The 115343-nt window shown below is 59.0% G+C and carries 93 protein-coding genes and 1 tRNA gene (2 of these 94 running past the window's edge); 58 read left to right on the plus strand and 36 right to left on the minus strand.

Annotated features, from left to right (window positions below):
• The 7 genes in view from LOC68_RS23395 to LOC68_RS23425 are tightly spaced (at most 23 nt apart) and all read left to right on the plus strand, a layout consistent with a single transcriptional unit that may run on beyond the window.
• On the plus strand, positions 1-469 hold the 3' portion of the coding sequence (locus LOC68_RS23395; RefSeq protein WP_230223241.1) for a cytochrome c oxidase subunit 3. 743 nt of this gene lie to the left of the window's left edge; the window shows 469 of its 1212 coding nt (coding positions 744-1212); its start codon lies beyond the left edge, outside the window; the stop codon is at positions 467-469.
• Between the two features lie 23 nt (positions 470-492).
• Entirely contained in the window at positions 493-927 is a 435-nt protein-coding gene (locus tag LOC68_RS23400; protein ID WP_230223243.1) for a cytochrome C oxidase subunit IV family protein, read from the plus strand.
• A 9-nt stretch (positions 928-936) separates the two neighbouring features.
• Positions 937-1881: an ABC transporter ATP-binding protein gene (locus LOC68_RS23405; protein WP_230223244.1), complete on the plus strand. Its 945-nt coding sequence runs from the start codon at positions 937-939 to the stop codon at positions 1879-1881.
• The gene (locus LOC68_RS23410) at positions 1874-2752 is read left to right on the plus strand and encodes an ABC transporter permease (RefSeq protein ID WP_230223245.1); all 879 of its coding nucleotides are present in this window, start codon (positions 1874-1876) and stop codon (positions 2750-2752) included. Before LOC68_RS23405 ends, LOC68_RS23410 begins: the two co-directional genes overlap by 8 nt.
• The gene (locus LOC68_RS23415) at positions 2752-3951 is read left to right on the plus strand and encodes an SCO family protein (RefSeq protein WP_230223247.1); all 1200 of its coding nucleotides are present in this window, start codon (positions 2752-2754) and stop codon (positions 3949-3951) included. Before LOC68_RS23410 ends, LOC68_RS23415 begins: the two co-directional genes overlap by 1 nt.
• Before the next feature lie 5 nt (positions 3952-3956).
• Positions 3957-4403 (plus strand): DUF420 domain-containing protein, encoded by a 447-nt coding sequence (locus LOC68_RS23420; protein WP_230223249.1) that lies wholly within the window; start codon positions 3957-3959, stop codon positions 4401-4403.
• Positions 4404-4422: 19 nt separating this feature from the next.
• The gene (locus LOC68_RS23425; RefSeq protein ID WP_230223250.1) at positions 4423-4746 is read left to right on the plus strand and encodes a hypothetical protein; all 324 of its coding nucleotides are present in this window, start codon (positions 4423-4425) and stop codon (positions 4744-4746) included.
• A gap of 13 nt (positions 4747-4759) precedes the next feature.
• Here the strand turns inward: LOC68_RS23425 and LOC68_RS23430 are convergent, their stop codons facing one another.
• Positions 4760-5092, minus strand: a complete 333-nt coding sequence (locus tag LOC68_RS23430) for a DUF983 domain-containing protein (protein WP_230223252.1) — start codon at positions 5090-5092, stop codon at positions 4760-4762.
• A 265-nt stretch (positions 5093-5357) separates the two neighbouring features.
• Here LOC68_RS23430 and LOC68_RS23435 point away from each other — a divergent pair, with 265 nt between their 5' ends.
• The 9 genes from LOC68_RS23435 (at position 5358) to LOC68_RS23475 (ending at position 21185) form a co-directional block, all read left to right on the plus strand.
• A complete protein-coding gene (locus LOC68_RS23435) occupies positions 5358-7787 on the plus strand; it encodes an outer membrane protein assembly factor BamB family protein (RefSeq protein ID WP_230223254.1) in 2430 nt (809 codons plus the stop codon).
• Between the two features lie 49 nt (positions 7788-7836).
• Positions 7837-8877, plus strand: a complete 1041-nt coding sequence (locus LOC68_RS23440) for an AAA family ATPase (RefSeq protein WP_230223256.1) — start codon at positions 7837-7839, stop codon at positions 8875-8877.
• The gene (locus LOC68_RS23445) at positions 8834-9739 is read left to right on the plus strand and encodes a DUF58 domain-containing protein (protein WP_230223258.1); all 906 of its coding nucleotides are present in this window, start codon (positions 8834-8836) and stop codon (positions 9737-9739) included. The genes LOC68_RS23440 and LOC68_RS23445 overlap by 44 nt, the downstream gene beginning before the upstream one ends.
• A 13-nt stretch (positions 9740-9752) precedes the next feature.
• Positions 9753-11906: a VWA domain-containing protein gene (locus LOC68_RS23450; protein ID WP_230223260.1), complete on the plus strand. Its 2154-nt coding sequence runs from the start codon at positions 9753-9755 to the stop codon at positions 11904-11906.
• Positions 11903-14290 (plus strand): hypothetical protein, encoded by a 2388-nt coding sequence (locus tag LOC68_RS23455; protein ID WP_230223261.1) that lies wholly within the window; start codon positions 11903-11905, stop codon positions 14288-14290. The genes LOC68_RS23450 and LOC68_RS23455 overlap by 4 nt, the downstream gene beginning before the upstream one ends.
• Positions 14291-14375: 85 nt before the next feature.
• The gene (locus LOC68_RS23460) at positions 14376-18002 is read left to right on the plus strand and encodes a hypothetical protein (protein WP_230223263.1); all 3627 of its coding nucleotides are present in this window, start codon (positions 14376-14378) and stop codon (positions 18000-18002) included.
• Positions 18002-18856: a hypothetical protein gene (locus LOC68_RS23465; protein WP_230223265.1), complete on the plus strand. Its 855-nt coding sequence runs from the start codon at positions 18002-18004 to the stop codon at positions 18854-18856. Before LOC68_RS23460 ends, LOC68_RS23465 begins: the two co-directional genes overlap by 1 nt.
• 49 nt (positions 18857-18905) lie before the next feature.
• Positions 18906-19967: a prenyltransferase/squalene oxidase repeat-containing protein gene (locus tag LOC68_RS23470; RefSeq protein ID WP_230223267.1), complete on the plus strand. Its 1062-nt coding sequence runs from the start codon at positions 18906-18908 to the stop codon at positions 19965-19967.
• A gap of 9 nt (positions 19968-19976) precedes the next feature.
• Positions 19977-21185, plus strand: coding sequence for an NPCBM/NEW2 domain-containing protein (locus LOC68_RS23475; RefSeq protein ID WP_230223268.1), 1209 nt, complete (start codon positions 19977-19979; stop codon positions 21183-21185).
• Positions 21186-21197: 12 nt separating this feature from the next.
• Here the strand turns inward: LOC68_RS23475 and LOC68_RS23480 are convergent, their stop codons facing one another.
• From LOC68_RS23480 to hemB, 4 genes are all read right to left on the minus strand, one after another.
• Positions 21198-21704 carry a DUF1569 domain-containing protein gene (locus tag LOC68_RS23480; protein ID WP_230223270.1) on the minus strand — a complete coding sequence of 169 codons (507 nt, stop codon included), beginning with the start codon at positions 21702-21704 and terminating at the stop codon, positions 21198-21200.
• Between the two features lie 135 nt (positions 21705-21839).
• Complete coding sequence (locus LOC68_RS23485; protein WP_230223273.1) at positions 21840-22748, minus strand: TatD family hydrolase; 909 nt, start codon at positions 22746-22748, stop codon at positions 21840-21842.
• A gap of 15 nt (positions 22749-22763) precedes the next feature.
• Entirely contained in the window at positions 22764-23618 is an 855-nt protein-coding gene (locus LOC68_RS23490; RefSeq protein ID WP_230223274.1) for an EboA domain-containing protein, read from the minus strand.
• 148 nt (positions 23619-23766) lie between these two features.
• Complete coding sequence (gene hemB / locus LOC68_RS23495; protein WP_230223276.1) at positions 23767-24765, minus strand: porphobilinogen synthase; 999 nt, start codon at positions 24763-24765, stop codon at positions 23767-23769.
• Between the two features lie 337 nt (positions 24766-25102).
• Here hemB and folE2 point away from each other — a divergent pair, with 337 nt between their 5' ends.
• The 6 genes from folE2 (at position 25103) to LOC68_RS23525 (ending at position 30893) form a co-directional block, all read left to right on the plus strand.
• A complete protein-coding gene (gene folE2, locus LOC68_RS23500) occupies positions 25103-26110 on the plus strand; it encodes a GTP cyclohydrolase FolE2 (protein ID WP_230223278.1) in 1008 nt (335 codons plus the stop codon).
• Between the two features lie 51 nt (positions 26111-26161).
• Entirely contained in the window at positions 26162-26512 is a 351-nt protein-coding gene (locus LOC68_RS23505) for a nucleotide pyrophosphohydrolase (protein ID WP_230223280.1), read from the plus strand.
• A gap of 1 nt (position 26513) precedes the next feature.
• Positions 26514-27746, plus strand: coding sequence for a prepilin peptidase (locus LOC68_RS23510; RefSeq protein ID WP_230223282.1), 1233 nt, complete (start codon positions 26514-26516; stop codon positions 27744-27746).
• Positions 27747-27774: 28 nt separating this feature from the next.
• The gene (locus LOC68_RS23515) at positions 27775-28254 is read left to right on the plus strand and encodes a 6-pyruvoyl trahydropterin synthase family protein (RefSeq protein WP_230223283.1); all 480 of its coding nucleotides are present in this window, start codon (positions 27775-27777) and stop codon (positions 28252-28254) included.
• 31 nt (positions 28255-28285) lie between these two features.
• Entirely contained in the window at positions 28286-28831 is a 546-nt protein-coding gene (gene mog / locus LOC68_RS23520) for a molybdopterin adenylyltransferase (RefSeq protein ID WP_230223285.1), read from the plus strand.
• A gap of 211 nt (positions 28832-29042) precedes the next feature.
• Positions 29043-30893, plus strand: coding sequence for a response regulator (locus LOC68_RS23525; RefSeq protein ID WP_230223287.1), 1851 nt, complete (start codon positions 29043-29045; stop codon positions 30891-30893).
• Positions 30894-30920: 27 nt separating this feature from the next.
• Here LOC68_RS23525 and LOC68_RS23530 read toward each other — a convergent pair whose 3' ends face one another.
• Entirely contained in the window at positions 30921-34394 is a 3474-nt protein-coding gene (locus LOC68_RS23530; RefSeq protein WP_230223289.1) for a hypothetical protein, read from the minus strand.
• A 207-nt stretch (positions 34395-34601) separates the two neighbouring features.
• Between LOC68_RS23530 and LOC68_RS23535 the strand changes: the two genes are divergently transcribed.
• Entirely contained in the window at positions 34602-35948 is a 1347-nt protein-coding gene (locus LOC68_RS23535) for a Trx7/PDZ domain-containing (seleno)protein (RefSeq protein WP_230223291.1), read from the plus strand.
• Between the two features lie 6 nt (positions 35949-35954).
• On the opposite strand, the gene ilvD is transcribed toward LOC68_RS23535, so the two are convergent.
• Both ilvD and LOC68_RS23545 read right to left on the minus strand, forming a co-directional pair.
• Positions 35955-37643 carry a dihydroxy-acid dehydratase gene (gene ilvD, locus LOC68_RS23540; RefSeq protein ID WP_230223293.1) on the minus strand — a complete coding sequence of 563 codons (1689 nt, stop codon included), beginning with the start codon at positions 37641-37643 and terminating at the stop codon, positions 35955-35957.
• Between the two features lie 211 nt (positions 37644-37854).
• The gene (locus tag LOC68_RS23545; protein ID WP_230223295.1) at positions 37855-38295 is read right to left on the minus strand and encodes an Hsp20/alpha crystallin family protein; all 441 of its coding nucleotides are present in this window, start codon (positions 38293-38295) and stop codon (positions 37855-37857) included.
• A 370-nt stretch (positions 38296-38665) separates the two neighbouring features.
• Between LOC68_RS23545 and LOC68_RS23550 the strand changes: the two genes are divergently transcribed.
• The 5 genes from LOC68_RS23550 (at position 38666) to LOC68_RS23570 (ending at position 45921) form a co-directional block, all read left to right on the plus strand.
• On the plus strand, positions 38666-39364 hold the full coding sequence (locus LOC68_RS23550) for a glycosyltransferase family 2 protein (RefSeq protein ID WP_230223297.1): 699 nt from the start codon (positions 38666-38668) through the stop codon (positions 39362-39364).
• On the plus strand, positions 39361-39720 hold the full coding sequence (locus LOC68_RS23555) for a DUF2304 domain-containing protein (RefSeq protein WP_230223300.1): 360 nt from the start codon (positions 39361-39363) through the stop codon (positions 39718-39720). Before LOC68_RS23550 ends, LOC68_RS23555 begins: the two co-directional genes overlap by 4 nt.
• A gap of 33 nt (positions 39721-39753) precedes the next feature.
• Positions 39754-41904 (plus strand): tetratricopeptide repeat protein, encoded by a 2151-nt coding sequence (locus tag LOC68_RS23560; protein WP_230223302.1) that lies wholly within the window; start codon positions 39754-39756, stop codon positions 41902-41904.
• A 267-nt stretch (positions 41905-42171) separates the two neighbouring features.
• Positions 42172-45093 (plus strand): hypothetical protein, encoded by a 2922-nt coding sequence (locus tag LOC68_RS23565; RefSeq protein WP_230223304.1) that lies wholly within the window; start codon positions 42172-42174, stop codon positions 45091-45093.
• Between the two features lie 165 nt (positions 45094-45258).
• Entirely contained in the window at positions 45259-45921 is a 663-nt protein-coding gene (locus LOC68_RS23570) for a class I SAM-dependent methyltransferase (protein ID WP_230223306.1), read from the plus strand.
• Between the two features lie 154 nt (positions 45922-46075).
• Here the strand turns inward: LOC68_RS23570 and LOC68_RS23575 are convergent, their stop codons facing one another.
• Entirely contained in the window at positions 46076-46585 is a 510-nt protein-coding gene (locus LOC68_RS23575; protein WP_230223308.1) for a pyridoxamine 5'-phosphate oxidase family protein, read from the minus strand.
• A gap of 282 nt (positions 46586-46867) precedes the next feature.
• Here LOC68_RS23575 and LOC68_RS23580 point away from each other — a divergent pair, with 282 nt between their 5' ends.
• Positions 46868-47191, plus strand: coding sequence for a cupin domain-containing protein (locus LOC68_RS23580; protein ID WP_230223310.1), 324 nt, complete (start codon positions 46868-46870; stop codon positions 47189-47191).
• A gap of 7 nt (positions 47192-47198) precedes the next feature.
• On the opposite strand, the gene LOC68_RS23585 is transcribed toward LOC68_RS23580, so the two are convergent.
• Positions 47199-47804 carry a hypothetical protein gene (locus LOC68_RS23585; protein ID WP_230223312.1) on the minus strand — a complete coding sequence of 202 codons (606 nt, stop codon included), beginning with the start codon at positions 47802-47804 and terminating at the stop codon, positions 47199-47201.
• A 325-nt stretch (positions 47805-48129) separates the two neighbouring features.
• Positions 48130-48215 (minus strand) — tRNA-Leu (locus LOC68_RS23590).
• A 306-nt stretch (positions 48216-48521) separates the two neighbouring features.
• On the opposite strand from LOC68_RS23590, the gene LOC68_RS23595 reads away from it, so the two are divergent.
• Positions 48522-49016: a DUF420 domain-containing protein gene (locus tag LOC68_RS23595; RefSeq protein ID WP_230223314.1), complete on the plus strand. Its 495-nt coding sequence runs from the start codon at positions 48522-48524 to the stop codon at positions 49014-49016.
• 58 nt (positions 49017-49074) lie between these two features.
• Here LOC68_RS23595 and LOC68_RS23600 read toward each other — a convergent pair whose 3' ends face one another.
• Complete coding sequence (locus LOC68_RS23600) at positions 49075-50622, minus strand: 2-isopropylmalate synthase (protein ID WP_230223316.1); 1548 nt, start codon at positions 50620-50622, stop codon at positions 49075-49077.
• 928 nt (positions 50623-51550) lie between these two features.
• Between LOC68_RS23600 and LOC68_RS23605 the strand changes: the two genes are divergently transcribed.
• From LOC68_RS23605 to LOC68_RS23630, 6 genes are all read left to right on the plus strand, one after another.
• On the plus strand, positions 51551-52036 hold the full coding sequence (locus LOC68_RS23605; RefSeq protein ID WP_230223318.1) for a hypothetical protein: 486 nt from the start codon (positions 51551-51553) through the stop codon (positions 52034-52036).
• A 26-nt stretch (positions 52037-52062) separates the two neighbouring features.
• The gene (locus tag LOC68_RS23610; protein ID WP_230223319.1) at positions 52063-53169 is read left to right on the plus strand and encodes a hypothetical protein; all 1107 of its coding nucleotides are present in this window, start codon (positions 52063-52065) and stop codon (positions 53167-53169) included.
• 87 nt (positions 53170-53256) lie between these two features.
• The gene (locus LOC68_RS23615) at positions 53257-53883 is read left to right on the plus strand and encodes a 3-keto-disaccharide hydrolase (RefSeq protein WP_230223321.1); all 627 of its coding nucleotides are present in this window, start codon (positions 53257-53259) and stop codon (positions 53881-53883) included.
• Positions 53880-54506 carry an HAD family hydrolase gene (locus LOC68_RS23620; RefSeq protein WP_230223323.1) on the plus strand — a complete coding sequence of 209 codons (627 nt, stop codon included), beginning with the start codon at positions 53880-53882 and terminating at the stop codon, positions 54504-54506. Before LOC68_RS23615 ends, LOC68_RS23620 begins: the two co-directional genes overlap by 4 nt.
• 151 nt (positions 54507-54657) lie before the next feature.
• Positions 54658-55158 carry a response regulator gene (locus LOC68_RS23625; RefSeq protein WP_230223325.1) on the plus strand — a complete coding sequence of 167 codons (501 nt, stop codon included), beginning with the start codon at positions 54658-54660 and terminating at the stop codon, positions 55156-55158.
• Between the two features lie 49 nt (positions 55159-55207).
• Positions 55208-57418, plus strand: a complete 2211-nt coding sequence (locus tag LOC68_RS23630; protein WP_230223327.1) for a chemotaxis protein CheA — start codon at positions 55208-55210, stop codon at positions 57416-57418.
• A gap of 13 nt (positions 57419-57431) precedes the next feature.
• Here the strand turns inward: LOC68_RS23630 and LOC68_RS23635 are convergent, their stop codons facing one another.
• From LOC68_RS23635 to LOC68_RS23650, 4 genes are all read right to left on the minus strand, one after another.
• On the minus strand, positions 57432-57842 hold the full coding sequence (locus LOC68_RS23635; RefSeq protein ID WP_230223328.1) for a hypothetical protein: 411 nt from the start codon (positions 57840-57842) through the stop codon (positions 57432-57434).
• Between the two features lie 171 nt (positions 57843-58013).
• The gene (xylA, locus tag LOC68_RS23640; protein ID WP_230223330.1) at positions 58014-59324 is read right to left on the minus strand and encodes a xylose isomerase; all 1311 of its coding nucleotides are present in this window, start codon (positions 59322-59324) and stop codon (positions 58014-58016) included.
• 207 nt (positions 59325-59531) lie between these two features.
• On the minus strand, positions 59532-60353 hold the full coding sequence (locus tag LOC68_RS23645) for an SDR family NAD(P)-dependent oxidoreductase (protein ID WP_230223332.1): 822 nt from the start codon (positions 60351-60353) through the stop codon (positions 59532-59534).
• Positions 60354-60472: 119 nt separating this feature from the next.
• On the minus strand, positions 60473-61873 hold the full coding sequence (locus tag LOC68_RS23650) for a Gfo/Idh/MocA family protein (protein WP_230223334.1): 1401 nt from the start codon (positions 61871-61873) through the stop codon (positions 60473-60475).
• 480 nt (positions 61874-62353) lie between these two features.
• On the opposite strand from LOC68_RS23650, the gene pyk reads away from it, so the two are divergent.
• The gene (gene pyk / locus LOC68_RS23655) at positions 62354-63826 is read left to right on the plus strand and encodes a pyruvate kinase (protein ID WP_230223335.1); all 1473 of its coding nucleotides are present in this window, start codon (positions 62354-62356) and stop codon (positions 63824-63826) included.
• A 3-nt stretch (positions 63827-63829) separates the two neighbouring features.
• Here pyk and LOC68_RS23660 read toward each other — a convergent pair whose 3' ends face one another.
• Complete coding sequence (locus LOC68_RS23660; RefSeq protein ID WP_230223338.1) at positions 63830-64366, minus strand: hypothetical protein; 537 nt, start codon at positions 64364-64366, stop codon at positions 63830-63832.
• Positions 64367-64614: 248 nt separating this feature from the next.
• On the opposite strand from LOC68_RS23660, the gene LOC68_RS23665 reads away from it, so the two are divergent.
• The 16 genes from LOC68_RS23665 (at position 64615) to LOC68_RS23740 (ending at position 86414) form a co-directional block, all read left to right on the plus strand.
• The gene (locus LOC68_RS23665) at positions 64615-66219 is read left to right on the plus strand and encodes an FMN-binding glutamate synthase family protein (protein WP_230223340.1); all 1605 of its coding nucleotides are present in this window, start codon (positions 64615-64617) and stop codon (positions 66217-66219) included.
• A gap of 96 nt (positions 66220-66315) precedes the next feature.
• Positions 66316-68790, plus strand: a complete 2475-nt coding sequence (locus LOC68_RS23670; RefSeq protein WP_230223342.1) for a ComEC/Rec2 family competence protein — start codon at positions 66316-66318, stop codon at positions 68788-68790.
• Positions 68791-69043: 253 nt separating this feature from the next.
• Positions 69044-69313, plus strand: coding sequence for a 30S ribosomal protein S15 (gene rpsO / locus LOC68_RS23675; protein WP_105338170.1), 270 nt, complete (start codon positions 69044-69046; stop codon positions 69311-69313).
• 247 nt (positions 69314-69560) lie between these two features.
• Positions 69561-71792 carry a polyribonucleotide nucleotidyltransferase gene (pnp, locus tag LOC68_RS23680; RefSeq protein WP_230223344.1) on the plus strand — a complete coding sequence of 744 codons (2232 nt, stop codon included), beginning with the start codon at positions 69561-69563 and terminating at the stop codon, positions 71790-71792.
• A 145-nt stretch (positions 71793-71937) separates the two neighbouring features.
• On the plus strand, positions 71938-72678 hold the full coding sequence (locus LOC68_RS23685; protein WP_230223346.1) for a two-component system sensor histidine kinase NtrB: 741 nt from the start codon (positions 71938-71940) through the stop codon (positions 72676-72678).
• A gap of 53 nt (positions 72679-72731) precedes the next feature.
• Positions 72732-74222 carry a sigma-54-dependent transcriptional regulator gene (locus LOC68_RS23690; RefSeq protein ID WP_230223348.1) on the plus strand — a complete coding sequence of 497 codons (1491 nt, stop codon included), beginning with the start codon at positions 72732-72734 and terminating at the stop codon, positions 74220-74222.
• A 15-nt stretch (positions 74223-74237) separates the two neighbouring features.
• Positions 74238-76145 carry a DNA mismatch repair endonuclease MutL gene (gene mutL, locus LOC68_RS23695; RefSeq protein ID WP_230223351.1) on the plus strand — a complete coding sequence of 636 codons (1908 nt, stop codon included), beginning with the start codon at positions 74238-74240 and terminating at the stop codon, positions 76143-76145.
• Positions 76146-76232: 87 nt separating this feature from the next.
• Positions 76233-77723 (plus strand): shikimate dehydrogenase, encoded by a 1491-nt coding sequence (gene aroE, locus LOC68_RS23700; protein WP_230223353.1) that lies wholly within the window; start codon positions 76233-76235, stop codon positions 77721-77723.
• A gap of 3 nt (positions 77724-77726) precedes the next feature.
• On the plus strand, positions 77727-78260 hold the full coding sequence (locus tag LOC68_RS23705) for a shikimate kinase (protein WP_230223355.1): 534 nt from the start codon (positions 77727-77729) through the stop codon (positions 78258-78260).
• Between the two features lie 19 nt (positions 78261-78279).
• Positions 78280-79566 carry a prepilin peptidase gene (locus tag LOC68_RS23710; RefSeq protein ID WP_230223356.1) on the plus strand — a complete coding sequence of 429 codons (1287 nt, stop codon included), beginning with the start codon at positions 78280-78282 and terminating at the stop codon, positions 79564-79566.
• A gap of 192 nt (positions 79567-79758) precedes the next feature.
• Positions 79759-80271 (plus strand): hypothetical protein, encoded by a 513-nt coding sequence (locus LOC68_RS23715; protein ID WP_230223359.1) that lies wholly within the window; start codon positions 79759-79761, stop codon positions 80269-80271.
• Positions 80272-80361: 90 nt separating this feature from the next.
• Complete coding sequence (locus LOC68_RS23720; protein WP_230223361.1) at positions 80362-81159, plus strand: OmpA/MotB family protein; 798 nt, start codon at positions 80362-80364, stop codon at positions 81157-81159.
• Positions 81160-81315: 156 nt separating this feature from the next.
• The gene (hisH, locus tag LOC68_RS23725) at positions 81316-81933 is read left to right on the plus strand and encodes an imidazole glycerol phosphate synthase subunit HisH (RefSeq protein ID WP_230223363.1); all 618 of its coding nucleotides are present in this window, start codon (positions 81316-81318) and stop codon (positions 81931-81933) included.
• Between the two features lie 154 nt (positions 81934-82087).
• On the plus strand, positions 82088-82813 hold the full coding sequence (gene hisA, locus LOC68_RS23730) for a 1-(5-phosphoribosyl)-5-[(5-phosphoribosylamino)methylideneamino]imidazole-4-carboxamide isomerase (RefSeq protein ID WP_230223365.1): 726 nt from the start codon (positions 82088-82090) through the stop codon (positions 82811-82813).
• Between the two features lie 174 nt (positions 82814-82987).
• The gene (locus LOC68_RS23735) at positions 82988-85090 is read left to right on the plus strand and encodes an elongation factor G (RefSeq protein WP_230223367.1); all 2103 of its coding nucleotides are present in this window, start codon (positions 82988-82990) and stop codon (positions 85088-85090) included.
• A gap of 346 nt (positions 85091-85436) precedes the next feature.
• Positions 85437-86414 carry a serine O-acetyltransferase gene (locus LOC68_RS23740; RefSeq protein WP_230223368.1) on the plus strand — a complete coding sequence of 326 codons (978 nt, stop codon included), beginning with the start codon at positions 85437-85439 and terminating at the stop codon, positions 86412-86414.
• A gap of 133 nt (positions 86415-86547) precedes the next feature.
• Here LOC68_RS23740 and LOC68_RS23745 read toward each other — a convergent pair whose 3' ends face one another.
• The 13 genes from LOC68_RS23745 to LOC68_RS23805 all read right to left on the minus strand — a co-directional run bounded on the left by LOC68_RS23745 (position 86548) and on the right by LOC68_RS23805 (position 98306).
• On the minus strand, positions 86548-89082 hold the full coding sequence (locus LOC68_RS23745) for a YfhO family protein (protein ID WP_230223370.1): 2535 nt from the start codon (positions 89080-89082) through the stop codon (positions 86548-86550).
• 22 nt (positions 89083-89104) lie between these two features.
• Positions 89105-89338 carry a hypothetical protein gene (locus tag LOC68_RS23750; protein ID WP_230223372.1) on the minus strand — a complete coding sequence of 78 codons (234 nt, stop codon included), beginning with the start codon at positions 89336-89338 and terminating at the stop codon, positions 89105-89107.
• Positions 89335-89871 (minus strand): FHA domain-containing protein, encoded by a 537-nt coding sequence (locus LOC68_RS23755; RefSeq protein ID WP_230223374.1) that lies wholly within the window; start codon positions 89869-89871, stop codon positions 89335-89337. The genes LOC68_RS23750 and LOC68_RS23755 overlap by 4 nt, the downstream gene beginning before the upstream one ends.
• A 216-nt stretch (positions 89872-90087) precedes the next feature.
• The gene (gene atpC, locus LOC68_RS23760; RefSeq protein ID WP_230223376.1) at positions 90088-90480 is read right to left on the minus strand and encodes an ATP synthase F1 subunit epsilon; all 393 of its coding nucleotides are present in this window, start codon (positions 90478-90480) and stop codon (positions 90088-90090) included.
• Between the two features lie 3 nt (positions 90481-90483).
• A complete protein-coding gene (gene atpD / locus LOC68_RS23765; protein ID WP_230223378.1) occupies positions 90484-91944 on the minus strand; it encodes a F0F1 ATP synthase subunit beta in 1461 nt (486 codons plus the stop codon).
• A gap of 59 nt (positions 91945-92003) precedes the next feature.
• Positions 92004-92885 (minus strand): ATP synthase F1 subunit gamma, encoded by an 882-nt coding sequence (gene atpG / locus LOC68_RS23770; protein ID WP_230223380.1) that lies wholly within the window; start codon positions 92883-92885, stop codon positions 92004-92006.
• Positions 92886-92938: 53 nt separating this feature from the next.
• The gene (gene atpA, locus LOC68_RS23775) at positions 92939-94465 is read right to left on the minus strand and encodes a F0F1 ATP synthase subunit alpha (protein ID WP_230223382.1); all 1527 of its coding nucleotides are present in this window, start codon (positions 94463-94465) and stop codon (positions 92939-92941) included.
• Positions 94466-94538: 73 nt separating this feature from the next.
• The gene (gene atpH, locus LOC68_RS23780; RefSeq protein WP_230223384.1) at positions 94539-95153 is read right to left on the minus strand and encodes an ATP synthase F1 subunit delta; all 615 of its coding nucleotides are present in this window, start codon (positions 95151-95153) and stop codon (positions 94539-94541) included.
• A gap of 17 nt (positions 95154-95170) precedes the next feature.
• On the minus strand, positions 95171-95935 hold the full coding sequence (locus tag LOC68_RS23785) for an ATP synthase F0 subunit B (RefSeq protein WP_230223386.1): 765 nt from the start codon (positions 95933-95935) through the stop codon (positions 95171-95173).
• 72 nt (positions 95936-96007) lie between these two features.
• Positions 96008-96310 (minus strand): ATP synthase F0 subunit C, encoded by a 303-nt coding sequence (gene atpE, locus LOC68_RS23790; RefSeq protein WP_315858780.1) that lies wholly within the window; start codon positions 96308-96310, stop codon positions 96008-96010.
• 54 nt (positions 96311-96364) lie between these two features.
• Entirely contained in the window at positions 96365-97555 is a 1191-nt protein-coding gene (gene atpB / locus LOC68_RS23795) for a F0F1 ATP synthase subunit A (RefSeq protein WP_230223388.1), read from the minus strand.
• 6 nt (positions 97556-97561) lie between these two features.
• Positions 97562-98014, minus strand: a complete 453-nt coding sequence (locus LOC68_RS23800; RefSeq protein WP_230223390.1) for a hypothetical protein — start codon at positions 98012-98014, stop codon at positions 97562-97564.
• Positions 98015-98066: 52 nt separating this feature from the next.
• The gene (locus LOC68_RS23805) at positions 98067-98306 is read right to left on the minus strand and encodes an AtpZ/AtpI family protein (RefSeq protein WP_230223392.1); all 240 of its coding nucleotides are present in this window, start codon (positions 98304-98306) and stop codon (positions 98067-98069) included.
• A 748-nt stretch (positions 98307-99054) separates the two neighbouring features.
• Between LOC68_RS23805 and LOC68_RS23810 the strand changes: the two genes are divergently transcribed.
• Positions 99055-100197: a DUF4912 domain-containing protein gene (locus LOC68_RS23810; protein WP_315859005.1), complete on the plus strand. Its 1143-nt coding sequence runs from the start codon at positions 99055-99057 to the stop codon at positions 100195-100197.
• A 159-nt stretch (positions 100198-100356) separates the two neighbouring features.
• Positions 100357-101238: a sugar phosphate isomerase/epimerase family protein gene (locus tag LOC68_RS23815; protein ID WP_230223396.1), complete on the plus strand. Its 882-nt coding sequence runs from the start codon at positions 100357-100359 to the stop codon at positions 101236-101238.
• A 57-nt stretch (positions 101239-101295) separates the two neighbouring features.
• Here LOC68_RS23815 and larE read toward each other — a convergent pair whose 3' ends face one another.
• Positions 101296-102117, minus strand: coding sequence for an ATP-dependent sacrificial sulfur transferase LarE (gene larE / locus LOC68_RS23820; protein ID WP_230223398.1), 822 nt, complete (start codon positions 102115-102117; stop codon positions 101296-101298).
• Positions 102118-102325: 208 nt separating this feature from the next.
• Here larE and LOC68_RS23825 point away from each other — a divergent pair, with 208 nt between their 5' ends.
• Positions 102326-103363 (plus strand): DUF1559 domain-containing protein, encoded by a 1038-nt coding sequence (locus LOC68_RS23825; protein ID WP_230223400.1) that lies wholly within the window; start codon positions 102326-102328, stop codon positions 103361-103363.
• A gap of 21 nt (positions 103364-103384) precedes the next feature.
• Positions 103385-103726 (plus strand): hypothetical protein, encoded by a 342-nt coding sequence (locus LOC68_RS23830; protein ID WP_230223402.1) that lies wholly within the window; start codon positions 103385-103387, stop codon positions 103724-103726.
• A gap of 121 nt (positions 103727-103847) precedes the next feature.
• On the opposite strand, the gene LOC68_RS23835 is transcribed toward LOC68_RS23830, so the two are convergent.
• Positions 103848-105053: a 2,3-bisphosphoglycerate-independent phosphoglycerate mutase gene (locus LOC68_RS23835; RefSeq protein ID WP_230223404.1), complete on the minus strand. Its 1206-nt coding sequence runs from the start codon at positions 105051-105053 to the stop codon at positions 103848-103850.
• A gap of 282 nt (positions 105054-105335) precedes the next feature.
• Positions 105336-106352 carry an alpha/beta hydrolase family protein gene (locus LOC68_RS23840; RefSeq protein WP_230223406.1) on the minus strand — a complete coding sequence of 339 codons (1017 nt, stop codon included), beginning with the start codon at positions 106350-106352 and terminating at the stop codon, positions 105336-105338.
• A gap of 953 nt (positions 106353-107305) precedes the next feature.
• Here LOC68_RS23840 and LOC68_RS23845 point away from each other — a divergent pair.
• Positions 107306-111040: a hypothetical protein gene (locus LOC68_RS23845; protein ID WP_230223408.1), complete on the plus strand. Its 3735-nt coding sequence runs from the start codon at positions 107306-107308 to the stop codon at positions 111038-111040.
• Positions 111041-111420: 380 nt separating this feature from the next.
• Here LOC68_RS23845 and LOC68_RS23850 read toward each other — a convergent pair whose 3' ends face one another.
• The 3 genes from LOC68_RS23850 to LOC68_RS23860 form a co-directional block, all read right to left on the minus strand.
• Positions 111421-112353, minus strand: coding sequence for a hypothetical protein (locus tag LOC68_RS23850; RefSeq protein ID WP_230223409.1), 933 nt, complete (start codon positions 112351-112353; stop codon positions 111421-111423).
• Positions 112354-112739: 386 nt separating this feature from the next.
• Positions 112740-113207 carry a DUF3592 domain-containing protein gene (locus LOC68_RS23855; RefSeq protein WP_230223411.1) on the minus strand — a complete coding sequence of 156 codons (468 nt, stop codon included), beginning with the start codon at positions 113205-113207 and terminating at the stop codon, positions 112740-112742.
• A gap of 339 nt (positions 113208-113546) precedes the next feature.
• On the minus strand, positions 113547-115343 hold the 3' portion of the coding sequence (locus tag LOC68_RS23860; protein WP_230223413.1) for a peroxidase family protein. 213 nt of this gene lie beyond the right edge of the window; only the last 1797 of its 2010 coding nucleotides appear in the window; its start codon lies beyond the right edge, outside the window — the gene reads right to left on this strand; its stop codon occupies positions 113547-113549.

Consider the following 115343-nt stretch of genomic DNA (forward strand, 5'->3'; position numbering starts at 1 on the left):
GCAAGCGCTGCTCAGCAGCATCGCCTACACGATTCAGCACCCGCACGAAGATGAAGAAGAGCTGACGCGTCTGGTCGAAGAGAAGGGGACGCTGACGACGAAGTTGGCCGAACTGGAGAAAGCGGAAGAAAAGGATCCGCAAGAGATCGCGTTGATCCAAACTCGTTTGAAGCTGATCGATTATCTGACGGCCGATAACGCCGAGGTTTTGCGTCACGGGGTGAATCACACCTACGATTGGCTTGATCTGCCGTTCGTGATCCCCAGCGGCAACATGTGGGCGAGCACCTACTTTTTGCTGACCGGTTTCCATGCGATTCACGTGCTGGTCGGGCTGATCGTCTTTGCGGTCGCGTTGCCGGCGACCTTGGGAGTCGCCAAAGCGACCTTCATTGAAGCGGCCGGGCTCTATTGGCACTTTGTCGATCTGGTCTGGATCTTCTTGTTCCCGATCCTTTACTTGTTTTAACTCGCGTTCAGGAATCCATGACCATGTCGTCTACCGAACACGCGCATCCGCACCACGAAGGGGCCCAAGAGTTTGGCCATGGCGGAACCGGCAAGTATTGGGCGGTCTTTTTGGCCCTCTGCTTGCTGACGGGGTGCTCGTTTCTGACCTATTTCGAGATGTGGCACCACGCGATTCCGGTCAGCGTCAGCCGCGCGTTTATGATGGCCGTTTCGGTCAGCAAGGCGTTGCTGGTGATGGGCTTCTTCATGCACTTGATCTGGGAAGCGAACTGGAAGTGGGTGCTGACCGTGCCGGCCGCGATGATGGCGGTCTTCTTGGTCTGCATGCTGATTCCCGATATCGGTTTCCGCACCTACCACTACAGCAGTCATCGCTGGAATCACACCCCGCAGCCGATTGAGCAACCGGCGGAGCAGCTGGAAGGCGCACCTGCATCGCTCCAGCCGGGGCATTAAGCGTTTCGTATGTCGGCGGTCGCCCTTTCTATCGAGAACGTCACGTATAACTACGGTACGCGGCGCGCGCTGAACGACTTGTCGCTGCAAGTCGAGCCGGGGGAGATCTTCGTCTTTCTCGGGCCGAACGGCGGAGGGAAGACGACGCTGTTTCGTCTGCTGTCGACGCTCGCGCCGCTGCAAGCCGGGAAGGTGGATGTGCTGGGGTTCGATCTCGCGACCCAGCGTGATCAGGTCCGTCGCCGGATCGGCGTCGTATTTCAATCGCCCAGTCTCGATAAGAAGCTGACCGTCGCCGAGAACATGCGGCAGCAGTCGGCCCTCTACGGACTGAGCGGCGCCGCCGCCAAAGAGGCGGAAGAGCGAATGATGCGTCAGCTGGGAGTGCACGATCGCGCCGGTGATCTGGCCGAGCAGCTTTCCGGCGGGCTCCGTCGTCGCGTCGAACTGGCGAAGGGAATGATTCATCGCCCGCGATTGCTGCTGTTGGATGAGCCGAGCACTGGACTCGATCCAGGCGCCCGCAGCAGTTTGTGGGAATACCTACAGCGGATTCGAGCGGAGCAGGGGGTGACGATCGTGCTGACGACCCATCTGCTGGAAGAAGCGGAGAAAGCGGACCGGATCGCGATTCTGGATCAAGGGACGCTCGTCGCGCTCGATACGCCGACGGCGCTCAAGTCTTCGGTCGGCGGCGACTCGGTCACGATCACGACCCGCGGCGACGCCGAAGCTTTGGCTATGGCGCTGCGGCAGATCGTCTCGTACGAGGTGCGCGTGATGGATAGCGCCGTTCGTTTTGAGGCGCCGGACGCGTCGCATCTGGCGCCGCACATTATGCAGGCGCTCGGCGAGCAGATCGATTCGATCACCTTCGGTAAGCCGACGCTGGAAGACGTCTTCATCGACAAGACCGGCCGCCAATACTGGCGCGAGGAGGCGACCCATGAGTAGCGACGTCGACGCTCCGATCGAGCCGAAGCCGCTGTTGGCCGCCGCTTCGCTCTGCAAACGAGAGATCGTCCGTTTCCTGCGACAGCGGAACCGGATCATCGGCGCGATTGGACAGCCGCTCCTCTTCTGGCTGCTGTTTGGCGCCGGGATGAGTCGGACGTTTCAGTTGCCTGGCGCGGCGACGGCGGCCGGCGTCAGCTTTTTGGAGTATTACTTCTCCGGCACGCTGATGCTGATCGTGTTGTTCACGGCGATCTTTGCGACGATCTCGATTATTGAAGATCGGAATGAAGGGTTTTTGCAGTCGGTCCTCGCGGCGCCGATTCCCCGCTGGTCGATGGTGCTGGGGAAGGTGATGGGAGGCGCGCTGCTGGCGACGATGCAAGGCGTGTTGTTCTTGCTGCTGGCGCTAACGCTGAAGGTCAACTTGGGGCCGCTCAACTTTGTGGTGATGGCGGTCTTCTTGCTAATTGTCGGGATCGGGCTGACGTCGCTCGGCTTTTTGCTCGCCTGGCGGATGGAGTCGACGCAAGGTTTTCACGCGGTGATGAACTTGCTGCTGATGCCGCTCTGGTTGTTGTCAGGCGCCTTTTTCCCGGTTCCGTACGTCACCGCACAGTCTCCCTGGAGCCAGGTTGCGATGCATTGGGTGATGCGGCTGAACCCGGTCACCTACGCAATCGCCTCGCTGCGAGAGATAATGTACTGGGGTATGGGGAACGACGCGCCGCTGCCGGGACGTGGACTGCCGGTCGAAGCGTATTGGTCGCCGAGTCCTGCCGTCGCCATCGAGGTGACGGTTGCGTTCGCCGTGTTGATGCTTCTGTGGGCTTGTTGGTCCGCGGCGGAACCGAGAAGTGGAGACGCTTGATGAATAAAACGTTCGCCTTTTTCCTCGCCACCCTGTTCGTTTTGATTGGGGGAATGATCGTCTGGTTCGCCGCCAACGCGAAGAACCAGGAAAGCGGCATGCGCGACGTCGATTCCCCGAAGCACAACGTGACCGTTCCTGAGAACGTCTACATCGGTGAGTTCGCGTTAACCGATTCGGCTGGCGCCGAGTTCGACTCGAAAGAGCTGGACGGCGACGTCTGGGTCGGCAGCTTTTTCTTTACGACTTGCCCGTCGATCTGCCGGTTGTTGAATCAACAAGTTGCGGTGCTGGCCAAGGAGTTCAAAGGCCAGGACGTCAAGTTCGTCAGCATCACCTGCGATCCGGCGACCGATACGCCGGAAGTGTTGGCGAAGTACGCCCAGATGTTTGAGGCCGATCCGTCGCAGTGGAAGTTTTTGACCGGCGACCTGGAGAAGATCCAGGAGATTTCGGAAAAGCAGTTCCACGTCGGCTTCGCCAAGCAGACGCATAGCGAGCGGATGGTGGTCATCGATCGCAACGGCAAACTGCGCGGCAGCTTTCTGGCGACGCAAAACTCGGACTTCAAAGCCGCCCGCAAGTTAATCAAGGAGCTGCTGGAGGAGAAGCCGGAAGAAAAGAAGTCAACCGAAGAGCCGCCGGCTGAGCCGATGGAGTCGTTTACGCTCACCGAACGGAGCGGCCAAGAGTTTGACAGTAAATCGCTGGACGGAAAGTATTGGCTCGGCAGCTTCTTTTTCACCACTTGCCCGTCGACGTGCACGCTGCTGAATCTGGAAAACTCGCGGTTGCAGGCCGAGTACGCCGATCGTGGTTTGAAGATTGTCAGCATTACCTGCGACCCGGCCAATGACACGCCGAACGTGCTAACCGGCTATGCCGAGCGTTTTATCGCCAAGCCGGACGTCTGGTACTTTTTGACCGGTGATCTGAAGTACATCGAAAAGATCGGCGCCAACTATTTTCACGCCGTGGTGAAACCGCAAACCCATAGCGAACAGCTGTACCTGGTCGGCCCGGACGGCAAAGTGATCGACTCGTACGCCGCACTCAACCCGACGCAAATGCGTCAGTTGCGTAAGAAGCTAGACGAGGTGTTGGGGCCGAAGCAGGAAGAGACGTCGGAGCAGCCCTCCGCTGAGTCTGCCGGAGACGAAGGTTCGTCGGCCGGCGAAACCGCCGCAAAGCAGGAGTAATTCCGTTGGACCTGGTTCAGATTTTGCCGCATGTCAACGCTTCGCTGAACGGCCTGGCGACCCTGTTGTTGGTCGTCGGTTTCGTCCAGATCAAGCGTCATCAGGAAGTCGCCCACAAGTGGACGATGCTCTCTTGTTTTGGCGTTTCGATCCTCTTTTTGGGCTGCTACCTGACGTATCACGCGCTGCTGGAAGGGCATGGAAAGACGTTCCCGACCTATCCGTCGGCGGGCGTTCGCTACTTTTACTACGGCATGTTGCTGACCCATGTCGTCTTGGCGGCTGCGGTCCCATTTTTGGCGGTTGCGACGATTTACTACGGTTTGCGTGACAATCGGCCGCTACACCGTAAACTAGCGAAAGTGACCTTTCCGATTTGGTTGTACGTCTCGGTGACCGGCGTGCTGGTCTACTTGATGCTGTATCAATTCTTTCCCCCGCAAGCGGTTTAGCGGCTGAGAGGGAATCGTGATGAACGCTCGACAACTTGCCGCTCGACTGGCCTGGCTATCGCTGGCGATCCTGATCGTGATCGTTCAGGCCGCGATTGTCGAAGCTTGTCCGACGTGCAAGGCCGGGTTTGGCGATCGACAGGCGGATGCTTACGGCTGGAGCATCATCTTCATGATGGCGATGCCGTTCACGCTGGTCGGCGCGTTTGCAGCGTATGTCTTTTGGTCGATTCGCAGCAAAGCTTCCGCCGCGATGGCTGCCGGATCGGATGAAGCGGTGGCGGAACTCGCTCGCCGCAAATCGGCTTCTGGCGTGCCGACGCAACCGCCGGTCGACGCGTAGAAAAGTCTCTCGTTTACGGCAGCCGCTCCGGGATGTCGGTGCGCGGATCCCAGTATTGATCATGGCCGAGCCACAAGCTGCGCGCGAGCGGAAAAAATAAGAGTGGGAAGATCAAAACGAACGCGAGCGACGTAAAGAGCAACGTCTGCGAGTCGGCGATCCCATTGAAGAGAAGCAGCGGAAACGCAATCGCCACGATCAGCGTCGTCAGCCCGTAGTTGAAATAGATCGAGCCCAAAAAGAAGCCAGGCTCACGTTCGATGAGGGCGCCGCACTCGGGGCAGTTCTTGTGCATGCGGAACCAACTGCGCATGATCCGCCCCTGACCGCAAACCGGGCAGCGCAAACGGAGGCTCCGGGAGACAAGTGTCCGGAATCTCATGAATTCCCTCAAACTTTCCTACACAAGGGGACGGAATATCGTAGACGTAGATCGTAACTTCCCTCCTTTCTCGCTGGCAAACGCCAAAATGTCGCAGGCAGCGCCCCGACCAGCGGTTTTACGGCGAGCGGGCGTCCTGATTTTGTGATCTCCCCTTTGGGCCCTATACTTTCCAGTGTGGAAATACCGTCCGTTCCGCAGCCTCCTCCAATCCCCCTTCCGGCAGAGCATGAAGTTCCTCCGATCTCTCCCTCGCGTCTCGCTGCTGGCCGTCGCAATTTGGATCGGTCTGGTCCAAGTCGATTTGGCGCAAGCGCAGATTCGGTTCTTGCCGCAGCCCCCGCCGACTCGGGGCCAGTTCTCGCTGACCGTCGAATTGCCGGAACTGAACAATGAGTCGCAGCAACTGTTGGTTCAGTTGGAGCAACGCCTCCGCGACGAGCAGTGGCAGGAAGCGATCGAAGGATACCGCCGCTTGATCGCGGCGCATGGAGATCAACTCTTCGAGGCCGATTCGCTGACGCTGCAGTCGGGTGACCAATACATCTTTTATGTCGGCCTCCGTCGCCGCTTGCATACCCAACTCGCCGAAATCGCACGTCGCAAGCCGGAACTGTTGGCTCCTTATCGTGAGCAGACCGACGTCTCAGCGAAAGCGGCCTATGAAGCGGCGATCGCCGCGCACGATTACGGGGAATTGGAACAAGCGATCGAACGTTACTTTCTAGCGAGCGGAACCGACCACGCACTTCTAGCGCTGGGCGACGTGCGGCTCGAACGAGGAGAGTTCGCCGCCGCGCGTGCTGCGTGGGAACAAATCGATCCGCGGCTGCGCGCTCCGCACGACGAAAAGTCATTGCTCTATGCGTTTCCTGGTCAGCCCCTGTGGGTGGCGGTCGACGGCGTCGATTGGGATCAGGATGGAGATGAGATCAAGAAGTTGTTGCTGCAGCCGCAGCGTCCTTCAAACCATCGATCCGTTCCAAGTACCGACATTCCACTGGCCGATTTGCTCGCGCGATTGGCGTTGGCTTCGGCGCTGGAAGGAGATCAACCGCGGGCGGTGGTGGAGCTTGACCTGCTAAAACGTTTGGCGCCGAACGCCGAAGGATGGATCGGCGGCAAGCGGCAGCGTTTCGATACGGCGCTGCAAGCGATCTTGGAAGATATGGCCGGCAAGCAGTACGAGTTGCAGTTTGTTGAGAACTGGAAGACGTTCGCCGGCAGTGCGGAGCGAAACGCGATCGCGGCGCAGTCTCCCCGCGTTCAAAAGATCGCCTGGTCGACGGCCCTTCCTGGGCCGGCCGCCAATATCCGGTTTCAAGGTTTGCCGGAGATGACGCAAAGTGGCGAGACGCCGCTCAGCTTTTACCCGATCGCGATCGGCAACGAACTGTTCGTTAACGACGCGCAGCGATTGCGGGCGTTCGTCTTGAGCGACGGCGTGCCGGCGTGGCCAAGCGGCGGCGGAGCCGATCCGAAGAATCCTGACTTTGGGACGTTTCATCGAAGCCAAATCGACTTGGCGAACGGTCTGCAGCTGGGGAATACCAATCAGTGGCAAGAGCGTCATCTGCCGAAGCTGGAGTCGGCGATTGGGGCGCCCCGTTATACGCTTTCGGCCAACGGCCGCTTGATGGCCGCGCGGCAAGGAAACACGTTGTCGGTCTACACTGAACGAGCGTCGACCTTTTTCAAGTCGGCCGAAATTTACGTCATCGACCTGGCGGCGCAAGGTCGCATCGCGGCGATCATCGCCGCCAACGAGCCGGGCGAAGATGAGTGGGAGTTTGAAGGGACCGGGCTGATCGACAGCGGCAAGTTGTACGTCGCGATGACCAAGAACGGCGTCCGGAGCGAATCGGCGGTCGCGTGCTACGACGCTTCGACGGCGCGGCGGATCTGGCGGCGGAGCGTTTGTTCGACCGAACCGTATGGCGCCGGCCTGGTGCTGGCCGACCGAGCGGGACAACGTTCGCACAATCTGCTGACGATGGCCGACGGCGTGATTTATTACAACACCAACCGGGGCGTCATCGCGGCGATCAGCGCCGCGGCCGGAGAGATCCAGTGGCTGACCCTTTATCCGCGCGGTCCGCTCGAAGCGGGCACGATGGCGCGGGCCAATCAGCAACTGACCCGCGATCTGAATCCCTGCATCGTTTCCGGCGACATGGTGGTCACGATGCCGGCCGATTGCGACCGGATTGTGGCGCTCGACGCGGCGACCGGCAAACTGCAGTGGCAAACCGTTCCCGGCGGAGTCCAGGCGACCCATTTGTTGGGGGCGACGAAGGAGGATTTGATCGTCACGGGAGACCAGGTTTACTGGATTCGGCTCGAATCGGGCCGCATTCGCAGCCAGTTCCCCAATCCGCGTGATCCGAATAATCCGCAAGACGGCAAGCTGCTCCTGGGCTACGGGCGCGGGATCCTGGGGCGTGATACAATATATTGGCCGACGCAGGAGGCGATTTACGTCTTGAAGCAGCAGGTCGATTCGCACGAAAAGCCGGTAGCCGCTCAAGAGCCGATTGATTTGAAGGAGCTCGGGCTGACCGGCGGCAATTTGGCGATCTCCGGCGACTACCTGGTGATCGCGGGCCCGAAGCAGCTAACCGTCCTGAAAGGGGAAGCGGCGAGCGAGCCTTCTCGCTAATTTCGGCGACGCGCAGCTTTGCGCGTCGCAGCACCTCGGAGTATTGACGTTGGAAGAACAAGATATCGATGCGGTACGCCGGCTGAACGCCGCCTACGAGCAGATCACGCGCGAACTTTCGAAGGTGATCGTCGGCCAGCAAGAGGTGGTGGAGCAGCTGTTGATTTCGCTCTTCGCCGGCGGGCATTGCCTGTTGGTCGGCGTGCCTGGTTTGGCGAAGACGCTGATGATTCGGAGCTTGGCCGAATCTCTCTCGCTCGACTTCAATCGCATTCAATTCACGCCGGACCTGATGCCGTCCGACATCACCGGCACGGAAGTGATCCAAGAGGACAAGTCGACCGGTCAACGCGAGTACCGCTTCATCCCCGGTCCGATCTTCGCCAACGTCATCCTGGCGGACGAAATCAACCGTACGCCGCCGAAGACGCAAGCCGCGCTGCTGGAAGCGATGCAAGAGCATCAGGTGACCGCCGGCGGCCAGCGGCATCGTCTGCCGACTCCGTTCTTCGTGTTGGCGACGCAAAACCCGATCGAACAGGAAGGGACCTATCCGCTGCCGGAAGCGCAGCTCGACCGGTTCATGTTCAACGTCCAGGTCGATTACCCGTCGCAAGCGGAAGAGCTCGAGATCGTCCGCCGCACGACCGCCGATCATCATGTGCTGATCACGCCGACCCTGTCGGCCGAGGATATCGCCCAGCTGACGCACGTCGTCCGCAAGGCGCCGGTCGCCGATCATGTCGCCGAGTATGCGATCCAGCTGGTTCGCATGACGCGCAAGGGGCGTGACGAGACGCCGGACTTCGTCTCGCAATATGTGCAGTGGGGCGCTGGACCACGCGCAAGTCAGTACCTGGTGCTGGGCGCCAAGTCGCGGGCCGTGTTGCAAGGGCGAACCTTCGTCACCACGCAAGACGTGCAAGCGGTCGCGCTGCCGGTGCTGCGTCATCGGATGCGAACCAATTTTACCGCCGACGCCGAAGGGATCACGACTGATGATCTGATTCGTCGCCTTATCGAACTCGTTCCCACGGTCGCCGCCGATGAACAAGCCGACAAAGCGTTTAGATCCGCAAACGCTGGCTAAGCTGCATGGCTTGAGAATGCGGGCCCAGCACATCGTCGAAGGGTTCGTCTCGGGTTCGCATCGTAGTCCCTATCGCGGCTTCTCGATTGAGTTCGCCGAACACCGAGAGTACGCGCCGGGGGATGACCTGCGCTATCTCGACTGGAAGGTCTTCGGCCGAACCGACAAGTTCTATCTGAAGCAGTACGAAGACGAAACGAACCTGATCGCCTACCTGGTCCTCGACGTCAGCGAAAGCATGACCTACGCTGGGCCAGGTTCGCCGCTGTCAAAGCTCGAATACGCCGAGTGCATCGCCGCGACGATGGCCTGGCTGACGCTCCATCAGCAAGACGCCGTCGGCTTGGCGACGTTCGACGAAGACGTGCGGACGTTGATCGAACCGGGCAGCAGCCCAACGCAACTTCAGCAGTTTTTCGACGTGCTTGATCGAACCGAGCCGCGTCGCAAAACCTCGACCGGACCGATCTTTCATCAGCTGGCCGAACGGTTCCGCAAGCGAGGGATCGTGCTGGTGATTAGCGACTTCTTTGACGACGTCGACGCGATGATCGCCGGGCTGAAGCATTTTCGGCATCGGCGGCATGACGTGGTGCTGGTTCATTTGCTCGATCCGGCGGAACTCGATTTTCCGTTTCAGCAGCCGACGCTGTTTCATGGGTTGGAGCAGATGCCGGAACTGCTGGTCGATCCGCAGTCGCTTCGCAAAGCCTACTTGCGTGAGATCAACGCGGCGATCGACTCGCTGAAGGCTCAGGCTCGCAGCGCCAATATCGATTACTTGCAGGTACGGACCGATCAGCCGCTCGACGTGGTGCTGAACGCGTTTTTGTCGGGACGTATGGCTAGGATGCATTCGTAAGGAAAGATCGCTCGTGTCGCTTTTGGCCGTCAGCCCGTTTTTGTTTTCCAGCGCCGGTATGTTGGCGTGGGGACTGGCCGCCGCTGCGCCGATCTTGATTCACCTCTGGAATCGTCGCCGTCATCGCGAGACGACCTGGGCGGCGATGCAGTATCTGATCGCGGCGATGAAGAAGAACTCGCGGCGGATTCAGATCGAGCAACTGCTGCTGCTGATCATCCGCTGTGCGATCATGCTGCTGTTTGCCCTGGCGCTGGCTGACATCTCTTGCACGACCGGCTCGCCATTGGCCGCTTCGGCGTCGCTTGATGCGCGGCATACGGTGATCGTGATCGACGGTTCGTACAGCATGGACTATCGCGAGAATGGCCGTTCGCGGTTTGACGCTGCCAAAGAGGAAGCTCGACATATTGTCGAAGCGACTTCGCAAGGGGACGGCTATACGCTGGTCCGCATGGGCGAGCCGCCGCTGGTCGTGATTGGCGATCCTGCCTACGACGCCGGCGACGTGCTGCAAGAGATCGACGCGCTGCAGATCGCTCATAGCGGCGCCAATCTCGAAGCGACGCTCGCCGAGGTTGAAAAAATCGTGGATGGCGCCCATGAGAATCACCCGCGGCTGACTCGCTCGCGAGTGATCATGCTCAGCGACTTGCAAAAGACGACCTGGGAAGCGGCTTCGGCGGCGACTCCCCGGTTTGAACAACTCGCGAAAAAGAGCAGCCTCAGCTTGATCGACCTGGGGCAACCGTCGACCGGCAACGCGTTCATCGAAAGCGTGCGAATGGTCGAGCCGTTTGCGACGCTCGCGGCGCCGAGCACGTTCGAGATTGACGTCCGTCGCTTGGGAGAACTTGGCGAAGGGGGCAAGAGCGTGCGGATGTTTGTTGACGATACGCTGGTCGGTCAGCAACTGATCGACCTGTCGAGCAGCGAAGCGGCCGCCGCGCAGTTCTCGTATCGATTTGAAAAGGTGGGGGACCACGCGGTCGAGTTTCGGCTCGACGACGACGCGCTTCCGATTGACGATCATCGCTGGATCGTCGCGTCGGCGAAGGATCAAGTTCGCGTCTTGTGCGTCGCCGGTAATCCCGGCGCGGCGAAGTTTTTGAAGTTCGCCCTCCGTCCGGATGACGCGGCTGCGGCGGCGATCGCACCGGAAGTGATCAGTCAATCGGCGCTGGTCGAAATTGATCTGACTCCTTACGCTGCGATCTTCGTCGCCGACGCCGCCCGGTTCACGGCACAAGAAGCAGGCGTACTCGCCGAGTATGCACAAACGGGGAAGGGGATCGCTTTCTTCCTGGGGCCCGACGTTGACGCTGACAACTACAACCGGTTGCTCGGCTCAAAGGAGCATCCGCTGCTTCCGGTGGTGTTGGAAGGGGCGAGCAACGAAGGGGACTTTCGGTTTGATCCCCGCGGTTACGAACATCCGCTGGTCGAGCCCTTCCGCGGCCAGCAAGGGGGCGGGCTATTGTCGACGCCGGTGTGGCGTTACTTCCGCCTTAAGAAAAACGAAACGGCTCGGACCGCGCTCTGGTTCGATAGCGGCGATCCGGCGATTGTGCTTGGCAGCGGAGTGACCGGCGACACCGGCGAAGCGGTCGACAACGTGGCGGTGATCGCATTGCCGGCGTCGATTGCAACCGGCTCGGGACAGCCTTGGTCGGCGCTGCCAACTTGGCCTAGCTTTCCGCCGCTGGTGCAGGAAACGCTCGCCCAAGTCGTACGCGGCGAAAGCGATCAACAGAACGTGTTGGTTGGTCAGGTGCTGCAAGGTCGACTTACCGCCAGCAGCAGCGCCGTTACCGCGGCGATGACGACTCCGCGCGGCGAAACGCAGCGTCTGGGACGACTGCCGGACGGAAGCTGGGCGTTTGACGAAACCGAAACGAGCGGCATCTATCGCTTGCAAGTGAGCGATCGCCCGAAGGAAGACGAATTGTTTGCGGTCAATTTGCGCACGGCGGAGAGCGACCTGACGCAGGTGTCGCGGGAAGAGCTGCCGCCGGTGCTGTTTCAAGCGAGCTCCGACGAAGGCGCCTATTTGGCGACCGGAATTACCGACGGGATTCCACTCTTCCGGATGCTACTGATCAGCGTGCTGGCGCTGTTGTTGTTGGAACCGATTCTTGCCTGGAAGTTTGGATCGGCCGCCCTATGAACGACGCATTTGACCGCTGGGTTTACTGGTTCTTCGCTGGCGACGCCGAGCTGAAGGCGGAAGGTTTGCAGTCGAGTCTGCAATGGATCGCTCCCTGGGCGCCCTGGATCACGATTGCGATTCTGGTCGGCGGCGGACTGCTGGTCGCATCGATCTACTACCGCGAACGTTCGACCAAGCAGGCCTGGTACAAAGCGACGTTGGCCGCGATGCGAATCGCGCTGGTCGCGCTCGTCCTGTTTATGCTGTACGGCTTGTCGCTGCGTCCCTTTCGGACTGATACGCCGGACCTGGTGCTGGCGCTTGACGACTCGCAAAGTATGTCGCACGTCGACGCACTTAGCGGCGAAGAAGCGTCGCAGATCGAATCGCGACTTTCGGCCGCCGGCTACATGCAGGCGTCGCGCTGGAATCAGGGACGGACGTTGCTACTGGGCGAAGAATGGTTCGATCAGCTGAAGTCGCGGTATCGGTTGAAGGGATACTTTGTCGGCGATAGCGGACGCGCGTGGAGCGGCGACGTCGAACATTGGCCCGACATGCTGAAGACCGCCGAAGCGACTCGGCCGGCAAGCCGGTTGGGAGATAGTCTTAGCGAAATCTTCCAGCAACAGCGCGGCCGACCGACCGCGGCGGTGGTCTTGTTGACCGACGGGATCACGACCGAAGGAAAATCGCTTTCCGATGCGGCGGTCGTTGCGCGACGTCGAGGCGCCCCGCTCTTTGTGGTCGGACTTGGCAGTCGTCAGCGGCAGTTGAATGCTCGCGTCGAAGATCTCGATGTCGAACGAGCCGCGTTCGTCGGCGATCCGCTCAGTTTCAAGTTTCGCTTCGGCGCGACCGGCATGGCGGGCAAAACGGCGAAGGTGACGCTCCGCAAGAAGGATGACTCCGAGATTCTGGCCGAGAAGAACGTTTCGGTCGCGACCGACGAAATGACGCGGCAGATGGAATTGCAGTTCCGCCCGACCGAGAAAGGAGACTTCACCTTCATCATCTCGGTCGAAGCGGGAGACGACGAAGTCGATCTGAGCGATAACGAGGCGACCGCCCAAGTCGCCGTTCGTGATGATGCGATCAAGGTGCTGCTGGTCGATTCGCAGCCGCGGTTTGAGTATCGCTATCTCAAGACGTTGTTCGAGCGGCAACTGAAGCCGATCACCGCGAGCGGCAAACCGGAGAATGCGTTTGATCTGACGGCGATTCTTCAAGATTCCGACATGGAGTATTCCGACCAGGACGCCGTCGCAGAGCGGATATTTCCCTCGAGCCAGGAAGAGCTGTTCAAGTTTGATGTGCTGGTGATCGGCGATGCAAACCCCGCGTTTTTGAGCCGCAGCAATTTGGACCTGGTCCACAAGTTTGTAGTGGAGAAGGGGGGCGGCGTCATCTTCGTCGCCGGCGATCAGTTTTTGCCGTGGCAGTATGGCGGAACTCCGGTTGCGGCCCTCTTTCCGTTTCAAATTGAAGGCGCCCAGCGACCTTCACCGCCGCTGACCAGTTCGATCCCGGTGAAGCTCAGCAATCTGGGCGTCACTTCGCCGCCGCTGCAAGTTGGCGCCAATACCAGCGAAACGCTCCGCCGTTGGGATTCGATCAAGCAGTTGTATTGGCTGCCGGAGTTCACGTCGCTGAAGCCTGGCGCCCAGGTCTTGGCGTCGGCCCGCGATCGGTTCGATCCGCAGGGTGATCCGATTCCGCTGCTGATGCAACAGTTCGTCGGCGGCGGGAAGGTGATGTTTCTGGCGAGCGACGATCTGTGGCGATGGGAATACCACGACCCGTTCTGGATGCAGACGGTCCGTTATTTGGCGCGAGCGTCGGTCCTGGGCGGAGGCTGGGGCGCCGAGTTGGCTGCAAGTCGCAGCGAATACGAACGGGGCGAACCGGTGCGATTGCGGGTTCGTTTCTTCGACGACCGCAAAGCGCCGACCAGCGACCAAGGGGTAACGGTGATGATCGAACAAGCGGGGGGACGCCAACGCCGCGTGTCGCTCGCTCGCAGTTCGGGAAGCCGCGACACGTTTGAAGCGGCAATCAGCGATCTGCCGGAAGGGGAGTATCGGGCCTGGATCGCCGAACCGGTGATGTCCGACGCCCCCGAGCAAGCGGCGACTAATTTTCGAATTGAAGCGACCGCTGGCGAAATGGCCCGGTTGGCCGCCGATTTTGATGAGCTTCGCGCCGCTGCGACCGCCGCCGGTGGAAAGTTTTATACCTTCGCCGAGGCGACGCAGCTGCTGAAAGACCTGCCGGAGGGGCGTCAGGTGCGGATAGAAACCTTGTCGCCGATTCCGGTTTGGAATTCGTGGAAACTAGCGACCCTGTTCGTCAGTCTCATTATTGGCGAGTGGTTGTTGCGCAAACGGGGAGGGATGCTGTAACGGCATACCGCGGGGTTTTTGACTAGAAGCCCCCGTCGAAAGGCCGGTATAGTGAAGGAAATGATCCTTAAACCATAGATAGGACATGAAGCACCCGATAATTCAGCAAGTCGAACGGATCCGAAACCGCGCCATGCGGTTGGTTCGGCTGCGCGCGCTCCTTTGGTGCGTCGCGGCGCTGTTGGGGGCGATTTGCGGAATCGCACTGCTCGACTATCTAGTCCATAGCGAAGATGCCGGGACGCGATACTTCTTCTCGCTCGCTGCGTGGGGAAGCTGCATTGCGATTGTCATTTATCTGTTGCCGGCGGCCTGGAAATGGAAGCCGAGTCTGCTGTCGACGGCGCAGCGGTTGGAGTCGTTCTTTCCGCAATTCCGCGATCGGATTTCGAGCTCGCTAGAGTTTCTCGAAAGCGGCGCTTCGACCGGTTCGTTGCAGTTGCAGCGGAACGTGGTTGCGGAAACCGAAGCGGACCTGCAGAGCTACGATCTGGAAGCGGCCGTCAATCGCGATCTCTACAAGCGTGGGGCGCTGGTGGCGATTGCCGCGATCGCGGTGGCTTCGATTCTGGCGGTTGCGGCGCCACGTTACGCCCAGATCGCGATGACCCGCTTGGCGGCGCCTTGGAGCGACGCCCAGTGGCCGCGCGTCAATCAACTGCAGTTCGTCGATCCGCCGAGCAGCGTTGCGGTCGGCGAAAGCGTGTCGCTGGAAGTGATCGACGGGGGCGGAAAACTGCCGGACGGGGTGACGCTGCAAGTTGATCGGGGAGACCGAATCGAATCGCTGCCGATGGAATTCGACTTCGGCAAATCGGTGATGAAACGGACGTTGGCCAACGTCACGACCGACTTGCGTTATCGCGCCTATGGCGGCGACGACGACGCGATGTCTTGGCGGACCTTGAAAGCGGTCGATCCTCCCAGAATCATCGACGTTCAGGTGACGGTCGTTCCGCCGGAATATACCGAGTGGGAGTCGACGCCGTCGCCGCGAGTGATCCTGGCGCTGCAAGGCTCGCAAATTAACATCGCCGGCAAGGTCGATCAACCGATCGCCATGGCCCGGCTGCACCTGGAAAACTCCGAAGGGAAGCGGACCATTCCGCTGAAAGTTGGGGACGATCAGCTTTCGCTCCTTAGCGATCCGGAGCAGCCGTTCCAGTTGACCGCGTCCGGCGTTTATTGGCTGGAAGTCGAAACTTCCGGTGGACTGGTTCGAACCGAGCGGGATCGTTTTCAAGCTCGCGCCGTGCAGGACAAGACGCCGGAGCTGGTTTGGAAAAAGCCGGAAGAGAACATCTTCGTCACGCCGACCGCTAACATCGAATTGGCGGCTGATGCGATCGACGATCTGGGACTGGCCCGCGTCCTGCTGAAGTATATGAATCTGCGGGCGACCGACGCCGGAGCGACCGAGATCGAACTGTGGACGGCGCCGGCCGACGCGCAACTAGCCAAGTCGCTCGAGTCGCTCAGCGCCAACCCGTTGCCGCCGGTCCCGGTGACTTACCAGTGGCAATTGAAAGACCTGCAAGGTTTGCAGCCGGGCGACGTGTTGGAAGCGACGTTGGTCGCCTACGACCGGAAGCCGCAAGAAGGGGTCAGCTTGCCGCGGCGAATTACGATCGTCACGCCGGAGCAGATGGAAGAGCGGATCATCGCGATGCAGCGGCGACTGATCACCCAATTGAGCGAAGCGGCCCAGGCGCAAGCCGAAGCGAGGAGCGAAACGTCGGCCGTGGAAATTGCGGCCGGCGAAGGAAAGCCGCTCGGTCCGCAAGATCGATCGCGTTTGCAAAACGCCGAACTGCGTCAGCGCCGGGTTCGTCGCGAGATCGCCGACCCGCAAACCGGCGTCGCCTCGCAGATCAAAAAGATCCAGCGTGAGATGGAACAAAACGGGCTCGACGATCCCGACACCAAAGAGCAGCTCGCCGCCCTGAAGGCGCAGACCGAGAAGATGGCGAGCCAGGAACTGGCCAGCATCGAGAACAAGCTGGGCGAAGCGAAACGGGACATCGAACTGCAAGAGAACGCACCTCCGGCCGAACGTGCCGAGCAAGCGTCGGAGATGCGGGGCAAACTTTCCGAGACGGTCCAGCAGCAGCGTAACGCGGAGAATCAGCTGGAAGAGATGATCTCCGGGCTGTCGCAGTGGGATACCTATCGCCGTTTCGCGCTCGACCTTCGTTCGCTGCGTGAGCGTCAGCAAGATTTGCAAGAGCGGACGAAAGAGGAGCAAGCGGCGACGATCGGCAAAACTCCCGAGAATCTTGATCCGGCCGAACGTTCGGAACGAAAACGTCTGGCGACCGATCAGGCCGACTTGGCGAATCAGCTCGATCGAATCCAATCGCGGATGCGCGAGATGGAGCAACAACTCGCGGGCAAAGAGCCGGCGGCGGCCGAAACGCTCAAAGACGCCGTCGAACAGCAGCGGCAGCAAGCGATTTCGCAAAAGATGCGAGAAGCAGGCGTCCAGCTGGCGCAGAACCAGATGGGCGAAGCGGCCAACGCGCAGTCGGAAGTCGACAAGGAGTTGGGCGAGATGCTCGACATCTTGAACAACCGCCGCGAAAACCGTTTGAAGCAACTCTCCGAGAAGTTGAAAGAGGCGGAGCAAGAGCTGAAAGAGTTGACCGCCAAGCAGAAAGGTCTGCAAGACAAGCTGAAGCAAGCGGCCAAGACGCAGGACCCACAGGAGCGCCAGCGACAACTGGAGCGTCTCTCCCAAGAGCAGAAGAACTTGCAGGAGCAAGCGGAACGGTTGGCTCGCAAGTTGGAACGCTTGCGAGCCGACAAGGCGGCCAGCGCCGTTCGCAACTCGGCGCAGAAGCTGGAGAAAGCGGCTGACAACGCCGCCAACGATGACGCGGGGGCCTCGCTGGAACAACAAGAGCAAGCCGAGCGTGATCTCGAAGACGCGCAGCAAGAGCTGGCCGAAAAACAGAAGCAGGTCGAAAAGGACCTGGCCGACGAACAGTCGCAGCGACTGCGGCAGTCGATTGAGTCGATGGTGACGCAGCAGAAAACGGTGGTCCGCGAGATCGACCGGCTGCGGGAGATCGTCGGCAGTCGGGCCCCGAATGAGGCCGAAGGAGAGTCAATCCGGCTCGTCTCGCAACTGCAAAAGGGGCTGATGACGGAAACCGCAGATTTTGCTCGGACGATTTCCAAGGCGGCGGTGTTCCATCTTTCGCTGACCACGGCGGCCGATTTGATGCGGGAAACGGCCCGCGGACTCGACGCTCGCGACCTGTCCGATCTGACGCAGCGGACCGCCGATCAGGCGGCGACGCGGCTTGAGCAACTGCTGGTCGCGATGGACGAAAGCGATGCGGAAGAGAATCAGCCGCAAAAGAACGATCAGGGGGAACAACAAGGCCAACAATCGGGCGGCGATCAGCAAGGGAATCAGGACGGAATCAGCCAGATCGCCCAGTTAAAATTGCTGAAACTGATGCAGCAGGGGGTGAATGACCTGACCGCCGAAGCGGCGGCTCGCCTGGCGAAGGAATCTCCCCCCTCGGTCGAGCTGGAAATAGAATTGGCCCGCTTGGCGAAAGAACAGGGCGACCTGGCCGAATTGGCGTTAGAATTAACAAAGCCGGCCAAGGAAGATATCTTCGAGATCGAAGAAGAAGAGAAGGAAGCCGATCCCGCCGACCAGCCGAAGGCGGACGACAAAGCTGCGGAGGAGAATCTGTAATGCGAATCATCCTGATGCTCGCGACAAGCGTTCTTCTGGCCGCCGCTTCGCCGGTGCTGGCTGCTCCCGCCGCCGACCAGGATTCGCTCGATCAAGAGCTGCTCGACGGCCTGGGCGACGATCTGTTTGAAGGGCTGGACGTTCCCGAGATGGTTCCGGCCAAGCCGAGCGAAAAAGAGCCCGCCGGCGAACAAGATCCGCTGCAGCCGGCCGAAGAGGGCGCCGCGAAGCCTGCCGAGCAGCCGGATGGGGAAGGCATCGGCGAAGGACCGGAGAACCCGCTGGTCAAAGTTGGTCGCGATATGCAGACGGTGCAGGACCGGATTGGCCAAGGTCAAGCCGAAGACGACACCCTCGCGATGCAGCGTTCGATCATCAAGCAGCTGGAAGACTTGATCGAACAGGCCAAACAGCAGCAACAGCAACAACAACAGCAGCAGAGCCAAAGCCAGCAGCAACAGCAACAGCAACAGCAACAACAAAAAAATCAGCAGCAACAGCAACAGCAGCAAAACCAACAACAACAGCAGCAGTCGCAGCAATCGGGCCAGCAGCAACCGCAAAACGGCGGCGCCGAGCCTCAGCCTCAGGAAGGCGAAGGGGAGGAGCAGTCGCAACAGCAGCGCGAAAGCGAGCAGGCGATGGAAAGCAGCGACGAGGTGCGCGATACCGATTACAAACTATTGCCGCTCGAAGCCCGCGGTGCGTTGATCAAGGAAGTTTGGGGGCAACTCCCCGAGCGAGTCCGTCAGCAACTGCAAAACGCTTCGGTCGAAAAGTTTCTGCCAAAATACGAACGCCTCACGGAAGACTATTTCCGCCGTCTGGCGGAAGAGGAGCAGGAAGGTCGATGATTCGCCGCCGCTCACAACCCGCTTTGGCCGTCGTTCCTAGGGAGAGGTCATGACGAAATCGAGCCGACGACAGTTTCTGACGGCGCTTGCCGCGGCCCCATTGGCCCTGCAAGCTCGCTATTGCCTGGCCCAGGTAGAGCCGGAGATGTCGCGCTCGGCCGACATGATCACGCCGGAAGCTCGCACCGCAATCGACGCCGGTTTAACGTATCTGGCCGATCGGCAGATCAAAGAAGGTCGCGGTCGCGGCTCCTTCGGCTTTGACGGCTATCGAGCCAATACGGCGGTCGTCGCCCTATCAGGCATGGCCTTCATGGCGCATGGCAGTTCGCCCGGTCGTGGGCCGTATGGTCAGAACATCGACTACTGCATCGAGTACATTCTCGCCAACTCGCAAGAGGGCGGTTTCATCGCGATTCCGGGCGCCGCGACGCACGGTCCGATGTATGGACATGGTTTCGCGACGCTGTTCCTGGCCGAAGTTTACGGGATGTCGTCCGATTCGTCGGTGCGCGAAAAGCTGGCCGAAGCGGTCAAGCTGATCGTCGACACGCAAAACATCGACGGCGGATGGCGGTATGAGCCGGTTCGCCAGGACGCCGACATCTCGGTCACCGTCTGCCAGATGATGGCGCTGCGAGCGGCGCGTAACGCGGGGATTTACGTTCCGAACGAAACGGTCGATCGCTGCGTCGATTACGTCAAACGGAGCCAGAATCCGGACGGCGGCTTCATGTACATGCTGCAAAGCGGCGGACCGAGCGCGTTTCCCCGTTCGGCCGCTGGAGTCGTCGCGATGAACAGCGCCGGCATCTACTCTGGCGAAGAAGTCGATCGCGGGATGCAGTACCTGGTCGAGAATCTCCAGAACCCGCGTGAGATCCGCAGCAACAGCCACTTCTTCTACGGTCAGTACTACGCGTCGCAAGCCTTCTGGCATGCCGGCGACGCCATGTGGCGTCAGTATTATCCGGTAGTCCGCGAGTACCTGCTCAGTCGCCAGACCGCTGGCGGTTATTGGCCTGATTTCATCTGCCCGGAATATGGGACTGCGATGGCCTGCATTGTATTGCAGATGCCGAACAACTACCTGCCGATCTTCCAGCGATAACCAACCTTGATGTTCTGTTTTCGATTAGTCGCGATCGCGGTCTGCCTCGCTTCCGCACTGCCGCTGGTTCGCGCCGAAGGTACGCTGCTGAAGCTGGATCAAGTGCGGCGAACCTTGCAGTTGGCCGGTATCGAAGGGGACGAGTGGACCTTCCTGGATCCCCAAGGCCAACTGGAGAAGATTCCCAGCTCCCAAATCGTCCGCTATGGGGCTCCGGCTCCGCTGGTGAAGACGCCGCTGATCGTGCTGGCCAGCGGAGGTCGAATCGTTCTGCAAGACATCCTGCTGTCGCGTCGCCAACTGGTCGGCTATCCGACCAGGACGTTCGACGAAGTCAAACTGCCGCTTCGCATGATTCGGGGCATCGCGCTGCGGCTGCCGCTGGACGACGTCAAACGCCAGGAACTGCTTGATCGAATCGAGAACTACAACGGGATTGACGATCAATTGCTGCTCGAAAATGGGGACGTCATTTCCGGATTGGTGGCGGCGATCAAGTCGGAAACGATTCAGCTGGAGACCGAATCGAGTTCGCTGGAAGTTGATCGGACGCGCGTTGCGGCGATTTTGTTCGCTCCAGGTTTGACGCCGACCTCGAAGGACTCGTTCGACGCCTGGATCGGTCTGCGGGACGGTTCGCTGTTGCCGGTGCGCAAGATCAAATTTGCGGATGACGAAATGACGGCCGAAATCGGTCGGGACGTCACGTTGGTTTCGGTCCCGGGCGCTTCGCTGCTGCGGGATATCGTCTACGCCGAGCCTCACTCAAGCGACGTGATCTACGTTTCCGACTTGCCGAAGCTGCAGGACAAGCAGGTCTCGTTTCTGACGACCGGCTGGAGCTTTCAGCGCGATCGGAATGTTCTCGGCGCCGAACTCTCGGCCGACGGACAGCTCTATCGCAAAGGGCTGGGCGTTCATAGCACCTCTCGTCTGGCCGCGCCGATTCCGAAGGGATTCAAGCGGTTTGCGGCCGAGATCGCCGTCGACGGTTCGTCGGGGAGCGAAGGAAGCGTGAACTTCCGCGTCTATCTTGCCGGAGCGGACGGCGTCTGGAAGCCCGCCTATCAAGGAGAGATCATCCGGGGCGGAATGCCGGCGGAACCGATCAGCGTGCCGCTGGGAGAGGCGGCGGCGATTGCGCTGGTGGTCGACTTCGCGGATCGTGGCGACGTCAAAGACCGGGCCGATTGGCTCTCGGCCCGCTTCGAAAAATAGAGACGCGTTCTGCTAACGCTTGGCGCCGGGGATCAGGAAGCTCAAGTGGTGTTGGCAATGCCAGAGATGGAGCTTGCGCCACTCCTCTTTCGTCAGTTGTCCCACCACCGGCGATTCGACGAACTCGACGTCGTCTTGCATGACGCGAGCCATCGCTTGCTCTAGCTCCGCCATCCGGATTTCGTCATCGGCGTTGGTCGAGGGAAGGGTCGACGGGGGGGCTTTCGCGCGGATGCTGACGGCGCCTCCCTTGAGGATCGTCGGCAAGTAGAGCATTCGCACGACGGGACGCACAATCGGCAGCCAGAACGGGATTGGATCTTTGTAGCCGTCAATCGATTGATTCATGCAAGCGGCCAGGTGCTGACAGATCTGTCCCAAGTTCCACTTGCCGACGCGGTGATAACCGACATCCGCCAGGTGACGACATTCTATGAGCACTTCGTCAAAGTTTTCAAACGATAATTCGCGGCGTTTCGTCGTCCCGACGTCGTCGCTTGCTCGACTGCTGGCAATCATGCTCCCCATCCTTTTCTTAAGGACCCACGCGCGACTTATAAATGCTTTTAAACCAAAAAAAAGGCCGATGTCGTACTGCGACATCGGCCTCTTCTCGTATTTCGTATTGTGAATCGCTTAGCGAGTTCCGGGTCGCTAAGAGATGATCTCGTCTTCTTGCGGCGCGCCAGGATCAGGTCGCTGGCCACGCAGCACGCTATTTCCCTCAAACAATCTCGATTCGTCGATCGGCTGAGGATTCAGCCAGTCCGTCTCGTTGAATTGTCCGCTCTGATTATATGCGGAAATTGCGTTCTTGTAACAAGTTAGCTGAACATCTTCTTCGCTGATACCCTGACTGAGCATCAGATTGCCCGTTTTGGTCACCGCGAGAGGGTCTGACATGCCCCAATCGGCGGAGGAGTCGACGATGATTCTGTCCGAGCCGTATTGTTTGACGATGTCGACCATCCGTTGGTTCCCCATCTTCGTCTTCGGGTAGATGGTAAACGCCGCCCAGTAGCCGCGGTCGAGAACCTCTTTGCAGGTTTCCTCGTTGTTGTGGTCGATGACGACCATGTGCGGCGCGAGGCCATGTTCTTCGATGATGTCCATGCTGCGGTACGTCCCCTTCTTCTTGTTGCGGTGGGGCGTATGGATCATCACTGGCAATTCCAGCTCTTTCGCCAGGTCGAGTTGCACGCGGAGCGCACGCTCTTCGGCGGCGGTCATGTCGTCAAAGCCGATTTCGCCGACGGCGACCACGTTGTCTTTCGCCAGAAACAACGGCAACATGTCGAGCACTTCTTCCGCCAGACGTTCGTTATTCGCTTCTTTGGCGTTCAGGCCGATCGTGCAGTAATGCTTGATGCCGAACTGTCCCGCCCGAAAGCGCTCGAAGCCGACCAGGCTCGAAAAATAATCATGGAAGGCGCCGGCCGTGGTGCGCGGTTGTCCCAACCAGAAGGCCGGCTCGATCACGGCGACGATGCCCGCTTCGGCCATTCGCTCATAGTCATCGGTCGTACGCGACGAGCAGTGGATGTGAGGGTCGATGTAACGCATGCTGTTCCCTTCTGGTTAATTCGCGTACGCGGCGGCGCAAATGCCGCTCCAGGTTATCTTGCCTTGATCGATCTGGGCGGCGAGCTGCGGTTGGGTACGCAAGATCTCATCCGCTTCGTCCGTCGCACTCGCGGCTAGCGCCAAGGCGATCGCCTGCTTTTCTAGTTCGGTACCATCGGCGAGGATCGCCGTCATATCTTCCAGCGCCGTTTCATCGGCAAACGGGCCGACCATGCGCCACAGTTCGACCGGGATCGGACGTTTGGCGGCGCGACGTTCGTGAGCGTAGTCGATCAGCATCTCGGCCAACGTCGGATTGACGCGTCGATCGATGCCGATCATCGGGTCGAGTTCGGCGCCGATGAAGAGCGCCTTCAGCACCATCTGATTCCAGGCCGCTTCCGAGAAGTACTCTTCCGGAAATGGATTGTTGTGGGCGATCGCGGAGAAAATGAATTTGACGTTCGTTCGCAGACCGTCGACGGCGCGATCGACCAGCAGTTCGGGATGGGGGAGAATCGGCAACGCTTGGAACAGCGCCACCGACTCTTGCAGTTCGGCCGCGTTGAACAACTTTTCCAGTCGGGCGAAGTAAGGCCCTGGATCGTCGCTCGGAATCGCCAACAACAAGAGCGTTCGCGCCGCTTGGCCAATGTTCCAGGTCGAAGGATTCCATCCGCTCCGAGCTTCCCGCGCCAAGTCCAACTGAAGCGACGAAAGCTCTAGCGGGAGCTTGCCGACTTTGCGCGGGGCCAGACCAAACCCGAGATAAAGGGCCGACTCGTCCCCCGACTCGACCTTGGCGATGCGATCGTCCAGCCATGCGAGCGCCGCATCGTCAGCGGCGGTCTCAAGCCAGCTGCGGAGCAATTTCGCAGGGGTGGGCGGGGTTTTGTCTCGATTTTCGAAAAGCAAGGTAATTTGCCTTTAACAGCCGTTTATTGCTAACTAGTTTAGCCTAAGTCTTCGGCTCCGCCGCTGCAAGAACGTGAGCCTTGTTTCGCCACCTCCAGCGGCGTTAGCCGAGCAGTCGAGCTGCGTCTTTGGCGAAGTAGGTAAGAACGCCGTCCGCGCCGGCCCGCTTGAAGGCCAGCAGGCTTTCGAGCATCGTTTTGTCCCGATCGAGCCAGCCGTTGGCTGCGGCGGCGGCCAGCATCGCGTACTCGCCGCTCACCTGATAGGCGAACGTCGGTGCGGCGAACTCGGCTTTAATGCGCTGGACGATGTCGAGATACGGCATTCCTGGTTTGACCATCACCATATCGGCGCCTTCGGCCAGATCGAGCGCCACTTCGCGGATCGCTTCGTCGGTGTTGGCCGGATCCATCTGGTAGGTCTTTTTGTCGCCGCCCGCCAGATTGCCGGACGAGCCGACCGCTTCACGGAAGGGGCCATAAAACGCCGAAGCGTACTTGGCGGCGTAGGCCATGATCTGCACGTGCTGAAAGCCGGACTCGTCGAGAGCATGACGAATGGCGCCAATTCGGCCATCCATCATGTCGCTCGGTGCGATAATGTCGCAGCCGGCCTCGGCTTGGACGACCGATTGTTTGCAGAGCATTTCGACCGTCTCGTCGTTGACCACGTAGCCGTTGCGGAGGAGCCCGTCATGACCATGGCTCGAATAGGGGTCGAGCGCCACGTCGCACAAGACGCCGATGTTGGAGTGGACCTGTTTGATGGCGCGGACCGCCTGGCAGACCAGGTTCCGTGGGTTGAGCGCTTCTTCCGCTTCGGGAGTTTTTAGCTCGCTAGGGGTAGCCGGAAAAATTGCGATTACGGGAATCCCCAACGCGACCGCCTGACCCACTTCTTCGACCAGCAAGTCAATTGAGAGCCGATCGACGCCTGGGAGGGACGGAATCGGCGTTCTTTTCCCTTCTCCCGGCTGAATAAAGAGTGGCCAGATCAAATCGTCGACCGTCAGGCGGTTTTCGCAGACCAGTCGGCGGGACCATTCATGGCGGCGATTACGGCGAAGGCGGGTCTCGGGAAAGCGTCCAAAAGAGCTGGTCATGGGGTGATCACCACTTTTCTGAGCGGCCGGTGGAGTACAATGGCAGGAGGTAGGGGACGCCCTTGGGACGTCGCGCTACCATCAATTGTACCAGCCGGGATTGGCGAAACTTGGTGAAATAGGGAACCAGTCGCCGCAGTGGCGAAAAAATCGCTAAAATAGCCGCTGGATTTGATTTAGATCCCCCTATGCAACCTTTCCCCGCCCCGAGCATCGAACCGAGATAACGGGTTAGTGCGGGTCGCAATCTGCGGTTAGGTTCAGGCCAGAGACTCCTGGGGGTCTCGCTGCGCAGCCCCTAGCCGTTTCGCGTTTTGCCCTGCGATTAGAGAAACTTATGTCGACGAACTTGCCTACGTCTGAAACTTCCCCTGCGAACCTGGTCGATACGGCCGCCGCCCGACCGTTCGCCGTCGACACGCGGACCAGCATGTTGCCCGACGTCGCCGCGGACGCCGCGCCGCTGGTTGAGGGAAAACTAAACCGCGTCGGCATGTCCGGCATTGAAGTTGCGATTCGTCTACGTGACTCGAGCGGCGAGATGATGCGGATTCCGGCTCGCGTCGACGCCTACGTCAGCCTGGACGATCCCGAGGTCAAAGGGATCCACATGTCGCGACTCTATCTCTCGCTGCAAGACTCACTCGACGCCGAGTTCGGTCGCGCTCAGATCGAAACGATTCTCCAGCGGTTCCTGGCGACCCATAGCGACATCAGCGCGACCAGCTACGTCTGCTTCCGTTACGAACAAATGATCCGCCGCGAGTCGCTGTTGAGCGACCATTCGGCGTGGCGCAGCTATCCGGTCAAGATCGAAGCCTGGTCCAATGGCGGCAAGACGACCTATCGCGTTCATGTGCGTCTGACCTATTCGAGCGCATGCCCTTGCTCGGCCGCACTGGCGCGTCAGCTGCTGCAGCAGCAGTTTGAAGAACAGTTCTATGGCCATCAGTGGCTCGCGACGGCGACGGTGCTCAACTGGCTTGGCTCGAACGAAACGTTGATGGCGGTCCCGCACAGCCAACGCAGCCATGCCGACATTACGATCGAATTGGATGGAGATCGTAGCGATCTGCCGATCGACGAGCTGATCACCAGGACCGAAGCGGCGCTGAACACTGCGGTGCAAGCCGCAGTCAAGCGAACCGATGAACAAGAGTTCGCTCGCTTGAACGGCGAAAACCTGATGTTCTGCGAAGACGCCGCGCGACGTCTGAAGAACGCCGTCGATGCGATGGACGGAATCGTCGACTACCGCATTCAGGCGAGCCACTTCGAGAGTCTCCATCCGCACGACGCTGTGGCGATCGTCACCAAGGGAGTTTCCGGCGGCTTGTCGGCCTAAGGGACTGACTGCCGATTTCTTCCGACTGCGCCTGTTGAAAGCGAGTTGCCGATGACTTCCGAGCCATCCTCTGACATCACGATCCGTTCGGCCCAGGCCGAAGTGGACGATTGGATTCGGACGATCGGCGTGCGCTATTTTTCGGAACTGACGAACCTTGCCCAGTTGATGGAAGAAGTGGGCGAACTGTCGCGAATCATGTCGCGCACCTATGGCGAACAGAGTTTCAAAGAGGGAGATCGTCGCGGCGATCTTTCCGATGAACTCGCCGACGTGTTGTTCGTACTGATCTGCATCGCCAATCAGACCGGCGTCGATTTAACCGCTGCTCTCGAAAAGAACCTGGCCAAGAAGACTGGCCGCGACTCGGAGCGTCACCTCAACAATCCGAAGTTGCGCTAGAATGGCCGTTCGTCGTAAACCCAATCAGCTTCGGCGGATCGTCGGCGCGGCGCTTTTGCTCTTCGTCGCGATCTTGATCGCCTGGCCGGCGATCGAGTTTTTGGTCCGCAGTTCGGCGCCGACGCGACCCAGCGAAGCGATGGACCGCCTGGAACGTCTCTCGACGCTTCGCGACTGGATGATGAACGTCTTTGGCTACGGCTGGTTCTTCGCCGTCGGCGCGGTGATCGGCAGTTATCTGAACGTCGTCGTCTGGCGATTGCCACGCGGCAAGTCGGTGGTCGATAAGCCGTCGGCATGTCCTTTTTGCTGTACGAAGATTCGTGCGCTCGACAACGTGCCGGTCCTCGGTTGGATCAACCTGGAAGGAAAGTGCCGCGCCTGTCGGTTGCCGATTTCGTCGCGTTATCCGCTGGTCGAAGCGGCGATGGGGATGATCTTCGTAGCGCTCTTGATCGCCGAACTGCTCTCCGGCGGAAGCAACTTGCCGGGGGGAGAACTGACGAGCGGGCGAGGTTTCGCCGGGGTCGTCTTCGAGGCCCGGTGGCCGATCATTCGACTTTACGCTTACCACGCGGCGTTCTTTTGCTGGCTGTTGCCGTGGGCGCTGATCGCGTGGGATCGTCAACGAATTCCCAAGTCGACCGTCCTGGTGGCGGCGATCGTCGGAATCGGCGCTCCGCTGATTTGGCCTGGATTGCATCCCATTGCAGCGCTGGCGATCGACGCTTCTCCGCAAGTGACGGAACTAGTAACGATGTTGGTGGGAACCGCCGTCGGACTCATGATAGGTATGGCGGTGCGACAGTTGGAAGCCTGTGAGGAAGACGATTTGTCGCGCGGCTGGGGGATGCCGACGATGCTAGCCTTTATGGGGCTCTTCCTCGGTTGGCAGGCGGTCGTGACGATCGCGGCGGTGATTCTGCCGCTGTACGGCGCCGCAGTCTTCGCGATGTCGGAACGCGGAAAGTTCGTCCGGCGCGGCTTGTTTGAGCTGCTGATGACGGCGGCGACGCTTGTTTATATTTGCTGGTGGGGATTTTGGGCGGGACTGGCCTGGTTGCCGGGTTCCACGTTTTCGCCGGTCGGATTGGCGGTCGTCGCTCCGCTCCTTTTGCTAGGTTTCGCACTGCTAGCCGTCGCCAAACGCCCGCAAGGCGCCGATTGGCGACGATTTCAAAACCATGATCCGGTTTCGCCTCCACGCTGCGAACCGGTAGAATTCATTACGTAGACGTTCAGAGTTCGAGGGAGATCAAGAGATGAGTCTGGTTATCATGCGGCGCATCAAGTTTTGCGCCGGTCACCGTTTGTACAAGCATGGCGGAAAGTGCGAGTTCTTTCATGGCCATAACTACGTCGCCGACTTCTACGTCACCGCGGACGAGGTCGACGCCGTCGGTCGCGTGATCGACTTCGCTGACTTGAAGGCGAAGTTCAAAGGCTGGCTCGACGAACATTGGGATCACGGCTTCATCCTGAGCGAACAGGATGAGAACGGCATCAACGCGATCAAGCAGGTCGTGCCATGCAAGTATTTCATCATGCCGTACAACCCGACCGCCGAGAACATGGCTCGCTACCTGCTCGACTACGTTTGCCCCGAGTTGCTCGACCAGTCGAATGTTCGCCCGGTGAAGGTAGTGATCTGGGAAACGGAAGAAGCGTTCGCCGAAGCCCGCATCAGCGGCGACGTCGACGGTTCGACGACCGTTACGCTCAGCTCGGTCATGGTCGATTAGTTCGGAAGTCTAGCGGAGAGGTCGACGAAGCATGAGTAGCCAGTCGCCCGCCAAGATCGGCGTCGTCACCGTATCGGACCGCGCTAGTCGCGGCGAGTACGAAGATCGGGGCGGTCCGGCGATTCACGCCTATTTGACCGAAACGCTGACCTCTCCGTGGGAGGCGGTCCCCCGCGTGATTCCCGACGATCAGGCGGGCATTGAAGCGACGCTGCGGCAGCTCTGCGACGAGGAGCAGTGCTGCCTGGTGATTACGACCGGCGGGACCGGGCCGGCGCTGCGCGACGTCACGCCGGAAGCGACCGAAGCGGTCTGCGACAAGATGATGCCCGGCTTCGGCGAACTGATGCGGAAGGTGTCGCTTGAGAAGGTGCCGACGGCGATTCTCTCGCGGCAGACGGCCGGGATCCGCGGGAAGTCGCTCCTATTGAACCTGCCCGGTCAGCCGAAGGCGATCGCCGAATGTCTCGATGCGGTCTTTCCGGCGATTCCTTATTGCATCGATCTGCTGGAGGGGCCTTACCTCACCACAGATCCTAGTCGGGTACTGGCATTTCGGCCCGCCAAGAAATCGTGACGTATCGCTGTCGTCACAATCGGCGTCACTAGCTGCGAGCCGCTCCACGAGTGGATGCGGGTAGGCGCATCTTTTCCCCTGTTTTTAGCTACAGCCTACGCTTAGTTAGCGACGTCAGCAGCGTCGCTATCGGTTGAAAGCGATTCGATGTGGACCAGAGCGTCCGCTTGTCGATCGCTCACTGGGGGCAGTAACTGTAGGGGCATGCGCGATGGACTTAGCAAAGCTAGAAAGCAAGATCAATCGTCGCGTTATCGTGATCGACGATAACCCGTCGATTCACGAAGACTTTCGTCGGATTCTCTCAGGCAATAGCAACGTTAGCGGCTCTCCCCGCGATATTCGAGCGCTGCTGTTCGAGGAAGAAACGCTGACGCCCAACGAAATCGACTTCGGTTTCGAGATTGAATCGGCGTTTCAGGGAGAAGAAGGGCTACGGAAGGTCGCCGCCGCAGAACAGGCCGGCCGACCGTTCGCGTTGGCCTTCATCGACATGCGAATGCCGCCGGGTTGGGACGGGCTCGAAACGATCAAGCGAATCTGGCGCGACTATCCTGATATCCAGGTCGTCATCTGCACCGCCTATTCGGATCACACTTGGGAATCGCTGCTGGAAGAGTTGGGGGAAACTGACCAGCTAGTGATCTTGAAGAAGCCGTTTGACGTGATCGAAGCTCGCCAGTTGGCGATCGCACTGACGCGCAAGTGGCAACTGACTCAGCAGGCTCGTTTGCGAATGGACGAGCTGAACCATTTAGTCGAAGAACGCACCGCCGATTTGATGCGGGCTGCGACCGAACTGAAAAGAACCAACCAGCAACTGATTGAAGCGTCGAAAGACGCCGAAGCGGCCAACCGATCCAAGAGCGAATTCCTGGCGAACATGAGCCATGAGATTCGGACGCCGATGACCGCGATCATCGGCTATGCCGAGGAATTGAAAGAAGCAGGCGAGATCGAACGCGCTCCGAAAGAACGGGTTTTCGCGCTCGAGACGATCTTGCGCAACGGGCATCACCTGTTGCAAGTGATTAACGACGTGTTAGATCTCAGCAAGATCGAAGCAGGCAAGCTCGACGTCTACCTTCAGCCCGCGTCCCCGGTGCGGATCGTGTCGGACGTGTTGGCGCTGATGCACTTGCGGGCGTCGCAAAAGGGACTGCGGCTGGAAAACGAATTCTGCGGACCGATGCCGGCTTCGATCACGACCGACGCGACCCGTCTGCGTCAGATTCTGATCAACCTGATCGGCAACGCGATCAAGTACACCGAGGAAGGGACGGTTTCGCTGCGAACCCGGCTGATTAACATCGGCAGCGACGATCCTCATCTCGAGTTTGAGGTGGTCGACTCCGGAATCGGTATGACCGAAGAGGAGATGCAGCGAATCTTTCTGCCGTTCGAGCAAGCCAATACGTCGATGAGCCGCAAGTATGGCGGAACGGGACTGGGGCTGTCGATCAGCATTCGGCTCACGGAACTGCTGGGAGGAATGATGTGGTGCGAAAGCAATCCTGGGCATGGGAGCGCCTTCCGCTTCACGATCGCCACCGGCGACCTGACGAACGTCAAGATTTCGAACTGCGCCGATGACTACAACTGGGTGCCGGTGAACGCCAGCAGCATTCCCTCTGCGGGCGTTTCGATCGAAGGGCGTTTGTTGTTGGTGGAAGACGGGCCTGACAACCAGCGACTGTTGCGGCTGATCCTGGAGAAAGCAGGCGCCGAGGTGACGATTGCGAATGACGGTCGGGACGGCGTCGACCTGGTCCTGACGTCGCGCAGACAAGGAATGCCGTTCGACTTGATCTTGATGGACATGCAAATGCCGATCCTGGACGGCTATCAAGCGACTCGGATGTTGCGCACCGAAGGAGTCCGGACTCCGATTGTCGCGTTGACGGCGCACGCGATGAGCGGCGATCGACAGCGATGTCTCGACGCCGGCGCCGATGAGTACCTGACGAAGCCGGTCAATCGAAGTCTGCTGTTAGAGACGATCGCGGGCTTTTTGCAATTGTCCGCGAAGTTCAAAAAGAAAGCGGCCGAGGCTCAGTATTGAGCCTCGGGCTTTCCTGCTTTGCGTCGACTATTCGAACGGATGGGCGCCAAGCGTCCCTTTGAGAGCGTCGAGGTAGTCGTCGTTCTCGGTCATCGCCAACTGAGCGGCGGCGTACTCGCGGCGAGCCGCCAGATTCAATTCTTTGACCGATTCGGCGTTGCGCGAGTCGGCGGCGAACTTGTCGAGTGCGGCGACGTGACGCTTCCACAGGGCCGTGTCACGCAGTTTCTTCGTCGCGAGCCGCTTTTGATACCAGTCGCTGGCCAACAGATAGTCTTTGGTGAACATCTGCCGGATCTCAGGATCGGAGGCGGTTTTCCCTTCGTACGAGCCTTCGGCCATGATCATCAATAGCGCCTTCAGCGGCGGACAGGCCTCTTCGATCGAACCATCGTCCAGGTGACGCTGAGCGACCCGCTGCTGCGCTTCGACGATATGCTTGATGCCGTCGGCGTACGATTCGGGATCTTGCGTTTCGGGACGCAGGATCGAGTCGTCAAACACCTTCAGCGGGTTGTCGAAGACGCGGCCAAAGAAGGTTCGCACGAATCGGCGGGTGATGCGGAAGCCGAGTCGGCTGGCCGGGATCAATTCGCCGTTGTGGGTAAAGTCGTTGATCTTTTCAAGCATCCCTTCGCCGATCAGGAACTTCGGATCCCGTTCCTCCGGCGTCAAGCGACACCAGATCTCCGGAATCAGCAAGCTGATGTCGTGATCGACGCGAACGTTCGGGCCGATGTAACCGGCCGCCGTCGAATAGCCGGCCAAACCGGTCAGGATGTAGCTGACCAGCGCGTTGTTCAAGTCGGCCGCTGGACGGAGTGCGTTGAACGGACCTTTGGTCAGCGCGCCTTCGCTGCCGGCGCCGGTGGTCGAAGGACTCTTGCCCGTCAACGAGCAGACGAAGTCCATGAACAGTTCCGGCAGCTCCTGGTAGTGAATCGGACCGTAGACCGCCAGGCTGCGAATGCCGGCCGCCGCATCGGGCGGATTGTTGCGGCGACCGCAGAGAACCGCGTTCACCGGAGTCGGCACCGGCTGATGGGCCGGAATCTTACGATAGAGCCGCGTGCCGACTTCGCCGACGTACCGGAAGATCGGATTCGCCATGTCAGGACGGGTTTGCAGGTAGCGCGGGTTCTTGGTCGGCGCCCCGTCGACGATGCGCGGGTTGGCTGAGCAGACGGCGTATTCGCTGGGCGTCTGATCGTCGTCCAGGAACTCGCGGAGGAAGTTTTGCATCGGCGCAGTGAACCGATCGAACTCGGCGATTTGTTCCGCCATCGCCGCAACGTCTTCGCGCGAGAGGGGGGCGAAGTTCGAGATGAAGTTCCCCGGCTGCGACATGTCGAGCTCGGTCTGCTTGTCGAGCCCGCGATGAACGGCATCGTCCGGACGCTGGAATAAGCGGTATTCGCAGTTCGTCAGGAACTTGTAGCTGTCGGCGTTCAGCTGCGGATCAAGATTGAAGATCGCCTTGGCCGGTACGACGACCGACGCGGTGATGTCGTCTTCGGTCTGCACTTTGTCGGCGGCGTAGAAATCTTGACGCAACTTGTAGGTTCGCCACTGCTGCGTTTCGGAAAGACCGACCCGCAGATAGGTGCCGACCAGCGTACGATCGCGATACTTCAGCTCGTGCCCCGGCGTGCCGTTGACGATATCGACGCTGAAGTTTGCGCGCCAGTTGTGGTCCCAGTCGGGTTGCTGGAAACGCTTGATGATGAACAACATCGAATAGATGTGGTTCGGGATCGAAGCGAGCCACTCGTTGTACTTGTCGGTATAGTCGGAAGCGGGAGTCAACAGTTTGATCACGCTGCCGAGCGAACGTTCCGGCGACAAGATCTTGCGGCTGGGACGTTCGGCGTAGTTCGGTTTGATTTGCGAGTCGTCGGCCCAGCGATCGCTGTAATCGTGGTGGAAGATCTCGTCGATCAGGGCCAGGTCTTTGTCGATGTCGGAGACGAAGATCGGGCCATACAGCATATAGTCGGTCGCCGACTTGCTGATTTCGCTCTTGCCGCCGCCGCTGACGGTGCACGGCTTGTGGCAGTTGACCCCTTCGGCCGTCGTGCCGATCAAACGCCAGCTCGGCGCGGCGGGGTGTTTTTCCATTCGAATTTTGTAGCCCGACGGAGCGACGTAGATCTTGCCAGGAAGCAGCGGAATCGAACGTTCTTTCCCTTCGCGGGTCCATTTGATCCGCTGTTCGACCATCGTCGCCCGCGCGTCTTCTGGAATGTAGACGATGTCGGGGTGATTCTTGTCGATGCCGTAACCTTCCGGCTGCATGTCGATCCACTCGCCGTAGTCTCGGGCGACGTCGTCAATCGTGCGGCCGTTGTAGCGCTGGCTGTTGACGCGGAAGTCTTCGCCGAGATTCCAGCTGGTGTAAGCGACCACGCCGCCGGCATGTTCCTCTTCGACGTTGCCGTAGAGGTTAGCGGCGTAGCTGAGCTGCGTTTTGACTTCCTTCTTGCAGTAGCCGTAATAGTTGTCGGCGATGATGGTGACGACGACGCCTCGCTCATCGCGACAAGTCGCTTTGAACGCCTGGCCGTTGTTGTATTTCTCCGACTCGTCCTTGTAGCACATGCCGTCCTGACGTTGACGCGGCGTTGCGTCGTCGAAGTGGGGCAGCCCCAACTCTTTCTTGGTGACGCCGACCAGCTGCGGCGCGAGGATCACGCAGCCGGTATGTCCGGTCCAATGTTCGACATCGAGGGCGGCGTCATTCTTCGGAATGAACGGGTCGCCGGCGTTGCCGAAAATCGATTCGACGAAGTCGAGATTGCTGACCAGCTGGCCGGGGACGTAGAAGCGAACTTCCATCGTCTTCTCGGGCGTATAGCCGGGAACTTCCGGACAGACGATCGGCCGCAGCAACAGCGAGACGAAGGTGTACGCTTTGTCTTCGTGCTGGCTGGTGTAAGGGAGCTCTAAAAACTCTTTGGGCGGATTCATCGCGATCTTGAACATCCGCGCGAAGGTGAGCTTCGGCACCGAGAGCTTGTCGCCGGCGATCGGCAGACCGCCTTCGCAAACGTGGAAGGTACCTTTCGTCGTACGACGATCGCTGCGGGGATTGTTCAAGACGCCATTTTCCAGGCGATACGATTCGACCAGTTCGCTTTCGAACTTGTTCCCGTGCACCGGCAGCGACAATTCGCGGGCGACGCCGTGACGATCGAGAACGAAAGACTCACGCGGCAATTGCAGCGGACCGACGTCGAGGTCGGAGAAGTAGTCGTTTAAGAAGGTCTCGATCCGGCTATCGACCGGAGCCGGCACGTCGCGGAGCATCCGCGCCTTCTCGTGGTAGTTCGCGAGTAGACCTTTGACCAGGTCGGCGAACTCGGTTTCCTTTTCGTGGAGCGGAGGGGGAAGCTCATTCGCAATCATCTGCAAGTTGATGTAGCGAATCAGCCGACTCCGCTCGGCGTTACGTTGCTTTTTGGTCTGTGGTGCGCCGAATCCGAGCTTTTCTTTCAGGTCCATCGTTGTTTTACACGGTGAGGACGAATTTTTAGTACACAGCTGCGCCTGCGATCTTAACCGGTTGGAAGATGGTTCGTCTGCGCTTTCCTTCCCTTGGCGGGGGGTTATGGAAAAACCGCCGTCACAGGAGGCGAACAATGGCAGACTGGTAGGAAAATAGTTACCATTTCGAGAACTGTTTGCTCTTCTTTTCTCAGGATCCCCGCCATGTTGCACCGTCCTGGATCTGGTTCCCGCCTATTCTGCTTTCTCGCCGTAGTCTTCCTTTTGGCCCCTTCCGCAATAGCGCAAGATCGCGAGACCAAGGTCCGCAATGATCGTCGTGACATCCTCGCTGACGGCACCTGGCACTACAACGATTTGCAAGGTGCGATGGATGCGGCGAAGACCTCGGGCAAGCCGATCCTGGTCATCTTCCGCTGCATCCCGTGCGAAGCCTGCGCTCAGCTGGATGAAAAGATCATCGAGCGCGACTCGGCGGTCCGCCGCGCGATGCAGGACTATGAGTGTGCCCGTATCGTACGGATGAACGGCGTCGACCTCGCGAAGTTTCAATTTGACTACGATCAATCTTTCGCTGCGTTTCTGATGAACGCCGACGGCACGATCTATGGCCGCTATGGAACGCGCTCGCATCAAACGGAAGAAGAGGGAGACGTCGCGATCGAAGGGTTCGCGGCGACGCTCGACAAAGGTTTGATTTTGCATGGTCTCTATCCGGCGAACAAAGAACTGCTGGCCGCCAAGACGACCGGCGACGTTCCGCCGGTTCCGTCGGCCGAAAAGTTTCCGCACTTGCGCAAAGGGGACTACGGCGAAGAGCTCGACTACGAAGGGAAGGTCGTCAAGAGCTGCATTCACTGTCACCAAGTTGGCGAGAGTTATCGCGTCAGCTACCGCTTCGACGGGAAGCAGATTCCAGAAAAGATCTTGTTCCCCTATCCGCATCCGAAGGTGCTCGGCTTGATCATGGATCCGAAGACCGCGGCGACGGTCAAAGAAGTGACGCCCGGTTCGCCGGCCGCGGAAGCGGGGATGAAAGCGGGAGACGAAATCCTCGCGCTCAATGGACAGCCGATCATCTCGATGGCCGATATCCAATGGACGCTTCATCATTTGCAAGACGAAAGAGCGATCGCGGTGACGATGCTGCGAGACGGCAATCTCGCGAAGATTGATTTCCCCTTGCCGAAAGATTGGAAGAAGCAGGGAGACATCTCATGGCGAGTGACCAGCTGGGACTTGGCGCGTCAGGTATTCGGCGGCATGCGACTGAAAGATCTGGAGCCGCAGCAGCGGAAGGAACTGGGACTGAAAGAGGACCAGCTAGGCTTGCTCGTCAAGCATGTCGGCAAATATGGCGATCATGCCGTCGCGCAAAAGGCCGGCATCCAACCGGGCGACGTGATCACCTCCATCTCCGGCATTAGAGAGAACCTGAACGAATCGAACCTGCTGGCCCGGCTCGCCAATGAGACGAAGCGCGGGCAGGAGGTGGAAGTGACGCTGCTGCGGGATGGAAAGACGCAGCGCACCAAGATTCGCATGCAGTAGCGGACGCTACTTCACGTCGTAAAACGCTTTGCTGATGCAACCGCTGTCGGCTTGCGATACGGTTGCGGCGAAGTCGGCCAGATAGCCGTGGTTGTACTTCAGCTCAGGCATTTTCCAGTTCGCGGCGCGGGTCGCCAATTCATCGGCAGCGACGTGCAGCGTGATGTCGCCGCCAAGCAGATCGAACGAGATCTCGTCTCCATCTTCAACCAGCGCGATCGGACCGCCAACCGCCGCTTCCGGCGCACAGTGGACGCCGATCGCTCCGTGCGAAACGCCGGAGACGCGGGTATCGGAGAGAAACGCGACTTTGCCGTCCAAGTGCGGAACCGCCAAGGCTGCGGTGGCGACCAGCACTTCCGGCATGCCGGAGGCGACCGGGCCAAGGTATCGCAGTACAATCACGCTGCCGGGCGTGATCTTGTTCGCTTCGACCGCGTCGACGATGTCTTTCGCTTCGTTGAAGCAGATCGCTTTGCCGCGGAACTTCGAGTCGCGCATGCTCGAGACCTTGAAGACGACGCCGCCGGGCGCCAGGTTGCCGAAGCAGATCTGCATGTCGGCGTATTCTTTTAGCGGCTTTTCGATCGGCGCGATCAGGTCCTGGTCCTGGGGAACTTCGCAGGCATCGGCGACGCTTTCGGCCAGCGACATGCCAGAAACCGTCAGGCACGAGCCATCGACGATGCCGGCCGAGATCAGGTACTTCAGCAGCATCGGCGTGCCGCCCAGCTTGTGCAGGTCGTACATCGTTCGCTTGCCGCGCGGCGCGAAGCTGCAGAGGACCGGCGTGTTGCGGACGATTCGCTGGATGTCGCGCAGACCAAAGTCGACGCCCGCTTCTTTCGCCAGCGCGGTCAGATGGAGCACGCCGTTAGTCGAACCGCCGATCGCCGCGATTACGGCCGCGGCGTTTTCAAACGCCTTCTTCGTCAGGATGTCGCGGGGGCGAATGTTGTCGGCCAAGAGACGTTTGACGGCGGCGCCGATGCCACGGCATTCTTCTCGTTTGGCGGGATCGTCGGCTGGAATGGAACTGGAGTAGGGGAGGCCTAGCCCGATCGCTTCCAGCGCGATTCCCCAGGTGTTGAACGAAGCGGCGATGCCGCAGCCGCCGGGACCGGGGCAAGCGGTTCGCAAGATTTGATCCGCTTCGGTCGCGGTCATCGCGCCGACCGACGCTGCGGCTTGGGCGTCATAGACGTCCAGAATCGACGTGTCGCGTCCCAGGTGGCAACCAGGTTTGATGCTGCCGCCGTTGACGATCAGGCCGGGATAGTTGAGTCGGGCCAAGGCCATGGCGAAGCCGGGGCCGTTTTTGTCGCAGTTATGCAGACCGATCAAAAAGTCGTAGCCATGAGCGCTAACGACGCATTCGGCCGCGTTGGCGATCATATTGCGCGACGGCAGACTCGCATTTCCCCCTTCGTGCCCTTGGGTGATGTTGTCGCTGACGGCCGGGGTGCCGAACGGAAAGCCGATCAGGCCAGCCGCTTCGCAGCCGGCTTTCAGCTCTTGCGCCAGTTGGTAGGCGTGGACATTGCAGAGGTTGCCGTCCAACAGTGGTACGCCGATCCCAATTTGCGGCTTGTCAAAGTCGGCGTCGGTCAGTCCCAGGCCGTAATAAAAGGCGGTAACCCCTTTTTGCCATCCACGGGTCAAACGTCGGCTGTTCCAATTCAGGGGCTGAGACATGCGGCGAGCTGCTTTCAATCTTTGGGGGGATGAGGGGGAAGGGGGGAAACCGCTAGTATCGCCGACGGGACGCTGCGGCTCAAGATGGAAGAGGGGCAGGGGATTTGCAGCCCTTTCGAAACGAAAAACCGCGGCTGGCCCAATGGACAGCCGCGGTACGGAGACAACCTCATCCTCTTCTCTGCTTCTCAACGCAAACCGATTGAGTCGGCTATTTCGCCGTCACTTCAATCTTCCGCGGTAGCGCCTTTACGGCCTTCGGAACGGTGACGTTCAGAATGCCATGTTGGTATTCGGCGGTGACGTGGTCTTCGTCAACCGGCGCCGAGAGACGTAGGCTGCGTTCAAACTTGCCGTAGCTCTGCTCGATGCGATGGAACTTCTTCTCGTTCGTTTCTTCCACCTGTTGGCGTTCGCCCGAAATCGTCAGCACGCCTTCTTTAAATTCGACGTGAACGTTCTCCGGCTCCATGCCCGGAATCTCTACGGAGACTTCGTACGCCGTTTCCGATTCGGCGACGTTGAGCGCCGGCAACCACGAGGCGACCGCCGACGGAGCATCGCTGTTGAGCAGCGCGCCGAAGAGGCCATCCATTTCACGACGCAGGTCAGCGAAAGATCGCGGCTGATACCCAGTAAGTGCACGGACCATGACTGTTCCTCCTTCTCTATCTATGAGAACGAAAATCGATCGAAGCCGGCGAACCCTTGTTCGTCGCTTTTTTGCTGTTTCACCGCTGTCTGGTGATGCCCTACCAAAAAGCAACAGGCGTGCCAATTCTCGGCGTTTGTCGCAAGTTCCGTTCTGAACGGCAGTTGCGAAGGTTGTTTTTTTGCGACTGTAATTTTGGCGGTGTCAAATTGGCAAAATGGCAGCTTTGTTAAGAACCGATTTGCAAACCAAGAAGATATGGAGGGAATCGCGACGTCGCGGAAGGAATCAATCGCCAAGGAAAAAAAGACCGGTAGGATGAAGCGAATTCGGTTTCGAACGCTACGTGTCCTTGAATAAGAGCCGACCCTTGCCAGACGCCCGACTGACCGACGACTCGGCCATTTGGATTATCGTGCCGGCCTACAACGAGGCGGCTCGGATCGGTAAGACGCTAGCTCCCCTCTGCCGTGCGTTTCCCAATATTGTGGTGATCGACGACGGTTCGAGCGACGACACGGCTGCGATCGCCGCCAAGTCGCCGGTTTGGCTGCTGCAGCACATGATCAATTCGGGACAAGGCGCCGCTCTGCAGACCGGCATCGATTTCGCCCTGAAGCATGGGGCCGGGATCATCGTCACCTTCGACGCCGACGGCCAGCATGACGCCGGCGACGTGTTGCGGCTGGTCGAGCCGATTCGCCGCGGCGAAGTCGACGTCGTCCTTGGTTCCCGTTTTCTGGGGAAGACGATTGATATGCCCTGGACGCGGCATGTGATGCTCAAAGGCGCCGTCTGGTTTACCCGCTTCTTCTCGCAGATCGCGGTGACCGACACGCACAATGGCTTTCGGGCGTTGTCCCGCCAAGCGGCCCAGACGATTCGGATCACCCAGAATCGGATGGCGCACGCGTCGGAGATTCTCGATCAGATTCGGGAGTACCAACTGCGGTACTGCGAAGCGCCGGTGACGATTCGCTACAACGTCGCCACGCTGGAAAAAGGACAAAGTAACTCGGCCGCCGTGAAGATCGCCGCTCAGTTTCTGCTGGGGAGGCTTGTGCGGTGACGCCGTTTCAGTGGATTGCGATCTCCTTTATTATCTGCGCGGCCGGCTATGAGTTGGTGAACATTCGCCAGCAGCGCGCGGTACGCCTGGTCGTACTGTTTCGGGGCGTCATCTGGTTTGCGGCGGCGCTGGCGATTCTGTTCCCCAATCAGATCGGTCGGTTGGCGACGTTGATCGGAATCGGCCGCGGCGCCGACGTAATCCTCTACTCGTTCGTGCTGATCTTTTTGGCGACTACCTTCTACTTCTATTCGCGTTACTTGCGTTTGCAGCGTCAGATCACTGATGTCGTACGCTACCTGGCGATTCAGGAAGCGACGCGCGGCGCCGAAGAGCCGGCGCTGGAAGAACGCTAAGAACAGTTTGGACGAACAGGGTAACGCCCAGCGATGGATAGTCAGAATTCGTCCTCCGAGTGGTGGAGCGCTCTTGGGTTCGCCCTGCTGCTGACGCTGGTCGTCGCGATCGCCTATAGCAACAGCTATGACGGCGAGTTCGTCTTGGATGACGCCGCGTTTCTCGACCTTGAGCAAGAGCCGAATCTGGCGAACTTGCCGGCGCGACTTTCCGCGGTCGCTGCGGGAAATATCCGCTCGGTCGGCAATCTTGGCTTTACGCTCAACTACTTGTTGATCGGCGATACGCCGACTGCGTTTCATATCGGCAACTTTCTAGTCCATCTGGCGACGGCGCTGGTGTTGTTCGACCTGCTGCGACGACTGTTGACGGCGCCTTACTTTCAAGATCGCTACACGTCCGTGGCGACGCCGCTGGCCTTTTCGATCGCCCTGATCTGGGCCGTTCATCCCCTCGCGACGATGGGGGTGACCTATCTGATTCAAAGGTATGAATCGCAATCGGCCCTCTTCTATCTATTGACGCTCTACTGCGTGACCCGCTGCTGCCTGGCCGATGATTGGCGGTGGGGCATCGCTTCGATCGCAACGTGCTTTCTGGCGATGGGAACGAAAGAATCGGCCATTTCCGCGCCGTTGATCGCGATCGCGCTTGATCGTGCGGTCTTCGCCGCCAGTTGGCGCGAACTGTTTCGCAAGCGTGGCTGGGCGTATGCCGGGATGCTGGTCGTCACCTCCTACGTCGCTGTGAATCTGCTGCCGGCATTTCAAGTAGGGACGTCGCACAACGTCGCCGTTGCAGGCAACGACCCGGTGACCCGCTGGGAATACCTTTGCACCGAGTCGCAAGTCATCACGCACTATCTGCGACTTGCGATCTTTCCGTATCCGCTTTGCTTCGACTACGAGTGGCCCATCGCACGTAACTTCAGCGACTACGCGGCGAGCGGCATTTTTGTCGTCATGTTATTGGGAGCGACCTTCTATTCGCTGTGGCGCTGGCCGCCGATCGGCGTCGTCGGGCTGACCTTCTTTTTCATCCTCGCCCCTTCCAGCAGTTTCGTACCGATCGCCGATCCGGCGTTCGAGTATCGGATGTACTTGCCGCTGGCCTGCGTTGTGCTGTTGGCGGTCATCGGCGGGTACGAGCTGTGGCGTCGGTATGCGTCGGACGAAAGCGTGGTGGTACGTTACCTGCCGATCGCTGCGGTTTCGCTCGTGACGATCCTGTTCGTTGGCATGACGCTCCAGCGCAATCGGATCTACCGTTCGGCGGAAACGGTCTGGCGGAGCGTTGTTGAGCTTCGCCCTGGTCATATTCGCGCCAATCACAACTTGGCGATGATCCTGAAAGGGGAAGGACGGGTTGGCGAAGCGCTGGCCGTCTTGGAAAACTCACGCCGGCAAACGGCCGACAACTCGGGAAGTGCGGCGGCGCTCGATATCGAACTCGCGGAGATCGCCGTCTGGGAAGGAAACGTCGCCATCTCCGAGCGTTACTTTCGCCAGGCGATCGAAGAGCTCGAGAAACTGGACGAGAACAGCAGCGAGACGCTCCGTCTCAATGCAGAAGCCCACATCGGCCTGGGCGCTTTGAAGCAGCAGCTTGGCGATCATACGACCGCGTCTGAAATGCTGATCGCCGCCACCGAACTGCGACCGGGACTCTATCCCGAGGCGTACGGCATGGCGGGCGTTTCGCTGCGTGAACTGGGAAAGCTCGACGAAGCGAAGCGACAGTTGCAGCAAGCCGCACAGCTAACTAGCCCCGATCAGCCATGGCGACGCGAGCTGGCGATCGTCCAATTTCAGCAAGGGGAGCTGAAAGCGGCGGCCGACGCATTTGAGGATTGGCGCGAAATCCACCCTGAAGACCTGGAAATTACCCTGCGTTTGGCTTGGCTGCGAGCGGCGGCCGAGCCGGATGACGTGCGCGATCCAGCCGCCGCAAAACAATTGGCCGAGTCGCTGATCGCTCAGTTAGGACCGCAACAGCAATTGCTCGATCTGGCGGCGACGGTTTTAGCCGCAGAAGGAAATTACGCCGAGGCGACGCGTCTCTGCAAAAGCGCGATCGCCCAGCAGCGCGATGGCGGTCCCGATCTGGCGCCGATCGAAGCGCGACTGCAATTGTTTGAACGGAAGCGTCCCTTTCGTTCGGCGGAGCCGAGTGAACTTTTCTAACGCGAGCCATTCCACGCTTCTGGGGAGAAAGGTTCGTAAACTTCGCTCAACCCAATGCGCTTCTCTGATCGGCGACGCAAAGCTTAATGACTAGTTAAACTGTTTCGCCCTAATCGCGCAAGATTTCGTAAAAGGCGCGAGAAGCGGTCGACTCATCGATCAACCTCGACTAATATCGGCACGTCGAGCGAGTAATGCGAATTAATCGCTGCATTCGCTCTCCCGATCTTTTTTCCTCCCCCTTGTCTTTGATCGGAGTTGGCGTCTATGTCCCTGGACCAACTTGCGTCGCTGTTGCGGCGCATTTCGGGCCGTGCTGCGCAATCGAAGCGCCGTCGGGCCGAAAGCTTACTTCCCCAAGTTGATTTTCTCGAGCGTCGCGAAGTGATGGACGCCTCTGGCGCGTTTCCCGCTCCGCTGGCCGATCCTGATAATCCGTTCGCCGTTGACGATAGCGCAGGCCTTCAGTCGTTTGGCGCCGCCGGCGATGCGGTCGCCGTGCTCGAAAACGGCGATTACGTCGCCGTCTGGATCGACAGCAGCGTATCGGGCGAATACTCGATTTACATGCAGCGCTACTCCGGTACGCAAGCCGGCGATCCGTTGGATCCGCTTCGGACCGATACCGGAACCCCGGAAGGGCCGCTCGTCTTGCTGAAGACGACGACCAGCGAAATTGACTCGGTGCAAATTACCAGCAATTCTTCCGGTCAAATGGTCGTTGGCTGGCGAGAGATTGACGGGTCGCAATTGCCGTTTCGAATGCAACGCATCGACGCCGATGGAACGCTGGTCGGCGGCGAAGTAGTCGTCGGACTGCAGGCGGCGAACGAGCCGACCTTCGCTCTAAGCGACGCGGGGCAGATCGTCGCCGTTTGGAGCCAGGTCAATACGCTCTCTGGCGTGGCGTTTGACGACTTCTACTTCGATGAATTGACGACCACCGGCGCATCGTTCAGCGTCCAGACGTTGCCGCTGGCGGCCAGCGGACAGGAAGTCGCGATTGACGATAACGGACGATTCATTGTCGTCTGGGCGGCGACCAACCAGACGAACGCTGGTTCACAGGTTTGGTATCGCCGCTTCGACATCACTTCCGGCGGCGTCGTCGCGGTCGAATTGGAGGAGGTGTCGATCACCAACCAAACCAGTCTGTCGACCGCTCGCTATGCGACGCCCGACGTTTCGGTCAATGACGCCGGCGAGCTTGCGATCGCTTACACGCGACGCATTACGTCGAAGTCGAATTTCACGACCTACGACAACAACGAAGAGATCGTCCTGCAAGTCTTCTCAGGCTTCGGTGATGCGAACTTGACGTTAGCCTCCGGCAGTTCGGCTCTTCCGAACGCGTTTCCAAGCTTCGGCAACGAGATCATGGTGACCGGTACCGACGTCACCGGCTCGATAGGACGGCAACGCTTCGCCCGCATTGATATGGACAACGGCGGCAACATTGCGATCGGCTATCAAGAGTCGCTTTATACTGGCGCTCCGGTCAGCTTCTACGTCGTGCAGTACGGTAAGGATCTCCTCAACGGCGTTCCGGTTGGCTACGTCAAGGCGGCGACGGACGTCGTCGGCACGTCGGACGACTACGAAAACGGCGCTGCGCTCGACTTCAGCCTGGGAATGAATGATCGCGGCGACATCGTCACGCTCTTCACCGGCGGCGTGAGCGCGACCGAAGTCGACGTCTTTGCGCGACGGTTGGGCTTCCAGCTGCCGCAAGATCCCGATACGCCGACTGAAGATCCGCCGACCGTCATCTTCACTCCGGGCGAAGTGCTCGGTTATGGCGGCAGCGAGCAGGACAAAACGCCCGATGGTCTGGCGATCTCGGAAGATGGCAAGACGTTGACGTTGACCGGCAATACCTGGAAGCAGGTCCTCGGGACGTTTGTGATTACTGAGTTCACGGTCCTCGAGTTCGACTTCAACTTGATCAGCGAAGGGGAAATCCACGCGATCGGCTTTGACGTCGACGACGACTTCGCCCCCGACACGATGTTCCGTATCGCCGGCACCCAGAACTGGGGAATCGACGCGACATCGCTGGTCGTTCCGGGAACCACGACGGTGCGAATTCCGGTCGGTCAGTTCTATACGAGTACGGCCGAGAATCCGTTTACCCGCATCGTGCTGGTCAATGATGACGACGCCAATTCGGCGGCGGAGTCTTCCTTCTCGAATATTCGACTCTTCGAGGAGATTCCGACCACGTCGATCGACTTGGGGGGAACCGGCATGACGGGGATCGTTTCGACCTACGGCGGCAGCCAGGACCACGCGATTAACTCGGTGACGATCGATAACGAAGCCAACTCGATCACGATCCAAGGGAATTCGTGGAAGAAGATCGATCTTCCGGAAGATATCGTGATCAAGGCCAATACGATTCTGCAGTTCGAGTTCGACGCCGAAACGTTGGGCGAAATTCACGCGATCGGCTTCGCCAACGATCCGGAGAACATTTCGCCTAGCCAAACGTTCCGCGTCGCCGGGTCGCAGAACTGGGGGATCAACGCGAGCAACGTCGATCAATTGCTGGTCGATCATGACGATGATCCGCTGACTCCGGACGTCTTCCAGATTCCGGTCGGTCAGTATTTCACCGGTTCGTTCGACTTCCTGACGATCGTTAATGACGACGACGTGTCGGACGCGGTCAAAGCGACCTTCAGTAACATCAAGATCTTCGACGTGACCTACACGCCGACGATTACGATCGACGGCTTGCCTGACGAGGTCGCATTGATGAGCTTCGGCGGCGATCAGGACAAGGCGCCCAGCGTCGTCAGCATCGACGGCGACACGATTCGGATCGAAGGAAACGGCTGGAAGGCGCTCGCCCTGAACGGCGGTTTGACGATTACGTCCACCACCGTCCTGTCGTTTACCTTCGAGAGCGATTCGATCGGCGAAATCCATGGAATTGGATTTGCGACCAACGCGACCTTGGGGACGGCCGACGCGAAACGCAGCTTCCGGATGGCCGGTTCGCAAAACTGGGGGATCAACGCGACCACCGATATCTCGCCGTACATCACGATCGTCGGCAATGCCTGGACGATCGAAGTCGGCAAGTTCTTTACCGGTACGTTTGATTACCTGACGTTAATCTGTGACGACGACGCCGACGGTTACGCCGTCAGTCAGTTCTCCAATATCACGATTTCCAACAGCTAAGGGGGTTGGAAAACGGCTGATTTTTTCGGCGGGCGGCTCGTTCTGTGAGCCGTCCGCTTTTTTTATGCGCCGCCGTCTGGCAAAATCGATCCGAGCCAGATTTGCTGCGCGGCTGCTGCTCCTGACCGACTTGTTTTTGGATTTCGTCACGCGAAGGATTTCTTGATGCCCGATCAACACCAGCAAACGAACCAATCGTTCTATGACCGCATCAGCGGCGCCTACGACTTTATCGCCGACTCCAACGAGCACAAAGCTCGCGAGATGGGGCAGAATAATCTCGGCTTGCAGCCAGGCGCCCGAGTCTTGGAAATCGGGTTCGGCACCGGCAACTCGCTGATCGATCTGGCCAAGCTGGTCGGTCCAACCGGCAAAGTGATCGGCGTCGATATTTCGCCCGGCATGAAAAAAGTGGCGGAAGAAAAGATCTCCAAGACCGACGTCGCCGATCAGATCGAACTGCACATCGGCGACGCGCGAAACCTTGACTTCCCGCCGGGCAGCTTTGACGCCGCCTTCATGAGCTTCACGCTGGAACTGTTTGACGCGGCGGACATTCCGCTGGTGCTGGGCGAAATGTTGAAGGCGCTGAAGCCCGGCGGCAAGATCGGCGTCGTCTCGATGGCGACGGTCAAAACCGGCGACAAAGCGAGCGTGCTCGAAAAGACCTACATCTGGATGCACCAGCACTTCCCGCACATTGTCGATTGCCAGCCGATCGACGTGGTGACCCTCGTCGCCGACGCCGGCTTCCAGATCGAAAAAGAAATCGATATGGAAATCTGGTCGATGCCGGTCCGAGCCGCAATCGGCGTCAAACCCGCGTAGTTCAGTTCACTAGCCCGCAGCGCAAGCGAGGGAATACGCCCGGATATAAGTGGCAAACCCATTCCCTCGCTTGCGCTGCGGGCTAGTGTCGATAAAAAACGGCGGCAAACGTTGTTGCCGCCGCTTCGCCTCTTGGATTCTAGGCACGCGTCATCTACGTCGAAATCGCTGCGTGCTCTTCCCAGGTGATCCGTTCGTGATCTTCTGCGATTCGCTTGGTGAAGAGCGAGCGAACCATCCCTTTCATGCCGCGGGAATGATGTTTCCAATATTCGGCTTCATGGACGTCGACCCGAATTAGCGCCAAGTTCGGCGTCTCAAATCCGTCCGGGAACCAATCGTTGAGGTGATCATTCCAGAGGGCTTCAATCTTTTTGCGGTCTTTCACGATCTCGGCGCTGCCCGATAACGAAACGAAGTCGTCGTGCGTCGGCGAACCGTAACAGACGTTGACCTGTGGGTGGGCGGCGATTTCGCCAACCTTGGGATCGTCAGCGCAGGTGACGAACCAAATGTCGCCGTCGAACTTGTGGCCCGCGGTGCACATCGGGCGGCTACGCAGTTGCCCCTCGCTGTCGGTCGTGACCAACATCGCGTGCCGGATGTTGTCGATCAGGCCTCGCAGCGTATCAATCACCTGTTGTCTTTCTGGTTTGTTGGTCATGGCGAACTCCTTGTAATACGAACGGGTGGGAGTGCGGATCGCTTCAAATAACTCTGCGGGCGTATGCCGCTTGAAGCGTTGGGCGTCTACAGATACTCGCCGCAATACGCGTGCCGATGACCGTATTTACGAATGCATCGAGAGAAAAGGAAACCTTGCGCGCAAGCCGCCCTTAAGTGCTGGCGTCGAACCGTTCGGGCTGAACGCCGCGCGACCAGAGAAGGGGAGCGAATCGTTACAATGAAAGGCGAATTTCGCTCCACCGATTCATGAGTCTTAAGAATGCAAATCGCAGACCTCTTTGCCAACGTGCCGGCCGATCTCCCTGCCGAGTTGTTCGAGACGCTTTTAGAAACTGAGTCGCTGCGCATCGAACGAATCGTTTCGCACGCACATGCTTCGGAACCTGATTTCTGGTACGACCAGGACGAGCATGAATGGGTCTTGCTGCTGCAAGGCGCCGCGCGGTTGGAATTGGAAGGAGAAAGCGAACCGATCGAACTTCGCGCAGGTCAGGCGATCTTGCTTCCAGCGCATCAGCGACATCGCGTCGCCTGGACGACGGCGGAGGAATCGACCATCTGGCTGGCGGTTTTTTATCGTTAGTACATCGCTAGTTGGCCAGCTGCGTTGCGGCCGACTCCGAGCGTACGAGCAGCCGCTGCTCGCCTTCTAAACGAGGAATCTCCAATTCGTCTTGCCGCGGCGGTTTGCTGAGCATCCCGGCGAGGTCGAAGGTCGTTTCGACCGTGCAATGAGGCGTGCCGTAGAAATAGTGGGCGCCGTTGAAGGAGATGATCGGCAACTCGATGCAACCGCGATGGGATTCCGAAGGTCGAGAGGCGTCGCGATTGTGATGCGCGATGCGGACCCAATAAAGCGGCTGCGGCGAAATTGCGGCGTCTTGAAACTCTTCCGGCCGCTCGATCGTTTCGATCGACGTCTGCCCGCTGGAGGCGGAAGTTCTGACCAGCGCCCAAGTAATCGCTTGTCGCGTCAGGCGTCGCGACGGCTCGCCCCCTTCATACGGATCGGCAAGGTCGGGGCGGACGTCTTCCACCCAAACGATCAGCCGATTGATCTCTGTGTTGTCGTCAGAGGCTTGCGCCGCACGATAAGCGGCGACCAACTCTGCGGAGGATTGCGGGCCGCTGGAGTTGCATCCCCCGATCACGGCCGGAAGTGTCAGCAATAACGCACAGGTGAGCAGTTTCCGCATCCAGGAGATCCTTCCCAGGGGCTTGGGTTTAAAGATCCCCTATTGGACTGCCATTGGATGAATTTTTGCGGAGCGATGCATGAGGAACCGACGAGCGAAGCTTCGCTTTCTAACGAGTTTCCCCTTAGGTGGCGAAATCATTGGGCCAATTTGCAGGACTGTCCCCGTGAACGCCGAAGTTTCATTTGCTCACCGCCAACGCGACGAACTTTACGTTCGAATTGAAGAAGTAACAGAAAGCCCTGTTAGTAGCATCCCCATGCAAAGGCGTCACCGATCATCGGCGGCGCTTTTTTTGTAGTTTTATGCGTCAAAGCAGGAAAAGTAGCCGAGGCGGGGCTCGAACCCGCACGGAGTGTTACCTCCACAGGATTTTAAATCCTGTGCGTCTGCCAATTTCGCCACTCGGCCGTGGTTTGGGGATTGGGCCCCGATTGTTTTGGGTTCCGACGGCGGCTTGATTGCGGGCCGCATTCCCTGGCTGGCTTGCGGGCCAGTGTCGGAGGGTGTCGCTATTCTGGCGACCGGGGGCAATCGTCACAAGTATAGGCTGCCATGCGACTTTCCTTTCGCGATTCCTGGGCAACCGCCGACTGATTCGATCGTGGCGGACCCCTCGGTCTGCCGATAAAGGAATAGCAAACTGGCGGTTACGAGGCCGCAAAATCTCGCTAAACTATCCGCTTTCGCAGGCATTCGCTACTGGGGGCGACGGGGATGCTCACGCTGATCGCGCAAAACTATGGATTTCTGCCGACCCGTGGTTCGGTGATGCTCGACTTCGTCTTTCTGGCGATGTTCGCCGTCATTGTGATCATGGGAATCAGCATTGCGCTGGTTCGTTTTCGGCGGATGTACAACCTCCACAAGTGGTTGCAAATCACGCTTGGCGTGGTGTTGCTGTTGGCGGTGGTCGCATTCGAGGTCGATATGCGGTTCTTCACCAACTGGCGCGAGTTGGCGGAGCCTTCTCCTTATTACGCGTCAGGGACGGTCGACTGGAGTCTCTACATCCACCTGGCGTTTGCGATTCCGACGCCGCTGCTCTGGATCTACGTGATCGTGATGGCGGTTCGCAAGTTCCCAGCGCCAGTGATGCCGAATAGCTATAGCAACTCGCACAAGTTCTGGGCGCGGATCGCGGCGATCGGCATGACGATGACCGCGGTGACTGGGTGGATCTTTTACTACTTGGGCTTTGTGGCGTCGTAGCAAAGCAGGCCGCCCCGATAGCGTGAGCTACCGGGGGCAACCGTTTCTCTTGTCGCGATTACGAATTGGCGGCTGCCGGTTTGGCCGCTTTCCAGCAGATGCGATTGACCGCGTCGAGGATCGCCAGGACGGTCGATTCGACGGTGTCGGTCGAAACGCCGCGACCACGGAAGATCGCTCCTTCGTGCTCGATGTCGACGATCACGGTTCCTTGAGCGTCGCGGCCTAAGGTGGCGCTACGAACCTGGAAGTCTTTGCAGTTCAGCTTCACGCCGGTGATCCGTTCGACCGCCCAAAACGCGGCGTCGATCGGACCGTCTCCTTCCGAGACCTCGGCCGAGTGTTCTTCGCCGGCGTGCTTCAGCGTCATTTTGACGTTCGGCTTACGCTTCGTTCCGGAAGAAACTTCGAAGGAGACGAGGGACCATTCTTTCGTCAGGTCGCTGCCGCGGATCTGCTGTTCGCAGAGAGCTGAGATATCGCCGTCGTAGATGTCTTTCTTCTTGTCGGCCAGTTCTTTGAACTGCTCGAAGACGACCTGCAACTGCTCGCCGCTGAGGTGATAACCGAGGCCTTTCGCACGATCGGCCAACGCGGCGCGACCGCTATGTTTGCCGAGCACCAGATCGGTCTTGGCGAAACCGACGTCTTCGGGACGCATGATTTCGTAGGTGGTCGGCTCTTTCAACATGCCGTCTTGGTGAATGCCTGACTCATGGGCGAACGCGTTGCGACCGACGATCGCCTTGTTGCGCTGAACCTGCATGCCGGTAACGCTCGAGACCAAACGGCTGGTCGGAACGAGACGCTCGGTATTGATGTGGGTCGCGACGTTGTAATAGTCGTTGCGCGTGCGCATCGCCATCACGATTTCTTCCAAGGCGCAGTTGCCGGCACGTTCGCCGATGCCGTTGATCGTGCATTCGATCTGACCGGCGCCTGCTTCGACCGCCGCCAGGCTGTTGGCGACCGCCAGGCCGAGGTCGTTGTGGCAGTGAACCGAGATGACCGCGTCGCCGATGTTCGGTACCCGTTTGACCAGGTCGCTGATGACGCGGCCCATGTGCGACGGCGTGGCATAGCCGACGGTGTCCGGAATGTTGACGGTAGTGGCTCCCGCTTTGATCGCCGCTTCAACGACTCGGCAGAGGAAGTCCGGCTCGGTCCGAGCGGCGTCTTCCGGCGAGAACTCAACGTCGTCGCAATAGCCGGCCGCTCGCGAAACCCCTTCAATCGCCCGGGCGACGATTTCGTCCGGCGTCATCTTCAGCTTGAACTCGCGGTGGATGGCGCTGGTGGCGAGGAAGACGTGGATCCGCGGCGACTTGGCCGTTTTCAACGCTTCCCAAGCGCGATCGATGTCACGATCGTTGCAACGAGCCAAACCGCAGATCGTCGCGCCGCGGATGTTGCTGGCGATCTCATGAACCGCTTCAAAGTCGCCGGGCGAAGCGATCGGGAAGCCGGCCTCGATGATGTCGACTCCCAGGTCGACCAGGGCCTGGGCGATCTCCATCTTTTCGGGCAAGTTCATGCTGGCGCCGGGAGATTGTTCGCCGTCACGGAGCGTAGTGTCAAAGATCTTGATGGTGCGTTGGTTGGACATGGTATCTCGGTAAACCTGACGTAGGTGGATGTACTAATAATGTATCGAATCGGCGTGCCGGCCGGGCGCCGGCGCGGTTAGTAGCAGCCGGCCTCGACCGCCGATATGCGGTGCGTCAGGGTGAAAATGGGTAAACATCGATCGCGGAATCCAATAAAAAAGCCCCAGGACCTGTTCGGGGGGCCTGGGGCTTTTGATCAATTTTGGTTGATGCAAGCGCTGCGTACGCTCTCCCCTACGGCCGAAGACCGGTTAGTAGTAGGAGCGGTAATAGCGAAATGCAGGGCATCGTCTTTGTTGGTCAGTTTTGGGCTACAAAAGTAGTCAAGCTTCTGTAGGGACTGTAACTGCGCCACAAGGTTCAGTCAACCGGCAATCGGTCGCCAGCAAGCCGGAAATCGCGGCTTCATCAGACTTTAAGACTCTGCAGGGCCCGCGGAAAACCCTATTTTGGCCCCGACGGCGGGTGATAGCAGTCGAAATCAACCTAGGATTGCGGGCCTGCCGGGCGATAGAATTGGCGCCACGGTAGGAGGAAATAGAAAGGAGTTTCGCAAGTGCCGGGTGATTCATTAGATCTCAGCAGCGATCCGAATCCGCGACCGCGTTCCGAAACCGGAAGCGCGAAGCGCCGCGACTTTCTGGGGATCCAGTTCTCCTGCTGCAGCGTTTACGTCCGCATCTATAAGAACCGGGAGGGGACGCACTACGAGGGGAAATGCCCCAAGTGCTATCGCACCGTCCGATTTGAAATTGGTTCTGGAGGAAGCGACTCGCGCTTTTATACTGCGTATTGAACGACTTCCGCCGATTGCGTACTATCTGCCGCCGCCCTACCGAGGGCGAACCGTAGAAGACCGCCAGCAATTTAGTCAGACGCGACGCCGCACGACGCTAGCCGATGCACGTCGACGCGCAATACCAGCCCATGATGGATTTTGATGTTCAGCGGTGCACTCGCCGCTGTGCTGCGACAGATCGAGAGCTTTTGCCGGGCGAGACGATTTACTCGGTCCTGGTCCGGGATGGCGCCGAGGTTGTGCGCCAAGACTACTCGGCCGAAGCCTGGCAAGGAGCGCCGGAAGGCGCCGTCGGTTGGTGGAAGTCGGAACTGCCAAGCGGCAAGTCGCGCGGTCCCGATTGGGCGCCAAGCGACGTGATGCTCGACTACTTTGAGAGTCTGGCCGAAGATCCGACCAAAGAAGATGTGCGGTACGTGATGGCGCTGCTGATGATTCGCCGCAAGATCTTGCGGTTGGATGAGGCGGACGGAGAAGGGGAGGGACCGGAGAAGTTGCTGGTCTATAGCGCGAAGCGCGAGATGCAGTACGAAGTGCCGGTCGCGAGTCCCAGTGCGGCGAGGATCGCCGAAATACAAACCGAAGTCGCAAAGTTACTCGATTCGGCGGCGTAAGCTGTCGAGCGAAAGGCATGGAAGCCGTGTACGCGAAAACTTTTTGGCTGCTCCTCTGGGGCGGCGTCCTCTGCATGTCGATGGGCGCCGGTTGTCCCGCGATGCTCCGCCCGATGCCGGTCAACAACGCACCGGTTGCGTTCGCCACCGAGCCGACGCTGGAGCAGATCATCGCCCAGGTGAACGGCAACACCATGCGCGTGCAGACCGCCGAAACGACCGGCGCGACGATCTCGTTGCACGGCTTTCCCGCGATTCGCGCCAACATCTCGATGGCGCCGCCGCGTAACTTTCGCCTGACCGGCGAAGCGGCTTTGATGGGGCAAGTTCTCGACTTCGGCAGCAACGACGAAGAGTTCTGGGCATGGACCACCGCCGACGGTTGGCCGGGTCTCGTCTATTGCCGACACGATCAATACCAATACAGCACCGCACGGCAACTGCTGCCGGTCGAGCCGACCTGGATCTCGCAGGCGATGGGCCTGGTCTACTTTGAACCGGGCGGCAATCACCAGGGACCGTTCCCGACGGCCGATGGGAACGTCGAAGTTCGCACGACGATCAATGGCCCGAGCGGAACGATTACCAAGAGCACGATCATCGACAAGACGTACGGCTTTGTGCTGCAGCAGCATGTCTATGATCAAGCGGGCAACACGCTCGCGTCAGCGCTCGCTTCGGCCCATCGCTGGGATCCGACCACCGGCGTCTCGATGCCGCACCGGATCGATTTGAAGTTGCCGCCGGCTCAGATGGAATTCACCATCAACGTCTACGACTATCGCATCAATCAGCCGATGACGTCGAACAACGTCTTCCTGAAGCCGCAGCGCAGCGACGCTCGCTCGGTCAATCTCGCCGATCCCAATCTGCAGATGGTGCAGCCTGGCTATGCTCCTCCGGCCGCGGCGTCGAACGTCTCGCCGGGCTTCATCCCGTCGGGCGGCTATCCGGCTCAGCCGCAGCCAGCCTATCAAGCGGCGCCGCAATCGCCTTACCAGGTGCAGCCGTACAATCAGATGCCGCAGTCGGGCGTGCCGGTTAACGCGATGCCGCAACAACCGGCGGCCAATTATCTGCCGCAGGCGCAGTACGACCAGCCGAAGATACGTGGTTTTGACGTGCGGCGATAATCCCGGCGGCGTTCTAGCTTGGCGCTCTCCGCTCTATTATCCTGGGAGGAAATCGACGCCTGCCCCATTTCTTCCGGAGCCCCGCCCATGTCTCGCTTCTGCTTTGCGCTTCCGCTGGTGATGTTTCTGGCCGCTTCCCTTTCGGCCGCTGACGCAGTGTCGCTGTTTGACGGCAAGACGCTGGATGGTTGGGAAGGGAAAGCGGAGTGGTTTCGCGTGGAGGATGGGGCGATCGTCGCCGGTTCGTTGGAGAAATCAATTCCGAACAACGAGTTCCTCTGCACCAAAGAAGAGTACGGCGACTTTGAATTGACGCTCGAAGCGAAACTCGTTGGCCAGGGAACCAACGCCGGCATTCAGTTCCGCAGCCAACGCATTCCGAACCATCACGAGATGATCGGCTTTCAGTGCGACATTGGCAGTTCGCCGTCGCGGGTGATCTGGGGTTCGCTCTACGACGAGTCGCGCCGCAAGGTGTTCATGGCCGAAGGCCCGGCCGATGAAGTCGCCAAGGTGGTGAAGAAGGGGGAGTGGAACCAACTGAAGGTCCGCTGCGTGGGGCCGAAGATTCAGATTTGGGTCAACGGCTTGCAGACGGTCGATTACACGGAAGGGGATGACGCGATTCCGCGGACCGGGATCATCGGCTTGCAGATTCATAGCGGACCTGCCGCCGAAGCGTCGTATCGCAACTTGCAACTGAAAAAACTATGAGCTCCTTGCCCATCGAGTTCTTTTATTTCGATCTCGGTAACGTCCTGCTCTATTTCGATCATGACCGGGCCTGTCGCCAGATGGCCCGCGTCGCGGATGCGTCGGTCGAAGAAGTTCGCGAAGTCGTCTTCTTCAGCGGTATGCAAGTTCGCTACGAAACCGGCGAGATCGACACGGCCGGCTTTCACGACTATTTCTGTCACCGGACCGGACGATCGCCCAACATGGCGGAGCTCGCCTTGGCGGCCAGCGATATCTTTGAGCCGAACCATCCGGTGATCGAGATCGCTGAGACGTTGCATGCGCAATCGCGGCGGATGGGGATCTTGTCGAACACCTGCGCCTGCCATTGGGACTTCTGCATCGACGGGCGGTATCCTTTTCTCCAGGATCGCTTTGAGCAATATGTGCTGAGCTACGAAGCGAAGTCGATGAAGCCGGACGGGGGAATCTATCGCGCGGCGATTTCCCAGGCCGGGGTCGCGCCGTCGTCGATCTTCTTTGTCGACGACCGGCCGGAGAATGTGGCCGGGGCGCTCGAAGCCGGTCTCGACGCGGTGCTCTACATCGGCGCCGATCGGCTGCGGGAAGATTTGGAGAAGCGTGGGGTCGCAATTGGTTAGTGCGATTGTGCGGGTCGCGCCGATTCTTCTTGAGGGAAACGCTAGTCCTAGGGGCCTAGGCGTCTAGGAAGGCGCAATTTTCGCGGATTTGTGCGCCGTTTCTGAAATAGTTTCCTACCCTTTCTAGTCTTCATCCGCAAAGGGATCGCCGATGCGATGGCGATTCCAGGGGCATGCGAAAAGCGATTCGGACGGTCGTCGTCAGGATCGCAATTCTCGGGAGCGAATGACCGGAATGAACAAAAAGGTGCTGCATGTCGATGACGATCCGCAGATTCTGCGGCTTGTCGGGCGACAGTTATCCAACGCCGGATACGAAGTCATTTCTTTGGATCAACCAGAGAAAACGATGAAAACGTTGCTGGACAGTTCGATTCGAGTTTGCATTCTCGACATCGAAATGCCCCGGATCAACGGGCTCGATCTGCTGCGCGACATCAAACAATACGACGGCGGCATTCAGGTCGTTATGTTGACCGGGCTCGTGACGTTGTCGACGGTGCTCGACTCGATGCGATACGGCGCCGAAGGCTGCTTGTTCAAGCCGGTGAATGATTTCGCACCGTTGATCGAGACGCTAACGGCCGCATTCAGCAAGAACGAGCGGTGGTGGATCGCGTTGCACGACTTGAAACAACGACAGCTTGCCTAAAACGATTACCTATCCGTAGGCGGCGCAGTATCTGCGACTTTGAGCAAGTATGAGCGAAAACGACGCGAATAACGAACTCCTGGTAGGCTTCATCGACGAATCGATGAACGCGATTCAGGATTTGCCTGCGCTGCTCGCGTCGTTTAAGAACGATTCCAGCAACGTTGAGGCGGTTCACTCAGTATTCCGAACCGTACACTCGATCAAAGGAAACGCCGGCTTCTTTGGTCTGACGGCGATCAAGAAATTCGCCCACTCGCTGGAAAACGCTCTCGACGAAGTTCGCAATCAAAAGACGCCGCTCACCGAAGATCTCTGTCGCGCCCTGATCGAAGGGATCGACTCGCTCGACCATATGCTGCATGCGGTCGAGAACCAAACTCACAGCGAAACGCTGAGCGAAGCCGACCTGAAACTTCTAGAACAGGTCGCGATTCTCTCGAAGTCCAAAGGCGCCGGCGAAAGCGGCAGCGAAGAATCGGCCGCCGACGCACTGCTGGCCGATCTGCTGGAGATGGCGGACGAGATGACCGCCGCTGGTTTCCCCGAGTCGCTGCAATGGGCCGAACGATTGCGCGAACTTGGCCAAGTTTCGGCGCCTGCCCCCGAAGCGAAAACAATCGCTACTCCCGCCGATCTGCTTTCGCAGCAGTTCTCGATCGGCGGGTTTGAAGTGACGCTATCGGTTCGCCGATTAATCGAGATGTTCGTTCAGGCGGAAACGGCGCCTTTCGACGACGATCGCTCGACGGCTTTTATGGAAGCGATGGCGGAGCTGAAGCTTTGTGCTCGCAACGCCTCCGATTCGACGCTGCTGACCGCCTTGGAAGAGGCGGGCCGCAACTTCAAAACGATCTACGACAGCGGGATCGGCGTCGACGCGATGTTGCTGAGCATCGTCTGGGACCAAATCGCTCCGGCGCTGGAAAGTTTGACGCCGCAACCGGAGCCGACGCCGGCGCCGGAAGCTGCCGCACCCTCGCAAGAAACCGCACCGCCGAAATCGCCTGAGAGCGAATCAGGCGATGCCGATTCTGCGAAGGAAAAAGGGGCGAGCGGCAAGAAGACCCGTTTCCTTCGCGTCAACGAAGAGAGCATTGATAACTTCTTGGACGACGTCTCCAGCTTGTTCATTACCTGCGAACGGCTGAAAGACATCCAGAGCCGGATGACCCACGCTACCGAACTTCGCGAATTGATCGAAGAGTTACGGCAAGTGAACATCTCGTTCAACATGCAAGCGAACCGCCTGCAGAAGAGCGTGGTGTCGCTCCGCCGAGTGCCGATCCGCGGGATGTTCTCCAAGTTTCCCCGCATGGCTCGCAGCTTGGCCAGCAGCCTCGGGAAAAAATTGGACGTTCATCTGGCTGGCGAAGACCTGGAAGTCGACAAGTCGCTGCTGGAAGAGCTTGACGCGCCGCTGACGCACATGATTCGGAACGTCGCCGATCACGCTCTCGAACTGCCGGAAGATCGCAAGGTTCGCGGCTTGAACGAAGTCGGCAACTTGTGGCTTGGCGCCGAGACGACTCGCACGCACGTTTTGATTACGATTCGTGACGATGGTCGCGGCATCGATCCGAACCGTCTCCGCCGCAAAGCGGTGCAGAGCGGTGCGATCACCGAGTCGCAAGCGGAACGCATGTCGGATCAAGAGGCGGTCGAACTGATCTTCCATCCTGGTCTGTCGACGGCGGAGCAAGTGACCGAGATTTCGGGTCGCGGCGTCGGTATGGACGTGGTCCGGACGATGGTTCAAGACAATGGGGGTGAGATTCGAGTCGAGTCGACCGTCGGCGTCGGCACGAACTTCACGATCGAGATTCCGATTCGCCAGGCGGTGCTCGTGATCGACGGACTGTTGATTCACGAAGGGGAAGAGCGTTTCGTCGTACCGTTCGACGCGATTCGCGAAGTCCTCGACCTGCCGTACGAAGAACTGAAGACGGCCGGCGGCGCACCGGTCGTTACGTTGCGAGGGACGACCTACGCAGCCGTGTCGCTCGCGGAGACGCTCGACATTCCGCAGTCGGCGGAGAAGAGCAAGAGCGATCGTTTCTCGGCCGTTCTGATGACCAGTAAGCAGGGAGACGCCTGTTTGATGGTCGATCGCGTGGTCGGCAAACGAAAAGTGGTGGTCAACAGCCTACAAAATATCTTGCCCGACGTTCGCTCGATTAGCGGCGTGGCCCAATTGGGCGGCGGCGAATTGGCGCTGGTCTTGTCGTCGACCGAGATTATCCGTTCGCTGAAACGCTAAGCTTGCGGTTCGCTCATTCTTGCACTCGCTTCGCCTTGAAAACCCACTTCTTGCCCGTTGCGTCAACGAGTTCTCCGGTCACGTGCCCTTTTTCTTGAAAGGTGATTTGCCCCTCGCAGGCAAGCGTTTCACCCTTCTTACCGCTGCGCAGTTTATTAAAGACCACTTTCACCTGGCCTCCCTTATTGGGGATCGTCGGCGTCTTCCCTTCAATCTTGCCGATCACCGTCGGCTTTCCTCCCTGCGGCTGAAAGATGTCGGTTTTGAAAATTCGAAACATCCCGGCGCGTTCGTCGTCAGAGCTCGAAGATCCCGCTGGCTTCATCGAGTATTTCCAGACCGCACCCTCAAATTTGTCTTCAGCGGAGGCGATCGACGGCAGCAAACAGCAGAAGGCGATCAGGCAGAGGATGTGACGTACCATGCGTTAGCTCGCGAATTAGGAGGATTCTGACGCGTTCGACGAGCTTCGATTTTAGGTGCTCCAATACGTCGCTTCAACGAAACTGACAATCGGAATTGGATTCGCACAAAAAAAGCCGCCGGGGATAATCCCAGGCGGCCGATGTCATTGTCGTTTGGCGAGTTCGCTCGCTTACATGTAGCGATTGAACAAGTTCTCGAGCATTTCCTGGCGACCGCTTTGATTCGGCGCCGCTTCCCCCTTGGCGAGCATGTACTTCTCAAGCGACTTCAGGTCGTGCTTGCCCGCTTCGATTTCGGCGCCGACGCCGCTCTCCCAACTGCTGTAACGAGCGGCGACGAACTTGTCGAATTCACCTTCGGCGCGAATCGCGGCGGCGATCTTCAGCCCCTTGGCGAACGCGTCCATGCCGCCGACGTGGGCGTAGAACAGGTCGATCGGCTCAAAGCTCTCGCGACGAACCTTGGCGTCGAAGTTGACGCCGCCGCTGCCGAGACCGCCGTACTTCAGGATCGACAGCATCACTTCGGCCGTCAGGTAGTAGTTGGTCGGGAACTGGTCGGTATCCCAGCCCAACAACAGGTCGCCGGTGTTGGCGTCGATCGAACCGAGGATGCCGTTCATGCCGGCGTATTCCAGCTCATGCTGCATCGTGTGCGATGCGAGCGTCGCGTGGTTGGTTTCCAGGTTCATCTTGAAGTGCTTATCGAGATCGTACGTCTTCAAAAACGCCAGGCAGTTGGCGGTGTCGAAGTCGTATTGATGCTTGGTCGGCTCTTTCGGCTTCGGTTCGATCAGGAACTGCCCGGTGAAGCCGATTTCCTTGGCGTAGTCGACCGCCATGTGGAAGAACTTCGCCAGGTGATCCAGCTCACGCTTCATGTTGGTGTTGAGCAGGTTCTGGTAGCCTTCGCGGCCGCCCCAGAAAACGTAGTTTTCACCACCCAGCTCTTTCGTGATTTCCAGGCACTTCTTGGTCTGCGCGGCGGCGAAAGCGAAAACGTCGGCGTTGCAACTGGTCGCGGCGCCATGCATGAAGCGCGGGTTGCTGAACAAGTTGCAGGTGCCCCACAGCAGCTTGACGCCGGTGCGTTCTTGTTCGTCTTTCAACGCGGCGGCGACCTTGTCGAAGATCTTGTTGGTTTCGCTCAGCGAAGCCCCTTCGGGAGCGACGTCGCGATCGTGAAACGCATAATAAGGAGCGCCGAGCTTCTCAATGAATTCAAACGCGACGCGAGTACGCTTGACGGCGTTTTCGACCGAGTCGGTTCCATCGTCCCACGGACGAATCGCCGTACCGGGACCAAACGGATCGGAGCCAGTGCCGCGGAAGGTGTGCCAATAGACGACGCTGAATCGGAGGTGATCGCGCATCGTTTTGCCTTCGATCACTTCGTCCGGATTGTACCAGCGGTACGCCAACGGATTCTTCGAATCAGGGCCTTCGTATTGAATCTTGTCGACTTCGGGAAACGCAGACATGTCGGTACTTCGCTCGAGAGGAAAAGGGCGGGGCGAATGAAACGCGTGTCGCCAGCGGCGAGACGACGCAGACACTCTCTAAGATGGAGTCGATTAGAGAGTAAGAGCGCATCATAAAGCGCGAGGTAGCGGCATACAACCGACTGGAATTCCGCCGACCGAAGATATTTTACAAACGCAACCCGTTTGCTTGCGTATTGAGTTTCCTTACCCGTTGCTGTTTTTAGACGAAAATTTCGCCTGCAACCAATCTCCCCAGCGCGGAGAAATCTGAGAAATCGCGAACAGGATCCGCGCTTTCCATGGGACGACCAGATCATGTTTACGCCCCTCGCATCCTTTCAAGATTGATACGGCAAGTTGATCCGGATCGATCGCTTTCAGTTTGACGCCCGCGCCGGGCTTTTGCGCTTCGTCCGGTAGTTTCCCCATTTGATGGTCGTAGCGGGTGCCGGCGTCTTCCCGCGCGATCGGACCAGGACAGACCAGCATGACATGGACTCCGTCGTCGGCCAGTTCGAGACGGAGCTGCTGCGTGAAGCCCGCGAGCGCGAATTTGGTGGTCGCGTAGGGGCCGATAAAGCGAATGGCGCTCTTCGACGCCAACGAGCCGATGTTGATGATATGTCCCTGGCGGCGAATCAGAAGGGGAGCGAACGCTTGCACGCAGCGAATCGCCGCCATCACGTTCAGTTCCCATTGACGGCGGAAGTCGGCCAGTTGCGTTTCCAGCAATTTGCCGCGTGACGAAATGCCGACGTTGTTGACCAACAAGTCGAGTCCGCCGAAGCGCGACTCCATTTCCAGCTCAAGCCGTTTGACGTCATCATCGGAGGTGACGTCGGCGGCCAGCGGGACGGTCTGACCGGGGAGCGAATTCAGCGACGCGGCGGCGGCGGTCAGCGCTTCTTCATCACGAGCGACCATCACGACCGTCGCCCCTTGGCTAGCGAGCTGGCGAGCGATCGAGAGTCCTAACCCGCGTGAAGCGCCAGTGACGAGGGCGACTTTTTCGTTCCAATAGGCCATCCGACCGCAATTTCGCTAGGGGAATTCAGGGAGAAACCTTCGCGATGATAACGAAAAAGCCTCGGCAGGCAATTGCCCAACCGAGGCCCGGGGTGTTGCGAGAACGGGGCGTTCTCTCACTACGCAGTGACTTCGTATCCCTTGCGGGCTTGGCGAGAGAGCCAGCCGTTGGCCTGCTCGTCTCCCACGATTTGCTCCGTCTTTTCGTCCCATTTGATCGTCCGGTCAAGTCGCAAAGCGATGTTGGCCAGATGGCAAGTGGTCATCGCACGATGGTGCGAGTAGACGTCCGAGATCGGATCTTTTCGGAGCTTGACGCATTCAAAGAAGTTGACCATATGGGCGTTGCCGCCGGACGGGGTCATCCCTTTGTAAACCTTTTGAATCGCATCTTCGGGCAGCGGGTTCGACTTCATTTCGTCGACCGGCGCGCCGACCAGCTTGCCGCGGTTGACCAGGAAGCGTCCCTTGGTCCCCTCGAACATGACGCCGTTGTCGAATCCAAGGTCGTTGCATTCATTACGAATGGCGACTTCGATATCGCGCGGGAACATCGCTTTGACGTGGAATTCGGTCGGCGTGTTGTAGCGATCGTCCTGGGTCGGCATGCCGTCCTGGTACGGAGTCGGGAACTTCGCCATGATCGGCTCCAGACTGACCGGGCCGCCGACGCCTTGTTGATCGAGACCCCATTGGGCGATGTCGACGTGGTGGGCGCCCCAGTCGGTCATCTTGCCGCCTGAGTATTCGTACCACCAGCGGAATTCGTAGTGGCAACGGGAATTGCCCCAGCCTGGGCCCTGCTTAAAGCGGTAGTCGACCAGCGGGGCCTGACCGAGCCACATCTCCCAGTTGAGTTGCTTGGGAACTTCGGCGATCGGGATCGGACCGCTTGTCGGAGCGCCGCCGATGGCGACATGGATTTTCTGAATGTCGCCGATGCGACCTTCGTTGATCAGGGCGATCGCCTTCAGGAAGAGCTGCCCCATTTCGCTGCGCTGCTGGGTGCCGACCTGAAAGACGCGGCCGGTCTCTTTGGCGACCTTGCAGATCTTCTTTCCTTCGTCGATCGTCAGCGTGAGCGGCTTTTCGCAGTAGACGTCTTTGCCGGCCTTCATCGCTTCGATGGCGATTTTCGAGTGCCAGTGGTCGGGCGTAACGATCGTCACGATCTCGATGTCGTTGCGATCGAGGATCTTGCGGTAGTCTTCGTAGACGTCAACTTTCCGTTCGCGACCTTGTTTCTTGTTTTCCGCTTCGCTTCGTTGGCGACCTTTGGCGGCGTGATCAGCGTCGACGTCGCAGACCGCAACGACATCGCCCAGCTTCATCGCGTTCGGGCCGACGGCGTCCCAGCGTGATCCGGTTCCGATGCAACCGATCAGCGGACGATCATTGGCCGACTCCGCTTTCTGCTCGTCGGCGATCGATTTCGCGCCAGTAAAAAAATAGGGAAGGCTCAGGCCAGCAGCGGCGACGGTGCTGCTCTTCAGGAACTCGCGACGGTTCGAGCTACTCACTGAGGTGTCTCCAGGCGAATGGCCAGATAAGTGAAGGCCGATGCATTTGGGGTGAGGTAGGCGGGCTCTTGGTTCTGCGGCGAACACTTCTCGATTGATTGCGCCTTTGCGGCAGTATCGTGCCTAGTGTATCTCTTCGGGAATCCGCAATCTAGCTTCATATGCCGGAAGCTAGACAAAAGTTATGCAAAAAAAGCAAATTACCGCAATTTGGGAACGGAAAAACGTGAAGTCATTTTAATTTTGGGAGGTTCCCCCCAAAGAGACTGGCCCGATGGAGAAACGGGGCGCGTTAAGACCGGACAATGAACGCCTAAATTCCGTTAATAGCTGATAGGTGGTAATAGACGCCTGTTTGGCCTAAAAGAAGGGAGTTACGGGGGCCGGAACCGTCGCTATCCCTAGTCGTCACTTTCTTTCGAATGAACTAGAGTACATCGAATTGGTAGACAACGATTTCGCATTTTTAAGGTCGTCGATATGTCCGCAGCCCGCTTACTTCCTCAGCGTGCCCGCACCAAGATTGTGGCGACGGTCGGTCCCGCGTGTAACACGCCCGAGATGCTGGAACAAATGATTCTGGCCGGCGTTGACGTTTTCCGGCTCAACCTTGCCCACGGCGAACTAACCGAACATTCCCGCGTCGTCGACACGATTCGCGAGATTAGCGATCGCTTGAAGAAGCCGGTCGCTACCCTGGCTGACCTTTCCGGGCCGAAGATCCGTCTCGGCACCCTGGTTCAAGATCCGATCTACTGCACTGAAGGGGAGAACTTCCGCTTCGTGCGCGGCGACTCGGCCAGTGATCCGCACGAACTGGTCAGCAACTACGAGCCGCTGATTGACGAAGTCAAAGTTGGCGACGACGTGATGCTGGCCGACGGTACGATCACGATGGAAGTGGTCGAGAAGACCGACGATATGGTGACCTGCGTCGTCGTGGCCGGCGGCATCTTGCGTAGTCGCCAGGGGATTAACTTGCCGGCGACCAAGCTCGGCGTCGAAACGATCACTCCGCGTGACCGCGATCACATCCGCTGGGCCGCCGAAACCGATCTCGACTACGTCAGCTTGAGCTTCGTTCGCGAAGCGGACGACATTCGCCAATTGCGTGATCTGCTGCAAGCGCACGAGTCGCGGGCGATGGTGATCGCGAAGATCGAAAAACGCGAAGCGCTCGAAAACCTGGAAGAAATCGTCGAAGTCTCGAACGGCGTGATGGTCGCTCGCGGCGACCTCGGCGTCGAAATCGATGTGGCGGAAGTGGCCGCCGCGCAAAAGCGTATCGTCAAGACCTGCACGCGAATCGGTCGCCCGGTGATCGTCGCGACGCAGATGCTCGACAGCATGACCAAGAACTCGCGTCCGACCCGCGCCGAAGCGACCGACGTCGCGAACGCGATTTTGGACGGCGCCGACGCTTGTATGTTGTCGCAGGAAACGGCGGTCGGCGAACACCCGATCACCGTGATCAAGATGATGAACCGGATCATGCTGGCGACTGAAAAGATGCTGTGCGACGATTTGTCGAACACGCATCGCGCCGAAGAAATCGGTCTGGTCCACCCGGTCACGCAAGCGGTCGTTTCCGGCGCCACGCGCACCGCCGATCTGCTCAACGCCAAGCTGATGGTGATGGCGACTCGCACCGGCGGCACCGCGCTGACCAAGGCGAAGATTCGCGACTGCATTCCGACGATCGGGGTCAGCGACTCGAAGGCCGCGCTTCGCCGGATGTGTCTCTACTGGGGCATCATTCCGATTGAAGGAGCTCCGGTTCACAACGGCATTCAGCTCCGCCGCTTCATCGACAAGTGGGGCTTCGATTCCGGACTGCTCAAGCCGAACGATCGCGTTATCTTCGTCACCGGCGGCGGCATTATGCAGTCGGCCGAATACATCGTCGTCGTCCATAAGGTCGAAGCGCCGGAAGGCTCTGGCGCGACCGAGTAAGGTTCAGCGGCGCGTCGTCGCTGAATTCGAATGTCGCATCGCCTGGCGCCAACTCTGAATGAGCTGCCAGGCGAAATGGAAGATCGTCAGTCCGCCGATGCCCCCCAGTGCTGCGCCGCTGGCCAGGCAAACGGCGAAGACGGCCGGCTTCCAAATCTCGCGTGGGGCCCAATAGCTGCCGGCGATCGCCACGGCGATCGCTCCTAGAATCGCCGTTACGATCGTAACGCCATAGCCAAGGCGATCGATGTGGGTCGTTTCTCCCAGCTGCGTGCGTGGAGCGAATTCCTCCTCGGAGAGAGGATCTTCCACCGGCCGCGGTTCCGGCGGTCGCGCGATTGGCCGTTTCTGTTTCAGACGAGTCCCGATATAGGCGCCGGCGACATGCCCGAAGATCGCTAGAGCGCCAAGCAGCAGCGCCGCCGAGGCGACCGGGCTGACCCATTTCATCAACGCGAAGGCCGCTCCGAACAGGGCAATGACAATCCCGAGACTGCGGAGCGTAAACCGCGGCGGCGGTAAGTCCGGTTCCGGATCCATCGTCTGGTCAGGAGGGGTGCGTGGGCGGATCAAACGGTGACCTGAGTATTAATAAAGGGCTAGCTGCCACGAACTGCTATTGCCGGTATTCTTACCGTTTGAGACGGTTAGGGCGAGAAATTCAGTCGTAGAAGCCGCAGAATCGGTTTTTCAACGAACAAACGCCGCCGAGCGGCGTCTAATAATTGTAAGGTGTTGCAGGGCAGCGATTTTCGTCGCTGCAGGGCAAAGGAAGAGGCTAGGGAAAAATGTGGACCCTCACTATTTTATGCGTGATCGTCGTCATTGCCGCCGGTATCACGGCGTATGACCTCTGGCAGACCAAGCACGCCATTTTGAAAAACTTTCCGATCGTCGGTCACTTCCGCTATTGGCTGGAAGCGATTGGGCCGGAACTGCGTCAGTACATCGTCACCAGCAACAACGAGGAGCGTCCCTTCAGTCGCGATCAGCGGACTTGGGTTTACGCCTCGTCGAAGCGCGAAAACAACTACTTTGGCTTCGGGACCGATGACGACCTTGAGTCGTCTCCCAACCATTTGATCATCAAGCACGCCGCGTTTCCAATTCACGATCCGCATCCGGGCGAAAAAGATTTCGATCAAGAGTTCCGGATTCCGTGCGCGAAAGTGATGGGCGCCTATCGCGGACGTCGTTTGGCGTTTCGTCCCAAGAGCGTCGTCAACGTCTCGGGCATGAGCTTTGGTTCGCTCAGCGGACCGGCGATCGAAGCGCTCAACATCGGCAGCAAGCTGGCCGGTTGCTGGCACAACACCGGCGAAGGTGGGATCAGTCCCTATCACCTTCGCGGCGGCGATCTGGTGTATCAGATCGGGACCGGCTACTTCGGCTGCCGCGATTCGCACGGCAACTTCGACCTTGGCAAGTTCAAGGAAGTGGTCGCGGCGAATCCGGTTCGCGCCGTTGAAATTAAACTGAGCCAAGGCGCCAAGCCGGGCGTCGGCGGCTTTCTGCCGTCGGCCAAGATCACCGAAGAGATTTCGCGGATTCGCGGTATTCCGCGCGGTCGCGACTGTGCGAGCCCGTCGAATCATACGGCGTTCGGCAATGTCGACGAGATGCTCGACTTTGTCGAAATGCTGGCTGACGCTTCCGGCGTTCCGGTCGGCATCAAGTCGGCGGTGGGCGAACTCCACTTCTGGACCGACCTGGCCGAGCTGATGGCGCGCACGCATCGCGGCGTCGACTTCGTCACGATCGACGGGGGCGAAGGGGGAACCGGCGCCGCGCCGCTCGTCTTCGCCGATCACGTGGCGTTGCCGTTCAAGATTGGTTTCGGTCGCGTCTATCGCGAGTTTGTGAAGTTCGATCTGCACCATCACGTTGTGTTCAACGGTTCGGGCAAGCTCGGCTTCCCGGAAACTGGCTTGTTCGCGATGGCCCTGGGGTGCGATACGATTTCGGTCGCTCGCGAAGCGATGCTTTCGATCGGCTGCATCCAGGCGCAGCGTTGCCATACCGGACATTGCCCGGCCGGCGTCGCGACGCAAAACTGGTGGCTGAAGCGCGGGCTTGATCCGACGCTGAAATCGTTCCGCGTCGCAAACTATGTGGCGACCTTGCGGAAAGAGTTGCTTCGTCTGAGCCGGGCCTGCGGCGTGGTTCATCCTTCGCTGGTGACGCTCGACCACTTTGACGTGCTCGACGATCGTCTCCAGGCGATCGCGGCGACGACGTTGTTCGATCATCGGGCTGAGTGGGGTTTGCCCAGTGCCGAGGATCAAGCGACGATTCGTGAGATCATGACGGCGCCGGTCAGCGAACGGGACACGCTGGTGAAAGGGATTGTGAGCCACGTCCGACGTCCGGAACTGGTTCAGTCTTCGACGTAAGAAGATCGCGACGCCAAGCGGAATTCGTTGGCGTCGCGCTCGTCGTCCACGCTAAATTGAACGACTCCATCACCCCTTGGGCCATGGGACGTTCGCGTGGAGTCGTCGCACATCTCGCCGCCGCAACGCCGAATCGAGCTGAATCAGCCGCTTGTGTTGATCGCGGCGGCGCTTTGCGCGGGAATGACGGCCGATCGTTTCTGTTCGCCAGGTTGGGCGCCGCCGATCTTGATCTTGAGTGCGGCGCTGGCGGCGTGGCTGGTCTGTTGGCGCAATCGTTGGGAGATTGCAGGCTCCTGGTTCGTCCTATTGGCCGTCGCCGCGTTTGGCGCACGTTTACACGACGCCGCTTGGAATCGCTTCGCCGCGGATGACATCGCGATGAGCGTCGGCGACGCCGCACAACCGTTGGCGATCGAAGCGGTGACGCTCGACTATCCGATACCAATTCCCGCGGCGCCACAGAGTCCATTGCAGAACTTTGAGCAAGATGGCGCCGTTCGATTGCGGCTGCAGATCAGCGCGGTCCGCGATGGTCGCAACTGGCGACCGGCAGTCGGCAAAGCGTCGCTGCTGGTCCAGGCCGAATCGCTAAGCGTCGGAGCAGGGGAGCGCGTTCGCGTTTTTTGCCAGGCGATGCGAATCGAGCCGCCGGCCAACCCCGGTGAGTTTGACTTCGCAGCGCATGGCCGGGCGGATCGTGTTTTGGTCTCTCTGCGAACTGGATTCGGCGAGTGCGTCGAACGTTTGGAAACGCCGCGGTTTTCGCTCTGGAGTTTGATGGCCGAAATCCGGCGGCGCGTCTCTGCGAATCTGGCGGCACAGTTATCTCCGCAAGCGGCGCCTCTGGCCGATGCGCTACTGCTTGGAAATCGGACCGAGGTCGATCGTCGGTTGTCGGACGAGTTTGTGCAGACCGGGCTGGTGCACTTGCTGGCGATTTCAGGTTTGCACTTGGGCGTGCTGGTTGGCGTCGTCTATGGAGTGTTGCGGCTGTGCATGTTTTCTCCCCGGGCGATCGCGGCGGCGGTGATCTTGTTCGCGGTCAGCTATATGTTGCTGGTCGACATGCGGCCGCCGGTGGTGCGAGCGACCGTGTTGGTCGTCGTTTTTGCGCTGGGAATGTTGGCGGAACGACGCGTCTTGCCATGGAACACGTTGGCGGCGGCGCTGATTGTGGTGATCGTTTGGAACCCGGCCGATCTGTTTCGAGTTGGGCCGCAACTTTCGTTCTTGGCGGTTGCCGTGTTGATCTGGCTTGCGCCGCTGTTGGATTATCGAATTGAAGATCCGCTCGATCGGTTGATTGCGGAGAGTCGACCTTGGCCGGTGCGAATCATGCGCGGTGGACTACGCACGATCGGCGCCGCCTACCTGGCCGGTTTTGCGATCTGGCTGGTAGCACTGCCGCTGATCGCGTCGCAGTTTCATTTGATCTCTCCGGCGGCGCTGGTTTACTCGCCGCCGCTGATGCTGGTGACCTCCGTCGCGCTGGCGTCGGGGCTGGCGGTCAGCCTGATCGCTCCCTGGTCGAGTTGGCTCGCAGCGCCGGCTGCGCTCCTTTGCGATGGTAGTTTGGATTTGCTGGCTCAAGGCGTCGCCGCGGCCGATTCGCTCCCCTGCGGTAGCTTTTGGGTGAGTGGGCCGAGCCTTTGGTGGACTTACGGTTGGTATCTGCTGCTCGCGGTCGTGGCGATTGCGGTGCGACAGTTTAGTTGGCCGCTATTGCGCGGTGGAGCGATCTTGGGCGGTTGGTGTGTGGTCGGTTTGCTGGCGTCGCTTTTGCCGGGAAGTCCGTCGAGCGGCGAGGAGTTGCGCTGCACCTTCGTTTCGGTCGGGCATGGGACGTCGGTCTTCGTTGAATTTCCGGATGGATCGAACATGCTCTACGACTGCGGGCGGTTGGGATCTCCCCGGCGAGCGACCGAATCGGTCTCCGCCCTACTTTGGTCGCGCGGCGTGACCCATCTGGATGCGATCGTCATCTCCCATGCCGACGGCGATCATTACAACGGCGTGCCGGGGCTGCTTGAGCGGTTCTCCGTCGGCCAGGTTTACGTCTCGCCGGTGATGTTCGACCGGGAAACGGAAGGACTGCGCTTTTTGCGCAATTCAATTGAGGAGGCCGATATACCGCTGGCCATGTTGAAGGCAGGGGATCGTCTGGTGGTTGGCGAGAATGCCAGCGTCACGGTTTTGCATCCGACGACGCGGGGAGTCTTGGGGAGCGACAATGCGAACAGCCTGGTCCTGCTGATCGAGGCGTTTGGCCGCCGGATCTTGTTGCCGGGGGATTTGGAGACGCCGGGGATGGAGGGAGTGCTGCGGGAAGAGCCGATCGACTGCGACCTGGTGATGGCCCCGCACCATGGAAGCGCCGGGAGCGATCCAGTCCGGTTTTTGGCCTGGTCGACGCCGGAGACCGTGGTGGTGAGCGGATCGGCGGCTGATCGGGGGGCGGGGCTGGAAAAAAGGGTCGATTTTTCGGGCCCAATTCTGCATACGGCGGAGCAGGGGGCGATTGAGGTCCGGGCCGGCCGAGCTGGGCTCGCGGTATTCCCCTATAAATAGCGGTCTCGTTGTAAGTGTAGGCGGCGATAAGCCTTGCAGGTTTTGCGGCTCTTGCGAAACTGCGGCCAATCGCATCTGCGGTTGCAAACGACGCTAGTACTGATACATTAACGGACTTATCCACACACAGTCGGCGAAAATAGACCGGACGTGCGTGTCGTCTGCCCCGGCCTCCCAGTCGTTTGGAGAGGTGTTGGTCGAGTTGACCGGGAAGACGCTCGTGTTGGCCAAGCTACGGAAATAGTCGCAACCGATGTCGATCACGAAAGAAAAGAAACAAGAGGTCATTCAAGGGTTCCAGCGTTCGGGCGAAGATACCGGATCGCCTGAAGTGCAGATCGCGGTGTTGACGACGCGGATCAACAACCTGACCGAGCACATGCGGACCCACAAGCACGACTACGCGACGCGCCGCGGGCTGCTGATGATGGTTAGCCGCCGTCGTCGTCTGCTCGACTACGTGAAGCGTCACGACCCGGAAAAGTACTTGGAACTGCTCGCGCAGCTCAACATCCGCAAGTAGTCGCAGCTTGCTCGACGAGACGGCTGGTCTCGTCAACGTTTTTTCATTTCGCCAGGGCGCAGCAGCGGTCTGTACGCCCGGCGAAAACGCGCGTGTCGGCTGTTCGACTGCGCGCAGAGGCGGTTGAAGACGTAGATAGATAAAAGCATTTTTGGAATATGATTCTCGTCGCCCAAGGTCGTTCTTCTCATATGACCGAGCGGATAGTGCGCCGCGGGGATCGCAATGTATTGTTAGGAAACGGAAAGTGGAAACTACTCGCGTTGAAAAGCAAATTGGCAAACTGACCCTCTCCTTCGAGACTGGGTATCTAGCGAAACAAGCGGCGGGCGCCTGCCTCACGCAATACGGCGATACGATTGTTTTGACGGCCGCAGTGTCCGGCCCCTCTCGCCCCGGCACCGATTTCTTCCCCCTGACTTGCGACTATCGCGAGCGTTCGGCGGCGGCCGGTAAATTTCCTGGCGGCTTCATCAAGCGTGAAGGTCGTCCGACCACCAAAGAAATTCTGACTTCGCGTTTGATCGATCGTCCGATCCGCCCGATGTTCCCGAAGGGATTCCGCGACGAAGTCCAAGTGATGGCCAACGTTCTCTCCAGCGATCGTCAGAATGACGGCGACGTGCTGGCGATGAACGGCGCCTCGGCGGCTCTCGGCATTTCGGGTCTGCCGTTCCAAGGCCCGCTGGCCGCGGTTCGTCTGGCTTACATCAACGGCGAATTCGTCGTCTTCCCGACCCACGAAGAGTTGGAAGAAAGCGAACTCGACCTGATCATCTCCGGCAACAAAGAGTCGGTCCTGATGATCGAAGGCTTCTCGCGCGAAATGCCGGAAGACCTGATGCTGCAAGCGATCGAAACTTGCCACGGCTACATCCGTGAGATCTGCGACCTGCAGCTTGAATTCATCGAAAAGGCGGGCGTTAAGCCGTGCACTTGGGTTGAGCCCGCGCCGAACGCCGCTTACCAACCGCTGGTTGATCGCTATTACAACGACTTCAAATCCGCCAAGCAGACCTCCGGCAAGCAAGCCCGCGCCGAAGCGGTCAGCGCCTTGAAGGAACGGGTCAAAGGCGAAATGATTCCGGATCCGACCGCCGAAGGCGCGATCGGCGAAGACGCTTTCAAAGAAGCCTGGCACGATCTGGAAGAACGGATCGTTCGCGATCTGATTCTGTCGGGGACTCGCCCGGACGGTCGTGACGGCAAGACCCTGCGTCACATCGAATGCAAGGTCGACGTGCTGCCGCGCGTTCACGGCTCGGCGGTCTTCCAACGTGGCGAAACCCAGTCGCTGGTCACGATCACCCTCGGCACCTCGCGTGACGAACAACGGGTCGACGGCCTGCAGGACGAATACGCCAAGAAGTTCATGCTGGACTACAACTTCCCGTCGTTCTCGGTCGGCGAATGCCGCCCGATCCGTGGTCCGGGCCGACGAGAAATCGGTCACGGCGCCTTGGCCGAACGTAGCGTGAAGCCGGTTCTGCCGGGTCCGGAAGAATTCCCGTACACGATCCGCGTGATCTCGGACATTCTGGAATCGAACGGTTCCAGCTCGATGGCCAGCGTTTGCGCTGCGACCCTCGGTTTGATGGCGGCCGGCGTGCCGATCAGCAACCCGGTTGCCGGGATCTCGGTCGGTCTGGTGAAAGAAGGAAACGACTTCATCCTGCTGACCGACATCATCGGCGACGAAGATCACTACGGCGACATGGACTTCAAGATCGCCGGTACGCAGAACGGCATCACCGGCATCCAGCTCGACCTGAAGATCAAGGGCATCAGCGCCGAGATCATCAAGGCGACCCTGGAGCAGTCGCGTGACGCTCGTATCGAAATCCTCCGCACGATGCTCACCACGATCTCGGCTCCGAAAGATGAGCCGTCGGTCTGGGCGCCTCGCTTGCTGTCGACCAAGATCAACCCCGAGAAGATCGGCCTGTTGATCGGTCCGGGCGGCAAGACGATCCGCGGCATTCAGGAAGAGACCGGCGCGACGATCGACGTTCAAGAAGACGGCACCGTGTTGGTCGCCAGCTCGACGCTGGAATGGGCCGAAGCGGCTCTGGCTCGCGTCCAGGCGATCACCGGCGAAGTCGAAGTCGGCAAGATCTACGAAGGTCGCGTCACTAGCGTGAAGGACTTCGGCGCGTTCGTCGAAATCCTGCCGGGTCGTGACGGTCTGTGCCACATCAGCGAACTGTCGAACGAATACGTCGGCAACGTCAATGACGTCGTCAAAGTCGGCGACATGCTGAAGGTCAAGGTTCTGCTCGTCGACGAGCACGATCGCGTCAAACTGAGCCACAAGGCGATCAACGCCCCGGCTGGCGAAGGGAATGGCGAACCGCAACCGGCTGGCGCCGGCGGCGAAGGTGGCGGCGGCGGTCGTGGCGACCGAGGTGATCGCGGCGGACGCGGCGGTCGCGGCGGACGTGGCGGCGATCGCGGCGGACGTGGTCGTCGTGACGACTAGTCGAACCCTCGACAACTGACAGCGCCGGCGGAGGCTTACCGCTTCCGCCCTGAAATCATTCGCCCGGCTTCGCGTTTTGCGTCGCCGGGCGTTTTCGTCATTAGTAGAAGCTTTTCGCTCGCTTAATTTTGCGGAGTTCGGATCGTTGGACGGCCAGTCGTCTTCTGCGGACAACCAGACGATCAACCAGAGGCTGCTCGAGCAGTACAACGAGATCGCGCAGTTAGCGGGCTCGCTGGCGCACGAGATCAAGAATCCTCTCTCGGTCATTCGGATGAACATGGATCTGCTCGCCGAAGAGCTTGATCCGCCGCAAACCTCCGCCGAGCGCCGCGCACTGCAAAAGACGAAGATCGTCCAAGAGCAGTGCATGCGGCTGCAGAATCTGCTCGACGACTTTTTGCGTTTCGCGCGGCTGCGGCAACTCAACCTGTTGCCGGGAAATTTGAACGAGCAGGTCGAACGCGTGCTCGACTTCGTCGCCGCTCAAGCCGAAAGACAAGGGATCGAGATCGTCCGTTATCTTGACGCAGATCTCCCTAGCATCGATCTCGACGCCGAAACGCTCTATTCGGCGCTGCTGAACCTGGTGATCAACGCGATCCAGGCGATGCCGGACGGCGGCACGTTGATGGTCCGAACGCAGGAGACGCGACATGGAGTCGCTCTCGGTCTGATCGATACCGGCTGCGGCATGAACGAGGAGACGGCCCTCCACATGTTCGACGCATTCTATTCGACCAAAGATGGGGGATCGGGGCTCGGTCTGCCGTTGGCTCGCAAGATTATCGACGCCCATAACGCACGAATCGACGTACAAAGCGAGCTGGGACGCGGCACGCAATTTACGCTGGAATTCCCGAAGCCGGCGCGGATCGGCCCGTAACTCGGCGCCGTCGGTTCTAGTGAGTTTCGCCCGATTTCGTTAGATTAAACGGTATGACCGGAGAGCACCCCAAGTCCGAATCTACTGAGATCGCACCGATCAATCACGGAGCGTTTCGGGTCTTGATTGTCGACAACGACAAAGCGCACGCGATGACGATGTGCGAGAGCCTGGAGCGTGTCGGCTATCCCTGCGTGGTCGCGACCAGCGGCCCGGAAGGGATCGAGCGAATCGAGCGTGACGACTTCGAGATCGTCATTACCGACCTGGTCATGAACGAGGTCGACGGCATCGGCGTCTTGAAGAAGGCGAAGAGCGATCTGCCCGAGTGCGAAGTGATCGTCGTCACCGGGCACGGCACGATTTCGATCGCGGTCGAAGCGATGCAGCAGGGAGCGTTCAACTTCCTGGAAAAGCCGCTGACCCCCGACAAGTTGCGAGCCGCCGTCGCACGCGCCGCCGAGACGGTGCAGCTGCGACAGACGAACACCGATCTGCTCCAGCGACTGGACGAGCGGTTCGGCTTTGAAGGGTTGATCTTCGCCGACGCGCGGATGGGGCATGTCGTTGATCGCTTGAAGCGAATCTCGCCGACGGACGCCAGCGTGTTGATCCAAGGAGAGACCGGCGTCGGTAAAGAGCTGGTCGCTCAGGCGATTCATCAAAACAGCCCGCGTAAGAACAAGCCGTTCGTACCGCTCAACTGTGCGGAACTGAGCGAGCACTTGCTCGAAAGCGAACTGTTCGGTCACGCCAAAGGCGCTTACACCGACGCGGCGACTGAACGAGTCGGCCGTTTTGAGTACGCCAACGGCGGCACTCTTTTTCTGGACGAAGTCGGCGATATGCCAATGGCGACCCAGGTGAAGTTGCTCCGCGTGCTGGAGTCAGGCGAGATCACTCGCGTCGGCGAAAACAAACCGATCAAGATCAACGTCCGCTTGCTCTCGGCGACCAACTGCAACTTGGAAGATGCGATCAGCCGTGGTGCGTTTCGTAGCGACCTTTACTATCGTCTCCGAATCGTCACGGTGATGGTTCCGCCGCTGCGAGAACGGCGCGACGACATCATTCCGCTGATGGATCATTTCCGCCGGCAGTTCGCCAAGCGGCATGGCAAAGCGGTGAAGGGGATCGACAAGGCGGTCGTCAAACGGTTCTACCAATTCGACTGGCCCGGCAACGTCCGTCAGTTGCGTAACCTGGTCGAGAGCATGGTCGTCTTGGATTTGGACGGCGTGCTGGGGATCGACGATTTGCCGGAAGAGTTGATGGACGAAGCGGACTACGTGGTTCATCCGGTGGCGTTGCCGCCGCCGACTTCCTCTTCCTCCTCCACGGCCATTGCGGCGGTCGAAGCGGATGGACACGTCGGGCTGTTGGATCTGGTCGGTCAGCCGATGAACGAGGTGGAGAAGCGATTCATCGCTGAGACGCTGAAGTTCACGAATCAAAACCGCGAAGAAGCGGCCAAAATGTTGCAGATCGGCGAGCGGACGCTGTATCGCAAAATCAAAGAATACAATCTTCGCGGCGATAACTAGTCGCAGGAGGCTCGGATGCCGACAATTCGCCAATTGCCGACCAGCGTGGTCAATAAGATCGCCGCAGGGGAAGTGATCGAACGCCCCGCCAGCGTCGTCAAAGAGCTGATGGAAAACTCGGTCGACGCCGGCGCGACGCGCGTTGACGTTACAATCGAGCATGGCGGCAGCGAACTTGTCCGCATCACCGACAACGGCTGCGGCATCTCTGAAGAGCAGTTGCAACTCTCGGTCGCGTCGCACGCGACCAGCAAGATCGTCGACGCGGACGATCTGTTCCATGTTGGGACGCTTGGGTTCCGCGGCGAAGCTTTGGCGTCGATCGCCGAAGTGAGTCAGTTCCGTCTTCGCAGCCGTACGCCGGACTCCGACGCCGCCGCCGAGATGTACGTCAACGGCGGTCAGATCGTGGAAGTGACGCCGTGCGGCGCCGCCGTCGGTACGACGATCGAAGTTCGCAACCTCTTCTTCAACACGCCGGTGCGGAAGAAGTTTTTGCGAACGACGCAGACCGAGTTCGGCCATTTGAGCGAAGCGTTTACGCGTATCGCGCTCGCCTTTCCGCATGTCCACTTCACGCTGAAGCATGGGGCTCGCCAGATCTACGATCTGCCGCCGAGCGACAATTGGCGCGAACGGCTAGCGGCCTTCTTCGGCGATGAGATCGCAACGCATCTGATCCAGGTCGACAACTCGGACGATACGATTCGCCTGTCAGGCTACGTCGCCGATCCGAAGTTCAATCGCGCCAACAACAAGATGCAGTTCCTGTTCTTGAACGGCCGCCACATTCGCGATCGCGCTTTGCAACATGCGTTGTCGGAAGCGTATCGCGGCTTGCTGCTGACCGGACGCTATCCGATCGCCTTCTTGCGGTTGCAGATGCCGCCGGAGATGGTCGACGTCAACGTTCACCCGACGAAGCTGGAAGTTCGTTTCCAGGACAGCGGCCGGATCTACAGTCAGCTGCTCGGGACCCTCCGGACAAAGTTTCTCTCGACCGACCTGACCGCGACCTACAAGCCGATCGAAGCGGACGATCTGCATGGCGCGTCGAGCGGCGGCGGCAACATCAACGGCCACGACGTCGAAACGGCCGCCAAGATGCGGGAAGAACTGGTCGCGTGGGCGAAAGGGCAATTGCCGTCCGATACCGATTCCCCCAGCCAGCGCCGCGAAGTGCAGGAGACGCTCGATCTCGATTTCCGCTCGCCGCGGCGTCAGCCGCTGGAACTGAGCCGCTTCGATCGGGATGCCCTGCAGAGCGGTCCTCCGGCGCTGCAGCGGAATGGGCAACCGACGGTCGAATCAGCCCGGATTGATCAGCCGCACGAGGCGCCCTCCGGTCCGACCCCGGGCCGCGCACTACAATTACATCGTCGCTACCTGGTGACTGAAACGCCGGAAGGGATGGTGGTTATCGATCAGCATGCGCTCCACGAGCGGATCCTGTACGAAGAATTCCGGGAGAAGGCGCTGGCCGGCCGTCTGGAGACGCAGAGCCTGCTCGCTCCCGAAACGATGCATTTGTCGCCGTCGGAATACTCGGCGGTGATGGAGGCCCAAGAGCCGCTGGCGAAACTTGGGTTCCAGGTCGAATCCTTTGGGGGGGATACGATCCTGATTAGCAGCTATCCGGCCATCCTCGATCGGCGCAAACCAAGCGACACATTGCGAGAAATGATCGATCATTTGGTGGGGGACGGTAAACGCCCCGATCGCCGTGACTTGCTGGACGAATTGCTGCATATGATGTCCTGCAAAGCGGCCATTAAGGCGGGAGATCGCCTTTCGGCCGAAGAAATCGACGCCTTGTTAGAACTGCGGCACCTGTGCCAAGACGCCCATCATTGCCCGCACGGTCGCCCCACTTCGCTGGTTTTTACGAAAGAAGAGCTTGATCGGCGCTTTGAGAGGATTTGATCCGAACTCGCGTTCGAGCCAAAATAAAGGATTCGACCAATGCCGGTGGAACAGCCCCCTATCAAATCTGTTGGTACTTCTCCCTCCATGATCTGCGTCAGCATCGGCCGCGGCCGACATAAACATATCATCGCCGAGCATCGTCACCTGGTCGATTTGGGCGTCAAGCTGGTCGAACTGCGCCTCGACTATATCAACGGTACGATCAAGCTGAAGCGTTTGCTCACCGACCGTCCCGGTCCGGTGCTGGTTACCGTCCGTCGCGAACAGGATGGCGGCCGCTGGGCGCCAGGCATGGAAGCGGAACGTCAGATGGTGCTGCGGACCGCGATCGTCGAAGGCGCCGACTACGTCGATATCGAAGAAGACATCGCCGCCAACATCCCGCGCTACGGCTCGACCAAGCGAATCATCAGCTACCACAACTTCCGCGAGACGCCGCTCGACATCGAAGAGCTCCATCACCGGATGTGCCAGCTCGATCCCGATATCGTCAAACTCGCCACGATGGCCAACTCGCCGCACGACAACATCCGGATGTTGAAACTAGCGCAGCGCAGTAAAGTGCCGACCATCGCACTTTGCATGGGCGACATGGGAACGCCGACCCGCATCCTGGCGCCCAAGTTCGGCGTGCCGATCACCTACTCGACTTACTCGAACGAGCGGACCCTCGCTCCGGGGCAGATCGGCTACCAGCAGATGCGTGAAGTTTACGGCTACGAAGATATCAACGCCGACACCGAGATCTACGGCGTCATCGCCGATCCGATCGGTCATAGCCTCAGCCCACAGCTTCATAACGCTTGCTTCCGTCAGCAAGGAATGAATCGCTGCTACATTCCGTTCCGCGTGCCGCGTGAGCATCTCGCCTCGTTCATCCAGGAAGACTGCCCGGCCCTCGACATCAAAGGGCTGAGCGTCACGATCCCGCACAAAGAATCGATTGTGAAGCTGATCAAGAAGCCGGACGCCGCGGTTACCGGCATCGGCGCCGCCAACACGATCTTGTTTGGCGAAGGGGGCCCGTCCGGTTTCAACTCCGACTGCGACGCCGCGCTGGCCAGCCTGGCGACCGCATTCCCCAAGGAACTCGCCAATCCGTTTGAAAACAAGTCGGCCTTGGTGCTCGGCGCCGGCGGCGTCGCGAAGGCGATCGCGTGGGGGCTGAAGAACCGCGGCGTCGACGTGATCATCTCGAGCCGCAACGACGAAAGCGCCGCCGAATTGGCGGAGAGCCTCGGTTGCCGCACGGTGACCTGGGACGATCGCGGCTTGGAACGGGTCGACATCTTGATTAACGGGACGCCGGTCGGCATGCATCCGAACGTCAACGAATCGCCGATCGACAAGGTTCGTCTCCGCGCTGGCATGGTCGTCTTCGACACCGTCTACAATCCTGAACAGACGCTGCTGGTCAAAGAATCGCGACAGCGCGATTGCAAGGTCGTGACCGGCGTCGACATGTTCGTCCGTCAGGCGGCGCTGCAGTATGAACGGTTCACCGGCGTCGAGCCGTCGCGCGATTTGATGCGGGACACGCTGAAGAAGATCACTGGCGCCGCGAAAGCGAGTTAGCGAATGAATTTGGCGCTCGTGGGGTTTCGCGGTGTCGGCAAGTCGCATGTCGCCCGGTTGTTGGGGGAGCGACTCGGTTGGCCGGCCGTCGACGCTGACGTCGAGCTGCAAACGCGTGCGCAGCAGACCATCGCCGAGATCTTCGCCGCCGATGGAGAACAGGCCTTTCGCGACCTGGAAACGGCCGTGGTCGCCGATCTCACGCAGCGTGATCAACAAGTAATCGCGCTCGGCGGCGGGGCCGTTCTGCGGGCCGAGAACCGCGCTGCGATTCGTTCCAATTGCTTTACCGTTTGGCTGACGGCCGATGCCGAGACGATCCTGGCTCGCATTTCCGCCGATACGGCGACTGCGGCGCAACGTCCCGGTTTGACCGACAAGCAGCCGCTTGACGAGATTCAGCATCTGCTCGAAGTTCGCGAGCCGCTCTATCGCGAAGCGGCCGACGCGATCGTCGATACGCAAACCCGAACGCCGGAAGAAGCGGCCGACGAAATCTACCAACTCTTCGCTCCGAAAATCGAGTCGGCGTCGTAAGCCGCAAGGAAATGCAGACGTGAACGCCTGGCTCGCACTATCGATCGAACTGCGGATGTTTTTGCTGATGGTGATCGGTGCGTTCGCCGGCGGCCAGATCAACCGCGCCATCTATCGACTCCGCTCGACCCCTGCGAACATCGATCCGTGGACCAAGCCGCTCGACGGCGCTCCGCCCCGATCGTGGTTCGATTGGATCCCGGTCTTCGGCTGGCTTTCCCTCAGTCGCGAAGTTCCGCTGCATGGCGGCTACTATTGGGTTCGGCCTTTGTTGATCGACCTCTTCTTCACGCTCGTTACGCCCTACTACTACTGGATCATGGTCCAGGGCGAACTTGTGCCGGAGATCATCATGACCCCGGCGGCGCAGATGCAAGGGACCCTACATGCGACGTTCCTCAGTCACATGGCGCTGATCTGCTTTATGACGGTCGCCACCTTCATCGACTTTGACGAACGATTGATCCCCGACGAGATTACGATCCCTGGGCTTTTGCTCGGCTTGATCTTCGCCACCGTGATGCCGATGTCGCTGTTGACGGTGCCCGATCCGCCGGTCACGTACGTGCCAATCCAATTCAGCGGAACGATCGAACCGACCTTCCTGCGACTAACGACCGGCGATCAGCCGTGGCCTGAGGCGTTGAACGGCGGGATGGGACTCGCGATCGGGCTCATCTTGTATCTGGGGTGGTGGCTCGCGATCACGCCGAAGATCATCTGGTGGCGGAAAGGGCTGAAACGGGGCTGCGATTTTCTCGTCGGCAGTTTTCGTCGCTACGCACTGACTCCGTTTTATCTGGGGCTGCTGGCGATCGGTCTGCTTGGAATATCGGCCGTTTGGTTCTTGGCCGGCGGGAATGATTCGTGGCAAGGGCTCCTCTCGTCATTGTGCGGAATGGCGTTCGCCGGAGCGCTCATCTGGCTTGTGCGGATTTTCGCCGGCGCCGCACTTGGACGCGAAGCGATGGGGTTTGGCGACGTGACGCTGATGTTCATGATCGGCGCCTACGTCGGTTGGCAGCCGTCGATTGCGGTCTTCTTTTTGGCGCCGATGATCGCTTGCTTGTTCGCCGTGGGACGTTGGCTGATGACCGGCGACGTCGCCTTGGCGTTTGGTCCCTACCTTTGCTTCGGGACGATGTTCGTCTTCCTCTGGTGGCCCGGTTTCTGGCAACAATACGCGCCGATGTTGGTCCTCGGCTGGATGTTGCCGGCGATCTTCTTAGCGCTGCCGATCTGCGTCGGCATGATCCTCTGGCCCTGGCAAATCTTCAAAGAACGGGTCCTCTTCCGGGATTCGTAATCCATTCGTAGCCCGCAGCGCGAGCGAGGGAAATGCGTTGGGCTACTCCCCGGCGGTTCGGTATTGCCGGCCGCATTTCCCTCGCTGGCGCTTCGGGCTACTAATGATGTGCTTTTCGCCTTGTTTTCGGGGCGAAAATTTCTCCCCGCACGGCCGTTAGAAAAAGCTAAGCTTCAGCAGGAGAACTGTCTGATGCTGCGCCCATTTTTCCATACGATCACCGATTTGTCCGCCGACGCCGAGCTCGTACGCGCTCGCCGCTATGGGATCATCGTCGTGCGGAAGTCGCAGTTGGAAGCGATTCACTTTCGCCCCTGGCCGAAGATGATCTCTCGGCTCGAGGTGATGACGATCGGGCGGTACGTCCATCAGCGATCCCGAGGGGACTATTGCTGGCTCTACTACAACGCTCCCCTCACTGCGCCCGACTTTTTGTCGCTGGTCTACGTCGTCTCGGGGAAGGAAACCACTTGGCGGACGTTTCGGACGGCGCTGGCGACGCTCGACGAAGTGGCGCGGCTGCGAAACGCCGCGGCGATCGTGACCGACGTCTCCAATCCGCAGATATCCGAACGCAATCTGAGCCGCAACGGCTGGGAGCCGCATTGCGCCCATCTGCCGGGCCGCAACTACATCAAGCGGTTCTATGGCGACTATCCGCGACTCGCGGCAGGGACGCACCGTCGGGAAGTGCTAGCGTCGTAGGAAAACGACCTTGCCTGCATAAAGCACGCTTGCTACGATCCGCCCCGCTGGCCAGATTGTCTCAAGTTTCGAACCCGATTTGCCGACACGATGTTCCGCTTTGTCGCCGCCATACTGTTGTTTGCGTTCGCCGTTGGGTGCACCAGCGACGCTGCGCTGCGTCAGCAGGTCCAGACCGCTCAGCAGCAACAGGCCGCTCAAATCGCCGAATTCCAACGCCGCGCTTCGGGGCTCGACGCCAACAATCAAGACCTGCACGCTCAGATCGCTCAGTCGCAGCAACAAGCCAGAATCTTGCAGGACGAAGTCGGCCTGCTGAAGAAACAGCTTCGCGACGCCGGCGAACAGCTTTCGATGGCTCAGCAGCAAATCGCTTCGGCCAAGCAAGAGAACACCACGTTGCTGGCGTCGACGCGCCAACGAGGCGGAGCGATCATCACGCCGAACAACAGCTTGCAGCAAAGCGTCTCGCAGATTCAGATTCCTGGCGCTACGGTTCGCGTCGACGGCGATCTGATTCGGATCGAGGTTCCGGCCGATCTGGTCTTCATGACCGGCACCAATCAACTGCATCAAAACGCTTACGCGACGCTCGACCAGGTCGCCGGCGTCATCCGTCAGCAGTTCCCTCGCAACCTGATCGGCGTCGAAGGACATACCGACAACCAACCTGCTTCGCCGCCGTTCGCGTCGCAGCATCAGCTCTCGGCCAGCATGGCCCAAGCGACGTTCGATCAACTGGTCGCTCGCGGCCAGGTGCCGGCCAATCGGATGTTCGTCGTCGGCCACGGGGGCAATCACCCGGTCGTCTCGAATGCGACTCCGGCTGGTCAGGCTCGCAACCGCCGAGTCGACATCGTCATCTACCCGGACGATGCCAGCTCTTAATGCTGGTCTAACGTCCGTTTCTCGCCCCTTTTTGGGCGCCTGACGATTTCGGCCGATCCGAATTACAATGGATCGCTCCGCCGCTGAACTTTTTGCGCTGTAGTGCGTCCGTTGGGCGGAGCAAGTTCGACCGTGCCAGATCCAAAGCGAGCCGCGATGATCACAATTATCGACTACCAGATGGGCAACCTTCGCAGCGTGCAAAAGGCGATCGAGAAGGTAGGGCACCACGCGGTCATCAGCAGCGACCCGAAGGAAATCGCCCAAGCCGATCACTTGATCCTGCCGGGCGTCGGCGCGTTTGAAGACGCGATCGCCGAGCTCCGTCATCGCGATATGGTCGGTCCGATCAAAGATCACATCGCCGCCGGCAAGCCGCTGCTGGGGATCTGCCTTGGCTTGCAGTTGCTGTTCGACGTCGGCTACGAAGGGGGCGAGCACGAAGGGCTGGGAATTGTGCCTGGCAAGGTCGTTCGGTTTGAAGTTCCGCCGGAGCTGAAGGTCCCCCACATGGGTTGGAACCAGGTAACCTTCCGCCACAAGCCGCCGATCTTCGAAGGGATCGAGCCGCAGACCCACTTCTACTTCGTCCACTCTTATTACGTCGTTCCAGATGACGAGGCGGTCGTCGCTGTCGAAGCGACCTACCACAAGCCGTTTTGTGCCGCGATCTGGCGCGACAATCTGATCGCGACACAGTTCCACCCCGAAAAAAGCCAGGCCAGCGGTTTGCATGTCCTGAAGAACTTCGCCGAGTGGAATCCGTCGGTTTAGGCCGAATTCGCGCTTCTTTAGCGTTGTCAAAGTCTTTGCGGCAAGTGGCAAATACTTGTCGCTGGAGGCTTTATGTGGGATATTTGATGTAGCGGAACCCTCACGGATTCGCTTTGTTCTTTGCAAGCAGCTCGCAGCAGAAAGCTCTGACGTCATGCAGATTTGGCCCGCCATTGATCTTCGAGGCGGTAAATGCGTTCGCCTTCAACAAGGCGATTACAACCGAGAAACTGTTTTCGGCGATGACCCGGCCGATATGGCGAAGCGCTGGGTCGAGCAAGGCGCCGAATGTCTGCATCTGGTCGATCTTGACGGCGCCAAGGATGGTCAAGTCAGCAACCGCAATGCGATCGCGGCGATTCTCGCGGCGGTAAACATCCCCTGCGAATTGGGCGGCGGCATCCGCGACGAGGAAACGATCAAAACGTTGCTCGATCTCGGTATGGCTCGTCTGGTGATCGGCAGTAAAGCGGTGCGTGAGCCTGATTGGTTTGAAGAAATGTGCATGCGTTATCCCGGCAAGTTGGCGCTGGGGATCGACGCACGCGACGGCTTGGCGGCGACCGACGGTTGGCTCGAAACGAGCAATGTCTCGGCGATCACGCTGGCCCAAAAATACGAACACCTGCCGATTGCGGCAGTTATATATACCGACATTGCGACCGACGGCATGATGTCCGGTCCGAACGTCCCGGCGATGGCGGAAATGAAAGCGTCGATTCGCTTTCCGGTCGTCGCTTCCGGCGGCGTGACCACCGTCGAAGACGTCGCCCAACTGGCGGCAGCCGGCTTGGACGGAGCGATTGTCGGACGAACTTTGTACGAAGGAAAAATGACCGTCTCAGCCGCTGTTGAAGCGGCGCGAGCGGCACTTTTATAGCCCGTGGAACGTTACGTCATCCCCATTAGCGAACACGCGACGTAATCAAAGGAGCGTTTAACCGCCGCACTCAATCCGACGCAGCATTCCCAGGCCGACCGTGGCGAGTTTAAGACCGCACCGGCGATCGGCGACTCGCCAAGTCCTCCATCCCCGTTTTAAGGAGTCTTGGTTATGTCTACCCGTCTTGAGGCAAGCGTCCGCGATATTGTGTTGTGCGGTCACGGCTCTTCTGGCAAAACGAGCCTGATTGACCGCATTCTTGAAACGACTCACGAAGTCGAAGGCCGTCACAGCGTGGACGACGGCACCAGCGTTACCGACTTCGAGCCGGAAGAAAAGCTGCATCACTATTCGGTCGATGCGGCGCTCGCTCACTTCCGTCACCGCGGCGTCCGATTCAATTGCATCGACGCTCCCGGATACCCCGACTTCATTGGCCAAACCATTTCGGCCATGCGCGGCGCCGATACCGCCGTCATCGTCATCGACGCCCATAGCGGAATCGCCGTCAACACGCGCCGCGTCTATATAGAAGCGGAACATGCCGGGCTCGGACGAATCATCGTCGTTAACAAGATGGACATCGAAAACGTCGACTATCCGTCCCTGCTCGACTCGATTCGCGAGACGTTCGGTTCCCACTGCATCCCCTTCAATGTGCCATGCGCCAAAGGGGGTCACTTTGACCGGGTGGTCGGCGTGATGGACGACGGGGCCGACGCCAGCGGCGCTTTGGTCGATCCGACCAGATTCCGCCAGCCGCTGATCGAAGCCGCAATCGAAGCGGACGAAGCGTGGATGGAACGTTACTTTGAGGGCGAAGTCCCCAGTCGCGCCGAATTGGCCGATTTGATTCCGCATGCCGTCGCCGCCGGAGCATTGGTTCCGGTCGTCAGTTGCTCGATCAAGTCGGGCGTCGGTTTCACCGAACTGCTCGATGCACTCGCGGTCTGTGCAGTGCCGCCGTCGATGATGCATCGCAGCGCTCTTGGTCCTGACGGCGAGCCGGTTGAATTGAACGGCGATCCCGATGGTCCGTTGGCCGCCCAGGTATTCAAAACGCGGATCGATCCCTTCGTGCAGAAGTTGTCGTACATCCGCGTCTACAACGGCACGCTCCACAAAGACGAATTGATTCACCTCAACAACGGCAGTCGCAAAGGGGTGAAGATTGGTCAGCTGATGGAAGTGCAGGGCTCCGAACTTCGCCCCGTCGACGAAGCCCATCCCGGCGATATCGTCGCGGTCGCCAAGATCGAAGATCTGCATACCGGCGTCAACGAAGGGGATCTGAAACTTCCCGAGATCGACTTCCCCGAACCGATGGTCGGCGTGGCGATCCGTCCGAAGAGCCGCAACGACGAAGCGAAGCTCAACGCGGCGCTGCACAAGTTGGTTGAAGAAGATCCAACGGTCCGAGTCGACCATGATCCGCAAACGCACGAAGTGGTGCTACGGGGAATGAGCGACTTGCATCTCTGCTTGTTGCAGGAACGTCTCTTGCGACGCGATCACGTCGAGATCGAAACGCACGAGCCGAAGATTCCGTATCGCGAAACGATTCAAAGCGAAGCGGAAGGTTCGTTCCGGCACAAGAAGCAGACCGGCGGTCGCGGACAGTTCGCCGAAGTTCATATTCGGGTCTGCCCCTTGCCGCGTGGAACCGACGTTGAAAAGTTCGCCAACAAGAGTCGCTTCCCCCACATGAAGAATCGGCACTACCTGCCGGAATTCAACTTCCTGTGGATCGACTCGGTGGTCGGCGGCGCGATCCCGGGTAACTTCATGCCGGCGATCGAAAAGGGCTTCCTGGAACGGTTGAACCAGGGGGTGTTGACCGGCTGCCAGATCCAGAATCTGTGCGTCGAAGTCTTCTTTGGCAAGTTCCATCCAGTCGACAGCTCGGAAACGGCGTTCAAGATCGCCGGCTCGAAGGTGCTGCGAGACGTCTTCAAGAAGGCGAATCCGGTGCTGCTGGAACCGATGGCCGAACTGGAGATCACCGTTCCGGAAGCGAAAATGGGGGACGTTTACAGCGATCTCTCGACACGCCGCGGTCAGGTGCTGGGGGCACAGAGCGCCAGTCCAGGCTACCAGACGGTCAGCGCCACGGCGCCGCTTGCCGAGGTAATGACTTACGCCAGAACGCTTTCGAGCATGACCGGCGGGCAAGGATCGTACTCGATGCGGTTTAGTCACTACGACGCCGCTCCGCCGAACGTGCAAGACATGGTTCTGCGTCAGTCGGGCCAAGTCGAGGAGGACGATTCGTAACCGATCGTTCTGACGCGTCATCCAAAACAGTCGCCGGCCGAAATGTTGCAGGCAATGCATTCGCCGGCGACTGGACGTTACAAATCGGGTTAAACTTCGCTTTGGGAGAAAGACGAAGAAAACTGCGCCCCTTTGTCTTCCAGGGGGGCGAAGCGTAAGATACAGTCTCGCCCGGGCGGTAAATTTGCCCCGTTTTACCTAGATTGGTACGTCATCATGTGCCCCGCTTTGCACCGTTTCTGTTGTCGCTGTTGTTGTTAGCGCAAAACGCCCCGTCGATCGAGACGTTCTCGGTCGCCATCGTCTCGCCCACAACGCACGCTCGCCGACGCAGGAAACCGCAGCCATGGCCTCTGACGCAAAACTCAAAGAAGATCTTCCTTCGCTGACTGACCGGATTGTCGCCACCTACAAGCAGTTTGGTGGAATCAACTATCTCGGTCATTGCCCGCTGCCGAATTACGACATCGTCGTTTCGACACTCGAAGATCTGAAAGAAATCATCTACCCAGGCTATCGCCGCCGCGAAGGCCTGCACATGGGCAACATCACGTACCATGTCGGCGACCTTATCGATGGACTGCATGACAAGCTGACGACGCAAATCGCGCGAGCGTTGCAGCATGACGAACGCCTGAAGCGCGAACGGGGCGAATGCGAACCGGCCGACGCGATCGACTACGAAGCGAAAGGTCAGGCGATGGCGATTGAGCTGCTCAATCGTCTGCCGAAGCTGCGCGATCAACTGGCGACCGACGTCCAAGCCGCCTACGACGGCGACCCGGCCTGCCGCAGCTTGGACGAAGTGATCTTCTGCTATCCCGGTCTGGAAGCGATTACCGTTTATCGAATCGCGCACGAACTGTACGTCCTCGGCGTGCCGTTCATCCCCCGCATGATGACCGAGTGGGCGCACAAGCAAACCGGCATCGACATTCACCCCGGCGCCACGATCGGCAACTACTTCTTCATCGACCACGGCACCGGCGTCGTGATCGGCCAGACGTGCGAGATCGGCGAGCACGTCAAACTGTACCAAGGCGTGACCCTCGGCGCGTTGTCGTTCGACACCGACTCCGACGGCAACCTGGTCCGCGGCATGAAGCGTCATCCAACGATCGAAGATCACGTCGTCATCTACGCCAATGCGACTGTCTTGGGCGGCCGCACCGTGGTTGGTCACAACTCGGTGATCGCGTCGAGCGTTTGGCTTACCCGCAGCGTCGAACCGCACACGACGGTCCTGCTAGAAAAGCCGCGCCTTCGCCTCCGCAGCGAAGCCCCGGCCGAAGAACTGACGGAAGAAGTGAACTTCCAGATCTAGAGCGTGCTTCCGAATAGTAGCCCGAAGCGCAAGCGAGGGAAATGCGGCCGCAAGCAGATTTCAAATGTCGCAGCGCCACCATTCCCCAATCGGCCAAACCTCTTAACGCTTCCCTCGGTCCGCACAGCGGACCCTACGGTCGGAATGCAAAGACCGTCCAGACAAGCAGCCCCAAAACGCAAACGAGCGAAATCGCCGCACCCCGATAAAACGACGCCGGCACGTATCGCAGCGTCACATGATGTCGTCCCGCCGGCAGCGCGATCGCTTGGAAGACGACGTTGGCTCTCTCCGTCGGCGAAGTGATCTTCTCTCCATCTTCCAGTTCAATTTCCGCCCGCCAACCGGCGTCGTAGTATTCCTGCACAATCACATACGACGGTTGCGAGAGGGAGACGGCAATCTCGATCACGTCATCTTGCACGCGATCGTAATCGACCTGGTCGATGATGTTTTCCTGCGCCGGGCCATTAAGGAGTGGAGACGCTTCTTCCCCATGCAACATCGCCAAACGCCCGTGTTGATGCACGAACGCTTCGGCCGCTTCTCGCCAACTGTTGCGTGAGCGTGGATCGTCGATGGGAAACTGCCGATGGCCGTCGGCGATCCAGGCCATTGGAATTGTCTTGGTAAGAGGACCGTCGAGCAGAACCTGACCGTCCGGCGTCGTGCGATCAAAGCGGATCACGCCGGCGGCGGACAGTCGTTCGGCCATGTCGTTCGGCTGCAAATCTTTCTGCATCGCTTCCACCAGCAGCGTGTAGTCGGCTGGCGCGAGCGAGTTGGAAGGGACGATCGAGCCGACCTTTTCCAGCAGGTGATACCGCGGGAAAAGGGTCATGCGGTCGAATCGCAAGCCGTCGATCTGCCGATCGGGCGAACTCTTCGCGGCGAACTCCGGCGGATAGTCGGTGGCTGATAGATGGCGATACCAACGGTTGGCCATTTGATAGTCGTCGGAGTAGAGACATGACTCCCACATCGCATCTGGCGCGGTCGCTATGGTCCAGGAAAGACCTGCATAAAGATCGACCATGACCACGGCAACGAGCAGCGACGCGACGATCGGCGGTCTCTTCTTCGCCAGGAAGAGGATGACGACGACGCAAACGGCGACGATGATCGCTTGCAGCATGCTCAGCTGCATATCGACGACCCCAGCTTTTCCATTAATCGGCCCGAGGAGTAAATCGGCGGGAACTTGGGCGGCCGCGGCGACGATCTTGCTTTGCTGCAGCGTCACGCCGATTAACGCAACGCAGGAAACTGCCGCCAGCCCCAACATCAATAAAGTGAGCCCACGAAACGCACGTTCTCGTTCGGCGTCAAAACCAAAGCCTGTCAGCAAACTGCCGGCGAGCGCTGCGAGTAGCCACAACTTCGCGGGATAGCGGAACGACGCGTAGCCAGGAACCAGCGTATTCAACAGCCAATAGAGCCCGCCGAATGGCTCGCCGACTCCCAGGCTCTCTTTGCTCCAAAGTTGCAAGTCGTGCCCAAGTTCGATCAGCAGCCAGCCGAGCCCGTACCAGCCGAGCGAACCGAGCACGCCGATTGCTACGAGCGCGATTAGCAACTTGCCGAGCGGCTGACTTCGCCAACCCCAAGCACCGATCAACGCGAGCGCCAGTGACGTTCCGCCGACGTAGAGCGACGGCGCCCAGACGCGCCCTTCGGCCGGAATCGCATTGGCCCAGCGATGATTCTCGGGATACATCTTGCCGCTGAAATTGGCCCAGACAAGTTCGGGCCAACGCCACGGCCCGAAGCTGAACTGATACGACTCACGCTCTTGCGTGCCTTGTTCGACCTTGCCGAGTAGGACCTCGGCGGTGACGTCATCGCCGGCAAGTGCATGTCGGGCATAGCTATAAACGGTACGGGGCTGATCGACGAGTGCGCGACGACTGCGAGCGGCCCACTCGACGGTCGGTAAGACCTGCACCGCGGATAGTCCAGCGGCGAGCAAGATGGCCGCGGCAAGCGGGATGCTCCGCTTGGCGAAGAGGAGGGGAGTGCGGAGGAGTCGCCAATGCGTGCATAGAAAATAGCCGCCGGCGACGAGCGTCAGATGAAATGCGGCTTGGGGATCTCCTCCCAGGATCATCATCGCCAGGCTTAGTGCGAACAGCGGCGCGGCGGTCTTTTTCGGCTGCTCACCAGCAAGTCGCACTACCGCGAGCAAGGCGAGCGGCGCCCAAGCGGCGCCAACCAGAAAGATCACATTGGCATGCGTCGCGACGACATAGCCGCCGAAGCTGTAGCTGATCGCGGCGAGGATCGAGCCCGCGTGGGAAACGTTCAGACGCCGCGCCGCGTTGTACGAAGTGAGGTAAGCCAGCGCAAAGTGAAGGATGACGTACCAGCGAAAAGCGGCGGGAAACGAGATCGGCAGGGCGAAAATCAGTTTGCCCGGATAGAAGACGCTCGACGACGGCTCGGCCAACAGCGGCATTCCCACGCCGTCGTACGGATTCCACAGGGGAATGCGACCTTCGCCCCAGACCGATTGGATATGGGCGAAGAGAGGATAGTAGAAGTGAGCGGCGTCGCGAAAGAGGAAGCTTTGATTGTTGGCGACGGCCGGAGCGAAGAACAATACGAGCAGCGCCGTCAGCGGGATCAGCGGCAAGACGGCGTGACGGAAGCGGCGAGCTCGATTGGACATGCCGCTAGTTTAGCACGTTGGCTTAGACGACAAGAAGTCGGGCGTATTCTTCCCGCAGTTGATTGCGGAGCAGGTCGACTCGCGCCGAAATGACGACGTTGGCCGGCGTCGACTTCGAGTTGACTCCGCCGCGAAAGTCAGTGTTGCGAACACCTGGCGAGGCGAATGGTCGATCGACGTCGATCCAGCCGGCGAACTTTCGCTCGGCGGCGACGGACGAAACGAACGGTCGCTCTCCAGTAATACGAGGTTTCATGCGGTAGCGCGTCTCCAGTTGGACGGAATTGCTTCTTCTACGTCATGATCGCCAAAAAGGTTCCGCTTCACTTGGCTAATCAGGTTTTCGACCGCTTCGCGAGCGGTCTCTTCGGTCGCTTGCGCGTGGCCGATGATTTGCTGCAGCGAACGTTTTTTGTCTTTCGCGCCGCCGCCGCTGGTGACGGCGAGTTGGAATTCATAAGGGCCGCAGCGAATGCGGTCGCCGTTGACCAACTTGCCGTCCGAAAACGCTTCGCCGTTGACGGTCAGTTCCGGGCCTTCCCCCAGCCAACGGAACGTCAATTGCGAACCGCGGTGGAAGATGTAGGCGTACGATCCAGGAAACTGGGGATCGCCCAGCACCAGGTCGCAATCGGCGTCCGATCCAATCAGGAAGAGCGGTGCGTTGATGGGGCGGCTCGGCTTTTCTGCGCGGCCGCGACGAATCAAAAGCTCGGCCGAAAGACGCGTGGGGCGACGATGGGCGCCTTGCAGCGACTCGGCGGCATGCAGTTCGTGTTTGGCAGTCATGGTTCGTCCGATCATCCAGCTCATCTTTGCTAGCCAGCGGACAACCACCAAACGGGGCGGTGATTAGCTGGCTACTTATGAACTTGATCGGACGGCGACTGGGCCGCAAATTACCGAGAATTCGCGCAGATGCGAATCTTACCAACCGGCGCATCTTCACGCTTCCGGTTGGCTAATCTAGAGAGAGTTTGCGGGGCAAGATGCTAGCGGCGGAGGCTAGTTTTTCGACATGCGAATCTGGGCGCGGGCCTGTTCGACCATGCGATCACGAATCGCCGTCAGCTCATCGGTGGTCGCCGGTTGCTTCATCGCTTCCGTAAGTTGCTTCTCAGCAGCTTCGCGGGAGAGTTCGTCGGCCGGCATCGCCTTGCTGGTCAACACGTTGACCTCGTTATTGGCGACCTGGACGAATCCGCCGTCGATGTAGTACGTGGTGGTCGTACCGCCGCTCTTGATCCGCATTTCGCCAAAGCCGAGACGGCCGATCATCGGGCTATGCGAAGGCGCAATCCCGATTTCGCCGTCGAACAGCGGCAACGCGACGAAGTCGGCCGTCGTTTCGAGGGCCGTTTCTTCGGGCGTGACGACGATGCATTTGAGCTGCGCCATCGGTTACTTCTTTCCCTTCTTGGCCATTTCTTTGGCCTGTTCTTCGGCTTGCTCGATCGGACCGACGTACATGAAGGCCGCTTCCGGCAGGTGGTCCCACTTGCCGTCGCAGATTTCTTCAAAGCTGCGGATCGTATCGGCCAGCGGGGTGATTTCGCCCGCCTTGCCGGTGAAGACTTCCGCCACGAGGAACGGCTGCGACAGGAAGCGTTCGATGCGGCGAGCGCGGTGGACGATCAACTTGTCCGCTTCGCTCAATTCGTCGACGCCGAGAATCGCGATGATGTCTTGCAGTTCGCGGTAACGCTGCAGCGTGGTTTGAACGCGGCGAGCGATCGCATAGTGGCGAGCCCCGACGTACTGCGGGTCGAGAATACGGCTGGACGAAGCGAGCGGATCGACCGCCGGGTAAATACCCTTTTCCGAAATCGAACGTTCGAGGTAAATGAACGCGTCGAGCTGACCGAACGCCGTGGCCGGAGCCGGGTCAGTCGGGTCGTCCGCCGGAACGTAAACGGCTTGCACCGAGGTAATAGCGCCCGACTTGGTCGACGCGATACGTTCTTGCAGACCGCCCATTTCGGTCGCCAGCGTCGGCTGGTAACCCACCGCCGAAGGCATACGACCCAGAAGGGCCGACACTTCGGAACCCGCTTGCGAGAAGCGGAAGATATTGTCGATGAAGAGCAGGGTATCGGCGCCGGTCGCGTCGCGGAAGTATTCGGCCATCGTCAGGGCCGACAGCGCGACGCGGAGACGAGCGCCCGGCGGCTCGTTCATCTGGCCGAACACCATGCAGGTTTGTTCGATAACCTTACGACCGGTCTGACCGATTTCGGTCTCTTGCATTTCGAGCCAGAGGTCGGTCCCTTCACGGGTACGTTCGCCGACGCCCGCGAACACCGAGTAACCGCCGTGAGCCGACGCGATACGAGCGATGAGCTCGGTCAGAATAACGGTCTTACCGAGACCGGCGCCGCCGAACAGACCGGCTTTACCGCCGCGGACGAACGGGGTCAGCAGGTCGATCACCTTAATACCGGTTTCGAACACTTCGGTGTTGGTCGAAAGTTCGGAGACCGGCGGGGCGCTGCGGTGAATCGGCAGGTAGTCGTCGGCTTGGATCGGGCCGCGGCCGTCGATCGTGTCGCCGAGAACGTTGAAGACGCGGCCGAGGGTCGCTTTACCGACCGGAACCGAAACCGGCTTGCCGAGGTCGACGCAGTGCTGACCTCGCATCATCCCTTCGGTGCTGCCGAGGGCGACGCAACGAACGCGACCGCCGCCGAGGTGCTGTTGCACTTCGCCGGTCAGGTTCAAGCTGACCCCTTTGTGCTCGCTGGAGATCTTCACGGCGTTGTAAATCGCCGGCAGGCTCGATTCGGGGAATTCAGCGTCGAACGTAGAGCCGATCACCTGGGTAACGCGGCCGACATTTTGACCCGGTTCGATTGCAGTCGCCATATCGCTGTCTTTGCTTTTCAGTTGCGGTTGCAGTTATCACGACGTCAGTGGGCTTCAACTTAGTTGTTGAGCGCTTCGACGCCGCCGATGATTTCCATGATTTCGTTGGTAATCCGTCCCTGACGGGCGCGGTTGTATTCTCGCGAGAGTTGCTTGATCAAGTCCGACGCGTTTTCGGTCGCCGACTTCATCGCCACCATACGTGCGATTTGTTCGCTGACCGCGGCGTCGAGGAAGCACTTGAACAACTTCACTTTGAAGCTGGTCGGCACGACTTCTTCCAGAATGCTTTCGGCGGACGGGAAGAATTCGTACATCGATTCGCCGGTAGACTCTTCTTCGCCGGAACCTTCCAGCGAGCCAAGCGGCAGCAGCGTTTCGATCACGGGGATCTGCTTGCTGCTGGAGACGAACTTCGTGTAGGAGACGTCGAGACGGTCGAGCTTGCCGGAAACGTACTCTTTCAAGTATCGGTTGGCGATCAGCTCGACTTCTTCGTAACGCGGCTTGTCTTCAAAATGGGTGAAGGTCTCATCCGCTTCCAGACGACGCTGCGAACGGAAAAGAGCGATCCCCTTCTTGCCGGCGATTTCGAGACGCAGGTTGCCGTACTCACCTTTCAGATCGGTGACGTGCGGGAAGGTCGCACGGCAGAGACCGCCGTTGTAACCGCCGCAGAGACCGCGATTGGAGGTGAGAACCAGCAGCGTTGCGTTCGACTTGCTTTCGTGCTGTTCGAGCAGCGGATGCGTGAAGTCCAAGCTCGAAGCGGTCAGGTCTTTCACGATCTGCGTGATGCGATCGGTATAGGCGGTCGCCGCGGCGGCACGATCCATCGCCTGCTTGTATCGCGCAGTGGCGATCAATTCCATCGTCCGCGTAATCTTGCGAATGTTGCGGACCGATTTTCGGCGTTTATCGAGTGCTCGTGGGTTAGCCATATCGCTTCTATTTCGTCAGCAGGCTCGTGAAGGTTCCAGGTACGGCAGGCGGCTTAAATTTCTTCCTGCTTGGTCGGTACGAAGGTCGCTTGGAAGGCGGCGATCGATTTCTCAATCCCTTCCGTGATTTCCGGAGTCAGGTCCTTCGCGTCCGCGAGTTGGTTCCACAGTTCGCTATACTTCGCGTGGATGAAGTCCAGGTATTCGCGTTCCCAGCGAAGCACGTCGACGCGCGGAATTTCGTCCAAGTGACCGCGGGTACCAGCGTAAATGCTGAAGACCTGGTCGATCACGTTCATCGGAGCGTACTGTCCCTGCTTCAGCAGTTCGACCATGCGGTAACCGCGGTCGAGACGAGCCTGGGTCGCGGGGTCGAGTTCGGTACCGAGTTGAGCGAACGCTTCCAGTTCGCGGAACGAAGCCAAGTCGAGACGCAAACCGCCGGCGACCTTCTTCATCGCTTTGATCTGAGCGTTACCGCCGACGCGCGACACCGAAATACCGGCGTTCATGGCCGGACGCTGACCGGCGAAGAACAAGTCAGGTTGCAGATAGATCTGGCCGTCGGTAATCGAAATCACGTTGGTCGGAATGTAGGCCGAAACTTCGCCTTCGAGCGTTTCGATGATCGGCAGCGAGGTAAGCGAACCGGCGCCGAGGGCGTCGCTCAGCTTCGACGAACGTTCCAGCAAGCGGCTGTGGCAGTAGAACACGTCGCCCGGGTAAGCTTCGCGGCCCGGCGGACGTCGCATCAGCAGCGACAGTTCGCGGTAAGCGGAGGCTTGCTTCGACAAGTCGTCATAGACGATCAACGCGTGCTGGCCGTTGAACATGAAGTACTCAGCCATCGCGGTGCCGGAGTAGGGCGCGACGTACTGCAGCGGGGCAGGGGCGCTGGCGCCGGCGACGATGACCGTGGTGTATTCCATGGCGCCATGCTGACGCAGAACTTCGACGACCGCAGCGACCGACGAGTCTTTCTGGCCGACCGCGACGTAGAAGCACTTCACGCCGGTCGTCTTTTGATTCAGGATCGCGTCAATGGCGATGGCGGTCTTACCGGTCTTACGGTCGCCGATCACCAGTTCGCGTTGACCGCGGCCGATCGGCGTCATCGCGTCGATCGCTTTGATGCCGGTCTGCATCGGTTCGTGCACCGGCTTACGTTCCGACACGCCGGGAGCGAGGAACTCAACCGGGCGGCTTTCGGAAGCTTGGATCGGGCCCATGCCGTCGAGCGGGTTGCCGAGCGGATCGACGACGCGGCCGAGAACCGCTTCGCCGGCCGGGACGGACAACAGCTTGCCGAGCGCCTTGACCTCGTCTCCCTCTTTAATCGAGAGGTAGTCGCCGAGGATGATCACGCCGACGCTGTTTTCTTCCAGGTTAAACGCCAGGCCGTTGATGCCGCCGGGGAATTCGACCATTTCGCCGGCCATGATGCCCGAGAGGCCGTAAACCCGTGCGATACCGTCGCCGACTTCCAACACCGTACCGACTTCGCGAATGTCGATATGCGATTCGTACTGTTGGATCTCTTGCTGGATGATCGAGGCGATCTCGTCCGCATTAAATTTCATGGAACTACCGTTTGTATTCGAAGGCGTCTATTTCTTCGTTGGCGTATGTATTTGTGTGGGCCGGTTACGTCGACTAAGCCGTAAACCGCTCCAACGCGTCTTTCGCCTGCTGCTCTGCAGCTGTCAGCGTCTGACGACGAATGATTTCCAGTTGATTGGCCACGCTGCCGTCGATGACCGTGTCGCCGACGCGAATGATCAGTCCGCCGATCAGCGCCGGATTGACCGAGGTCAAGACCTCGACGTCTTTGCCCAACGTTTCTCGCAAACGACCGCTGACCGCGGCCAGCGATTGTTCGCTCAGCGGATGCGCCGACGTCACTTTCACGTCGATGCGTCCCCGCTTCTCGCCCACCAGCTGATGGAAGGCGCGTTGGATCTCGCGAATGCAGTAGAGCCGATTGTGATTCGACAGCACCTTTAGGAAGGTGAGCAGCGTCGGGTTCATCCGCCCCGCGAACGCTTTGTCGAGGATCACCAATCGCTCGTCGTGCGAAATCCGCGGCGAAATGACCGCATTGGCCAACTTGGGATGCTCGAGCACGTCGTGCACGAGCGAAGCGAGTTCAGCGACGACCTGGTCAAGCACGCCGGCCGCCTCTGCGGCGCCGTACAGCGCTTTCGCGTAGATCGTACCGACCCGTTCGCTGCCCAGGTCGAATCGTGGATGTTGGCTGGTCTCGGCCATCGAGCGTTCGATCCCGGTTAGTTGCGGCTCGGCAGGTTCGCGAGCGTGTCGTTAATCAAGTTCTGGTGATCTTCCGGCGTCAGTTGCTGCCGGGTGATCTTGCCGGCCAGGTCGATCGCCAGGTTGACGCTCTTCTGCGTCAGGTCGGTGATGGCCTGGGATTTGGCGGCTTCGATCTCTTGCTGGGCCCGCTTGCGTTCGGCGTTGCCGGCCGCTTGGGCGTCAGCCAGGATTTGCTGCCGCTTTTCTTCCGCTTCTTTCAAAATCTGTTCGCGCGACTTTTGGATTTCCTGCTGAGCGTCGGCCAACTTTTGGTTGTACTCGGCCAGCTTCGTTTCCGCGGCGGCGAACATCTTCTGCGCCTCGGCCAACTTGCCGTCCATCGCCGCTTCGCGGCTGTCGAGGGCGGCGACGATCGGCTTCCAAGCGAAGATCGTCAGCAAGGCGGCCAACCCGAGGAAAATGAAGAAGTTGAACGTCGCCAGATCGAGCGTCAGTTCTTCCGGGTTGCGAATGCCGGGCGCGGCGTCGTTATGCGACAGATCATTGGGATTCTCCCCATGATCCGCATGGTGTTCGGCCGCTGCATGGGCGTCATGCTCCGCCTTCTCTCCGGCCTCTTCCATGTTCTCGATCCCCTTGTTGATGGTCTCTTCGACCTTCTCAATCGGGTTTTCCATGGGAGTAGGCTCTTTTTCCTTATCCTCTTGCGCGACGCAGTACGACGCGCTGACGACCGCCAACACGGCGACGAGCAACAGTTTGGAGATGGGGGAGCGCATGGCTAGTAAAACCTATCTTTTAGGCCCAATCATTGAGGCGAATTCTGGTTCGCCTCGACCGAACGCGGGAGCTTAGCCCCAGCAAATGAAGAGCGCGAAGAAGGTGAAACCTTCGATAAGCGCGGCGGCGATAATCATCGCGGTTTGGATGTTACCGGCGACTTCCGGCTGACGGGCCATACCTTCCAGGGCGCTGCTGGCCAGCTTGCCGATACCATAAGCGGCGCCGATCACGGTCAGGCCAACGCCCATGTACTTCGTCATGTCGATCAGGCTACCGCCGGCAGCGGCAGTGCCGTCTTGGGCCATGGCCGGAACGGCGCAGAACAGGATGGCAGCGAAGCTGTACAAGCAAAGCTTAGCAATTTTGGACACGGACTCGTTCTCCTCAACCTTGGGTAAACAACGGTGTATTCGCAGACGCTCGACTTAGTGATGGTGCGTCGAGGCGCCAATGAACAACGAAGACAAAAATGTGAAAATGTACGCCTGCAGGAAGGCGACAAACAGTTCCAAGCAGCTAAACAGGACCGCCGCGAATACGATGATCGGGCCGGCGATGACGAGCGACCAGCCCGACATCTCGACGCCCATCGCGACGATACCTAGCAACACGACGTGACCCGCAACCATGTTCGCCAGAAGACGAACGCCGAGCACGCCATGTTTAATGAACAAGCCAAGCACTTCGATTACGAAGAGCATCAGTTTCACCGGAATGCCGATGACGAGCGGCAGATCCATGTGCGGAACCAGGTTCAACCAGACGCCGATCGGACCGAACTTGAGCGCCCCGGCGCCCATGCCGATCAGCAACGTGGCGAACGCCAGCGATAAAGTCACGCTGAAAGAAGCGGTGGGAGCTCCGAGCCAAGGAATCATCCCCAGCAAGTTGCACCCTAGCACGAAGAAGAACATCGTCAGCAGGATCGGGACGAACTTGTCGGCCCCATGTCCGATGCCAGGACGAATCACCGAATCGCGGAGGTAGCAGACGAACGCGTCGAGCAGGTGAATCACGCGACCCTTCGGAACGACGCTCTTCTTCAAGCGGGACGCATACCAGGTGAAGACCAACACCATCATCAGGGCGACGAACATCTCCAGCACCATGAAGCGCGAGATGCAGAAGCCCGAGTCTTTTTGATAGAGATTACGCAGTTCGCCAAACGGCTGCGGAATGATGATCTTGCCCGAGAGAACCTCGTTGTAGGCTTCGATCTTCTTGGGCGACCACGGCTTGGCCGTATCGCGGTATTCCTGCACGCTGACCAGTTGTTGCGCTTCGGGCCAGCTTTCGGCCCACGGATGAGCCGGTTTGTCTTCGTCGGTCTTTTCTTCGGCGAGCTCTTGCAAGTAGCGGCGGACCGGCTTGCCATGGTTGCCCGGCTCGTGTTGCCAGTGCTCCCAATCGTGGACGAATTCCGACTCGCTCGGTACGCCTTTGCTCAACTCGGCGAGCTTGGCGTGCACGATCTTCGCTTCCCACAATTGAAAGTCAGGATCGAGACGAATCCAGACGTTCGGAAAGTCCTGCAGCGACTCGCGATGCGAAGGCGCTAGCCACGCGGGGACTTCGAAGTAGAAGCTGTCCTTGATGTGCAGGATTGGATCAGACATCGGTTTCTAGGAAGCCTTCGAAACGTTCGCGGCGGGTTGAAGAAGACGAGCGGCCAACATTGTTTCGACCAGGAGCGTCAGCAGATAATAGACCATAATCATCCCGAATACGCCGCCTTCTGCAAGCGGGCCTTCGGCTTGTTTTAAAAATGCGCCGATCGCCAACGGAATGCCGGTTCGCAGGCCAATTCCGGCCATTGCAGCGTGCAGTCCAAAGGGCGTTCGCCGGTACGTGACGATCAACGTCAGCGCGGCGAGCGAGCTTCCCCAACAGATCATCGCGGCCAGCAGCACGGCTTGAATTCCGATCTCGCCATGTTGCGTATTCGCATACCAGGCGAGCAGCGGCGTCGGCAGTGCGACGGCGATTGTCAGTGCGAGCGCTGAGGGCCATAACTGCGATAGCAGCCCGGTCGACTTCGGCCCATTATCCGACGGTTCCGTGTTCACGGCGATCACAGTGAAGTTCTGCGTAAGGAAGAAGGTTCCCGCGCACGGTCGTTGACCGCCGCTACTCGTCCGATTTATCGCGCTGCTGATCCGCTTTGGCGTACTGCAGCAGGTGATAGATGGCGAGCGTAATTCCTAATGCAAACCCCAGAATGACCAATCCGCGAATGCCGAACTTCTTATCCAGCCAATGGCCGACCAGCCCTGGGGCGATCATCTCAATGCAAACTGCAAAGATCCGTCCGACCCACTCATAGGCGACCGCCATGGGCGGTCGGTCGTCAGCCGGTTGGTCGCTCACGGGGTTTCCTTGTCGCTACTACATGCGTCAATGAAAAAGTGAGACATCATTGCAGAATTGCGAATCAATGTAGAGGAAGGCCGAAAGGTGGTCAATGAGCCGAAGGCGAGATCGTGCAAAAATTCACGAAGTTTTTGGCCCGCCGTAATTGATTACCGTGAAAAGAGTTGCAATTCTCCTGGCAGGTCTGGAATTTGCTGCTAGCTGGGTGCGCAAGAATCATCGGCAATTGTGAAGGATCCCCTTTATCGGCCATCTGGGGGAGTTTTTGATTGCGTTGCGGCCTCCGTTTCGATAGACTAGTACACGGAGATGACTATTGTTACTACCTCTGACTGGGCGTAGGAAGTTACCTCGGAAAGACTAGCGTTAGGCGTCCGCCAAGAGGCTGGCCAGTATGTCTGCACTACGAACTTCTCCGAGTCCCATCAACGGATCTGATCCACGCCATTATCAGCGGTCCTGCCTGCAAGACGCGTAAGCGAGTCTCTCTACGGAAGAACAGAGAAGTTGCTCCCCTTAGGAAAGCTGCACCCTTGGTCGATTTCGAGACCCTCGAAATTCCCGCAAGTGTCGTTGCTGCCCTCCTTTTCGTGAACTGAACCGACGCCGAACGTTGCCCAATCAAACGGAATTGGGGTAATGCGGTTCAATACATTTCTTTCACGGACGAAACAACCGGGACGAACCAACCGTACCAAGCGTACACCAATGCGGCTCTGTGCGCCGCTCGCTTGGTCTGGCCGACGTGTGGAGGACTAGTCTGTTGATTACCGCAGCGTCTTTAAAAGAGTACACCGCGAAAGATCTTGCTCAGATGGCCAAAAGCCGTGGAGTGAGCGGCTGGCATTCGATGCGAAAAGACGAGCTTGTCAAAGCGATCTTGAAGCTCAACAAAACCCAGGGGAATCGCAAAGCCGCAGCTGTCGCGAAAGAGGCCAAAAGCGAAGTCGCTTCCGCCAAGCGCACTCGTTCGGCTGCTGCTTCGAAAGCGACTTCCGCCAAGCCGGTCGAGAAGTCGAATCCGAAAGTCGTACGCGAAATCCAAGACGCGCACCAGCGGCGAGAGCAACTGAAGGATATCTCGCACGCCGATCACGAAGCGGGACAAGACCGCATCGTGCTGATGGTGCGCGATTCGTATTGGTTGCACGCTTACTGGGAAATCTCGCGTAAGTCGATTCAGCGAGCCAAGGCCGCTCTCGCCGAGCATTGGCACACCGCTCGGCCGGTGTTGCGTCTGATGGAAGTCGACGGCGGCGCCGCCGAACGGGTCGTTCGTCAGATCGACGTCCATGGCGGCGTTCGCAATTGGTACATCGACGTCAACGATCCGCCGAAGAGCTTCCGAGCGATCATCGGTTACGTCGCTGCGTCGGGCAAGTTCCATGCTCTCTCGCGCAGCAACCTGGTCACCACTCCGGAGCCGGGCGCTTGCGACGACGTGGACGCCAACTGGAGCGACGTCGCGGAGAACGTCGACCGCATTTACGCTCTCAGCGGCGGTAACGACGACGAGAACGTCAGCCGCGAGCTGAAAGAGCTGCTGGAAGAACGTTTCAGCCGCCCGATCGGCGAACCGCTCGGCGCCCAGCTCGGCAAAGTGGCCGAACGTCTGCATCGTCAACGTCCGGAGTTTGAGTTGGACGTCGATGTCGAGATGATCGTTTACGGTCGTACTCGCACCGGCGCCTACGTCACCCTCTCGGGCGACCCGGTCAAAGTCCATGAAGATGGCGCCTTCTTGGTGAAGATGAACCTGCCGGATAAGCGGCAGATCTTCCCGATTGTCGCTCGCAGCCATGACGGCCTGGAACAACGGACCGTCGCCCTGGCGATCGAGCGAAACACCAAGATCATGGATCCGGTTTCGCACGACTCTGGCGACTAGTCAGGGGGGCGACGAGCCGGTTAGCCCCAAACGTGCGGTTCTTTCCGTGGTATCGCGAAGAAACGCACGCTGGACGTGAACAAGCGAGTGGAATCATTTCAGCCGGTGAACTTCAATAAGAAGTTCACCGGTTTTTTTATCCCGCCTAGGAACCTGCCGATGTCAACTCGCCGTCAATTTCTCGTACAGTCTGCGGCTCTGACCGCTGGAGCGATGGGACTATCCGCTATGCCGGCGCTGGCCGCCGAATCGACGCCGAACGGCTTTAAAAAGGCCGTGAAGATCGGGATGGTCGGCGTTCCTGGTTCGCTGGAAGATAAGTTCCGCGTCTTGAAAGAGCTCGGCTTTGACGGGGTCGAGTTGAATTCGCCCGATGGTCCGCCGGCCGATGTGGTGAAAGCGGCGATCGACGCGACCGGGCTGCCGGTTCACGGCGTCGTCGATTCGAAGCATTGGAACGTCACGTTGTCGGATCCCAATCCGGAAGTTCGCGCCAATGCGGTCGCCGATCTGAAGACCGCGATCCAGGCTTCGAAAGATTACGGCGGCACCAGCGTGCTATTGGTCCCCGGCGTCGTCAAGGGAGACGTCACCTACGATCAATGCTGGGAACGCTCGATCGCCGCGATCCGCGAGGCGTTGCCGCTGGCCGAAAAGCTGGATATCCAGATCCTGATGGAAAACGTCTGGAACAACTTCCTGACCGATCCGAAAGAGACGGCTCGCTTCATTGACGAGCTCGATTCGGAAATGGTTGGCGCCTACTTCGACGTCGGCAACACCGTCCGCTATTCGCCCCCGCACGAATGGATCCCGATCCTCGGCAAGCGAATCAAAAAGCTCGACATCAAGGACTACGCCAATCCGCCGGGCAAAGGCTTCGGCGCTCCTTTGATGGAAGGGGACGTTGATTGGCCGCAAGTGATGGCCGAACTGAAGAAGGTCGGCTACGTCGGTTGGGGCACGGCCGAAATCGCTGGCGGCGACAAGGAACGCCTGACCTGGATCGCCGATCGAATGAACAAGATCTTCGCCAGCTAACGTAGCGGCGATGTAGCGAATAAAACGGAAAACGGACGCTCAGCGGCGTCCGTTTTTTTATTGGAGTCGCACGGCGGAAAGATCGACGAAGCCGTTTAGATTGCCCGAGCGAAAGCCTTCGAGGTCGAGCGTCACCGCGCGAAAGCCTAGCTCTCGCAGCTTGCTCGCCAGTTCGGTGCGGAGCGGATCGGTCGCCAGTTCGGCGATTCGCTCCGGCGTCACTTCGATCCGCGCGATGTCGCCGCGATGGTACCGGACGCGAAACTCGCGCAAGCCCCGCGCACGCAGGAAGTCCTCCGCCGCTTCAATCATCGCCAGCCGCTCTGGCGTCGCTTCTTCGCCATAGGCGATGCGACTCGCCAGGCAGGGGGACGCCGGTTTGTCATGCACCGACAAGTTCCAATGTTGGGCAAGCGCGCGAACGTCCGCTTTGGTCAGCCCGCATTCGATCAACGGCGAACGAACCTGGTGGTTCTGGGCGGCGATCATGCCGGGACGATGATCTCCCTGGTCGTCGACGTTGGCGCCGTTGATGATCAGCGGCGCATCGATCGCGCTGACCAGCAGCTCGATCTGCGAATAGAGTTCGGTCTTGCAGTGGAAGCAGCGATCGGGGGCGTTCTGGATGTAGAGCGGGTTCGTCGTTTCCTGCGTGTCGACGATCTCATGGCGAATGCCGATCTCAGCCGCGACCCGTATCGCCTCTTCGATCTCGTTGCGGGGAACGCTTGGACTGCGTGCGGTAATAGCGACGGCACTTTCCCCTAGGGCAAGAAACGCAGCCTTAGCGACAACTGCACTATCGACGCCACCCGAGAATGCGACGGCGCAGCTCTGGTAGGTGGCGATCGTTTGGACGAGTTGATCGGCGAGTTTCATGAGTCAGAAATTATACCCTCTAGAGGGGTTTTGATAAAAAATCAGCCATGGGGCAGATCTTTGTTATAACGAAGGATTGATGGAGCGATATCTTTGGTTAAGATTGCTCTGCTTCTTTCCAAATAATCTCTTTTTTCTCGTTGAAAGAAGCCCCAAACCAGCTGCAGTTATCTTCGCAATTATTTTTACCCTACGCGAGGTCCCCCTTATGTCTCCGCATGCGCCTGCCCGTTATTCCCGGCGAGGTTTTACCCTCGTCGAACTGTTGGTCGTCATTGCTATCATCGGCGTCTTGATTGCGCTGCTGCTTCCGGCCGTTCAACAGGCTCGCGAAGCTGCCCGCCGCAGCCAGTGCATCAATAACATGAAGCAGCTCGCGTTGGCGATGCACAACTTCCATGACACGTTCCGCGAGTTTCCGCTGAACGCCTACGGCCCGGACGCCGGCGTGACTTGGAACGGCTGGGAACGTTTCAGTGCGAACTACAAGATCCTACCCTTCATCGAACAGAACGCGTTGTACGAACAGTTCAACCTGGGCGGCAGCTGGGGAACCAACCGCAACGGCCCGATGAACGTTTCGCTGAACGCGTTCCTTTGCCCGTCGGCCCAGCCGGCTCCCCCGTCGAGCTTCTCGTGGGGTGGTCCTGGTACGAACTACGCCTGGTGCTCGGGCAGTTCGCTGCACACCGCTTGGAGCGCCAACGAAACGAACGCCAACGGTCTCTTCAACATGAGGAAAGAACGGAACATGGCCTATGCGACCGACGGTCTGTCGAACACCATGTTCCTCTCCGAAATCTTGTCGGGGGACGGCGTCGCTGGTCAGCCGAAGTATCCGTATGACGTCTTCTATGTTCAAGGGGGCGACGGCCCGTTCACTTCGGTCGCGAACAAGGCGTACCCGACGCAGGCTGAACTGACCGCGATCGGCACCGCCGCTCAATCGCCGGTCGACGAACGAAGCAACAACGGCACGTTGTGGGCCTGGTACGCTCACGGCCAATCGCTGTTCAACGCGTCGGCCACTCCCAACTGGCAATATCCGACCGCTGGCGGCAACTGCTGCCCGGGCGGCGCTCATGACTGGGGTTGGGGGGTGATTCCGCCGCGTAGCCTGCATCCGGGCGGCGTGAACGCCGGTTTCGGCGACGGCTCGGTTCACTTTATCGCCAACACCGTCGACCTGGTGACGTTCCAACGTCTGGGCAGCTGCAACGACGGTCAGGTTTTGGGCGAATACTAAGGCTCGCAAAGGAAGGCAACGATGATGATGCGATATGCGGGCTTGGTCCTGCTCTGTCTGACGCTCTCTTTCGGCTGCGTAAAAGGGCCGGAAGAACGTGTTTACCAGCTGAAGCCGCCGGGGGCGATGAAAGAAGCCCAGATGGTCCTGGAGAATTACGCCCAGGGCGGTCCGTATGGCAGCGAAGTCGAAGGTTTTGATCGGATGATCGAGAAGGTCAACGAAGAAGCGCCCAGCTACGGCGCGATCGTTTCCGACGCGTTCAAGAAGATCAAAGAGAACCCCGGCTCGCGTCAAAAGGTGGCGAAAGACGCCCTGGCGAAACTGCCGTCGAATCAGCAGGTCGAAGAGCCCGCCAAATAGTAGGCGACGAAGCCAAATCGGTATTCCTGAAGCGAGGAGCCCCGGCTCCTCGCTTCTTTTTATGCGCAGAGAAAAGCTCGCCCCAGCGGCGAGCTCTTCACAATTTACGTGGCGGCGTCGCTTACGCGCCGTACTTGCCCAAGCGGCCGGCGTTGGCCATCGCCAGCGTCATCAGGTATTGGGCTTCAAACTGGCCCAGACCGCCGGTCAGCGTCGTCTTTTCGCCGAAGCTGGTGTGACCGTCGTAGCGGCAGCAGTCCGAGACCAGCAGCGTCGGAACCGGGTGCCAGCTATGGCTGGCGAGGAACGACGGTGTGCTGTGGTCGCCGGTGACGATGGTGACGGTCGGCTTCAGGGCGTTGATACGCGGAATCTGGGCGTCGAACTCTTCGGTCCGCTGGACCTTCAGCTCGAACTTGCCGTCTTCGCCGCTCGAGTCGGTGTATTTGAAGTGGACGAAGAAGAAGTCGTATTCTTCCCAGTGCTTTTCGAGCAGGTCGATTTCTTCTTCCAGCGTGTGCGGGTCGCCGATGATGTCCATGCCGACTAGGCTGGCCAGGCCTTTGTACATCGGGTAAACGGCGATCGCGGCCGCCTTCAGGCCGTACACGTCTTCAAACGACGGAATGCTCGGCTTGGCCGAGAAACCACGCATAGTCAGCGAGTTCGCCTTCTTTTCGCCGGCCAGCAGTTTGGAGGCCTGGTTGAAAAACTCCAGGGCGATCTTGGCGGTCTTTTCGCTCGCCGCGTCGGCGGCCTTCGGATCGAGCGGCTTCACGCCGGTCGCTTGCGGGTCGGTGTCATGGACGTTGCCGTCCAGCCCTTCGCCCCGGAACAGCACGACGAAGCGGTGTTCCTTGACCGGCTCAACGATGATCTCGATGCCGTCGATTTTGACCTGACGCAGCTTGATCGCCAGCGGAGCGCTTTCTTCGGTCGCGATGCGGCCGGCGCGGCGATCGGTGATCTTCCCTTCGGCGTCGACCGTGCAGAAGTTGCAGCGGACGGCGACGTCCCCTTCCTGCATGATCAGGCCAATGCCGGTAGCTTCGAGGGCGCCGCGGCCGATCAGGTACTTCAGCGGATCGTAGCCAAACAGACCCAAGTGGCCCGGACCGCTACCCGGGGCGATGCCCGGTTTGACCGGAATGCTTCCCCCTTGGACGCCGCGAGCCGCCAACGCGTCAAGGTTCGGCGTCTTGGCCGCCTCCAGTTCGGTCGGACCGCCCGGCGTTTGCGGCAGGCCACCGAGACCATCGCCGACATACATGACGATCTTCGAGTCGTTTTTGGCTTTCAGACTGCGAACGAGTTCAATTTGATCCATGAGACGGTCTTTCGGTCGACGAATGGGAAGCAGGGTGTAGTAAGGTAATGCGCCGCCTACGGGTTAGGAAAAACCGACGGCGACAGCGCTGATTATCGACTTTTCCGCCGCGATCACAACCGGGCACGACAGCAGAGGAGGGGAGAAAGATGGACCTTAGCCGGTAGTATTCACGAATTACCGCCGTGGCGCCCCCCAAAAACGTCGTCGCTTCTGTCGCGGATCGAACTTCGCCGCCGGCACGGCCTGGGGATCAGGCTTTTTCCGTCTGCGGAGGAGAGATCACTTGCGGAAGAACTCAACGGCGTCCGGATGGTCGCGTTGAAGTTGATCCGTGGCGAGATATCGTTTCGCCGGTTCTGAGTCTCGCAGGTAAGCGTCCCAAAAGGCGAGACTCGCCGTTTTCACGACCTGGCTCATTCGATTCTGAGCCTCTTTGCCGCTGCGCCCGTCGTAGGAAAAGTGGTTCGCGCCGGTGATGTAGCCCCAGTATTTATCGCCGGGCGGGCTGAGACGAAATCCCTCCGCACGCCAGCGCGGCTCTTCTGCATGGAGGCCAGGGTCTTCCGATCCGGTCAGCATCATCATCGGAATGTTGATCTTGTCCCAAGAGTGGTCATGCAACCCTTGTTGTCCCCGTCCCTGACCCGCGATCGGCAGGATGGCCCGAATGCGAACGTCCAAAAAGCTGGCCGGCTCTTCCTGGTCCGGCAACATCACCGTGGCGCCGCCGGTCAACATCGACGTGTAGGCGCCAAACGAGTGTCCGCCAACGCCTAGCTCGTCGGCGCTGAACTCCCCACGGAACTTCGTCAGCTTCGATTCGATAACTCCCAGCGAGTCGATCAGCAAAGAAATGTCGGCAGTTCGGCTCCGCCAAGTCGCAGGTCGATCCATCTGGGCCTGCACGCCGGTCTGGTTGGTTACCGACCGGGCGTCGATATGCGTTGGATGAATCACCACATACCCATGTCGGGCCCAGTGCTCGCTCAACGGGCCGAAGACGTTTTTGTCGTAGCGATAGCCGTGCGAGAAGATAATGACAGGCAAAGCCTGATCCGTGACCGGATAACGCACCTTGACCGACAGATCGATGTTTCGCTGCGGGTCGGTCAGCAAGATATCTTCCGTGACTGTTTCGTCAAACGGTCCCGCCGCTGGGATATATCCTGCCCGATTCGGTTCGACCGAACTCTCTTGCTCCTTTACCGCCGCCGGTCCCGAAAGGCTCCACAGAACCACGCACAGGCCAACGACGATTTGCGATCGGAAGCAGCGCCGCGTCGCCAGGTCAGTCATCGTTCCGTTTCCTTCGATTGCAGATGCGTCGTCGAATTGCTCGAATCATCCACCCCATCGTAATCGCAATCGGTTCGCCGAGCCCGCCAAGACCGCGCATATCCAACAGCAACCAGACGCCGGCCGATTCCCCGGTGGACAATAGAAACCGGACTGGACCGCTGCCTTATTTTTTTCGCGTCGACCTGCATCAAAGCAATTCGTTTGCGCTCAAACGGACAGTGGACTGGACTGTGCACTTTTTTTCTTCGCCCAAGAAGGACTGAGCCCTGTTTGTCCTCGCCAGCGAGTGGACTGGACCGCCGCACGCATTTTTTTGACCACCAAGGACTGGACTGGACCGCTGACGTATTTTTTTCGTGTTGACCTCTATCAACACAATTCCTTCGCACCCAAACAGACAGTGGACTGGACTGCGCCGTTTTTTTTCACCAACGACTGGACTGGACCGCCGCGCGTTTTTTTTTTGATCCAGAGTGGACTGGACCGAGGTCATTTTTTTCACGATCGGACCCAGTCCACAGTCAGTCAATCTGGGCAACTTCCCCTCAACCGCCAATCGGATGTGAACTCTCCACCGATCTAAATTGCCAAAGAACAAAACCCGCCGCCAAACAGAATTGCTCGCACCCCGAAATCGACCACGAATGCGTGCGCTTTGTCAACAGACAATTATGAGGATCCAGTAATTGGAACAGAAGGATTTTCCCAACTAGAAGATGTATGGGGTGTGAATTGATAGGAAGCGGCTGCGATGCAGAATAGAATGGCCCGCCATACGATCGTGCATCAGCACGTTTGTTCATTATAAGAGAAGAGACTGGCTGGAAAGACATTTGTGCCCAGCATCGAAAAGGCAATCAGTGCGGCAATGTTGTTTGCCGGAAGTGGAAGAGCCTGAAAGATTCGCCTATAGGCATGAGTTACTGAACCATCGCTTGGAAAACAGCAGCATGACAACGGCAAATGCCATCGAAGCTATGACAGACGCGGGCGAATTTGAGATTCTTGCCACCCGTGTACTACGGCACATCGATGCAGATTACGCTCGAGTGGAGCACTTAGGGGTAAATGCTGACGGAAAGACGGTGAAAAACCCGATAGACGGATTTACCAAGGTGCCTAGTACCAAACCGTCTCGATTTGTCATGGCTGCTTTTTCGACTGATCAAACGGATAACATCGAAAAGAAACTGCTTTTCGACCACACTCTGTCGAGCGGCAAGTCGTACAAGCCATCAGATGATGGAGACCTTATCAAAGCTTCAAGACGAGGCCGATCGATACGGCACGCTGAACCTGACGCGGAACTTGTTTTTACATTCTGCACAAACAAGCAGCCGAACGACGCCATCATGCAGCGGGCCTATGAAGTTGGTCGCCAGTTAGGGATCGAAGTTCGCTTTCTCGCGCGATCGACAATTCGGGACCATCTTGACACGACTCCACAAGGGCAATGGCTTAGAAAAGCTCATTTAGGCATATCGGCCGATATGCTGTCACTTCCGCTCTTGAAAGAATTAGCTTCGCAGACAGTTTCCGCCTACTTGCATGAATTGTTTTGCTCTGAAAACGCCATTGTTGAAACAGCTACAACACGTCGCCTGCTGACATTGTCATCCTGCGACCAGCCGAACGTTCAGGTTTTAACTGGTCCATCTGGGAGTGGTAAAAGTGTTGCGTGTTACCGACTTCTTTTCGAGGTAGAAGCAAGTGGGGGGATTGGACTTTGGCTGCCAGCAGAAAACGTGGCAACGTCCATGTCGCTCGAAGAAGCGATAACAAAGACGCTTCAGACGTTTTGTCCAAATTTGAGTTTGAATGCTGGTAGGCTTGTTAGGGAATTGGTCACAGCACACAAAGCCCCTCTCGTCATTGTCGTTGACGATGTAAATCGCACCTCGACTCCTTCACAGTGTATTCGCAAACTTATCTCTTGGAATCGCAGAGAAGACGCTGCCGGCACTCCGTCGCAATCAGCGCAAATTGTTCATGATCAACCACATTTGGTAATTCCGGTTTGGAATCATTTTTGGAATTCCATCGCGAGCCGGTATCGAGACGATCGCTGTGTCGGCGAACTCTCTACTAGACCCATGACGCGTGACGAGGCTTATGATTGCTTGCAAGCATGTTCTCAGCAGACTATCGGACAGCTGGCGGCATTCGATCTCGCCCGTAAGCTAGAGTATGACCCAATTCTTATAGGATTGTGGGGAAGGATGTACGGCCGCGCTCCTTTCGATCATCTCGAAATCGACCCACATTCTCTTATGGAGGACTACATAAGGGAAACGGTAGAGGAAAGTTCTGTTGATGGCTCACTGTTACCTGCGGATATTCACTCAGCGATCGCTTTGCTTGCTAGTAAAATGCTGACGGAACGAGAGTTGTACCCTCGCTGGTCACGAGTTGCGGAATGGCTTAGTGAATCGCAGTTGGCTGCGATTAGGAGGTTGTGTGTTGGTGGTGGCATTTGCAGCGTGGTCACACGTGACTCTGAACCACGATTCGTGTTTCGCCACGATCGTTTGCTCGAGGCTGTACTCGTAAAACCGCTCGGAGCGTGTTTGCGTAATATTGAGAGCAATCGCGACTTAATCGCGGATCCGTTTTTTACAGATTCACTTGCTCGAACGCTGGTATCAATTGGCGATGCTGAAGTTGTGCGTGCCCTGGTTAACCATGCTCCGTTAGCCATACTGCGCTCTATTCGTCACCTAACGGACTCTCACGTCGCACTGGCACGAGCGATCGTGGATTGCGGGGCGAGTTGGCTTGGGGCTGCAGCTTCCGGTAATACAACACCGCCTGCGATGGTATCTGCAGCTGCCGACATTCTTAGGTCGACTAAAGACCCAATGGTTCTAGCAGTGACAGACCAAGTGAAGGGAGATTGTCGTTTCAGTGGGGCCCGCCTCGTGAATGGTGATTCCGCAAATGGGAAGTTCTTCGTTTTCAGCTCGCATTTCTACCCCGGTTCGCGTGCGCCATTTATCGAAGAAGCAATTCACGACGCGAAGCGACTCCATTTCTCCTCGCTACGCGATCAATTAGTTCGGGAGCTAGAAAGTTCTCCGCATTCCGAAAAAGATCTTTGCGCCGCACTGGTACTGGCTGGCTACTTGGGAGATGAAGCATTGGCAAAGCCAGTGCTGCACGCTTGGATGAACAACGCCGAAGCGAATTGTCTTGTTGAGGCCTTGTGGGCATCGTTACGATGCTCGGTTGTTCCCGAGTTGACGCTCGTTCCTGTTCTCAATTCATGGGCGTCCCTGTCTGATGAAGAAAGTCCGGGCGGACTTACGCAACGAAATGCGTTTGTGTCGGAACTCTCGTGGTCATTGCGTCACGGCGTGAACGACAGTGTAGTTGCATGTCTTGTAGACTATGCCAAGACAGATGGTCGTTTGTCCGATTGTCTCATGGTGTTGCTTGTCGAACTGGATAATCCAATTGCTGTTGGGCATGTTGCTCGCGAGGTGGCGAGGATTGATCGTGAGACTGAAGGGACAAGTTTTTTCAGCTTCGGAGTATATGAGAGTCGAGATAGATGGGATCCGTTGTCCCGCAGCGGAAAGAGATTGTCGGACGAATCTCGTGCCGTGATCTTCTCGATGTGGGAAAAGGCAGACAATGAAAGTGAAAAGAATAGCCTTCTGCGTACGTGGGTCCGTACGACGGATTCTGTCGGTGAGTTGCTAGAACTTCCGCGGGATGTCCAATCGTCAACGACTGTTTTGTCTCGACGCGTGCGACTTGGTGATCCGTCTTGTGTGGATTCTTTAATCGGGCTTCTGAAAAATAAGCCGTCCTGGTGGAATTTAGTTCCGCATATTTGGACAAATCAGTTTGTTGATGTTTTGGACAAAGAATTGGGTGAATTGGGGGCGAATACACCAGACGACTACTCCGGAGGTCGGTCGGATAAACACTACCACCTTACGTCAGTCCTACGGAAAATATCTGTTGAAATTGCGGAACGACTCCTTCTTACGCATTGGGACAAACTTAAGTACAGTCCTCTGGTTTTTCAGACTGCATTGTATGTCGGTGGTGACGCACTCCTTTCGGCGTGCGAACATGTGTTAGCGAATGCCCCCGGCGACTGGAAACCGTTTGAATATATTTGGAAGACTTTTGGGTTTAAAACTACGGGACTGCGAGATCGTCTGACGTTTAAGCATATTGAGGCGCTTCTCCCGTTCATTTCGCACATTCCGGACATGGCATTGGTCGAAGTCGCTGAGTGGCTGATGGGGCACGAGAGAGAAGATGTATTTCAAGAGTGCGTGCGGGATGAGATCGAGAGTAGGGTTGAAGCCCAGAGAAACGAGGGCGGCAACTCGTACATCGTCAGGAGTCGACGTGTTAGTTTTCCAACGGATCGAGATTTACTAGAGTCGCTAGACGGTGCAGAAAATGACAGTCGATTGGTCTGGAGATGGTGTCGTAGCGCAACTGATCGCGGCGACTCTCCGGAACGACTTCGCGGCGTGTTTCAAGCTTGGTTTTTCGAAGATCCTACTCCGGAACGCCTTGTTGCTATCGCGAGGATAGTGATGGAGGTTGGAGTAAGATCGGATGTAGTTGAGCTTCAAGAAAATCAAATCCGCTATGGAAATGAATCGACGACGGTGATCGTTGAGGAGGCTGCCTTCATCGTAAGGTACAGAACGCTTTCGTGAGGCCTGAGTTGTAGCCGCGGGATAGGATCTATGAAGAAGCCGCAGTCAAGTTGATAGCGGGATATGAAGTTCGGGATCTTCCAAGCATCCATGCGGCGTATCCGTGCGAGCGGACCAGCTTGGTGGCAATGTTGGCCCACTTTTGTCTTCGGGAGCCACTGTCGTCTGTGAAAGTGTCTTCGTTAAATGCCGACTGCAATTGACGTAGCATAACCTTGGCGAGTTGTTGCATGGTACGTGTAAAGTCAAAGGAATTATTGCGTTCGTTGACGTGCCGGGCCGTTCAAATCGTCGAGTAGAAGAGCACTGTCGCAGACGACAGTGGCACCCAAGAAAGACGATAAAGCAGTGAAACCCGGCCGCTGGCGACGTGATGTTATTTACTTCAACGACGGGCCGGCCAGTCGAGTGCCGTTGGTGGTGATGATTTGAAAGTGGTGGATGCCGACTTTTTGACCGTCGGCGTATTTCCACACCACTTTTTTATCGGGCGTCACTTCGAACATTTTGGGGGCGGTCGGGTCGGCGCGGCCGGCGGCGTAGCTGGTGATGACGATGTTGCCGTTGGGGAGTACCTGGCCGCCGCAGGGATCCTGGAGCCAGTTGCCGGGCAGGTCGTCGTTGGTCAAGGTCCAGACGATCTTGCCGTCGGCGTCGAAGTCGACGACTCGGTTTCCGTGGGTGCAGCAGACGAGCGTATGGTCTTCGCCATGCCGAATGGCCGTAAAGGGCCACGTGTGAATGCGGTGGTCGGGGTCATTCGGAGCGGTCGTATCCAGTTTGTCCAGGAGTTGGCCGTCGCGGGCATAGTGGTAGTCGGCGAAGTCCAACAGATGCGGCGCGAGGTAAGTGCCGTCTTGGAGCTTGCGAGCCATCCGAGTCTGCATGTGATGATTCTTCTTCTGGCAAGCGAGCGGGAACTCCACGATCACTTTGCCGGTAGCGCTGACTTCGAGCAGTCGGGGGTTGTCGCCTGCTTCAGTGATGACGAACGTGCCGTCGGCAGTTGGCTGGGCGCTGTTGACCTCACTTTGCGTCCCCTGCCAGATCAGCGTTTCCTGGCCGTCGGGTGCGATGCTGACGACCGAGCCGCCGTTGCGCTTGGATTGGCTTAACGTCAGAATGATCGTGCCGTCGTCCAGCACGTAGCCGTCGCGGGTCGCGGCCGGATAGGTCCAGCTCACTTTTCCATCGGCGCCCATGATGTAGGTCTTTTCGCCGCACGCGAGAAAGCTGTGCGTGATTTCTTGAGCGAAGGCGCTGTTGCCAAGGATGACGAGCAGGAGCGCTGTCAGGAGCAGTGGAAGTCTCATCGGAAGCCTTTTCTGGGGGAAATAGTCGTAGTTGGCGGGATGGCGTTGGTAGCCGATCTCATACTTCGGGCGCCACGGTCGTCTGCGACCGTGCTCGTCAACCAGTTCATGCGATGGGGTCGACAGCGCAAAACGTTCAGGCAATTACGATTAAGCCATTCTTTTGACTTCCCATCCACAATGCAATACTGTGCTGACTTGAAGCTCTACCGGTAGGCAAAAGACACTGTCGCAGACGACAGTGGCACCCAAGAAAGACGATAAAGCAGTGTCACCCGGCCGCTGCACGCCGCTACGGCGCAGTGATGGGCAAGGACAACTCGTGCTGAGATTCTTTGATTTCGGCGGTCAAGGGAGTCGTGCCGAGCGAACGGTAGTCGTTGGCCTTATTCGCGGGCCGTTCGTCGATCGATCTCTCGCAGTTTGGCGCCTTTCCATACTCCCCAGGCGAGGACGAGCCCTAGGGCGCCGAAAAAAATTGGATATCCCCAGACGCCGACGAACGAATCGCGACAGATTCGCGTGGGACGTTGTGGGTCGTACAAGATCGGAACGTTGTCGTTGACGGCTAACTTGAGAGAAGAGTCGCCCAGGCTGCTTTCGATCATCTTCCCATCCGCGGTCGAAAAACGAACGTAGTAGGTGATCGTGGTTGTACGGCCGCTGCTGGCTCGGGAGGTTTTCGTTTTGTAGTGCGTACAAGTGGCGGTGGCCTGCTGGCCGCGCAAGCCCAACACGATCTGGGAGTAGCAGTTATACGTGATGAACAAGAACATCGCGGTCAGCACAACGCCAGCGAAAACCGTTGCCAGCGTTTTCGGATCGTAGTGCCGCCAAGCGAAGAAGCTTTGCATTTCGCTTCCTTTCTAGGGAATAAGATGGCGGCATCAACAGTCGACGTTCATCTCCGGCAGGGTAGGGGATGGGAGGCCGGAAGTCAAAAGAATTTGCTATTGAGCTCACGCTGGGGTGCCATGGCCACGGCCTTGCGTGGCCATGAATGTGGTTGAGATTCTATTTGGGGCGTTGTTCAAACGCATCGCCTGCCCTTTGTAGCAAGAGAAGGGCTTGGCGGAGAATTGATTGCCGACCGCACACATGGCCACGCAAGGCCGTGGCCATGGCACCCTCAAAAAGAGAAGCACGCCCTGTCGGATAGGGCGTGCTCTCGGCGTTCTTCCTGACGTCGCGACTTAGCTTCTCGCGCCCGCTCTTGCGCGGTTGCGGCCGTTGATATCGCCGGCCAGGTCGTCGACCAGGTCCCCCATCGGATCAAGCAGGACTGCGTTGGCGAAGAGTTGATCTCGTGGCGGCTGCGGTTGGTCGGCGGTTAGCGGAGCCGGTTGGGAATCGCGGGGACGGCCGCCGTCGCCGGGACGTGGTTTCGGCTGCGGCTGGAGGCCGAAGTCGACGTTGCGGACGATCTGGCCGCCGACCGAGATCAACACGTCTTGCGTTTGCGTCACCGGACCGGTCGGCGTCAGCAGGAGTGCGGCGACCTGGTAGTCGCCGGTCTCCAGGAAATCGTCGAAGCGGTAGTTGCCGCGGCGGTCGGTGATCGTTTCGGCGACGACTTCTCCGTCATCGTTGAGCAACTGAATCGTAACGCCGGGCTGGCCTTGCGGGCGATCTTGGCGTCCACCTTGTTGGCCATCGGGGGCGAAAACAGTGCCGGTAACGGTCGCCGACATGAAGAAGACGTTTGCCTGCAAGTTGTCGATGACGGTGTTGCGCTGAATGATGTCGGACAGAGTGGTGTGCTCAATCCGATCGACATCCTGCGGCGAGAAGATGTTCTCGTACCAGAAGCGATCGCCGTCGCGGAGTCGGGTAAACTGATCGACGAGGATCGCCTGGGTCGTTTCGCCGACGCTGCCGCCGGCGACATGATCTTCGGCCAAGGCGCCGACCCACAAGTCGATATTATCGACCGTGCCGTACAGTTCTTCCAATTGTTGCTGCAGCTCGGGATCGGAAGTGATCTCGGCGAAGCTGGTCACGCGGGGCAAACCATACGCTTCGCGAACCGTGTTGTAGTCGGCGATCCCATGATCGCGACCGCGCTGGATGTTGAGCGAAGCGAGGTCGAGGCCGCCGCTGCCGGGGGCGCCGAAGAGGAAGTTGCGGACGCTGTCGACGATTTGCGTGTCGACTTCCTGCGATTGCGTCGACGCGGCGTATTTCAAGAGAGCGTCGATGCCGTGCTCTTGAACCAGCGCCGGGTTGAAGAAGGCTTCGGCCAAGGTCACTCCTTCAAAGATTGCCCGGCCGTCGTTGCCGAAGAATTCGATGTCGTCGTTCAGCAGACTATGTCCCATCCGATAAGCGGCGGTGGCGAACTCGTTGGTGATGCCAGGATTGATGGTCGGATCATAGCCGGCGTAATCGGGGATGACCCCTTCGCCAAGCAGGGCAGGGAGGAACTCGTTGAAGGTGATCGATTGGATTTCGGCGATCACGATCGAGCGGGCTTGCTGGTAAATTTCTTCGTCGGTGAGGGAAGGATTTTGCTCGGCGATCTGGTCGGCCCAGAAGTTGTGTTCGCGAACGAACAACGTGTGGAGCGACGACAGTTGGATGTTCTCGTTGACGCGAACGTCCCCTGCGTAGAAGGCGCCCTGTTCGTTGACCGGCAGCAGGTCGCCTTCGCTCGTCTTTAGTTTGCCCCCTTCAAACGTTCGCAGGCTATCGGCGACTTCCTGCGTCGAACCATAGACCTGCGAGCCGTCAATGAAGGCGGTGATTTCGTTGAACTGTTCCCGCGGGTTGTCGACGCTGTCGCCGGTCGCCGGATCAAACAGCGAGCGGAAGAAGTGAAGCACATCGTCGCCGCTGCCGTCGGGATCGAAGTAGGGATCGCCGGTCGGGATGGCGATGTTGGCCGCTTCGGAATCGCCGGTTTCGGTCAGGTCGATGTCGTGGTCGAGGAACTGCCCCCAGACGTAGACGAAGGCGGAGAGTTGCCGCTCGTTCCCGGCGGAGCCAGGCTC

The sequence above is a fragment of the Blastopirellula sediminis genome, from assembly GCF_020966755.1.
In the GTDB taxonomy this organism is placed as follows: domain Bacteria; phylum Planctomycetota; class Planctomycetia; order Pirellulales; family Pirellulaceae; genus Blastopirellula; species Blastopirellula sediminis.

Bases quoted from the DNA above. Each gene is read 5' to 3' on its own strand.
- LOC68_RS23455 (WP_230223261.1), top strand. From the start codon at position 11,903: ATGAACGACGCATTTGACCGCTGGGTTTACTGGTTCTTCGCTGGCGAC.
- LOC68_RS23465 (WP_230223265.1), top strand. From the start codon at position 18,002: ATGCGAATCATCCTGATGCTCGCGACAAGCGTTCTTCTGGCCGCCGCT.
- LOC68_RS23515 (WP_230223283.1), top strand. From the start codon at position 27,775: ATGAGTCTGGTTATCATGCGGCGCATCAAGTTTTGCGCCGGTCACCGT.
- LOC68_RS23600 (WP_230223316.1), bottom strand. From the start codon at position 50,622: ATGTCCAACCAACGCACCATCAAGATCTTTGACACTACGCTCCGTGAC.
- LOC68_RS23660 (WP_230223338.1), bottom strand. From the start codon at position 64,366: ATGGATCCGGAACCGGACTTACCGCCGCCGCGGTTTACGCTCCGCAGT.
- atpA (WP_230223382.1), bottom strand. From the start codon at position 94,465: ATGAAATTTAATGCGGACGAGATCGCCTCGATCATCCAGCAAGAGATC.
- LOC68_RS23825 (WP_230223400.1), top strand. From the start codon at position 102,326: ATGTCTCCGCATGCGCCTGCCCGTTATTCCCGGCGAGGTTTTACCCTC.
- LOC68_RS23835 (WP_230223404.1), bottom strand. From the start codon at position 105,053: ATGGATCAAATTGAACTCGTTCGCAGTCTGAAAGCCAAAAACGACTCG.
- LOC68_RS23410 (WP_230223245.1), top strand. From the start codon at position 1,874: ATGAGTAGCGACGTCGACGCTCCGATCGAGCCGAAGCCGCTGTTGGCC.
- rpsO (WP_105338170.1), top strand. From the start codon at position 69,044: ATGTCGATCACGAAAGAAAAGAAACAAGAGGTCATTCAAGGGTTCCAG.
- LOC68_RS23535 (WP_230223291.1), top strand. From the start codon at position 34,602: ATGTTGCACCGTCCTGGATCTGGTTCCCGCCTATTCTGCTTTCTCGCC.
- mog (WP_230223285.1), top strand. From the start codon at position 28,286: ATGAGTAGCCAGTCGCCCGCCAAGATCGGCGTCGTCACCGTATCGGAC.
- LOC68_RS23735 (WP_230223367.1), top strand. From the start codon at position 82,988: ATGTCTACCCGTCTTGAGGCAAGCGTCCGCGATATTGTGTTGTGCGGT.
- LOC68_RS23840 (WP_230223406.1), bottom strand. From the start codon at position 106,352: ATGACTGACCTGGCGACGCGGCGCTGCTTCCGATCGCAAATCGTCGTT.
- LOC68_RS23715 (WP_230223359.1), top strand. From the start codon at position 79,759: ATGCTGCGCCCATTTTTCCATACGATCACCGATTTGTCCGCCGACGCC.
- LOC68_RS23505 (WP_230223280.1), top strand. From the start codon at position 26,162: ATGACTTCCGAGCCATCCTCTGACATCACGATCCGTTCGGCCCAGGCC.
- LOC68_RS23830 (WP_230223402.1), top strand. From the start codon at position 103,385: ATGATGATGCGATATGCGGGCTTGGTCCTGCTCTGTCTGACGCTCTCT.
- LOC68_RS23480 (WP_230223270.1), bottom strand. From the start codon at position 21,704: ATGATTGCCAGCAGTCGAGCAAGCGACGACGTCGGGACGACGAAACGC.
- atpH (WP_230223384.1), bottom strand. From the start codon at position 95,153: ATGGCCGAGACCAGCCAACATCCACGATTCGACCTGGGCAGCGAACGG.
- LOC68_RS23580 (WP_230223310.1), top strand. From the start codon at position 46,868: ATGCAAATCGCAGACCTCTTTGCCAACGTGCCGGCCGATCTCCCTGCC.
- LOC68_RS23510 (WP_230223282.1), top strand. From the start codon at position 26,514: ATGGCCGTTCGTCGTAAACCCAATCAGCTTCGGCGGATCGTCGGCGCG.
- LOC68_RS23855 (WP_230223411.1), bottom strand. From the start codon at position 113,207: ATGCAAAGCTTCTTCGCTTGGCGGCACTACGATCCGAAAACGCTGGCA.
- larE (WP_230223398.1), bottom strand. From the start codon at position 102,117: ATGAAACTCGCCGATCAACTCGTCCAAACGATCGCCACCTACCAGAGC.
- LOC68_RS23635 (WP_230223328.1), bottom strand. From the start codon at position 57,842: ATGGTACGTCACATCCTCTGCCTGATCGCCTTCTGCTGTTTGCTGCCG.
- folE2 (WP_230223278.1), top strand. From the start codon at position 25,103: ATGTCGACGAACTTGCCTACGTCTGAAACTTCCCCTGCGAACCTGGTC.
- LOC68_RS23485 (WP_230223273.1), bottom strand. From the start codon at position 22,748: ATGCGTTACATCGACCCTCACATCCACTGCTCGTCGCGTACGACCGAT.
- LOC68_RS23475 (WP_230223268.1), top strand. From the start codon at position 19,977: ATGTTCTGTTTTCGATTAGTCGCGATCGCGGTCTGCCTCGCTTCCGCA.
- LOC68_RS23445 (WP_230223258.1), top strand. From the start codon at position 8,834: ATGAACAAGCCGACAAAGCGTTTAGATCCGCAAACGCTGGCTAAGCTG.
- LOC68_RS23415 (WP_230223247.1), top strand. From the start codon at position 2,752: ATGAATAAAACGTTCGCCTTTTTCCTCGCCACCCTGTTCGTTTTGATT.
- LOC68_RS23615 (WP_230223321.1), top strand. From the start codon at position 53,257: ATGTCTCGCTTCTGCTTTGCGCTTCCGCTGGTGATGTTTCTGGCCGCT.
- LOC68_RS23785 (WP_230223386.1), bottom strand. From the start codon at position 95,935: ATGCGCTCCCCCATCTCCAAACTGTTGCTCGTCGCCGTGTTGGCGGTC.
- atpC (WP_230223376.1), bottom strand. From the start codon at position 90,480: ATGGCGCAGCTCAAATGCATCGTCGTCACGCCCGAAGAAACGGCCCTC.
- LOC68_RS23425 (WP_230223250.1), top strand. From the start codon at position 4,423: ATGAACGCTCGACAACTTGCCGCTCGACTGGCCTGGCTATCGCTGGCG.
- LOC68_RS23400 (WP_230223243.1), top strand. From the start codon at position 493: ATGTCGTCTACCGAACACGCGCATCCGCACCACGAAGGGGCCCAAGAG.
- LOC68_RS23525 (WP_230223287.1), top strand. From the start codon at position 29,043: ATGGACTTAGCAAAGCTAGAAAGCAAGATCAATCGTCGCGTTATCGTG.
- mutL (WP_230223351.1), top strand. From the start codon at position 74,238: ATGCCGACAATTCGCCAATTGCCGACCAGCGTGGTCAATAAGATCGCC.
- LOC68_RS23755 (WP_230223374.1), bottom strand. From the start codon at position 89,871: ATGACTGCCAAACACGAACTGCATGCCGCCGAGTCGCTGCAAGGCGCC.
- xylA (WP_230223330.1), bottom strand. From the start codon at position 59,324: ATGTCTGCGTTTCCCGAAGTCGACAAGATTCAATACGAAGGCCCTGAT.
- LOC68_RS23665 (WP_230223340.1), top strand. From the start codon at position 64,615: ATGTGGACCCTCACTATTTTATGCGTGATCGTCGTCATTGCCGCCGGT.
- LOC68_RS23845 (WP_230223408.1), top strand. From the start codon at position 107,306: ATGACAACGGCAAATGCCATCGAAGCTATGACAGACGCGGGCGAATTT.
- LOC68_RS23605 (WP_230223318.1), top strand. From the start codon at position 51,551: ATGATGGATTTTGATGTTCAGCGGTGCACTCGCCGCTGTGCTGCGACA.
- LOC68_RS23405 (WP_230223244.1), top strand. From the start codon at position 937: ATGTCGGCGGTCGCCCTTTCTATCGAGAACGTCACGTATAACTACGGT.
- LOC68_RS23530 (WP_230223289.1), bottom strand. From the start codon at position 34,394: ATGGACCTGAAAGAAAAGCTCGGATTCGGCGCACCACAGACCAAAAAG.
- LOC68_RS23630 (WP_230223327.1), top strand. From the start codon at position 55,208: ATGAGCGAAAACGACGCGAATAACGAACTCCTGGTAGGCTTCATCGAC.
- LOC68_RS23750 (WP_230223372.1), bottom strand. From the start codon at position 89,338: ATGAAACCTCGTATTACTGGAGAGCGACCGTTCGTTTCGTCCGTCGCC.
- hemB (WP_230223276.1), bottom strand. From the start codon at position 24,765: ATGACCAGCTCTTTTGGACGCTTTCCCGAGACCCGCCTTCGCCGTAAT.
- LOC68_RS23745 (WP_230223370.1), bottom strand. From the start codon at position 89,082: ATGTCCAATCGAGCTCGCCGCTTCCGTCACGCCGTCTTGCCGCTGATC.
- pyk (WP_230223335.1), top strand. From the start codon at position 62,354: ATGTCCGCAGCCCGCTTACTTCCTCAGCGTGCCCGCACCAAGATTGTG.
- LOC68_RS23470 (WP_230223267.1), top strand. From the start codon at position 18,906: ATGACGAAATCGAGCCGACGACAGTTTCTGACGGCGCTTGCCGCGGCC.
- hisA (WP_230223365.1), top strand. From the start codon at position 82,088: ATGCAGATTTGGCCCGCCATTGATCTTCGAGGCGGTAAATGCGTTCGC.
- LOC68_RS23545 (WP_230223295.1), bottom strand. From the start codon at position 38,295: ATGGTCCGTGCACTTACTGGGTATCAGCCGCGATCTTTCGCTGACCTG.
- LOC68_RS23720 (WP_230223361.1), top strand. From the start codon at position 80,362: ATGTTCCGCTTTGTCGCCGCCATACTGTTGTTTGCGTTCGCCGTTGGG.
- LOC68_RS23690 (WP_230223348.1), top strand. From the start codon at position 72,732: ATGACCGGAGAGCACCCCAAGTCCGAATCTACTGAGATCGCACCGATC.
- ilvD (WP_230223293.1), bottom strand. From the start codon at position 37,643: ATGTCTCAGCCCCTGAATTGGAACAGCCGACGTTTGACCCGTGGATGG.
- LOC68_RS23850 (WP_230223409.1), bottom strand. From the start codon at position 112,353: ATGAGACTTCCACTGCTCCTGACAGCGCTCCTGCTCGTCATCCTTGGC.
- LOC68_RS23625 (WP_230223325.1), top strand. From the start codon at position 54,658: ATGCGATGGCGATTCCAGGGGCATGCGAAAAGCGATTCGGACGGTCGT.
- LOC68_RS23705 (WP_230223355.1), top strand. From the start codon at position 77,727: ATGAATTTGGCGCTCGTGGGGTTTCGCGGTGTCGGCAAGTCGCATGTC.
- LOC68_RS23645 (WP_230223332.1), bottom strand. From the start codon at position 60,353: ATGGCCTATTGGAACGAAAAAGTCGCCCTCGTCACTGGCGCTTCACGC.
- LOC68_RS23460 (WP_230223263.1), top strand. From the start codon at position 14,376: ATGAAGCACCCGATAATTCAGCAAGTCGAACGGATCCGAAACCGCGCC.
- atpG (WP_230223380.1), bottom strand. From the start codon at position 92,885: ATGGCTAACCCACGAGCACTCGATAAACGCCGAAAATCGGTCCGCAAC.
- LOC68_RS23575 (WP_230223308.1), bottom strand. From the start codon at position 46,585: ATGACCAACAAACCAGAAAGACAACAGGTGATTGATACGCTGCGAGGC.
- atpB (WP_230223388.1), bottom strand. From the start codon at position 97,555: ATGTCTGATCCAATCCTGCACATCAAGGACAGCTTCTACTTCGAAGTC.
- aroE (WP_230223353.1), top strand. From the start codon at position 76,233: ATGATCTGCGTCAGCATCGGCCGCGGCCGACATAAACATATCATCGCC.
- hisH (WP_230223363.1), top strand. From the start codon at position 81,316: ATGATCACAATTATCGACTACCAGATGGGCAACCTTCGCAGCGTGCAA.
- LOC68_RS23620 (WP_230223323.1), top strand. From the start codon at position 53,880: ATGAGCTCCTTGCCCATCGAGTTCTTTTATTTCGATCTCGGTAACGTC.
- LOC68_RS23565 (WP_230223304.1), top strand. From the start codon at position 42,172: ATGTCCCTGGACCAACTTGCGTCGCTGTTGCGGCGCATTTCGGGCCGT.
- LOC68_RS23595 (WP_230223314.1), top strand. From the start codon at position 48,522: ATGCTCACGCTGATCGCGCAAAACTATGGATTTCTGCCGACCCGTGGT.
- LOC68_RS23570 (WP_230223306.1), top strand. From the start codon at position 45,259: ATGCCCGATCAACACCAGCAAACGAACCAATCGTTCTATGACCGCATC.
- atpD (WP_230223378.1), bottom strand. From the start codon at position 91,944: ATGGCGACTGCAATCGAACCGGGTCAAAATGTCGGCCGCGTTACCCAG.
- LOC68_RS23815 (WP_230223396.1), top strand. From the start codon at position 100,357: ATGTCAACTCGCCGTCAATTTCTCGTACAGTCTGCGGCTCTGACCGCT.
- LOC68_RS23740 (WP_230223368.1), top strand. From the start codon at position 85,437: ATGGCCTCTGACGCAAAACTCAAAGAAGATCTTCCTTCGCTGACTGAC.
- LOC68_RS23435 (WP_230223254.1), top strand. From the start codon at position 5,358: ATGAAGTTCCTCCGATCTCTCCCTCGCGTCTCGCTGCTGGCCGTCGCA.
- LOC68_RS23560 (WP_230223302.1), top strand. From the start codon at position 39,754: ATGGATAGTCAGAATTCGTCCTCCGAGTGGTGGAGCGCTCTTGGGTTC.
- LOC68_RS23585 (WP_230223312.1), bottom strand. From the start codon at position 47,804: ATGCGGAAACTGCTCACCTGTGCGTTATTGCTGACACTTCCGGCCGTG.